The organism is Pseudoxanthomonas sp. 97-1-1, from assembly GCF_057773125.1.
The window spans coordinates 673420-787281 of sequence record NZ_JBYMTJ010000001.1 but is presented as its reverse complement, the minus strand read 5'-3'; the positions used below and the strand labels follow the sequence as shown (position 1 = coordinate 787281).

At 67.5% G+C, this 113862-nt stretch carries 99 protein-coding genes and 2 pseudogenes (2 of these 101 cut by a window edge); 50 read left to right on the top strand and 51 right to left on the bottom strand.

The window, feature by feature from the left end; translation table 11 throughout:
• Positions 1-362, top strand: the 3' portion of a protein-coding gene (locus tag AC3DET_RS03765) for a DUF6491 family protein (RefSeq protein WP_446537552.1). 94 nt of this gene lie to the left of the window's left edge; the window shows 362 of its 456 coding nt (coding positions 95-456); its start codon lies beyond the left edge, outside the window; it ends in the stop codon at positions 360-362.
• An 84-nt stretch (positions 363-446) separates the two neighbouring features.
• Here the strand turns inward: AC3DET_RS03765 and AC3DET_RS03760 are convergent, their stop codons facing one another.
• The 3 genes from AC3DET_RS03760 to ftsY all read right to left on the bottom strand — a co-directional run bounded on the left by AC3DET_RS03760 (position 447) and on the right by ftsY (position 3062).
• Positions 447-716: an oxidative damage protection protein gene (locus AC3DET_RS03760; RefSeq protein ID WP_337730877.1), complete on the bottom strand. Its 270-nt coding sequence runs from the start codon at positions 714-716 to the stop codon at positions 447-449.
• 3 nt (positions 717-719) lie between these two features.
• Positions 720-1772 (bottom strand): A/G-specific adenine glycosylase, encoded by a 1053-nt coding sequence (gene mutY, locus AC3DET_RS03755; protein ID WP_488390753.1) that lies wholly within the window; start codon positions 1770-1772, stop codon positions 720-722.
• A 96-nt stretch (positions 1773-1868) separates the two neighbouring features.
• Positions 1869-3062: a signal recognition particle-docking protein FtsY gene (gene ftsY, locus AC3DET_RS03750; protein ID WP_488390752.1), complete on the bottom strand. Its 1194-nt coding sequence runs from the start codon at positions 3060-3062 to the stop codon at positions 1869-1871.
• A 123-nt stretch (positions 3063-3185) separates the two neighbouring features.
• Between ftsY and AC3DET_RS03745 the strand changes: the two genes are divergently transcribed.
• On the top strand, positions 3186-3485 hold the full coding sequence (locus AC3DET_RS03745; protein ID WP_488390751.1) for a hypothetical protein: 300 nt from the start codon (positions 3186-3188) through the stop codon (positions 3483-3485).
• Between the two features lie 215 nt (positions 3486-3700).
• On the opposite strand, the gene htpG is transcribed toward AC3DET_RS03745, so the two are convergent.
• Positions 3701-5599, bottom strand: coding sequence for a molecular chaperone HtpG (htpG, locus tag AC3DET_RS03740; RefSeq protein WP_488390750.1), 1899 nt, complete (start codon positions 5597-5599; stop codon positions 3701-3703).
• A 254-nt stretch (positions 5600-5853) separates the two neighbouring features.
• On the opposite strand from htpG, the gene rsmD reads away from it, so the two are divergent.
• The 6 genes from rsmD to AC3DET_RS03710 all read left to right on the top strand — a co-directional run bounded on the left by rsmD (position 5854) and on the right by AC3DET_RS03710 (position 10746).
• A complete protein-coding gene (gene rsmD / locus AC3DET_RS03735; protein WP_337730342.1) occupies positions 5854-6498 on the top strand; it encodes a 16S rRNA (guanine(966)-N(2))-methyltransferase RsmD in 645 nt (214 codons plus the stop codon).
• Entirely contained in the window at positions 6495-7004 is a 510-nt protein-coding gene (gene coaD, locus AC3DET_RS03730) for a pantetheine-phosphate adenylyltransferase (protein WP_192200513.1), read from the top strand. Before rsmD ends, coaD begins: the two co-directional genes overlap by 4 nt.
• A 46-nt stretch (positions 7005-7050) precedes the next feature.
• Entirely contained in the window at positions 7051-7545 is a 495-nt protein-coding gene (locus AC3DET_RS03725; RefSeq protein WP_488390749.1) for a hypothetical protein, read from the top strand.
• 79 nt (positions 7546-7624) lie between these two features.
• Complete coding sequence (locus tag AC3DET_RS03720; RefSeq protein ID WP_488390748.1) at positions 7625-7873, top strand: YfhL family 4Fe-4S dicluster ferredoxin; 249 nt, start codon at positions 7625-7627, stop codon at positions 7871-7873.
• A gap of 44 nt (positions 7874-7917) precedes the next feature.
• Entirely contained in the window at positions 7918-9666 is a 1749-nt protein-coding gene (gene ggt / locus AC3DET_RS03715) for a gamma-glutamyltransferase (protein WP_488391165.1), read from the top strand.
• Between the two features lie 189 nt (positions 9667-9855).
• The gene (locus AC3DET_RS03710) at positions 9856-10746 is read left to right on the top strand and encodes an MBL fold metallo-hydrolase (protein WP_337730341.1); all 891 of its coding nucleotides are present in this window, start codon (positions 9856-9858) and stop codon (positions 10744-10746) included.
• A 155-nt stretch (positions 10747-10901) separates the two neighbouring features.
• On the opposite strand, the gene upp is transcribed toward AC3DET_RS03710, so the two are convergent.
• Both upp and AC3DET_RS03700 read right to left on the bottom strand, forming a co-directional pair.
• Positions 10902-11534: a uracil phosphoribosyltransferase gene (gene upp / locus AC3DET_RS03705; protein WP_337730340.1), complete on the bottom strand. Its 633-nt coding sequence runs from the start codon at positions 11532-11534 to the stop codon at positions 10902-10904.
• 112 nt (positions 11535-11646) lie between these two features.
• Positions 11647-14022: a TonB-dependent receptor plug domain-containing protein gene (locus tag AC3DET_RS03700; protein ID WP_488390747.1), complete on the bottom strand. Its 2376-nt coding sequence runs from the start codon at positions 14020-14022 to the stop codon at positions 11647-11649.
• Between the two features lie 169 nt (positions 14023-14191).
• Here AC3DET_RS03700 and AC3DET_RS03695 point away from each other — a divergent pair, with 169 nt between their 5' ends.
• The 3 genes from AC3DET_RS03695 to AC3DET_RS03685 all read left to right on the top strand — a co-directional run bounded on the left by AC3DET_RS03695 (position 14192) and on the right by AC3DET_RS03685 (position 17464).
• Positions 14192-15355 (top strand): phytase, encoded by a 1164-nt coding sequence (locus tag AC3DET_RS03695; RefSeq protein ID WP_488390746.1) that lies wholly within the window; start codon positions 14192-14194, stop codon positions 15353-15355.
• A gap of 20 nt (positions 15356-15375) precedes the next feature.
• Positions 15376-16740 (top strand): purple acid phosphatase family protein, encoded by a 1365-nt coding sequence (locus AC3DET_RS03690; protein WP_488390745.1) that lies wholly within the window; start codon positions 15376-15378, stop codon positions 16738-16740.
• Between the two features lie 136 nt (positions 16741-16876).
• The gene (locus tag AC3DET_RS03685) at positions 16877-17464 is read left to right on the top strand and encodes an inorganic diphosphatase (protein ID WP_488391164.1); all 588 of its coding nucleotides are present in this window, start codon (positions 16877-16879) and stop codon (positions 17462-17464) included.
• A gap of 72 nt (positions 17465-17536) precedes the next feature.
• On the opposite strand, the gene AC3DET_RS03680 is transcribed toward AC3DET_RS03685, so the two are convergent.
• Entirely contained in the window at positions 17537-19033 is a 1497-nt protein-coding gene (locus AC3DET_RS03680) for an aminotransferase class III-fold pyridoxal phosphate-dependent enzyme (RefSeq protein ID WP_488390744.1), read from the bottom strand.
• Between the two features lie 120 nt (positions 19034-19153).
• On the opposite strand from AC3DET_RS03680, the gene AC3DET_RS03675 reads away from it, so the two are divergent.
• From AC3DET_RS03675 to secF, 6 genes are all read left to right on the top strand, one after another.
• Positions 19154-19585, top strand: coding sequence for an Lrp/AsnC family transcriptional regulator (locus tag AC3DET_RS03675; protein WP_337730336.1), 432 nt, complete (start codon positions 19154-19156; stop codon positions 19583-19585).
• Positions 19586-19641: 56 nt separating this feature from the next.
• The gene (gene queA / locus AC3DET_RS03670) at positions 19642-20691 is read left to right on the top strand and encodes a tRNA preQ1(34) S-adenosylmethionine ribosyltransferase-isomerase QueA (protein WP_488390743.1); all 1050 of its coding nucleotides are present in this window, start codon (positions 19642-19644) and stop codon (positions 20689-20691) included.
• A gap of 175 nt (positions 20692-20866) precedes the next feature.
• The gene (gene tgt / locus AC3DET_RS03665; RefSeq protein ID WP_488390742.1) at positions 20867-22006 is read left to right on the top strand and encodes a tRNA guanosine(34) transglycosylase Tgt; all 1140 of its coding nucleotides are present in this window, start codon (positions 20867-20869) and stop codon (positions 22004-22006) included.
• Between the two features lie 180 nt (positions 22007-22186).
• Positions 22187-22525 carry a preprotein translocase subunit YajC gene (yajC, locus tag AC3DET_RS03660; protein ID WP_192200526.1) on the top strand — a complete coding sequence of 113 codons (339 nt, stop codon included), beginning with the start codon at positions 22187-22189 and terminating at the stop codon, positions 22523-22525.
• A gap of 102 nt (positions 22526-22627) precedes the next feature.
• On the top strand, positions 22628-24511 hold the full coding sequence (gene secD / locus AC3DET_RS03655; protein WP_142123749.1) for a protein translocase subunit SecD: 1884 nt from the start codon (positions 22628-22630) through the stop codon (positions 24509-24511).
• 13 nt (positions 24512-24524) lie between these two features.
• Complete coding sequence (gene secF, locus AC3DET_RS03650; RefSeq protein WP_192200528.1) at positions 24525-25499, top strand: protein translocase subunit SecF; 975 nt, start codon at positions 24525-24527, stop codon at positions 25497-25499.
• Positions 25500-25718: 219 nt separating this feature from the next.
• On the opposite strand, the gene AC3DET_RS03645 is transcribed toward secF, so the two are convergent.
• Positions 25719-26540, bottom strand: a complete 822-nt coding sequence (locus AC3DET_RS03645; protein WP_488390741.1) for an inositol monophosphatase family protein — start codon at positions 26538-26540, stop codon at positions 25719-25721.
• Between the two features lie 95 nt (positions 26541-26635).
• Here AC3DET_RS03645 and AC3DET_RS03640 point away from each other — a divergent pair, with 95 nt between their 5' ends.
• From AC3DET_RS03640 to AC3DET_RS03630, 3 genes are read left to right on the top strand one after another with little or no spacing between them, the layout of a single operon-like run.
• On the top strand, positions 26636-27442 hold the full coding sequence (locus tag AC3DET_RS03640; RefSeq protein WP_446537536.1) for an RNA methyltransferase: 807 nt from the start codon (positions 26636-26638) through the stop codon (positions 27440-27442).
• Between the two features lie 50 nt (positions 27443-27492).
• Positions 27493-28422, top strand: a complete 930-nt coding sequence (locus tag AC3DET_RS03635; protein WP_446537535.1) for a phosphate/phosphite/phosphonate ABC transporter substrate-binding protein — start codon at positions 27493-27495, stop codon at positions 28420-28422.
• On the top strand, positions 28419-30539 hold the full coding sequence (locus AC3DET_RS03630) for a putative bifunctional diguanylate cyclase/phosphodiesterase (RefSeq protein ID WP_488390740.1): 2121 nt from the start codon (positions 28419-28421) through the stop codon (positions 30537-30539). The genes AC3DET_RS03635 and AC3DET_RS03630 overlap by 4 nt, the downstream gene beginning before the upstream one ends.
• A gap of 155 nt (positions 30540-30694) precedes the next feature.
• Here the strand turns inward: AC3DET_RS03630 and AC3DET_RS03625 are convergent, their stop codons facing one another.
• Complete coding sequence (locus AC3DET_RS03625) at positions 30695-31318, bottom strand: exopolysaccharide biosynthesis protein (protein ID WP_488390739.1); 624 nt, start codon at positions 31316-31318, stop codon at positions 30695-30697.
• A gap of 1 nt (position 31319) precedes the next feature.
• Positions 31320-32627: a hemolysin family protein gene (locus tag AC3DET_RS03620; RefSeq protein ID WP_488390738.1), complete on the bottom strand. Its 1308-nt coding sequence runs from the start codon at positions 32625-32627 to the stop codon at positions 31320-31322.
• 279 nt (positions 32628-32906) lie between these two features.
• Between AC3DET_RS03620 and AC3DET_RS03615 the strand changes: the two genes are divergently transcribed.
• Together AC3DET_RS03615 and AC3DET_RS03610 are read left to right on the top strand one after the other, a co-directional pair.
• Positions 32907-33533 (top strand): DUF47 domain-containing protein, encoded by a 627-nt coding sequence (locus tag AC3DET_RS03615; RefSeq protein WP_056878267.1) that lies wholly within the window; start codon positions 32907-32909, stop codon positions 33531-33533.
• A gap of 12 nt (positions 33534-33545) precedes the next feature.
• Positions 33546-34667, top strand: coding sequence for an inorganic phosphate transporter (locus AC3DET_RS03610; RefSeq protein WP_488390737.1), 1122 nt, complete (start codon positions 33546-33548; stop codon positions 34665-34667).
• Positions 34668-34754: 87 nt separating this feature from the next.
• Here AC3DET_RS03610 and AC3DET_RS03605 read toward each other — a convergent pair whose 3' ends face one another.
• Positions 34755-35165 (bottom strand): hypothetical protein, encoded by a 411-nt coding sequence (locus tag AC3DET_RS03605; protein ID WP_192200534.1) that lies wholly within the window; start codon positions 35163-35165, stop codon positions 34755-34757.
• A gap of 41 nt (positions 35166-35206) precedes the next feature.
• On the opposite strand from AC3DET_RS03605, the gene AC3DET_RS03600 reads away from it, so the two are divergent.
• A complete protein-coding gene (locus AC3DET_RS03600) occupies positions 35207-35545 on the top strand; it encodes an MGMT family protein (protein ID WP_192200535.1) in 339 nt (112 codons plus the stop codon).
• A gap of 44 nt (positions 35546-35589) precedes the next feature.
• A complete protein-coding gene (locus tag AC3DET_RS03595; RefSeq protein ID WP_488390736.1) occupies positions 35590-36234 on the top strand; it encodes a rhomboid family intramembrane serine protease in 645 nt (214 codons plus the stop codon).
• Positions 36235-36302: 68 nt separating this feature from the next.
• Here the strand turns inward: AC3DET_RS03595 and AC3DET_RS03590 are convergent, their stop codons facing one another.
• The 3 genes from AC3DET_RS03590 to AC3DET_RS03580 form a co-directional block, all read right to left on the bottom strand.
• Complete coding sequence (locus tag AC3DET_RS03590; RefSeq protein WP_488390735.1) at positions 36303-38321, bottom strand: M13 family metallopeptidase; 2019 nt, start codon at positions 38319-38321, stop codon at positions 36303-36305.
• Positions 38322-38490: 169 nt separating this feature from the next.
• Positions 38491-39747, bottom strand: a complete 1257-nt coding sequence (locus AC3DET_RS03585; protein ID WP_488390734.1) for an aminopeptidase — start codon at positions 39745-39747, stop codon at positions 38491-38493.
• Between the two features lie 185 nt (positions 39748-39932).
• Positions 39933-42011: a M13 family metallopeptidase gene (locus AC3DET_RS03580; protein WP_488391163.1), complete on the bottom strand. Its 2079-nt coding sequence runs from the start codon at positions 42009-42011 to the stop codon at positions 39933-39935.
• Between the two features lie 188 nt (positions 42012-42199).
• On the opposite strand from AC3DET_RS03580, the gene AC3DET_RS03575 reads away from it, so the two are divergent.
• Complete coding sequence (locus tag AC3DET_RS03575) at positions 42200-43573, top strand: MBL fold metallo-hydrolase RNA specificity domain-containing protein (protein WP_488390733.1); 1374 nt, start codon at positions 42200-42202, stop codon at positions 43571-43573.
• Between the two features lie 39 nt (positions 43574-43612).
• Here AC3DET_RS03575 and AC3DET_RS03570 read toward each other — a convergent pair whose 3' ends face one another.
• From AC3DET_RS03570 to AC3DET_RS03550, 5 genes are all read right to left on the bottom strand, one after another.
• Entirely contained in the window at positions 43613-45322 is a 1710-nt protein-coding gene (locus AC3DET_RS03570) for a CHASE2 domain-containing protein (protein ID WP_488390732.1), read from the bottom strand.
• On the bottom strand, positions 45319-46977 hold the full coding sequence (locus tag AC3DET_RS03565; RefSeq protein ID WP_488390731.1) for a FecR domain-containing protein: 1659 nt from the start codon (positions 46975-46977) through the stop codon (positions 45319-45321). Before AC3DET_RS03565 ends, AC3DET_RS03570 begins: the two co-directional genes overlap by 4 nt.
• Before the next feature lie 139 nt (positions 46978-47116).
• Entirely contained in the window at positions 47117-48166 is a 1050-nt protein-coding gene (locus AC3DET_RS03560) for a serine hydrolase domain-containing protein (RefSeq protein WP_488390730.1), read from the bottom strand.
• A gap of 50 nt (positions 48167-48216) precedes the next feature.
• Complete coding sequence (locus AC3DET_RS03555) at positions 48217-48993, bottom strand: queuosine precursor transporter (protein ID WP_488390729.1); 777 nt, start codon at positions 48991-48993, stop codon at positions 48217-48219.
• Positions 48994-48996: 3 nt separating this feature from the next.
• The gene (locus AC3DET_RS03550; protein WP_337730317.1) at positions 48997-49668 is read right to left on the bottom strand and encodes a DUF502 domain-containing protein; all 672 of its coding nucleotides are present in this window, start codon (positions 49666-49668) and stop codon (positions 48997-48999) included.
• Between the two features lie 71 nt (positions 49669-49739).
• On the opposite strand from AC3DET_RS03550, the gene AC3DET_RS03545 reads away from it, so the two are divergent.
• Positions 49740-51077: a hypothetical protein gene (locus AC3DET_RS03545; RefSeq protein ID WP_488390728.1), complete on the top strand. Its 1338-nt coding sequence runs from the start codon at positions 49740-49742 to the stop codon at positions 51075-51077.
• Here AC3DET_RS03545 and AC3DET_RS03540 read toward each other — a convergent pair whose 3' ends face one another.
• The gene (locus AC3DET_RS03540; RefSeq protein WP_488390727.1) at positions 51078-51539 is read right to left on the bottom strand and encodes a DUF4442 domain-containing protein; all 462 of its coding nucleotides are present in this window, start codon (positions 51537-51539) and stop codon (positions 51078-51080) included.
• 45 nt (positions 51540-51584) lie between these two features.
• Positions 51585-52439, bottom strand: coding sequence for a thioredoxin (gene trxA / locus AC3DET_RS03535; RefSeq protein ID WP_337730315.1), 855 nt, complete (start codon positions 52437-52439; stop codon positions 51585-51587).
• Positions 52440-52580: 141 nt separating this feature from the next.
• Between trxA and AC3DET_RS03530 the strand changes: the two genes are divergently transcribed.
• The 4 genes from AC3DET_RS03530 to AC3DET_RS03515 all read left to right on the top strand — a co-directional run bounded on the left by AC3DET_RS03530 (position 52581) and on the right by AC3DET_RS03515 (position 54837).
• Positions 52581-53222 (top strand): hypothetical protein, encoded by a 642-nt coding sequence (locus tag AC3DET_RS03530; protein WP_488390726.1) that lies wholly within the window; start codon positions 52581-52583, stop codon positions 53220-53222.
• Between the two features lie 52 nt (positions 53223-53274).
• Positions 53275-53493, top strand: coding sequence for a helix-turn-helix transcriptional regulator (locus AC3DET_RS03525; protein ID WP_142123772.1), 219 nt, complete (start codon positions 53275-53277; stop codon positions 53491-53493).
• 73 nt (positions 53494-53566) lie between these two features.
• On the top strand, positions 53567-54157 hold the full coding sequence (locus AC3DET_RS03520) for a hypothetical protein (protein WP_446537522.1): 591 nt from the start codon (positions 53567-53569) through the stop codon (positions 54155-54157).
• An 80-nt stretch (positions 54158-54237) separates the two neighbouring features.
• Complete coding sequence (locus tag AC3DET_RS03515; RefSeq protein ID WP_488390725.1) at positions 54238-54837, top strand: DUF998 domain-containing protein; 600 nt, start codon at positions 54238-54240, stop codon at positions 54835-54837.
• 76 nt (positions 54838-54913) lie between these two features.
• Here the strand turns inward: AC3DET_RS03515 and AC3DET_RS03510 are convergent, their stop codons facing one another.
• Positions 54914-56233: a metal-dependent hydrolase family protein gene (locus AC3DET_RS03510; RefSeq protein ID WP_488390724.1), complete on the bottom strand. Its 1320-nt coding sequence runs from the start codon at positions 56231-56233 to the stop codon at positions 54914-54916.
• Positions 56234-56339: 106 nt separating this feature from the next.
• Between AC3DET_RS03510 and leuS the strand changes: the two genes are divergently transcribed.
• The 5 genes from leuS to rsfS all read left to right on the top strand — a co-directional run bounded on the left by leuS (position 56340) and on the right by rsfS (position 61877).
• Positions 56340-58973, top strand: a complete 2634-nt coding sequence (gene leuS, locus AC3DET_RS03505) for a leucine--tRNA ligase (RefSeq protein ID WP_488390723.1) — start codon at positions 56340-56342, stop codon at positions 58971-58973.
• Between the two features lie 112 nt (positions 58974-59085).
• On the top strand, positions 59086-59631 hold the full coding sequence (locus AC3DET_RS03500) for an LPS-assembly lipoprotein LptE (RefSeq protein WP_488390722.1): 546 nt from the start codon (positions 59086-59088) through the stop codon (positions 59629-59631).
• Positions 59631-60665, top strand: a complete 1035-nt coding sequence (gene holA, locus AC3DET_RS03495; RefSeq protein ID WP_488390721.1) for a DNA polymerase III subunit delta — start codon at positions 59631-59633, stop codon at positions 60663-60665. Before AC3DET_RS03500 ends, holA begins: the two co-directional genes overlap by 1 nt.
• A gap of 41 nt (positions 60666-60706) precedes the next feature.
• The gene (gene nadD / locus AC3DET_RS03490) at positions 60707-61429 is read left to right on the top strand and encodes a nicotinate-nucleotide adenylyltransferase (RefSeq protein ID WP_488390720.1); all 723 of its coding nucleotides are present in this window, start codon (positions 60707-60709) and stop codon (positions 61427-61429) included.
• A 31-nt stretch (positions 61430-61460) separates the two neighbouring features.
• The gene (gene rsfS, locus AC3DET_RS03485; protein WP_093490425.1) at positions 61461-61877 is read left to right on the top strand and encodes a ribosome silencing factor; all 417 of its coding nucleotides are present in this window, start codon (positions 61461-61463) and stop codon (positions 61875-61877) included.
• A gap of 65 nt (positions 61878-61942) precedes the next feature.
• On the opposite strand, the gene AC3DET_RS03480 is transcribed toward rsfS, so the two are convergent.
• Entirely contained in the window at positions 61943-63478 is a 1536-nt protein-coding gene (locus AC3DET_RS03480) for an alkaline phosphatase PhoX (protein ID WP_488391162.1), read from the bottom strand.
• A 120-nt stretch (positions 63479-63598) separates the two neighbouring features.
• On the opposite strand from AC3DET_RS03480, the gene rlmH reads away from it, so the two are divergent.
• Positions 63599-64069: a 23S rRNA (pseudouridine(1915)-N(3))-methyltransferase RlmH gene (rlmH, locus tag AC3DET_RS03475; protein ID WP_488390719.1), complete on the top strand. Its 471-nt coding sequence runs from the start codon at positions 63599-63601 to the stop codon at positions 64067-64069.
• A gap of 196 nt (positions 64070-64265) precedes the next feature.
• Here the strand turns inward: rlmH and AC3DET_RS03470 are convergent, their stop codons facing one another.
• Positions 64266-64934 (bottom strand): energy transducer TonB, encoded by a 669-nt coding sequence (locus AC3DET_RS03470; protein ID WP_446537513.1) that lies wholly within the window; start codon positions 64932-64934, stop codon positions 64266-64268.
• Positions 64935-65139: 205 nt separating this feature from the next.
• On the bottom strand, positions 65140-65883 hold the full coding sequence (locus AC3DET_RS03465; RefSeq protein ID WP_337730305.1) for an SIMPL domain-containing protein: 744 nt from the start codon (positions 65881-65883) through the stop codon (positions 65140-65142).
• A gap of 161 nt (positions 65884-66044) precedes the next feature.
• On the opposite strand from AC3DET_RS03465, the gene AC3DET_RS03460 reads away from it, so the two are divergent.
• The 4 genes from AC3DET_RS03460 (at position 66045) to tldD (ending at position 73586) form a co-directional block, all read left to right on the top strand.
• A complete protein-coding gene (locus AC3DET_RS03460) occupies positions 66045-66641 on the top strand; it encodes a Maf family protein (RefSeq protein ID WP_337730304.1) in 597 nt (198 codons plus the stop codon).
• 12 nt (positions 66642-66653) lie between these two features.
• Entirely contained in the window at positions 66654-68141 is a 1488-nt protein-coding gene (rng, locus tag AC3DET_RS03455) for a ribonuclease G (RefSeq protein ID WP_192200559.1), read from the top strand.
• A gap of 108 nt (positions 68142-68249) precedes the next feature.
• The gene (locus AC3DET_RS03450) at positions 68250-72083 is read left to right on the top strand and encodes a YhdP family protein (RefSeq protein WP_488390718.1); all 3834 of its coding nucleotides are present in this window, start codon (positions 68250-68252) and stop codon (positions 72081-72083) included.
• A gap of 60 nt (positions 72084-72143) precedes the next feature.
• A complete protein-coding gene (tldD, locus tag AC3DET_RS03445) occupies positions 72144-73586 on the top strand; it encodes a metalloprotease TldD (RefSeq protein ID WP_488390717.1) in 1443 nt (480 codons plus the stop codon).
• 139 nt (positions 73587-73725) lie between these two features.
• On the opposite strand, the gene yjgA is transcribed toward tldD, so the two are convergent.
• Positions 73726-74283, bottom strand: coding sequence for a ribosome biogenesis factor YjgA (gene yjgA / locus AC3DET_RS03440; protein ID WP_192200562.1), 558 nt, complete (start codon positions 74281-74283; stop codon positions 73726-73728).
• 98 nt (positions 74284-74381) lie between these two features.
• Between yjgA and pmbA the strand changes: the two genes are divergently transcribed.
• Both pmbA and AC3DET_RS03430 read left to right on the top strand, forming a co-directional pair.
• Positions 74382-75755, top strand: coding sequence for a metalloprotease PmbA (pmbA, locus tag AC3DET_RS03435; protein WP_488390716.1), 1374 nt, complete (start codon positions 74382-74384; stop codon positions 75753-75755).
• A gap of 119 nt (positions 75756-75874) precedes the next feature.
• A complete protein-coding gene (locus AC3DET_RS03430) occupies positions 75875-76255 on the top strand; it encodes a DUF4870 domain-containing protein (RefSeq protein WP_192200564.1) in 381 nt (126 codons plus the stop codon).
• Positions 76256-76328: 73 nt separating this feature from the next.
• Here AC3DET_RS03430 and AC3DET_RS03425 read toward each other — a convergent pair whose 3' ends face one another.
• Genes AC3DET_RS03425 through tilS form a run of 3 tightly spaced genes read right to left on the bottom strand, consistent with a single transcriptional unit; the run spans position 76329 to position 78803 of the window.
• The gene (locus AC3DET_RS03425; protein WP_488390715.1) at positions 76329-77207 is read right to left on the bottom strand and encodes a polyprenyl synthetase family protein; all 879 of its coding nucleotides are present in this window, start codon (positions 77205-77207) and stop codon (positions 76329-76331) included.
• Positions 77197-77457 (bottom strand): exodeoxyribonuclease VII small subunit, encoded by a 261-nt coding sequence (locus AC3DET_RS03420; RefSeq protein ID WP_337730299.1) that lies wholly within the window; start codon positions 77455-77457, stop codon positions 77197-77199. Before AC3DET_RS03420 ends, AC3DET_RS03425 begins: the two co-directional genes overlap by 11 nt.
• Positions 77458-77504: 47 nt before the next feature.
• Positions 77505-78803 (bottom strand): tRNA lysidine(34) synthetase TilS, encoded by a 1299-nt coding sequence (tilS, locus tag AC3DET_RS03415; RefSeq protein WP_488390714.1) that lies wholly within the window; start codon positions 78801-78803, stop codon positions 77505-77507.
• A gap of 128 nt (positions 78804-78931) precedes the next feature.
• Between tilS and AC3DET_RS03410 the strand changes: the two genes are divergently transcribed.
• Positions 78932-79879, top strand: a complete 948-nt coding sequence (locus AC3DET_RS03410; RefSeq protein ID WP_488390713.1) for a GAF domain-containing protein — start codon at positions 78932-78934, stop codon at positions 79877-79879.
• A 15-nt stretch (positions 79880-79894) separates the two neighbouring features.
• Here AC3DET_RS03410 and AC3DET_RS03405 read toward each other — a convergent pair whose 3' ends face one another.
• Positions 79895-80083 carry a hypothetical protein gene (locus tag AC3DET_RS03405; protein WP_142123795.1) on the bottom strand — a complete coding sequence of 63 codons (189 nt, stop codon included), beginning with the start codon at positions 80081-80083 and terminating at the stop codon, positions 79895-79897.
• Between the two features lie 115 nt (positions 80084-80198).
• Positions 80199-80948: a tetratricopeptide repeat protein gene (locus AC3DET_RS03400; RefSeq protein WP_488390712.1), complete on the bottom strand. Its 750-nt coding sequence runs from the start codon at positions 80946-80948 to the stop codon at positions 80199-80201.
• 263 nt (positions 80949-81211) lie between these two features.
• Between AC3DET_RS03400 and AC3DET_RS03395 the strand changes: the two genes are divergently transcribed.
• A complete protein-coding gene (locus tag AC3DET_RS03395; protein WP_488390711.1) occupies positions 81212-84034 on the top strand; it encodes a di-heme oxidoredictase family protein in 2823 nt (940 codons plus the stop codon).
• Positions 84035-84099: 65 nt separating this feature from the next.
• On the opposite strand, the gene AC3DET_RS03390 is transcribed toward AC3DET_RS03395, so the two are convergent.
• From AC3DET_RS03390 to AC3DET_RS03310, 17 genes and pseudogenes are all read right to left on the bottom strand, one after another.
• A complete protein-coding gene (locus tag AC3DET_RS03390; protein WP_192200571.1) occupies positions 84100-85059 on the bottom strand; it encodes an acetyl-CoA carboxylase carboxyltransferase subunit alpha in 960 nt (319 codons plus the stop codon).
• Positions 85060-85155: 96 nt separating this feature from the next.
• Positions 85156-88731, bottom strand: a complete 3576-nt coding sequence (gene dnaE, locus AC3DET_RS03385; protein WP_488390710.1) for a DNA polymerase III subunit alpha — start codon at positions 88729-88731, stop codon at positions 85156-85158.
• 184 nt (positions 88732-88915) lie between these two features.
• Positions 88916-89326, bottom strand: coding sequence for a hypothetical protein (locus AC3DET_RS03380; RefSeq protein WP_488390709.1), 411 nt, complete (start codon positions 89324-89326; stop codon positions 88916-88918).
• A gap of 144 nt (positions 89327-89470) precedes the next feature.
• Positions 89471-90076, bottom strand: a complete 606-nt coding sequence (gene rnhB / locus AC3DET_RS03375) for a ribonuclease HII (RefSeq protein ID WP_337730292.1) — start codon at positions 90074-90076, stop codon at positions 89471-89473.
• Positions 90077-90211: 135 nt separating this feature from the next.
• Positions 90212-91375 (bottom strand): annotated as a pseudogene (gene lpxB, locus AC3DET_RS03370) (lipid-A-disaccharide synthase); the annotation flags it as partial.
• A 17-nt stretch (positions 91376-91392) separates the two neighbouring features.
• Entirely contained in the window at positions 91393-92181 is a 789-nt protein-coding gene (gene lpxA, locus AC3DET_RS03365; RefSeq protein ID WP_488390708.1) for an acyl-ACP--UDP-N-acetylglucosamine O-acyltransferase, read from the bottom strand.
• A 1-nt stretch (position 92182) separates the two neighbouring features.
• Complete coding sequence (gene fabZ / locus AC3DET_RS03360; RefSeq protein ID WP_488390707.1) at positions 92183-92638, bottom strand: 3-hydroxyacyl-ACP dehydratase FabZ; 456 nt, start codon at positions 92636-92638, stop codon at positions 92183-92185.
• Entirely contained in the window at positions 92638-93657 is a 1020-nt protein-coding gene (lpxD, locus tag AC3DET_RS03355; protein WP_488390706.1) for a UDP-3-O-(3-hydroxymyristoyl)glucosamine N-acyltransferase, read from the bottom strand. Before lpxD ends, fabZ begins: the two co-directional genes overlap by 1 nt.
• A 112-nt stretch (positions 93658-93769) precedes the next feature.
• Positions 93770-96250 (bottom strand): outer membrane protein assembly factor BamA, encoded by a 2481-nt coding sequence (gene bamA / locus AC3DET_RS03350; RefSeq protein ID WP_337730289.1) that lies wholly within the window; start codon positions 96248-96250, stop codon positions 93770-93772.
• 122 nt (positions 96251-96372) lie between these two features.
• Positions 96373-97737 (bottom strand): RIP metalloprotease RseP, encoded by a 1365-nt coding sequence (rseP, locus tag AC3DET_RS03345; protein ID WP_446537495.1) that lies wholly within the window; start codon positions 97735-97737, stop codon positions 96373-96375.
• A 13-nt stretch (positions 97738-97750) separates the two neighbouring features.
• Complete coding sequence (locus AC3DET_RS03340; protein WP_488390705.1) at positions 97751-98938, bottom strand: 1-deoxy-D-xylulose-5-phosphate reductoisomerase; 1188 nt, start codon at positions 98936-98938, stop codon at positions 97751-97753.
• 2 nt (positions 98939-98940) lie between these two features.
• The gene (locus AC3DET_RS03335) at positions 98941-99801 is read right to left on the bottom strand and encodes a phosphatidate cytidylyltransferase (RefSeq protein WP_488390704.1); all 861 of its coding nucleotides are present in this window, start codon (positions 99799-99801) and stop codon (positions 98941-98943) included.
• Positions 99798-100556 carry a polyprenyl diphosphate synthase gene (uppS, locus tag AC3DET_RS03330; RefSeq protein ID WP_488390703.1) on the bottom strand — a complete coding sequence of 253 codons (759 nt, stop codon included), beginning with the start codon at positions 100554-100556 and terminating at the stop codon, positions 99798-99800. The genes AC3DET_RS03335 and uppS overlap by 4 nt, the downstream gene beginning before the upstream one ends.
• A gap of 8 nt (positions 100557-100564) precedes the next feature.
• Positions 100565-101122 (bottom strand): ribosome recycling factor, encoded by a 558-nt coding sequence (gene frr / locus AC3DET_RS03325; RefSeq protein ID WP_142123811.1) that lies wholly within the window; start codon positions 101120-101122, stop codon positions 100565-100567.
• Positions 101123-101199: 77 nt separating this feature from the next.
• The gene (locus AC3DET_RS03320) at positions 101200-102129 is read right to left on the bottom strand and encodes a cation diffusion facilitator family transporter (RefSeq protein ID WP_488390702.1); all 930 of its coding nucleotides are present in this window, start codon (positions 102127-102129) and stop codon (positions 101200-101202) included.
• Between the two features lie 224 nt (positions 102130-102353).
• On the bottom strand, positions 102354-103079 hold the full coding sequence (pyrH, locus tag AC3DET_RS03315) for a UMP kinase (RefSeq protein WP_192200584.1): 726 nt from the start codon (positions 103077-103079) through the stop codon (positions 102354-102356).
• Positions 103080-103131: 52 nt separating this feature from the next.
• Complete coding sequence (locus AC3DET_RS03310) at positions 103132-103488, bottom strand: cupin domain-containing protein (RefSeq protein ID WP_488390701.1); 357 nt, start codon at positions 103486-103488, stop codon at positions 103132-103134.
• 65 nt (positions 103489-103553) lie between these two features.
• On the opposite strand from AC3DET_RS03310, the gene AC3DET_RS03305 reads away from it, so the two are divergent.
• Entirely contained in the window at positions 103554-104249 is a 696-nt protein-coding gene (locus AC3DET_RS03305) for an AIM24 family protein (protein ID WP_192200586.1), read from the top strand.
• A gap of 12 nt (positions 104250-104261) precedes the next feature.
• On the opposite strand, the gene AC3DET_RS03300 is transcribed toward AC3DET_RS03305, so the two are convergent.
• From AC3DET_RS03300 to rpsB, 3 genes are all read right to left on the bottom strand, one after another.
• Entirely contained in the window at positions 104262-105755 is a 1494-nt protein-coding gene (locus AC3DET_RS03300) for an HDOD domain-containing protein (RefSeq protein ID WP_337730283.1), read from the bottom strand.
• Between the two features lie 219 nt (positions 105756-105974).
• A complete protein-coding gene (tsf, locus tag AC3DET_RS03295; protein ID WP_192200588.1) occupies positions 105975-106853 on the bottom strand; it encodes a translation elongation factor Ts in 879 nt (292 codons plus the stop codon).
• A gap of 195 nt (positions 106854-107048) precedes the next feature.
• On the bottom strand, positions 107049-107852 hold the full coding sequence (gene rpsB / locus AC3DET_RS03290; protein WP_337730282.1) for a 30S ribosomal protein S2: 804 nt from the start codon (positions 107850-107852) through the stop codon (positions 107049-107051).
• A gap of 323 nt (positions 107853-108175) precedes the next feature.
• Here rpsB and map point away from each other — a divergent pair, with 323 nt between their 5' ends.
• The 5 genes and pseudogenes from map to dapE all read left to right on the top strand — a co-directional run.
• The gene (gene map / locus AC3DET_RS03285) at positions 108176-108952 is read left to right on the top strand and encodes a type I methionyl aminopeptidase (RefSeq protein WP_192200590.1); all 777 of its coding nucleotides are present in this window, start codon (positions 108176-108178) and stop codon (positions 108950-108952) included.
• Positions 108953-108996: 44 nt separating this feature from the next.
• Positions 108997-111591, top strand: a complete 2595-nt coding sequence (gene glnD / locus AC3DET_RS03280) for a [protein-PII] uridylyltransferase (RefSeq protein WP_488391161.1) — start codon at positions 108997-108999, stop codon at positions 111589-111591.
• A 46-nt stretch (positions 111592-111637) separates the two neighbouring features.
• A pseudogene (gene dapD / locus AC3DET_RS03275) lies at positions 111638-112465 on the top strand (2,3,4,5-tetrahydropyridine-2,6-dicarboxylate N-succinyltransferase); the annotation flags it as partial.
• A gap of 3 nt (positions 112466-112468) precedes the next feature.
• The gene (locus tag AC3DET_RS03270; RefSeq protein WP_192200592.1) at positions 112469-112831 is read left to right on the top strand and encodes an arsenate reductase; all 363 of its coding nucleotides are present in this window, start codon (positions 112469-112471) and stop codon (positions 112829-112831) included.
• Positions 112828-113862 carry the 5' portion of a succinyl-diaminopimelate desuccinylase gene (dapE, locus tag AC3DET_RS03265; RefSeq protein WP_488390700.1) on the top strand. 108 nt of this gene lie beyond the right edge of the window, so 1035 of the gene's 1143 nt are visible here — the first part of the coding sequence; its start codon is at positions 112828-112830; its stop codon lies off the right edge, out of view. The genes AC3DET_RS03270 and dapE overlap by 4 nt, the downstream gene beginning before the upstream one ends.

Sequence of the window (113862 nt, the reverse complement as noted above, 5' to 3'; positions counted from 1 at the left end):
TCTACCGCGGGCATGCCGGAGAGCCGGTCAAGGACTTCAAGTATTTCGGCAGGCTCAATGGCTGGACGCCGCTTGGCGACGGCGCGCTCGCCGTATGGACCAAGCCCAGCGAAGGGTATCTGCTGGAGCTGTCCGGTCCCTGCCAGGACCTGGACTACGCCACCGCCATCTCCGTGACCCAGTTCGGCGGTCGGGTGTCGGCAAAGTTCGATGACGTGATCCCCTTGGGTGCCGGCACCTCCAGCATCAATATTCCCTGCCGCATCGAGACCATCAGGTCGTTGGACGTCAAGGCCCTGCGCGCCAGCCAGAAGGAATTGCGCGAAGCCGCGGCCGTGGAGCGGGAGGCTGGAAAGCGTTGATCGTGCGGGGAAGCCCCACGCTTTCCAGAGCACGGCCTGTTGCCGGACCTGTCTGTTCCGGCGGGGCAGCACGCGTCGCGCAGTTCAGGATTCCGGCACGTATCCGGTCGGTTTGTCCGCGCCGCCACCGAACAGGAACTTCTCCAGTTCCACTTCAAGGAACGCGCGATGCTTGGGATCGCGCGGTGACAGCCGGTTCTCGTTGATCAGCATGGTCTGGTGCGCCAGCCATGCGGCCCACGCCGGTTTGCCGATGTGCGCGAAGATGCGCTTGCCCAACTCGCCGGGGTAGGGCACGAAATCCAGTCCCTCCACGTCGCGGTGTTCGTACTGGCAATAGACGGTGCGCGACATCATTCAGTTTCCCAGCAGTTTGCGGATCGGCGCGGGCAGGCCCAGCTTCGCGAGTTCGCCGCGAGCGACCCATCGCAGATCGTCATTGTCGCGCACCCTGCCACGCAGGGCGACCCTGCGTACGCGCAGCGGTTGCAGGTGCAGGCGGTAGTGGCTGAAGGTGTGCACCACCACCGGCAGCTCCTCGGCGCTGTCGTAATGCCCCTGCACTTCATGCGCGAACCAGTCGCGCATGCCCGCGTCGGTGTCCGCCTGCGGCAAGGTCCACAGCGAGGCCCAGATGCCGGTCTCCGGGCGGCGCTGCAGCAGGATCTCGCCATCGGCGTTCTCGAGCCACAGCGCCACGGCCTCCCGCTCCGGCAGCGTCTTCGAGGGCCTGGAGGTGGGCAGCACGTCCACCAGACCATCACGGCGCGCCACGCAGCCATCCTGTTGCGGGCACACCACGCAGGCCGGCTTCGCGCGCGTGCACAGCGTGGCACCGAAATCCATCTGCGCCTGCGTGTAGTCGGCCAGGCGGCCGTCGGGCACATCGTGCAGGTGCGTGTCCGCCAGCGCCCACAATCGCTTTTCCACCGCTGGCAGGCCGGGCCAGCCGGCGATGCCGTGCAAGCGCGCCAGTACACGCTTGACGTTGCCATCGAGGATGGGAAAGCGGTCGTTCCACGCCTGCGCCAGGATGGCGCCCGCCGTGCTGCGTCCGATGCCGGGCAGTGCATGCAGCGCGTCGAAATCGCGTGGCAGATCGCCGCCATGCTGCACGACACATGCCTTCGCCGCCGCATGCAGGTTGCGGGCGCGGGCGTAGTAGCCCAGTCCTGCCCAGTGCGCCATCACGTCATCGGTGGAAGCGGCGGCCAGGTCGGGCAGGGTGGGAAAACGCTCGACGAAGCGCAGGAAGTACGGAACGACCGTGGCTACCTGCGTCTGCTGCAGCATGATTTCCGACAACCACACACGGTAAGGCGTGCGTGGATGCTGCCACGGCAGGTCGTGGCGGCCGTGCCGGTCGAACCAGGCCAGCAGGCGATGGGCAAAGGGGATGGCCCTGCTCACGCGGGACGACCCGTGGGAGCGACGTCAGTCGCGATGATGCCATCGCGGTGGTCGATCGCGACTGACGTCGCTCCCACGACAGCGGTGGGCCTGATGTCAGCCGGCACCCAGCGCTTCCGGCAGCAGTGCATCGACGAAGGCTTCCGCATCGAACACGCGCAGGTCTTCCAAGCGCTCACCGATGCCGGCATAGCGGATCGGGATGCCGAACTCGCGCGCCAGCGCGAACACCACGCCGCCCTTGGCCGTGCCGTCGAGCTTGGTGACCACCAGCCCGGTGACGCCGACCGCGGCGTGGAACTGGCGCAACTGCGAAAGCGCGTTCTGGCCGGTGGTGCCGTCGATGACCATCAGCACTTCGTGCGGCGCGGTGTCGTCGATCTTGCCGAGCACGCGGCGGATCTTGCCCAGTTCGCTCATCAGGCCGGTCTGCGTGTGCAGGCGGCCCGCAGTGTCGGCGATCAGCACGTCGAAGCCGCGCGACCTGGCCGACTGGAGCGCGTCGAAAGCAACCGACGCCGGATCCGCATCCTGCCCCTGCGCGACAACCGGTACGCCGTTGCGTTCGCCCCATGTCTGTAGCTGGGCCACGGCGGCGGCGCGGAACGTGTCGCCGGCCGCCAGCATCAGGCTGTGGCCATCCTGCTTGAAGCGGCGCGCGAGCTTGCCGATGGTGGTGGTCTTGCCCACGCCGTTGACGCCAATGGTCAGCACGACGAACGGCTTGCGGCTGGCGTCGATCACCAGGGGCCGGGCGACCGGCGCGATGAGCGCGATCAGGTCCGCGCGCAGTGCCTTCAGCAGTGCCTGCGCATCGGCGAACTCGCGTTCCTTCATCCGCTTGCGCAGGTCTTCGATGATCGCGGTCGTGGCGGCAACGCCCACGTCGGCGGTCAGCAACGCGGTTTCGATCTCGTCCAGCAGATCGTCGTCCAGGCGCGGGTTGCGCGTGAACAGGCCGGCCAATCCCAATGCGGCGCTGGTGCGGCGCAGGCGGTCGCGCCAGCCCGACTTGCCGGCCGGCGCCGCGGGCGCGGCATCGACGGGCTCCGGTTCCTCCGCTCCTGGCGCAGCAGCGGCGGGTTCGGGCAGCGGGCCGGCATCGTTCCGGGGCGCATCCGCCTTCGGCACCGCTTCGTCCGCCACGGGAGGGGAAGCAGGGATTGCGTCCGCCGGCAGTGGTTCGCCCGGCGCGCGCGGAAAGGCGGCGGCGAGTTCTTCGGTACTGGGGCGGGTCTGGGCGGCGTCCGGGCCGTCCTGGGGCTTCTTGCGGCGGAAAAAACCGATCATTTCAGGGGGTATCTCGAAGAGGGCGACATGCTATCACCCGGCTGCCGGGCGGCCGTGGACGCTGGGCTAAAGTGGGGCCGGCGGCGGCCGATATCGAGGCTGGAAACCCTGTGGAGTCATCGCATGACCCCTATCGCCGGCATCGCTACGTCCGGCCTGCGCGCCGCCTCGCTCGGCATGCAGGCCGCAGCGCACAACATCGCCAATCTGGCCACGCCGGATGCTGCACGACAGGGTGTGGCGCTGTCCGCCGAGGCGATGGGCGGAGTGTCGGCGACGGTGGTCGAGGCACCTGCTGATCCGACCGCCCCGGTGGAGGATGTGGCGGCGATGCTGACCTACGAGGCGATGGCCGGCGCGAACCTGTTCGTGCTTAAGGTGGCAGGACAGGTGTTGGGCGGTTTGCTGGATGTAAGCGCGTAACGTCGGCATCCATGTGAGTTCTCCCTCTCCCCGTTTACGGGGAGAGGGTGCCGAAGGCGGGTGAGGGGCTGACGGAGCCGTGATGCGGCAATGACAGATGCCCTGTCGAGTGACTCGCCTCTTCAGCACACGAAACGTCTAACTTCCCGCCACTTCGTTCGCCCCTCATCCGCCCTGCGGGCACCTTCTCCCCGCTTGCGGGGAGAAGGGATCCTTCATGCGGACAGTTCCAGCAGCAATGCATTCAGTCGCTTCACGTAGCCGGCCGGGTCCTTCAGGCTCTCGCCGGCGGCCAGCGCAGCCTGGTCGAACAGCACGCGCGTGAGGCTGGCGAAGCGGTTCGCATCGCTCTCGGCATCGAGTTTCGCGATCAGCGGGTGCTCAGGGTTGAACTCGAACACCGGCTTGCTCTCCGGCGCCGCCTGGCCGCTGGCCTCCAGCAACTGGCGCATCTGCAGGCCCAGGTCGCCCTGGCCGATGGCGAGGATTGCCGGGGAATCGGTCAAGCGGTGCGAGACGCGCACGTCGGCCACGTCCAGGCCAAGCACGGCCTTGATGCGGCCGGTGAGGGCTTCCTTGGCTTTCGCGCTTTCCTCCTGCTTCTTCTTCTCGTCTTCGCTGTCCAGCGCGCCCAGATCGAGGTCGCCGCGGGCGACATCGACGAAGGACTTGCCGTCGAACTCGGTCAGGTAGCCCATCAGCCACTCGTCGATGCGGTCGGTGAGCAGCAGCACTTCGATGCCCTTCTTGCGGAAGATCTCCAGGTGCGGGCTGTCCTTGATCTGCGCGTAGGACTCGCCGGTGAGGTAGTACAGCTTGTCCTGGCCTTCCTGCAGGCGACCGGCGTAGTCGGCCAGCGATACGCTGGGTGCGCCCGAGGCATCGTGCGTGGAGGCGAAGCGCAGCAGGCCGGCGATCTTCTCGCGGTTGGCGTAGTCCTCGGCCGGGCCTTCCTTCAGCACCTGGCCGAAGTTGGTCCAGAACGCCTTGTAGTCTTCCGGCTTGTCCTTGGCCAGTTTCTCCAGCATGTCGAGCGCGCGCTTGGTCAGCGCCGAGCGCATCGAATCCACCACCGGGCCGGACTGCAGGATCTCGCGCGAAACGTTGAGCGACAGGTCGGACGAGTCCACCACGCCGCGCAGGAAGCGCAGGTACAGCGGCAGGAACTGCTCGGCCTGGTCCATGATGAAGACGCGCTGCACGTACAGCTTCAGGCCCTTGGCGCCGTCGCGGTGGTACAGGTCGAACGGCGCGCGCCCCGGGACGTAAAGGAGCGACGTGTATTCCAGCTTGCCTTCGACCTTGTTGTGGCTCCATGCCACCGGGTCGGTGAAGTCGTGGGCGATGTGCTTGTAGAACTCGGTGTATTCCTCGTCCTTGATCTCGGACTTGGCGCGCGTCCACAGTGCGCTGGCCTTGTTGACGGCTTCCCATTCGGGCGTGGCGGGCTTGTCCTCGCCGTGGTGTTCCTTCTGCATCTCGATCGGCAGGCCGACATGGTCGGAGTACTTCTTGATGATGCCGCGAAGTTTCCAACCGTCCGCAAAGCCCTCCTCGCCGTCCTTCAGGTGCAGCACGATGCGCGTGCCGCGTTCGGGCTTGTCGACCGTGGCGACTTCGAAATCGCCTTCGCCGGCGCTGGACCAGTGCACGCCCTCGCTGGCGGGCAGGCCCGCGCGGCGGCTGAACACGTCCACGCGGTCGGCCACGATGAAGGCGCTGTAGAAACCCACGCCGAACTGGCCGATCAGGTTGGCGTCCTTCTTCTGGTCGCCGGACAGCGCCTTGAGGAAGTCGCCGGTGCCGGACTTCGCGATCGTCCCGAGATGGGCGACGGCCTCATCGCGACTCATGCCGATGCCGTTGTCGTCGATGGTCACCGTACGTGCTTCGGCATCGAAGCCGATGCGGATGCGCAGAATGGGATCTTCAGCCAGCAGGGTGGGGTCCTTGAGGGCCTCGAAGCGCAGCTTGTCGGCGGCGTCGGCGGCGTTGGACACCAGCTCGCGCAGGAAGATCTCCTTGTTCGAGTACAGCGAGTGGATCATCAGCTGCAGCAGCTGCTTCACTTCGGCCTGGAAGCCCAGTGTTTCCTTGCGGGTTTCGGTGGTCATCGTGGACGTGCTCCTTGGATCGGTATGCGGGCCGCAGGCGCGGCCGATGCGTCCCGGTGTATGGGTATGTCCGCCGATTTCAACCCACGACGCCCTGTAGGAGGGGCTTCAGCCCCGACCGCGATCCTGTCACCGATGCGCCGCGATCTGGTAAGCGCCGCTGAACGCCAGGCGCGTGTTCTGACCTGCGGTCGGGGCTGAAGCCCCTCCTGCACGGGAAGTATCATGCGGGGCCTTCCGTCGCCGTCGCCCCGATGTCCCGAAGCCCCCGCCGTCCCTCCCCAGCACCTGCCTCCGCGCCGCGCGGCGCCGGCCAGGTGCGGATCATCGGTGGGCGATGGCGCGGCACGAAGCTGGCGGTGCAGGACCGTCCCGGCCTGCGGCCGAGCAGCGACCGCGTGCGCGAGACCCTGTTCAACTGGCTGATGCCGGCATTGCCGGGCGCGCGTGTGCTCGACCTGTTCGCCGGTACCGGCGTGCTGGGGCTGGAAGCGCTGTCGCGCGGCGCCACGCACGCCGTGCTGGTGGAGCGGGACCCGGGGCTGGCCGCGGCGCTGCGCGAGGCGGTGGCAAAGCTGTCCGCACCGGCCGAGGTGCACGCGGCTGACGCACTGGCGTGGCTGGGCGGCCGTGGGGGCGCCTTCGACCTGGTATTCCTGGACCCGCCCTTCGCCGATGGCCTGTGGGAGCAAGCCATCGACGGCCTGCGGAACCATCTGGCGCCGGGCGCGTGGATCTACGTCGAATCGCCCGCCGGAACAGCCCCCCGCGTGCCGGCCGGCTGGACCCTGCACCGGGAGGGCGGCAGCCGGGATGTGCGCTTCGCCGTGTACCGGACCCCCGCAGGGCAGGGCGCTGCTACACTTCGCCCCGACGATTCGCCGGCGACGACTGAATGACTGTGGCACGCAATCGGACGGCGGTTTATCCCGGCACGTTCGACCCGATCACAAATGGCCATATCGACCTGATCGACCGCGCCGCGCCGCTGTTCGAGCGGGTGATCATCGGGGTGGCGGAAAGCCCGGGCAAAGGCCCCGCGTTGCCGCTGGCGCAGCGCGTCGAGCTGGCCCGCGATGCGGTGGCCAAGCATCCGCACGTGGAAGTGCGGGGCTTCGACGGCCTGCTCGCGCACTTCGTCACGGAGGTGGGCGGCGGCGTATTGCTGCGTGGCCTGCGTGCGGTGTCCGACTTCGAATACGAGTTCCAGCTGGCCAGCATGAACCGCCACCTGATCCCGGAGGTCGAGACGCTGTTCCTGACCCCGGCCGAGCAGTACGGCTTCATCTCGTCGTCGCTGGTGCGCGAGATCGCCCGGCTCGGCGGCGACGTGTCCGGCTTCGTGCCGCCGGCCGTGGTCGCGGCGCTGAAGGCACAATGGCAAAAGCAAAGACAAGGCGCCTGAGCGCGCCGCGATTCCGACAACAGATCCAACAGGAGGGGGAACACCCATGAAGAACATCGCAACCCGCATGCTGCTCACCGCCTGCCTCGTGCTGCCGTTCGCGGCGTGCAAGAAGCAGGAAGAAGCGCCGGCCCAGCCGGCCGAAGTCGCGCTGGTCGCCCCGACCACGACCGAAGACGGTGCGTGGAAGGAGTACCTGAGCAAGGTGGTCGACGCCAACATGGGCACGATCACCAACACGCCTTACGTGTACTACCTGCCGGCCGAGACCGATCCGGAGTTCGAGGCCAAGTACGGCCGCCAGCTGGAACAGGCCAAGGGCGCCGTGGCGCGTGGCGTGACCAGCGGCAACCTGATCGCGTTCGGTTCGCCGTCCAGCGTCAAGATCGCCGACCTGGCCGTGGCCGCGTTCGAAGGCGTGGAAGCCGACACCTTCAAGGGCGTGCGCATCCTCTTCATCGGCAAGGCGGAGGACAGCGAGCGCGTGAAGGCGGCAGTGGCCCCGAGCAGAGCCGAGTACGTGTTCGTCGAAGCCAAGTGACCTTTCCAGGCGTGGCCGCTCCGGCGGCCACGCCCTGGTGAAAAGGTCATCCCCGCTGTCGCGGGAATGACGAAAGAACATGTCCCTCAAGATCAACGAACTCTGCGTCAACTGCGATGTCTGCGAGCCGGCCTGTCCCAACCAGGCCATCTCGATGGGCGAGACGATCTATGTGATCGATCCGGCGCGCTGTACCGAATGCGTCGGCCATCATGACGAACCGCAATGTGTCGTCGTGTGCCCCGTAGAGTGCATCGATCCCGATCCGGCGTATCCTGAGACCCACGAAGCACTGTTCGCGAAGATGCTCCGGCTGCAGGCCGGCTGATCCGCCACACGGCAGCGCTCCGTGCCGGTTATCGTCCAGGAGAGATCGTGATCCAGCGTCGTCTGTTCGCCCTGTTGTTGTTCGTTGCGTTCGTGCCGGCCGCACAGGCTGCCGATGCTGTCCGTCCCGCCGCCTCGTCGCATCCGCCCGGTGTCGCCATCGCCAGCGCGCACGCGCTTGCCACGCAGGCCGGCCTTGATGTCATCGCGCAGGGTGGCAATGCCTTCGACGCCGCCATCGCGGTGTCGTCGACGCTGTCGGTGGTTGAGCCGATCAGTTCCGGGCTGGGCGGTGGCGGCTTCTTCCTGTTGCATGACGGCAAGACCGGCAAGCAGACCTTCGTGGATGCGCGCGAGACCGCACCCGCTGCGGCCACGCCTGACAAGTACCTGTTGCCCAATGGGGAGTTCAACCGCGACCGTGCCGAGAACGGTCCCTGGGCGGCGGGTATTCCCGGCCTGCCGGCGGCCTTCGTCCATCTGGCCGAGAGGTACGGCAAGCTGCCCCTGGCAACCTCGCTGAAGCCTGCGATCCGCGTGGCCCGCGACGGTTTCCCGGTGTATGCGCGGATGGCGCGGGGCTATCAGGCACGCCGCGACGTGATGGAACGGTACAAGGGCACGCGTTCGGTGTTCCTCGCCAATGGCCAGCCGATCAAGGAAGGCGACACGTTCAGGCAGCCGGACCTGGCGCGCACGCTGGAACGCCTGGCCGCGCAGGGCTTCGACGGCTTCTACCGCGGCGAGACCGCGAAGCTGCTGCTGGCCGGGGTGAAGGCCGAAGGTGGCCAGTGGACGGCGAAGGAGCTGGCCGGCTACACCGTGCGTGAGCGCGAGCCGTTGACCTTCAAGTACAACGACTGGCAGGTGACCACCGCGCCGCCGCCATCGTCCGGTGGCGTGGCATTGGCGCAGATGCTGCAGATCCTCGATGCCCACGATCTACGCAGCCTGGACGAGGCGCAACGCACGCACCTGATCGTGGAGGCGATGCGTCGTGCGTTCCGCGACCGCACCTTCTATCTGGGCGATCCGGACTTCGTCGAAATCCCGCTGAAGACGCTGACCAACCCGTACTACGCCGCCGGCCTGCGCGCGACGATCAATCCGCAGAAAGCGACGCCCAGCGACCAGCTCTCCGGCCAGCAGACCCCGCTGGAAGACGAGGAAACCACCCACTTCTCGATCATCGATGCCGAAGGCAACCGCGTCGCCGGCACGCAGACGGTGAACCTGCTGTATGGCTCGGGCCTGGTGCCGCCGGGTACGGGCGTGCTGCTGAACAACGAGATGGATGATTTCGCGCTCAAGCCCGGCACGCCGAATGCGTTCGGCGTGATGGGCTATGAAGCCAATGCGCCCCAGGCAGGAAAGCGCATGCTCAGCTCGATGACGCCCACTTTCATGGAGTCGCCGGAAAAAGTGGCGGTGCTCGGTACACCCGGCGGCAGCCGCATCATCACCATGGTGCTGCTGGGCGTGCTGGGCTACGACGCGGGCCTGGATGCGCAGCCGGTCGCCGCGTTGCCGCGCTTCCACCACCAGTGGATGCCGGATCTCATCGAGATGGAGACCAACGCGCTGAGTCCTGCGTCGCAACAGGCGCTGGAAGCCATGGGTCACAAATTCAAGGTGCCCGGCAACAGCGCGCAGGGTGGTCGCGGTTCGAGCCATGTGTGGGGCAACCTGCAGACGGTGGAGTGGAACAAGGCGGCCAACGTGTTGAGTGGCGGCAGCGATCCGCGCAATCCGGTGGGCGCGGCGAAGGTGGTGGAATCCGCTGCGAAGCCCTGAAAGGGCTTGGCCCCTCTGTAGGAGCGACGTGAGTCGCGACCGCTGCTTCGAGGCCCCGGCCCCGGCCCCGGCCCCGGCGCGTCGGGCGACTGTCTGAACGGCACGCGCCACTCGTCACGTGTCTGCAAGCCTTGCGGTCGCGACTTACGTCGCTCCTACAGGGAGCAAATCGGGGCGTAGAATCGCCGCATGAAACTCTGGTCGCTGCTGGGCAATTCCCAGAAACTCGATGGCGGCGCGATGTTCGGCAACGCGCCGCGCGCCATGTGGGAGAAGTGGTCACCGCCCGATGCGGAGAACCGCATCGAGCTGGCGTGCCGCGCGCTGCTGGCGCAGCCGCTGAACGGCAAGACGGTGTTGTTCGAGACCGGGATCGGGGCCTTCTTCGAACCGAAAATGCGCGCGCGCTTCGGCGTGCAGGAAGAGCGTCACGTGCTACTGGACTCGCTCCGCGACGCCGGTTTCTCGCACGAGGACATCGACGTGGTGGTGCTCAGCCACCTGCACTTCGATCATGCCGGCGGCCTGCTGGCGCCGTGGCAGGACGGTCATGCGCCGGAACTGTTGTTCCCCAACGCCACCTTCGTGGTCGGTGCCGAGCACTGGCAGCGTGCGCTGAAGCCGCATCCGCGTGATCGCGCCAGCTTCATCCCGGACCTGCAGCCATTGCTGGAAGCCAGTGGTCGGCTGGAACTCGTTTCCGGCGAGTATTCCGTGGCGCTCGGCGACACCGTCCGCTTCAGCTTCAGCGATGGCCATACGCCGGGCCTGATGCTGGCCGAGATCGTCGGTCCGGAGCGCATGGACGATCAGCCCCATGGTGGCGTGGTGTTCTGCGCCGACCTGATTCCCGGCCGATCCTGGGTGCACGTGCCCATCACCATGGGTTACGACCGCAACGCCGAGTTGCTGATCGATGAGAAGCGCGCCTTCCTGGAAGACAAGCTGGTCCGCAACGTCCGCCTGTTCTTCACCCACGACCCGGGCTGCGCCCTGGCGCAGGTGACCCGCGACGAGAAGGGCAAGTTCGGCACCGCGCATGAAGTCCCGGAGTTGCACGCGCGGATGCTGGTGGCTTGAGATTTGAGCCCCTCTCCAGCGGGAGAAGGGTGAGGGTGTGGCGGAGTCCGTGATGGTTCGAATGTCGCTAACTTCGCCGTACCCTCGTCCGCCCCCGTATCAAGTACGGGGCAGGCTCTCCGGGCGCCTTCTCCCGATGGGAGAAGGGAGTTGCGTTACCCCACCCGCGTTCCAAAAATACGATCCCCCGCGTCTCCCAGGCCCGGCAGGATGTAGCCCTTGTCATTGAGGCGCTCGTCGATGGCGGCGGTGTAGACGTCCACGTCGGGGTGCGCCGCTTCCAGTGCCTTGAGCCCTTCTGGCGCGGCGACAAGGAAGATGCCCTTGATCCGCTTCGCGCCCGCCCGCTTCAGCATGTCGATGGTGGCGATCAGCGTGCCGCCGGTGGCCAGCATCGGGTCGAGGATCAGTGCGTCGCGTTCTTCCAGCCGTCCGGTCAGCTTCTCGAAGTAGGGCACGGGCTGCAGTGTTTCCTCGTCGCGCTGCAGGCCGACCACGCTGACGCGCGCAGTGGGGATCAGCGCCAGCACGCCGGGCAGCATGCCCAGGCCGGCGCGCAGGATCGGCACCAGGGTGATCTTCGCCCCGGCGATCTTCTTCACCTGCACCGGGCCTGCCCAGCCCGCCATGGTCTCGGTGGTCAGTTCCAGATCGGCCGTCGCCTCGTAGGCCAGCAGCGTGCCCAGTTCGGTCACCAGTTCGCGGAAATCCTTGGTGTTGAGACCGGCGTTGCGCAGCAGGCCGATCTTGTGTTGCACGAGGGGGTGGCGGACTTCTACGGTCTTCATGGCGGGGCAGGGCAGCAGGAGAAGCTGGAAGTCTGCATCAAACCCGCTGGTCCCACAAAGCAGAAAGCCGGCATACGCCGGCTTTCCGCATGGACCGTGGCGATGCCGCCGATCAGAACGCCCAGCGCATGACCAACTGGTAGCTCGGCCCGGCCTCTTCGGTTTCCAGTTCGTATTCGTCGTAGTCGCGGTCGATCTGGTCCTGCAGGGTGTTGAACTTGTCGAAGTACTCGTCCTTGCTGGCATCCAGCAGGTTGTTGGCGCTCAGGCGCACGGAGACATTCGTGCCGAAGCGCTTCTCGACGAACACGTCCAGTTCGCCGCCGTAGCGGATGAGGGCTTCCTCTCCCAGCACGCGAGCGTAGGCGTCGCCCTGCTTGCGATAGGTGGCGCCGAAGCTTGCGCCCCACGCCGGGATGTCATGGATGAAGCCGATGTTGTAGACGGACTTGGCCTGGTCGTTGAAGCGGCGTTCGCCCAGGAAGTCGTCCACCTTGGACTTCACCCACGAATAGTTGGCGAAGATGCCGGTGTTCTCCAGGCCGATCGCCGACAGCGGCGTGGACACGTCGAACTCGAAGCCGTAGACCTTGCCGTCACCGACGTTGGACGAGGTGTACAGCCAGCTTTCCGCCGGTTCCTGCGCCATCGCATCGGCCAGGTCGACAGCGTCGCCGTCCTCGATCATCTCTTCCCAGGTGTCCTGCATCTCTTCGCTGGGCTCGCCGGTGTTGACGATCTCGATGAGGTCCTTCACGTCGCGATAGAAGAAATTCAGGCCGACCACGCCCTTGCGGCCAAGGCGGTGTTCGAAACCGAGGTCCAGTCCGTTGGCGGTTTCCGGATCCAGTTCCGGGTTGCCGATGTAGTCGTTGTCGCCGAACTCGCCGTCCAGCAGGGCCGGCAGCAACTCGTTGAAGTTGGGACGCTTGATGGTCCTGGCCAGCGACAGGCTGATGCGGTCCGCGTCTCCCAGGTTCCAGCGCAGGTTCACCGACGGAAGCAGCTCGTTGTAGTCCTTGCTGACGCGACCTTCGCTTTCATCGTCCTCGAGGTACTCCACCTCGGACTTGGTGGTCTCGTAACGCAGGCCGGCTTCCCACGAGAAGGCATCGCCCTTGCCGCTGAGCATGATGTACGGATCCAGCCGCTTTTCTTCGATCACCGAGGCCACGCTGCCGTCCAGCTCGTAATCGGCCAGGGACGCCGGGGTCTCGTCCTCCTCCTCGGCCTCCCACTCGTAGCTCACGAGCAGGCCTTCGCGCTTCTTGGTGCGGTAGTCCACGCCGAACTCCAGTTCGGCGCCGCCCAGCGGACGTGCGTGGGTCAGGCGGAAGCCGGTCTCGGAATCCTTTGCGGTCACGGATTCGGCTTCGTAGACGGTTTCGTCCCACTCTGCATCCGCGGGGATGCTCCAGGTGTCGTCCCAGTTCTCCGCGCCGCTCACGTAGACGTGTTCGCCTTCCGTGGTGGCCTGCGAGTTCTCGAAACGGGCGTAGTCAACGCTCACTGCGGTGGTGCCGCCCGCCATGTCGAACTTGTACTCGGCGCCGATGCCGTAGTTCTTCTGGTCGTACGGGTCACGGCCGGGTACGCGCAGGTTGACGGTCTCGTCGTCGTCCAGTTCCTCCTCGAACGACACTTCGGTGACGTCGCGATCGGTCTTGACGTAGAAGCCATCGATGCTGAAGCGGCCGGTCTCGCCGACGTCGGCGGTGTAGGACAGGTTGGCCGAGTAGTCGCGGCCGTCCTTCACCTCGGTCTGGTCCTCCCAGCTGACCTTCTCTTCCTGGGTGTTGTCGGTGAAGCGGTCGGAGCGCTTGGTCTTGGCGCGATACCGGTCCTGCACGTTGATGCCCGCCAACAGGCGGCCCCCGAGCGCCTCGAACGATGTCACGGCACCGAAGGTCGGGTTGACCTCGCCATCGTCCCAGCGATTCACGCCGACACGGATGTAGCTGCCGGTGAATTCGTACGCGTCGCGCAGCACGATGTTGATCGCGCCGGCCATCGCATCGCCGCTGCGGTTTGCGCTGGCGCTGCGCTTGATCTCGATGTGGTCGACCATCTCCGCCGGGATGCGGTCGACGTAGAACGAGCGGTCGTCGCCGGCACCCGGCACCTTCTTCCCGTTGATCAGCACCTGGGTATAGCCGCCGCCCAGGCCACGCAGCTGCACGCCGTCGTATTCCATGATGTCCGATCCGACGAAGCCGACGCCGGGCACACGCTTGAGCATATCGCCGACGGTGTTCGGCTCGAAGCGCTGGAAGTACTCCAGGTCGTAGACCAGAGTGGGCGCGATGTCATCTGTGCGGTCGCGGTAGGCGATTTCGCCTTGCACCACCACGGTGTCCAGTTGCTTGGGGTCGCCCGCGGCACCGGCATCCGGCGCTTGGTTCTGGGCAGTGGCGGCGAAGCTGGCCGGCAGCAGGGCAGCGCAGAACAGCACCTGCGAGAGCGAGGCGGCCAAGGCATTGCGTTTCATCGTGTGTCGTCCCCGTGACGAAAGTAAACGGCACTTTGTAAGCACGTCACATGGCGGCAACATGACACGCAGGTTCCCGTCGCATGACAGGTATCCGCGTGTCGTCCGTTGACACGAAAGCGTCACGAAGCCTGCGTAGAACATGACCGTTTGTTGACGCCGTCATGTCATGGGGAAACCAGTGAAACCACGCCTTGCCTTGCTTGCCGTTCCGCTCCTGATCGCCGCATGCGGCGGAAAGCCCGCCACGCCGGCCGCATCTTCTGCGGAAACCAGTGCGCAGGTGCGCGAGAAGGAGCCCGACGAGAACGTCGAGAAGGACCCGCTGCTCGGCGAAGCGAAGGTCGCGCACGTCGTCGTGCCGGAAGCTTTCATCACGGCGGCGACGCCCGCCGAGAACGTCGATTCGCCGGCCAGCTGGCGCGCGGGAGACGGTACACGCTGGCTGATCGCCACCGCCAAGGACACGCACCGCCTGGTCGTCTACGACGGCAGCACCGGCAAGCAACTGCGCACGGTCTCCGGTCCGGGCAGCGAGCTGGGCCAGATGCAGCGACCGAACGGGATCGCCGTGATCGACGACCTCGTGCTGGTGGTCGAGCGCGACAACCGGCGCGTGCAGGTCTTCCAGTTGCCCGACTTCAAGCCGCTGCTCGTGTTCGGCGCGGAAGACCTGAAGCAGCCGTACGGCCTGTGGGTGCGCCCGCAGAAGGATGCTTACGAGGTGATCGTCAGCGACAACTACATGTCGCCGCAGAACGAAGACGCGCCGCCACCGCTGGCCGAGCTGGGCCAGCGCTTCAAGCGTTACCACCTGCAGCGCGCGGAAGGCGGCTGGAAGGCCAACCTGGCCGGCACGTTCGGCGACACGGGCGGGAAGGGCGCGATCCGCATCGCGGAGTCCGTGTTCGGGGATGCGGCGAACGACCGCCTGCTGCTGGCGGAAGAGGATGTCGCCGTCGGCACGCGCCTGCGCGAGTACGGGCTGGATGGCACCTATCGTGGCCGCGACATCGGCGCGGACTTGTTCAAGGCGCAAGCCGAGGGCATGGCGCTGGCGCAGTGCGTGGGCGGCGCCGGTTACTGGATCGCCACCGATCAGTTCAAGGACCGCAGCGTGTTCCACGTGTTCGATCGCACGACGCTGGCGTACAAGGGTGCATTCGCCGGCAACAAGACCGCGAACACCGACGGCGTATGGCTGGACCAGAGCGCCGACGCGCGCTTCCCGCAGGGTGCGTTCTACGCCGTCGACGACGACCAGGCGGTGGCGGCGTTCGACTGGCGCGACATCGCCAAGGCCTTGTCGCTGCCGGAGTGCCGCGCCGAATGAAGCGGGCAGGGGATGCGGGGATGAAGTGGGTGCTGGCCGTGCTGTTGCTGGGGACCTGCGCGGCGACGCTCGCGCAGGAAGCGACGACGCGTCAGCCCGAACCGAACACACGCGTGCCGAAGGGCGTGGTGCGCCATGCGCCCAGCGGGTTCCCGGACCGCATCGTGGCCTCGCCCGCACAGGACGCGGCCAATGGTTTCTCGGTTGCGTGGCGCACGGATGCGCGTGTCAGCGCGCCGCAGTTGGAGATCGTCGTCGCGGGCGATTCGCCCGACATGGGTGAGCCACGCCGGATCACCGCGACCAGTATCCCACTGAAGACCGAGAACGGCGATGCGCACCATCATCGCGCGGACATCGACGGCTTGCAGGCCGACACGCTGTACGCCTGGCGCGTGCAGGGCGACCTCACCTGGAGCGCGTGGCACCACACCCGCACGGCCGCGACGACGGGCTCGCCGCTGACGCTGCTGTACTTCGGCGATACCCAGAACAAGAACGTCAGCCTGACCACGCGGGTCGTGCGCGAAGCGATGCGGGCAGCGCCGGATGCGCGCCTGGCCCTGTTCGCCGGGGACCTGGTCAGCGGCGGCGATGGCGAAGACGACAACGAGTGGGGCGAGTGGTTCGAAGCGAACGAAGTGCTGCCGACCTCGCTGGTGGTCGCGCCGGCGCCGGGCAACCATGAGTACTTCGAGGAGTTCGAGGACACGCCGCAGGAACGCCGCGTACTGGGCGCCCACTGGCCGGTGACCTTCGCGCTGCCGGGCAACGGCGTGGCGCAGGCGAAGCGCACGACCTACTGGTTCGACTACCAGGACGTGCGCGTGGTGGTGATCGACGGTACGTCGGCACTGGATCTCGGGACAGCGAAGGCGCAGGCGAGATGGCTGGACGGCGTGCTTGCCAGCCATCCGAAGCGCTGGAGCATCGTGCTGACGCACCAGCCGTTCTTCTCCCCGCGTGAAGGCCGCGACAACGTGCTGCTGCGCCAGCACCTGCTGCCGGTGATCCGCAGGCGCAAGGTCGACCTGGTGCTACAGGGCCACGATCACGTCTACGGCCGCCTCAAGAACGAAGCGCCGACGCCGGTGTTCGTCGTGTCCGTCACCGGCGCCAAGCAGTACCGGCTCTCCGACGAGGCGCGCAAGACGATGCGGCCCGTCGCCGAGGACACCCAGCTTTTCCAGGTGCTGCGCTTCGACGGTCCGCGTCTGCGTTACGAGGCGCGCACGGCGACGGGCCGCCTCTACGATGCCTTCGACCTCGTCGATGGTGGGGTGGCGGGCAAGCAGCTCGTCGAGCACGCGGAAGGCCGCATCGAAGAACGTACGTGCATCCGCGCAGAGACCCTGAAGGGCCGCGCCGACCGGTGCTGGGAATGATGCGACTCATGTAGGAGGGGCTGACCAGCCATTCGGCTGTTGAAAGCCAGCCCCGACTGCCGAGTTTTTCCGAATCCATTCTGTCGGGGCTGAAGCCCCTCCTACAACGAGGCCTGCCATGCGTCGTGTCTGTCTGATGTTCCTGCTCGCCCTTTGCGCGGGGAACGCCCTCGCTCGCGAAGCGCACATCCGCCACCCGTTCCTCGCCCAGCAGCCGAAGGCGGCGCCGGAGGAGGTACTGCTGGCGGTGGAGATCCCCGCGGGCAGTTTCACCAAGTACGAGATCAACGACGAAGGGCTGGTCTTCGTGGACCGCTTCCAGTCGATGCCGGTGGCGTATCCCGCCAACTACGGCTCGATGCCGCGCACGCTGGCCGGCGACGGCGACCCGCTGGATGCGCTGGTGCTGACGCGCGAGCCGCTGCATCCGGGCGTGCTGGTGAAGTTCCGGCCGATCGGCGTGCTGCGCATGCTCGACGACGGCAAGCACGACGAGAAGATCATCGGCGTACCCACCGACAAGATCGACCCGACCTATGCCGGCATCCATGACCTGGCCGACCTGCCGGAGATCGAGCGCCAGCGCATCGAGGCCTTCTTCCGCGTCTACAAGGACCTGCCGAAGGGCCGCAATCCGGTGCAGCTCAACGGCTACGGCGATGCGAAGGAAGCAAAAGCGCTGATCCAGGCGTCGCTGGAGCGCTTCGCCACGCAGAAGCCGTAAGGCGAGGCGGGCGGTTGCAGGAAAGAAAAAGGCGAGCCGAGGCTCGCCTTTTCTTTGGGGTCCGCTTTCCGATCAGGCCGCCGCGGCCTGGCTGATGCGCGGACCCTCGCGCAGCGCCTTGCCCACCATGCCGACCAGCAGGTCGAGTTCCTCGCCGTCGATGGCGAAATGGGGCGTGAAGCGCAGCGAGTTGGCGCCGCCGTGGATGACGTTGAGGCCCTGCTGGCGCAGCCATTCCTCGGTGGAGCCGGCGCCGTAGCACTTGAAGGCGGGCGACAGTTCGCACGAGAACAGCAGGCCGGTGCCCTGCACGTTGGTGATCAGGCCGCCGAGTTCCGCCTGCAGCTGCTGCAGCTTCTGCACGGCTTCGAGGCCGCGCTTGCGGATGTTCTCGCGCACCTGCGGGGTCAGCTGGGCCAGGGTGGCGCAGGCCACGTCCAGCGCACGCGGGTTGGTGGTCATGGTGTTGCCGTACACACCCTTGCGGTACAGACCGGCGGCGCGCTCGTTCACGGCGAGCACGGACAGCGGGTACTGCGCGGCGTTCAGTGCCTTGGAGTAGGTCTCCATGTCCGGCGCGTCCAGGCCTTCGAAGCCGGGGTAGTCGACGATGGACAGCACGCCGTGCGCGCGCAGGCCGGCCTGGATCGAGTCGACCAGGAACAGGCTGCCGTGGCTGCGGGTCAGCTCGCGCGCAGCGGCGTAGAACGCCGGCGGCACCGAGCGGCCCGGGTCGCCTTCGCCCATCACCGGCTCCAGGAACACGGCTTCGACGAACCAGCCCTTGGCCTCCGCATCGGCGAACGCCTGCTTCAGCGCATCCACGTCGTACGGCGGGATGGCGATGACCGAATCCTCGCCGCGGTAGCTGGCCAGGTGCTGCTGGTACGACTTGCGCGAGGAATCCGAATACAGTGCCGGGCGTTCGGTGCGGCCGTGGAAGCTGCCCTTCACCACGATGCGCTTGATGGTGCGGCCGGCGTGGCGGCCGTCCGGATCGGTCATCAGCTTGCTGTTGATGTCGGCGATGCGCGCGGCCAGGCCGACGGACTCGGAGCCGGAGTTCAGGCACAGGAACTTCGCGAACGGGCAGCCGCCGCGGGTGTGGCCGACCTCCTTGCGCAGGGCGCGGTCGAAGCGCAGCTGCGACAGGCTGGGGGTCATGATGTTGGCCATCACCTGCGGGCGCGCCATCGCGTCCAGCACGGCGGCCGGTGTGTGGCCGAAGCCGAGCATGCCGTAGCCGCCGGCGTCGTACAGCACCGCGCCATTGAGGGTGACGACCCACGGGCCGCGCGCGGCGAGCGCGATGTAGGGGTTGATGGCGTCTTCGGCGTAGAAGTTGACGTAGCCGGCCTGCACGGCGCGCAGCTGCTCGGCCTCATCCAGGTCGAACAGTTCGGCGAACTCGTCCTTCAGGCGGGCATGTTCGGCTGCGGCCGCTTCGATGACGGCGGTCAGGTCCGGATGGGTCTTTGCCAGGCGCTCGATGGCGGCATCGTCCAGGCCGTGGGTCAGGCGCTGGCCCTGGTGGGCGCGGAGCGGGGCGAGGTGGTCAATCAGGGCCATGGAAATCCTCCGGCAGCAAGCGGCAAACCGTTATTATCGGGAATAATTCGTCATTTGACAGTTGTGAACTGCGCTGATTTAGAGGATATTTCGTCGATTCGACGAAACTCAAGCTGCCGCATGAAACTCACCGACGCCGACCAGCAACTGCTCTCAATGCTCCGTGAGAACGCACGGGCCTCCACTGCCCAGATCGCGCGCCGGCTGAACCTGTCACGGACCACGGTGCAGAGCCGCATCGAGCGGCTGGAGCGCGAAGGCGTGATCAGCGGCTACACCGTGCGCGTGCACGATGAGTACGACCGCAGCCACCTGCGCGCGCACATCATGATTGCCGTGCACCCCAAGCAGATGACCTCGGTGGTCGCCTCGCTGCGGGCGATGCCGGAACTGCGGGTGCTGCATTCGGTCAGCGGCAGCCACGACCTGATCGCCATCGGCGCGGTGCCGACCGTGGGCGACATGGACCTGCTGACCGACCGCATCGGCGCGCTCGAAGGCGTGGAGCGCACCACCTCGTCGATCGTGCTGTCGACCAAGTTCGAGCGCTGACGGCAGGGCGTCCGGGTCCGCTCACGTACAATGCACGCCCCCGCAAGGCCCCAACCGTGAAGAAGTCCGATTTCCACTTCGACCTGCCCGATGCGCTGATCGCGCAGGCGCCGCTGGCCGAGCGTTCCGCGAGCCGGCTGCTCGTGGTGCCGCCGGGTGACGTGCCGTTCGCCGATCGCCATGTGCGCGACCTGCCGGAATGGGTACAGCCCGGCGATCTGCTGGTGTTCAACGACACCCGCGTGATTCCCGCGCGCCTGTTCGGGCAGAAGGAAAGCGGCGGGCGCGTGGAAATCCTGATCGAGCGCCTGCTGCCGGACAACGCCGCGCGTGCGCAGATCGGCGCCAGCAAATCGCCCAAGCCGGGCAGCCGCATCCAGCTGGATGCCGGTGGCGAGGCGGACGTGGTGGGTCGTGACGGCGAGTTCTACCAGTTGCGCTTCCATGTGCCGGATTCGCTGGAAAGCTGGCTGCTGTCGGCCGGGCGGCTGCCGTTGCCGCCCTACATCCAGCGCGATCCCGGCCAGGACGACGACGAGCGCTATCAGACGGTCTTTGCGCGGGAACTGGGCGCAGTGGCGGCACCGACCGCTGGCCTGCATTTCGATGATGCGCTGCTGTCCGCGCTGCGCGAGCGTGGGGTGGAATTCGGCCACGTGACGCTGCATGTGGGCGCGGGCACCTTCCAGCCGGTGCGCGTGGACAACATCCACGAGCATCGCATGCACAGCGAGTGGCTCAATGTCGGCCCGGCGCTGGTCGAGCAGGTGCGCGCGGCGCGTGCCCGGGGCGGGCGCGTCATCGCCGTGGGCACCACTGTCGTGCGCGCGCTGGAGTCGGCGACACGCCGTACGGAAGCCGGCGACGCCGAACTGCAGCCGTTCGCGGGCGAGACGCAGATCTTCATCTTCCCCGGCTACCGCATCCGCAGCGTGGACGCGATGGTCACCAACTTCCACCTGCCGGAGAGCACGCTGCTGATGCTGGTCAGCGCGTTCGCCGGCAAGGAGCGGGTATTCGCCGCCTACGCCCATGCGGTGCGCGAGCAATACCGGTTCTTTTCGTATGGAGACGCGATGCTGTTGTTCCCGGAGGAAGCCAGATGAGTCGTGCTCATGCCGCGTCAGAAATCGTGCCGTCATTCCGGCGAACGCCGGGCTTTCAACCGCCGAATGGCGGGTCAACCATTTTCATTCTGGCTTCCGACCGCAACACCAACAGCAAAGTAGATTCCGGCTTCCGCCGGAATGACGGAGATCGGGCGCGCGGCATGGTGTCCGCATGAGCCGCATGTCCTTCGACCTGCTCACCACCGATGGCGCCGCCCGCCGCGGCCGCGTGACTTTCCCGCGCGGCACGATCGAGACGCCGGCCTTCATGCCGGTGGGCACCTACGGGTCGGTGAAGGGCATCCTGCCCGAACACGTGGAGGACCTGGGCGCCGAGATCATCCTCGGCAACACCTTCCATCTGTACCTGCGGCCGGGACTGGACGTGATCGGCGCGCATGGCGGCCTGCACGGGTTCGCCCGCTGGAACAAGCCGATCCTCACTGACTCCGGCGGTTTCCAGGTGTTCTCGCTGGCGCACCGGCGCAAGATCACCGAGCAAGGCGTGACGTTCGCCTCGCCGGTGGATGGCAGCAAGGTGTTCCTCGGCCCCGAGGAGAGCATGAACATCCAGCGTGTGCTGGGTTCGGACATCGTGATGATCTTCGACGAGTGCCCGCCGGTGAACGTGGATGGCAAGCCGGTGGACCCGCGCGTCATCGAGCGATCGATGGAGCTGTCGCTGCGCTGGGCGGAGCGCTCGAAGCGCGCGCACGAAGGCAACGACGCGGCGCTGTTCGGCATCGTGCAGGGCGGCGTGCACCACGACCTGCGTTCGCGCTCGGCGGACGGCCTGAAGGCGATCGGCTTCGACGGCTACGCGATCGGCGGCCTCGCGGTCGGCGAGACCGAGCAGGAACGCGACACGACGCTCGAACACACCTGCCCGCAGTTGCCGGAGGACCAGCCGCGCTACCTGATGGGCGTCGGCCGGCCCGAAGACCTCGTGGAGGCGGTGGCGCGCGGCGTGGACATGTTCGACTGCGTCATGCCGACCCGCAACGCACGCAATGGCCACTACTTCACCTCGTTCGGCACGGTCCGCATCCGCAACGCCAAGTACGAGCACGATCTACAGCCGATCGAACCGGGGTGCGGCTGCTATGCCTGCCGCAACGGGTTCACCCGCAGCTACCTGCGCCACCTGGATCGCTGCAACGAAATGCTGGCCCCCATGCTGGGCACGCTGCACAACCTCTGGTACTACCAGCAGGTGATGTCGCGGATGCGTGCGGCCATCGCGGAGGGGCGGTTCTCCGATTTCCGGGCCGCCTTCTACGCGGCCCGGGGCGCGGAACCCATGCCCCTGTAGGAGGCGAGGGCACCGCTGGCGGCTCCATGGCGCCCCGGCGCGGGGCGGTTTTCGCCCTCGGCCGGGAACCATCCGGCGCTGTCGCGGTCTTTTCCGGTCCGGGCCAGCGGGTAGCCCGGGCGGCCCCCTGCCGCGCATGGCATAATCCCCGGCTGCTTTTAATACTGAATGGACAAGTCCATGAATCTGCTTGATTTCTTCATTGCCCCCGCGTTCGCGCAGGCCGCGCCGGCCCCGCAGGGCATGGGCGGCTTCGGCCTGCTGATGCCGATCGCCCTGATCGCCGTCATGTACTTCCTGATGATCCGCCCGCAGATGAAGCGCGCGAAGGAACACCGCTCGATGCTGGACAAGCTGTCCAAGGGCGACGAGGTCATCACGTCCGGCGGCATCGCCGGCACCGTCACCGACATCGGCGACAACTTCGTCACCCTGGAAGTGGCCGACAACGTGCGCGTGCGCGTGCAGAAGGCCGCCGTGGGCAACGTGCTGCCGAAGGGCACGCTGAAGTCCGCCTGATCCGCCTCCTCCGCCCTGCCGTGCATGCGGCAGGACGGATTCCCGCTGTTTCCGAACCATTGCTGAGCGCGTGCCCGGGAAGGGCCTGCGCGGGTCGCCACGATGCTTGAATTCCCTCGCTGGAAATACGTCCTGATCCTGATCGTCGTGTTGGCGAGCGCACTGTATGCGCTGCCCAACCTGTATCCGCAGGATCCCTCCGTGCAGATCACCGCCAATCGCGGTTTCGCCATCGACGCCGCGCTGCGCAGCCGCGTGGATGCCGCGTTGAAGGATGCGGGCGTGCAGGCCAAGGAGGTCGATACCGAGGCCGCCAGCATGCTCGTGCGCCTGCCCAGCCTGGAGGCACAGACCACGGCCAACGACGCGTTGCGCGAGGCGCTGGGCCAGGATTACCTGGTCGCGCTGAGCCTGGCTTCCACCGTGCCGGACTGGTTGGGCAATGTCGGTGCGCGTCCGATGGTGCAGGGCCTGGACCTGCAGGGCGGCGTGCACTTCGTGCTCCAGGTCGACCAGAAGGCGGCGCTGGACAAGCGCGTCGACGGCTATCTGGAAGACACCCGCGTCACCCTGCGCGACAAGCGCGTCCGCTACACGGCGGTCGAACGTCGCCCCGACAACAGCATCGTGGTGACGCTGGCAGATGGCGAAGACGTTGCCGCCGCGCAGCAGGCGCTGGCGCAGACCCTGAGCTCACGCGGCAACACGGGCGGCACGCTGGCCACGGGTTCGGGCCTGACCTACCAGGCCGCCGGCAACCAGATCACCATCGGCCTGCCGCAGGCGGAGCTGGAGCAGATCGCCAGCGAAGCGATCGAGCAGAACCTGACCACGCTGCGCAACCGCATCAACGAGATCGGCGTGTCCGAGCCCATCATCCAGCGCCAGGGCAACGACCGCGTGGTCGTGCAGCTGCCCGGCGTGCAGGATACGGCCGAGGCCAAGCGCCTGATCGGCGCGACCGCGACGCTGGAGTTCCGCGCCGTGGTGGAAGGCAATGCCGCCGACGCTGTGGCCAGCGGCCGCATCCCACCGGAGGCCAAGGTCTACCAGCTGCGCGACAACGCCGGTCCGGTGCTGTTGAACAAGCGCGTGCTGGCGTCCGGTGACGAAATGGTCAACGCCCGCGTGGGCGTGGACAACAACGGCCTGCCGGCCGTGGACGTGACCCTCAACAACATCGCCGGCCAGCGCATGTTCGACTACACCAGCGCCAACGTGGGCAAGCTGATGTCGGTGGTGTACATCGAACGCGTGCCGACCGTGACCATGGTCGACGGCAAGGAAGTGCGCAGCGTTCGCGTGCGCGAGGAAGCGCTGGCGCCGACCCGCATCGCCGGCGTGTTCGGCAAGAATTTCCAGACCACCGGCCTGGAGAAGACCGAGGCCGACAACCTGGCCAAGCTGCTGCGCGCCGGCTCGCTGGCCGCGCCGATGGACTTCATCGAGGAGCGCGTGGTCGGCCCCAGCCTGGGCGCCGAGAACGTCGCCCGCGGTACCAAGGCGGTGGTGTTCTCCTTCGTGTTCGCGCTGGCGTTCTTCCTGGTGTACTACCGCATGTTCGGCCTGATCACCTGCATCGCGCTACTGCTCAACCTGGTGATGGTGGTGGCGGTGATGTCGCTGTTCGGTGCCACCATGACGCTGCCCGGCTTCGCCGGCCTGGCGCTGACCATCGGCATGTCGGTGGACGCCAACGTGCTGATCAACGAACGCATACGCGAGGAGTTGCGGGCGGGCGTGCCACCTCAGGCCGCCATCGCGACCGGTTACGACAAGGCGTCGGGCACCATCTTCGACTCCAACATGACCGCGCTGCTGGCGGGCGTGGCGCTGTATGCCTTCGGCACCGGCCCGCTCAAGGGCTTCGCCGTGACGATGGTCATCGGCATCCTGACGTCCGTGTTCACCGCGGTCACCGTGTCGCGCGGCATCGCCACCCTGATCTACGGCGGCCGCCGCAAGATCAAGTCCATCGCCATCTGACGGGAGACAGAAGATGAGCCTTTTCCCGTTGCGGCTGATCCCGCACACCACCAACTTCAACTTCATGCGCGTGCGCTGGGTGTCCATCGGCATCGCCGCGCTGCTGGCGATCGCCGCGATCGGCGCCATCGCGTTCAAGAGCTTCAACTTCGCGCTGGATTTCACCGGTGGCACGGTGGTCGAACTGCGCTTCCAGACCCCGCCCAACGTGGACAGCGTGCGCGAGCGTCTGGAAGCCGGCGGTTACGGCAGCGCCCAGGTGCAGACGTTCGGTACCGGCAGCGACCTGCTGGTGCGCCTGCAGCCGCGCGAGGACGCCGGCACGGCGGCCGGCGCCGAGGCCAGCGACCGCACCGCGCAGGATGTGCTGCGCCTGGCTTCCAGTGAAGGCAACACGGCGACGGTGATGCGCAGCGAGTTCGTCGGCCCGCAGGTCGGCAAGGAACTCGCGCTCAACGGCCTGTACACGCTGCTGTTCGTGGTGGTGGGTTTCCTGATCTACATCGCCGTGCGCTTCGAATGGAAGTTTGCCGTCTCCGCCATCGTCACCACCCTGGCGGACGTGCTGATCGTGGCCGGCTTCTTCGCCTTCAGCGGCATCGAGTTCGACCTGACCATCCTGGCCGGTCTGCTGTCGGTGATGGGCTTCTCGATCAACGACAAGATCGTGGTGTTCGACCGTGTGCGCGAGAATTTCCGCAACCTGCGCGCCGAGCCGATGGAGATCCTGAACCGTTCGATCAACCAGACGCTGTCGCGCACGATCATCACCTCGTTCGTCGCGTTCCTGACCGTGTTCGCGCTGTACCTGTATGGCGGCGGTTCGCTGGAAGGCATGGCGCTGTCGCAGATGATCGGCATCGTGCTGGGTACCATCTCGTCGATCTTCGTGGCCTGTCCGCTGCTGACCATCGGCTTCCTGACGGTCACCAAGCAGGACCTGATGCCCAAGGCCAAGGACGAGGCGCTGCTGGCGCGTCGTCCGTAAGCAGCGCGGTTTCCCAAAGAAAAAGGCCGCGCATTGCGCGGCCTTTTTCGTGGCGTTGTCTTGTGTAGGAGCGACGTCAGTCGCGACCGCACGGCTGGACCATCGGATGGATCGGTGAGACACGACCGGCTGGGATCGGCGCGTGTAGCGGGTGTCCCTGGCGCCCTGGATGCGCGGTCGCGACTTACGTCGCTCCTACGACAGCCCGCCCATCGGGCGTCACGCGTTGAATGCCGTCGCGTAACCCGACGACACGATGGTCTTCTGCAGCGCTTCGGCGACCTTGAGGTTGCCGGCCACGATCTGGCGGGGGAGGGCGGTGCGGCCGTCGATCTTGCCCAGGGCGGCGCCACGGAAGTCGCAGACCTTGCCGCCGGCTTCGCGGACCAGCAGCACGCCGGCGGCGATGTCCCAGTCCTTCACGCCGGCTTCGAAGTAGGCATCGGCACGACCACAGGCAACGTAGGCCAGATCGAGCGCGGCCGAGCCGGTGCGACGGATGTCCTCGGCGTGCACCAGCAATTCGCGGACGCACTCCAGCTGGGCGCCGGCACGGGCACGTTCGCGCGGCGGGAAGCCGGTGGTGATGACAGTGCCGGCCAGTTCCTTGCGGTCGGCCACGCGGATGCGGCGCTCGTTGAGCTGCGCGCCGGCGCCGCGGCTGGCGGTGAACAGGTCGTTGCGCAGCGGGTCGAAGATCACCGCGTCGGTCGGTTCGCCGTTGTCCACCAGGGCGATGGACACGCAGTAGTGCGGGAAGCCGCGCAGGTAGTTGCTGGTGCCGTCCAGCGGGTCGATCACGAAGGTGTAGCGGCCGTTGATCTGCGCGCCGCTTTCCTCGCCCACGAACCCGTAGTCCGGATAGGCGCGGCGCAGTTCCTTGATGATGACCTTCTCGGCATCGGCGTCCACTTCGCTCGCGTAGTCCATCCGCTCCTTCTGCACCACGTTCAGCGCATCCAGCTTGTTGATACTGCGCAACAGCACGTTGCCTGCCAGGCGGGCTGCCTTGGTCATGACGGTGACGACGGGCTTCTGCATGCGAACGAACCTCGGACAGGCGTGGGGTGGGGCGAACAAGTGGAAAAGAACAGCACGGCGCGGAGACCGGCCCGCGCAGTTTACCATTTGCCCCCATGAACACGCCCGTTTCCTTCACCGATCCCGTTTCCCTGGCCGCCTCCGCCCGCCTGCGCGTCGTGCTGGTGGGCACCCAGCACCCCGGCAACATCGGCGCGGCCGCCCGCGCGCTGAAGACCATGGGCCTGGCGCGGCTGGTGCTGGTGGCGCCCGAGAACTACCCCGCGGAAGAGGCGTACCGGCGCGCGGCCGGGGCGGACGACCTGCTGGCCGATGCCACCGTGGTCGCCACGCTGGCCGACGCCGTGGCCGACTGCCAGCTGGTGCTCGGCTGCACCGCCCGCAGCCGTCGCGTGCAACTGGAAGAACATGCGCCACGGCAGGCGGCTGCCCTCGCGGTCGGGCGTGCCGCGACGGGTGGTGAGGTGGCCCTGGTGTTCGGCCGGGAGCGCACCGGGCTGAGCAACGAGGAACTGCAGCTCTGCCACGCGGCGGTGCACATCCCGGCCAATCCCGAGTACAGCTCGCTCAACCTGGCGGCGGCCGTGCAGGTCCTGGCCTACGAGCTGAGACTCGCGCTGCTGGAGCGCACGCAGGTGGCGGATGCCGTGGTCGTACCGCCCGATGAAGCGCCCGCCAGCCACGCGCACATGGAGGGCTTCTTCCTCCAGTTGGGCGAGACGCTGGATGCGATCGATTTCCACAAGGGGCGCACGCCGGATTCGGCCATGCGCAAGCTGCGGCGGCTGTTCAACAAGGCCGATCTGAACGAGCAGGAGGTACGCCTGCTGCGGGGCATCCTGGCCGATGCGCAGCGCATGGCCCGGCTGGCGGGCAGTGGTGGCGCCGGATCACTGTCTTAAGGTCACGTTTTCCGCTAGGCTGCCGCCATCGTTTCGGCGGGCGCCTATCGTTGCGTACAACCTGGTTCAGCCTGGCGCTGGCCGCGATCGGCGCAGCACTGCTACCCGCAAGCGTCGCGCCGGCCAGCGCCGCCGGTGACGAACGCGTCCTGGTTCTGGGACGCATCAGCGACGACCCGAAGGCCCACTACGAGCAGCTCAAGCCGCTGCTCGACTACGTGGTGCCGCGGATGCGTGACGTGGGCATCACCGAAGGTCGCATCCTGATGGCGCGGGATACCCAGCAGATGACCAGCTACCTGCGTCGTGGCCGGGTGGACTGGGTCACCGAGACGGCAGGCACCGGCATGCGGCTGCAGGAGCGTGCAGGTGCGCGCCCGATGCTGCTGACCGAACGCGGGGGCGTGAGCCGCTACCACGGCGTGTTCTTCGTCCGCCGCGACAGCGGGCTGGAGCGGCTGGCCGATCTCAAGGGCCGTACGGTGGCCTTCCAGAACACCGCCTCGACCAGCGCCTATTTCGCACCCTCCGTGGCCCTGCTGGATGCAGGCCAGCGGATGGAGATCCTGCTCTCGCCGATGGACCGCCCCTCTGCGGATTCGGTGGGTTATGTCTTCGCGCGCTCAGAGCTCAATATCGCGGCCTGGGTGCACAAGCGCCTGGTCGATGCGGGCGTGGTCAGCAACCTCGACTGGGACGATGTGCGGCGCATGCCGCCGGGCTTCCGGCGCGACTTCCGCGTGATCCACGAAACCCAGGATTTCCCGCGCGCACTCGAGATGGTGCGCGGCGACCTCGACCCCGCGGTGGAAGCGCGCCTGCGCGAGGTGCTGCTGGAGGCGGCGAACGATCCCGCTGCCCGCGACGCGCTCAACGTCTTTTTCCGCACCACCCGGTTCCTGCCGGTGGATCCGGCATCGCAGCAGGCGCTGGACAACCTGCGCCGTGGCGTCGCCCGCGTCAGGGAGCAGGTGGAGTGAGGGCGCTGCGCTTCGGCCTGCAGGCGCGCTTCCTGGCCGCGATGGCGATCATGCTGGTCGTGGTCATCGCCCTGCTCGCGACGCTGCTGCACCGCCAGAAGGTGATGCAGCAGGAAGTCGCCGACCTCGGGCGCGACGCCATGCACGGCATGGTCGAGGACAGCCTGCGCCGGCATGGCGAGGCCACGGTGGACCAGCTTGGGGATGCACTGGCCAATCCGCTGTACTACTTCGACCTGGACGCGATCGGCAGCATCGTGCGTTCGGCGCAGAAAGAACCGGACGTGAGCTACGTGCTGGTGTACGACAACCAGGGCAGGATCATCCACGACGGAACGGCGGACATCGCCGTCTACGGACAGACGATGACCGACCCGCTGGCCTACGAGGCCGTCAACGCCCGCAGCATGCACACGCAGTGGTCGGCGCAGATCGTGGACGTGTCCGAACCCATCATGATCGGCAGCGAACGCATCGGCGGGGTACGCGTCGGTTACTCGGTCGCCTCCGTGCGGGCATACGAGGAGAAGGCCATCGCGGCCGCGCGGGCGCGCCTCAACGAACTCGGCGCGCGCCACCTTGGCTGGATCGCCTTGCTGCTGGCCGCGCTGGTCGCCGCCTGCGTGGCGATCATGCTGTACGTGCAGCGCACGTTGATCCGGCCGGTCCGGCAACTGGCGCGTGCGGCGCACGACATCGAAGTGGGTAACTACAACGGCGAGCGCATGGCCAGCGAACGCCAGGACGAAGTCGGCGAACTGGTGCGTGCATTCGGCACCATGAGCGACAGCATCGCGCGGCATGACCGCGACGTGCGCCGCATGGCGTACACCGACTCGCTGACCGGGCTGACCAACCGGCTGGCGTTCCGCGAAAGCCTGGACCACCGCCTGATGATGCTGCGCGGCGCGGGCCGCCAGCTGGCGTTGCTGTTCGCCGACATCGACGACTTCAAGCGCGTCAACGACACGCTGGGCCATGAGGCCGGCGACGAAGTGCTGCAGCAGTTCGCGCACCGCATACGCGATGCGGTGGACCTGATGGGCGGGGATGACGCGTTGCTGGCGCGCTTCGGCGGCGACGAGTTCGTCATCCTGATCCAGGACGGCGATGTGCGCAGCAGCGCCACGCGTCTGGCGGAGAAACTGGTGGCCGAACTGGGCCGTCCCATCGTGGTGCAGGACCGCCAGGTTTTCCTGGGCACGTCCATCGGCATCACCCTGTTCCCGGAAGATGCATCCGGTGCGACCGCCCTGATGAAGAACGGCGACATCGCGATGTACCAGGCCAAGGTGGCAGGCAAGAACTGCTACCGCTTCTACAGCCGCGCGATGGACCAGGCCGTGGAGCGTCGCGTGCGGATGGAGCAGGAACTGCGCGGCGCGTGGGAGCGTGGCGAACTGAGCCTGATGTACCAGCCGGTGTTCCGCATGGCCGACAGCCGCATCGTCGGTGCCGAGGCGCTGCTGCGCTGGCAGCACCCGGAGCTGGGCATGGTGGCGCCATCGGTCTTCATCGACGTGGCCGAGCAGAGTGGGCTGATCGAGAGCATCGGTCCGCGCGTCCTGCGGGCCGCCTGCACGGCCGCCGCGCGCTGGGGTACCGATCGCGATGCGCTGGATCCGCTGTTCGTCTCGGTCAACGTGTCGCCGCGCCAATTGCGCAGCGGCGACCTGCCGGACGTCGTAGCCGAGTGCCTGCGCGATACCGGGCTGGCGGCATCGCGGTTGCACCTCGAGCTCACCGAGACCGCCGTCATCAGCGACGAGGCACACGCCAGCGCGCTGCTGGCCACGCTGCATCGCACTGGCGTGAAGGTCTGGCTGGACGATTTCGGTACCGGTTTTTCCGGCCTGAGCCATCTGCGCCGCGTGCCGGTGGACGGCGTGAAGATCGACCGCAGCTTCATCGCCGACATGCTGCGCGACCCCGACGACCTCGCGCTGACCACGGCCATCATCGCGATGGCGCATTCGCTCGGCATCACCGTGGTGGCGGAGGGCGTGGAGAAGGAAGGCCAGTTCAACCTGCTGCGCGAGCGCGGTTGCGACCTGGCGCAGGGCTACTGGCTGGGGTATCCCGTCACCGCAGCCGAATTCGCGCAACTCGTGGCCTGAAAGAGGGCGCTGTTGCAGGAGCGACGTGAGTCGCGACCGTGCGCCATGACATGACGCGATGATGCATCGCCCGACCTTACCAGCGCGCTCTTTTTTCTAAAGCAGTTTGATTGCTCCGGTCGCGACTTACGTCGCTCCTACAAAAGCAGGAAGCGTCAGAACCACCGCGCGAACAGTGTGGTTAGCGATTCGACCAGGTTGCCGGACAGGAAGCCGAAGACCACGATGGCGATGCCGCCCGCCACCCACGCCACCAGCAGCAGCGCACCATCGCGTTCCAGCAGTGCCAGGGCGAACAGCAGCAGCAGGATGCCGAACACGTAGTTGGTGAACGGGATCGGCAGCGCGAGCAGCAGGCCCAGCAGGATCAGCAGCAAGCCGGTGAAGCTGAGCGCGATGCGGTTGTCCAGGAACGTGGCCATGCGCGGGCGTACCAGCTTCTCCAGACGACGCAGCCAGGGTGCCATGCGCTGGCGGAAACGCATCATCGCGCTGCGATGCGGGCCGCGGCGGGCCAGGAACTGCGGCAACCACAGCTTGCGCATGCCCAGCAGCAGTTGCGCGCCCACCAGGATCACCATCGGGCCACCGATGGCGCCGCCCACGCCCGGGACCGGGATGAAGGCGGGCAGCACGCCGAGGAACAGCAGCATGCCGAAGGCGGCCGGGCCGAAGTCCTTCAACAGGTCGCCCAGGCGCAGCACATCGTCGGGATCGCCGGTGGCGAAGCCGTCGAGCAGCGTCACCGTGCTCGTGTGGGGTGTCGCATCGGGGCTCATGTCAGACGGCCAGGTCTTCGCCGTCGGTTTCCGGCAGCTTCTGCAGCAGCAGCTTGTCGATGCGGGCGCCGTCCAGGTCCACGACCTCGAAACGCCAGCCCGCCCAGTCCAGCCGTTCGCCGACATGCGGGATGCGGCCGAAGCGTTCGATCATCATGCCGGCCAGGGTGTTGTATTCGTCGTCGTCCGGCAACGCCACGCCGCCGAGCAGCTCACGCAGGTCATCGTTCGGCAGCGAGCCATCCACCAGCAGCGAACCATCGTCGCGCACCACCACCAAGGGCGCATCCTCGGTGTTCTCGCTGGCCTGCAGGCGGCCGACCACGGCACCCATCAGGTCGCTGAGGGTCACTAGGCCCTGGATCTCGCCGTACTCGTCGACCACCAGTGCCAGCGACTGCTGTTCCTCGCGCAGGATTTCCAGCAGCTTCATCGCGTGGGTGGATTCGGAAACGAACAGCGGATCGCGCAGGTCGCGGAAGATCTCCGGTGACGGATCGGCGAAGCGGTCCAGCAGTGTCTTCACCTCCAGCACGCCGACCACGTCCTGGTCGCTGCCCCGGTAGACGGGGAAGCGCGAGAACTGCGATTCCCGCATCGTTTCCAGGTTCTCGCTGTAGCTGGCGGCCACATCCAGCCAGACGATCCGCTTGCGCGGCGTCATCAGGCTGTCGGCAGTACGGTCGCCCAAGCGCAGCACGCGGTTCATCATGTTGCGTTCGTCGACATCGATGACGCCCTGCTCGTGGCTTTCCGTCACCAGCATGCGGATCTCTTCTTCGGTCACCGCATTGCGGTTGTCGTCACGGATGCCGAGCATGCGCAGCACGCCGCGGTTGATCGCGCCCAGCACGAACACCACCGGCCGCGCGATGCGCGACAGCCAGTCCAGCGGAATGGCCACGGCCGACGCGATGACTTCGGCATTGGTCAGCGCCAGGCGCTTGGGGATCAGTTCGCCGAAGATCACCGAGCTTGCAGTGATCAGCGTGACGGCGGATGCGGTGCCGATGGCCGTGGTGTAGCGCTGGGCGTCGGGCCAGATGCCGGCCAGCCAATCGGCGATCATCTGGCCGATGGCGTCGCCACCGAACATGCCGGTGAGGATGCCCAGGCCAGTGATGCCGACCTGCACGGTCGACAGCAGGTTATCAGGGTGCTCGGCCAGGTGCAGGGCGACACGGGCGCCGCGGCTCTCCTGTGCCATCTGTTTCAACTTGAGCTTGCGCGACGTCATCAGGGCCATCTCCGACAGGGCGAAGAAGGCGTTGATGACGATCAGGAAAGCGACGATGAGCAGCTCAAGCACGGCAGCCTCCGTTCAAGGCGGGGAGGGCCGGCAGGGCGGGCGGGGTCTGTCGCGGGGGACAGTGGGGGGAAGTAGGGTCGTCGTCCATAGAGTGCACCCGGTGGGCGCGCGGCGAGTTTAGCAAACGCCCGGCGGACGGATGCGTGAAGCTGAACGCGATATTTGGCCAGGACCTGCCTGCGCTGCCCCGTTCCCGTGCCCCCGACTGTCCGGAAACGTCATGAAACGGTCATAATTCCGCCCCTGAAGCCGTCCATCCCGTGACGGTGGGACCGCCCGATGTTCTCCCTCCAGACGATCTTCGGCTCCGGCCAGCAGTTCTACACGCTGTTGGACGAGGCCGCCCAAGCCGCCCACGACAGCACCAAGGCCCTGCACACCATGATGAAGGCCACCGACCGCCAGCCGGCGCTCGATGCCTTCAAGCTGGCGCGCCTGCGCGAGCGCGCGGCCTCGGACAAGATCGGCAAGGCGCTGGTGGACAGCTTCATCACGCCGATCGAGCGCGAGGACATCGAGGCATTGGGCTCGGCGTTGTACAAGATCCCGAAGCAGGTCGAGAAGTTCGCCGACCGTTACTCGCTGGCCATCCAGCACCTGGACGGCATCGACTTCGCGCCACGCGCGGCGATGCTGGAGCAGGCGGCCAGCGTGGTCGTGGAGATGGTCCACGAGATCAAGAAGATGAACATCGATCGCATGACCTCGCTCAACGAGAAGCTGCGCGCGATCGAGAACGAAGCCGACCGGCTGATGCTGGAACTGTACCGCGACATCTATTCCGGCCGCCTGGACCACCTGCAGATGTTCCTGCTGAAGGAATTCTTCGAGATCCTGGAGAAGGCCATCGACCGCTGCCGCGAGGCCGGCGTGGTGGCGTACCAGATCGTGCTGAAGAACAGCTAAGGGCGCACCATCATGCTGACCCTCGTGCTGGTGGTGATCCTGGCCGCGCTCGTCTTCGAGTTCATCAACGGTTTCCACGATACCGCCAACTCCATCGCCACCGTCGTGGCCACCAAGGTGCTGTCGCCGGGCCAGGCGGTGATGCTGGCGGCCGGCATGAACCTGATCGGCGCGTTGATGGGCACCGCCGTGGCCAAGACGATCGCCTCCGGCCTGGTGAACACCGACGTGGTGCAGGTGACCTCGCAGGTGATCCTGTGTGCGCTGCTGGGCGGCATCGTGTGGAACCTGATCACGTGGTGGAAGGGTCTGCCGTCGTCGTCGTCGCATGCCCTGATCGGTGGCCTGTGCGGTGCTGCGCTTGCCGCCGCCCACAACGACTGGGCGGCACTGATCTGGTCCGAGACGGTGGGCGACTGGACCAAGAACAAGGGCATCCTGTGGAAGGTGGTGCTGCCGATGGTCACCTCGCCGGTGGCAGGCTTCCTGCTCGGCATCCTGGTGATGGTGGCGCTGTGGGGCCTGATCGCGTTGCTGTCGCGTGCCGGTGGCTGGCTGGGGCGACTGGCGCGCCCGCACTTCGTCAACAGGTTCTTCGGCAAGGCGCAGATCCTGTCGGCGGCCTACATGGGCTACGCGCACGGCCACAACGATGCGCAGAAGACCATGGGCATCATCGCGCTGACGCTGTTCGGCGCCGAAGCCAGTGGTGCGCTGGACGACCTGCCGGGCTGGCTGGCGTTCCTGCACCCGGGTCCGGCCGGCGAGCAGGACATCGCGATGTGGATCGTGATCACCTGCGCCATCGTGATGGCGTTGGGCACGGCGTCCGGTGGCTGGAAGATCATCAAGACGCTGGGCCACAAGATGGTGAAGCTGCATCCCATCAACGGCTTCGCAGCGGAAACCAGCTCGGCCACCATCCTGACCGTGGCCGCGCACTTCGGCATGCCCGTGTCCACCACGCACAGCATCTCGACCGCCATCATGGGCGTGGGCTTCGCCAAGAATCCGCGTGCGCTGAAATTCAGCGTGATCGAACGCATCCTGTGGGCGTGGGTGCTGACCATCCCGGCGGCCGGCGGTATCGCCTACGGCCTGCTGCGCCTGCTGGAAGCGATCGGCTGGGCGTGATGCATCTGCGTAGCTGCTGAAACGAAAAACGCCGGGCTTGCCCGGCGTTTTCTGTTTCGACTCCGCGATGGCGGGCCTGGGCCCGCCCTACAGCAGGTCGCCTTCGGCGGAGAGGGCACGCTCCATGCTGTCGCCCAGGCCGCCGATCTCCAGCACCAGCCGGTCCACTTCCGCCGGGTTGAGGCTTTCGTAGGGACGGTTCTCGCACAGCTGCAGGTAGGGCACGCCGTCGAGCTCGCCGATGGCCAGGTAGCCCACGCTGCTCTGCCAGTTGAACTTGAGTGCGCGCTTGGCGTCGATGCCGGTCATCGGTGCGATCACCGTGCTCACGCGCAGGTAGCCGCGCTCGTCGTCGTTGCCCAGTTCCGAAAGGAAGATGGACTGGTGGCGCTTGCCGTTGTCCAGCGACAGTTCCACGCAGGCCACGTAGGCGTCGTGCATCGCCACCTTGTAGCCGGAGGAATGCAGGTAGCCGCGCACCTGTTCGAAGTTCTGCATGGTGTACTCCCGTGTTGCCGATGCCGCTATGCTAATCCGCCATGAGCGCCAAGTCTCCCGAAGATCGCATTCTGGCCGTCATTCGCGCCATTCCGCGCGGACAGGTGGCAGGCTATGGGGAAGTGGCGCACCGCGCGGGATTGCCTGGCCGTGCACGGCTCACCGCGCGCATCCTCAGCCAGAACGACGATGCCACGCTGCCGTGGCACCGCGTGCTGCGGTCGGATGGGCGCATCGCGTTCCCTGATGGCTCGAAGGCGTTCCGCGAACAGAGCCAGCGCCTGCGCGCGGAAGGTGTGAAGGTGGAGAACGGGCGCGTGAAACGCCCGCGCAGGGAAGACGACCTCGATGCCGCCCTGTGGGGGCCTGGCGCACGGTGACGCGCCGCCGATTATGATGTGACGCGACAGTCCCGAGGCCCGCCATGTTTCCCCGTTTGCTTCCCGTCACCCGAAACCTGCTGATTGCCAATGTCGGCGTCTACCTCCTGCAGCTCATGCTGGGCAATGCGTTCCAGGCATGGTTCGCGTTGTGGCCGGTGGGCCATGGCTTCATGCCATGGCAGTTGCTGACGTACGGGTTCCTTCACGACACCAGCGGCCTGACGCACCTGCTGTTCAACATGCTGGCGCTGTACATGTTCGGTTCGTCGCTGGAACAGACATGGGGCCCCAAGCGGTTCCTGACCTACTTCCTGGTGTGCATCGTGGGCGCAGGCCTGCTGCAGCTGATCGTGGGATGGTGGATGGTGTCCGCCGGCGCGCTGCCATACGCCACGGTCGGTGCATCCGGTGGCGTGTTCGGCCTGCTGCTGGGTTACGGCATGTTGTTCCCCAATCAGCGGATGATCGTGTTTCCGTTGCCGATGGAGATCAAGGCACGCACGCTGGTGCTCTTCTACGCGGTCCTCGCCCTGGTGCTCGGCTTCACCGGCTTGCAGCCCGGCGTGGCGCATTTCGCGCATCTCGGCGGCATGCTGTTCGGGTGGTTGATGATCCGCTACTGGCGCGGCCAGCCACCGTTAGGTGGACGCCGCCGGGGTCCGCCGCGGATGCGCGTCGTGAAATAAGGCGGGCGGCAGCAACAAAAAAACGGCGCGGATATCCGCGCCGTTTTCGTCAGGGTGACGTTTCCGGCTCAGCGCCAGATCCGGACCTGGTCCGCTTCCTTCGCCTGCATCGGCTGGCCCGCCTTGCAGGTGAAGGCCTGGGCGAAGGCCGGTTGCTGGGTGAGCGGACCGTTGGCGCGCCACTGGCCCGGTGCATGCACGTCCACGGCGGCGCGCTGGGCGGCTTCGGTTTCGGACAGGTTCTGCGCCCACAGCGTGGCCCATGCCTTGTAGAACGATTGCCTGGCGGCGGCATTGGCCTGCGGTTCGGCGGTGGTGAAGGCGTCCCACGCCAGTTCCACACCGGCCAGGTCGGCCAGGTTCTCGTCCTGAGTCAGCGTGCCGTTGACCTTGACGTTCTTCAGCCCCGGATATGCGTAAGCGCCGTACTGCGTTGCCACCTTGCTGCCCAGTGCATTCCACGCGGCCACATCGGCTGCGCTCCACCAGTCGCGCAGCTGGCCCTTGGCATCGACCATGCGACCCTTGCCATCGAAACCGCGGCTCAGCTCGTGGCCGACCAGTGCGCCGAACGCACCGTACTGCACGGCAGCCGGTTGCTTCGCGTCGAAGATCTCTTCCTGCAGCACGGCGGCCGTCACGATCAAGCGATTCTGGGCCAGGTCGTAGGCCAGCGCGGGCTGCTGCGGCAGCACGTCCCAGCGACGGTCGGCGTTGCCCTTGCCGATGCGCTTCATTTCCTCGCGGTGGCGCCAGGTGGACGCGATCAGCATGTTGCCGCCGAAACTGCCACGGCCCATCGGCTGCACGCTGTAGTCCAGGTCGCGTTTGGGCGTGCCGACTTCGATCTTCAGCTTGTCGAGCTTGGCCTTGGCTTCGGCCTTTGCGGCCTCGCTCAGCCAGGTGTTGCGTTCGATGCCGCGGCCCAGCGCGTCGCGCACCTGTCCGGCGATCTGCTCTGCCCGGCGCTTGTGCTCGCTGGGCACGTAGCGCTCGGCGTATTCCTTGCCCAGCATCGGGCCGGCGGCGAGGTTGACGGCATCCAGCACCTGGCGCCAGCGCGGTGCCGGGACGGCTTCACCACGCAGCACGCGGCCGCGGAATTCGAATTCGGCATCGCGGAAGGGCTTTGCCAGGTACGGTGCCATGGCGTCACCCACGCGCCAGCGCAGGTAGGCCTTCCACTGATCCGGTTTCAGGCTGCCGACGAGGCCATCGAGGCGCTTGAACAGCGCGGGGTCGGCCATGGAGACGGTGTCGTCGGTGACGCCCTGCACCTTGAGGAAGGCATCCAGTTGCAGGTTGCGGTACTGCTTGCCCAGATCCTTGGTCGGCACCGGCGCGTAGTTGGCGAACGGACTGCGCAGGTCCACCAGCGGCTTGGACACCTGTGCCAGTTTGGTTTCCAGGTCGATGACCAGCGCGGACTCGGCATCCAGCTTGTTGGCCGGCGTGCCGGTCAGGGCCAGCACCTGCTTCACGTAGGCGCGGTAGCGGCCCAGCAGTTCGCGCGTGTCGGCGTCGGTGCGGGTGTAGTAGGCGGGGTCGGGCAGGCCCAGGCCGCCCTGCATGAAGTAGCCGATGTGGCGGTCCAGCGCCTGCAGGTCCACGTCCGGGCTGAAGTTGAAGGTCACCGGCACGCCGACCTGGTGCAGCGCGGCGATGGCCGGCGCTACATCCTTGGGCTTCTTGATGGCGTTGATGCGGTCAAGCAGCGGTGCGATGGGCCTGGAACCGTCCGCTTCCACGGCGGCTTCGTCCAGGCCGCTGGCCCAGAAGTCGCCGAGCAGTTTCTGCACGTTGCCTTGCGGTGCCTTCATGGCCCCATCCAGCAGTGCGCGCTGCTGCTCCAGGGTGCGCTCGCGGAAGGCGCCCAGCACGCTGACGCTGCCGGCACCGGCGGGAAGGCTGTTGTTCTTCAGCCAGTCCGCATTGGTGGCGGTATAGAAGTCGGTGCACTGCGCGCTCACGGCGGGGGTGGTCGCGCGCTTCTTGCGCTGCGCTTCGGCATGGGGGGCGCCCAGCGCGATGACGAGGGCGAAGGCGATCAGGGTGGGGCGGCCGAGAGCGGGGCGCGGGCTGGGCATCAGGAGAATCCAGGGGTTCAGGGGTCGGGCGATTCTAGCAAGCGCGCCCCATCTGCCCTGTCACGGTCCCCCACATCTGCCGACGGTCTTGGCGGCACATTCATGCGCTGTGTCACAGAGCGCACATGCCGTGGTGGGCGGGCGTCCGTGCCCCTGCCCACCCAGGACGTCACAACGCCAATTGCCCCTTGTCCACGATGACCTTGCCGTCCAGCGTCACCGTGCTGCCGGGCAGGAAGAAGTTCAGGCCGTAGGCGAGGACATTGTCGCCGCCTGCCCACAGGTTGTTGCCCAGGCCCAGGGTCACCGTGCCGGCCGGCACCCAGTTGCCCACCTGGCTGCCGGAAGGCAGTTTGACGTTCGGATTGATGCCCATGTCGAAGAACGAGACGTCGTTCTTGCGGGCATCGCTCACGGCATCGAATTCGGCCTTCAGCGCTGCGAAGCCGGGCCCTGTCCCGGTGAGTGCGGTGATCTTGCCCCCGGCGACGGTCACGGCGAGGTCATCGATGGCCTGCCCGCGGAAGTAGTCGCGGGTGGCGACGATGCGGCCTTCGCCGGTGCCCGCGACGGGCGTGGTGTAGACCTCGCCGGCAGGCAGGAAGACCTGCAGTGCGGGACCGCCGCTGCGGATGTCCTCCGGTGAAATGACGCCGTCACTGACCAGCACCGGGCGTCCCTGGATCCGCATCCGGTAATCGGTGCCGTTGGGATGGCTGATATGCAGTTCGTTGCCGGCGGCCAGCGCGCCTTTCACCGCCTGTCCCCGGGTCTGCAGCGCGGCATGATCCACGTTGACGCCCTCCCAGAACGTCCTGGCCAGTTCGGTTTCGGACATGCCCAGCCGTTGCGCGCGCCATGGCGTGGGATACAGGCCGTTGCCGATCTCCACCTGGCGCACGTTCTCCTTCATGAACGCCTGGCCGATGGCTTCCCCGGCTTTGCCGCGCGCCGCCACGCGCTGCGGGTCGGCGCCTTCGAACAGGTTTTCCGAGGTACCGTTGCTCAACGAGATGACCACGTCGAAGACCTTGGACAGCGCCAGGTCCAGGGCCGGCGCCTGGCTGTCGAACTGCGCCGGTACATCGAAGAACATCCGCTTGGCGAGCCGGTCGCTGGTGTATTCGATCATCGGGAAAGCGCCCACGCGGCGCACCTGCAGCGCGATGTCTTCCAGCAGTTCGGCATCGTGGGTCCTGCCGACGATGATGACGGCATCGCCCTCCTTCACCGCTGCGCTGGCAACCAGGCGCTGGGCAAGCTGCTCGAGGTCAACGGGTGGCGCGGCGCGTTCGGCGGGCTCGGCGGCGGTGGATTCAGCCGTGGCCTGCGCGTCCGCAGGAGGCGGTGTTTCCTGTTTCTGGCACGCGGCCAGCACAACGCAGGCGATCGCGGCGCCCAGTATCGACACGGTGAGACGGGTCATGGCAGTCCTCCTTCGATGGGTGGAAGCACAGCCTTGCAACGCCCCCTCGATGCGTGGCCAGCACAGGGGTGACGCCCGGAACACCCCCGAACGGCCGACCGCCGGGCGGACCGTAACCGGGGATGCGCAAAAGGAAAGGCCCGGACGTCGCCGGGCCTTTCGTGCATCGCATGTTGACGCGGGACTCACCAGATCACGACATGCTGGTCGCCGCTGCGCACCATCGCGTCACCCGCCTTGCAGGAGAACGCCGCCGCGAACGCCGGCAGGTTCGACGGCGCACCGATCGCGCGGAACTGCGCCGGGGCGTGTTCGTCGGTGGCGATGCGGTTCTTGAGTTCCTCCGGAGTGAAGTTGCGGCGCCACACGGTGGCCCAGTTGAGGAAGAAGCGCTGGTCGCGCGTCAGGCCGTCGGTCTTCGGGTCGGGCGTGTCGCCGGCCGCCGCCTTCATCGCGTCGTAGGCCGTGGCCAGACCGCCGAGATCGGCGATGTTTTCGCCCAACGTGTGCTTGCCGTTGATCTTCTGGCCGTCACTGGTGCGGTAGTCATTGAACTGCGCGATCAGCTTGTCGGTGCGGGAGGAGAAGCCCTTGGCGTCGGCCGGGCTCCACCAGTTCTCGAACTTGCCGCTCGGTCCGAAGCGGCTGCCCTGGTCGTCGTAGCCGTGGGTCATCTCATGGCCGATCACCGCGCCGATGCCGCCGTAGTTCATTTCATCCGACGCATTGGGGTCGAAGAACGGCGGCTGCAGGATGGCGGCCGGGAACACGATCTCGTTCTGGAACGGGTTGTAGTAGGCGTTGACCATCTGCGGCGGCATGCCCCATTCGGTCTTGTCCACGGGCTTGCCGATCTTGGCCAGGTCGAACTTGTAGTTGAACTCCTGCGCGGCCAGCACGTTGCCGATGTAGCTATCGCGGCTGGTCGCCAGGCCGGCCCAGTCGCGCCACTTGTCGGGGTAGCCGATCTTGGTGGTGAACGCGGCCTGCTTCTCCATCGCTTTGGCCTTGGTCTCGTCGCTCATCCACGCCAGGTTCTGGATGCGGGCCTTGAGCGCGGCGCCCAGGTTCGCCACCAGGGTTTCCATCTTGGCCTTGGCTTCCGGCGAGAAGGCCACCTTCACGTACATCTGACCAAGCGCTTCGCCGCTCTGCCCCTCGATGGTATCGAGCACGCGCTTCCAGCGCGGCTTGATCTCCTTCTGTCCACGCAGGGTCTTGCTGTAGAAGTTGAACTGCTCGTTCGCGAAGGCATCGCTCAGGTAGGGCGACGCGCCGTCGACGGTATGGAAGCGCAGGTACGCGCGCCACGTTGCCGGGTCGGTGTCGCCGAGCATCTTGCTGACTTCCTGGTGGAAGGATGGGATGGCGAGCGAGAACTGCTGCAGGCCGGCGACGCCCTGCGACTCGAGGAACTTCGTCCAAGAAAAGTTCGGCGTCAGCTTGTCGGCGTCCGCGATGGACACCATGTTGTTGTACAGGCTCACGTCGCGGGAGAGATCTTCGCGCGACTTCGAAGCCTTCGCCAGGCGCGTTTCGAACGCCATGATGTCGATGGCCTGCTTCTGCGCGTCGGCTGCGGTGGTGCCCGACAGTTCCAGCACCTTGGCGATGTGCGCGATGTACGCGTCGCGGATGTCTTTCTTGTCGGCGTCGATGTAGTAATTCTTGTCCGGCAGGCCCAGGCCGCCCTGCGTGGCGACCGCCGTGTTCATGTCGGGATTGCTGAACTCCGGCAACGAGCCGAAACCGAACAGGAAGGCCTGGCCCTTCGCGGCGGACTCGTTGAGGTACGCCACGATGGCGTCCTTGTCCTGCAGGCCGTCGATGGCCGTCAGCATGGGTTTGATCGGCTCGATGCCCTGGGCGTTGACCTTGGCCTCATCCATGCCGGTCGCCCACAGGTCGCCGACGATCTTCTCCACGCCGGTCGCACCCGGGTGCGCAGCGGCCTGCTCGGCCAGTTGTTTCTGGATGGCGGTGGAGCGTTCGGCCAGCATCTCGAACGCGCCCCAGCTGGTGCGGTCGCTGGGAATCGCATTGGCGGCCAGCCAGGTGCCGTTCGCATAGCCGGCGAAGTCGGTGCAGGCGTTCTTGGTGGTATCCAGGTCGCCGATCTGGAAACGGTTGACGCCCGGCAGGCTGCTCTCGTCCAGCTTCAGTTCCAGCGCGGCCGGCGCCTTGGCGGCGGTATCGGCGGCGGGTGCGGCATCTTCCTTCTTGGCGCAGGCGGCCAGCACGGTGGCCACGGCGAGCGACAGCATCAGGATCTGGGGTTTGCGGGCAATCACGTTCTACTCCGGCCCCGGGCAGGGCAATGGAAAAAAGGAACCCCCTGGGTGGGGGCGTGCCGCGACTCTACGCCTGTCCCGGGGAGGGCAGGTGTGTCGAAGGTCATGCCTCCCCGCCCCGGAGGGCACATACTGGGCGCACCTTCGGGGAGGGCATTTGCATGCAGGTCCATTTCCACGGCGCCGCCGGCGAAGTCACCGGCTCCATGCACCTGGTCGAGGCGGCGGGCAAGCGCATCCTGCTGGACTGCGGCCTGATCCAGGGGAGTCGCGAGGCCGAGGCGCGCAATGCCGAGCCGTTCCCGTTCGACCCGGCCACGCTCGACGCGGTGGTGCTGAGCCACGCCCATATCGACCACGTCGGCAGGCTGCCGCTGCTGGTCAAGCGCGGATTCCGCGGCCCCATCCACACCCAGGGTGCCAGCGCAGAACTGCTGCCGATCATGCTGCTGGATACGGCATCGCTGTCCGAGTCCGAGGCCGAGCGCGCCAACCGCGACCGCCGCCATGGCGAGCCGGAAGCAGAGCCCCTGTTCTCCGCGCAGGACGTGCACGCGACCCTGCGCCAGGTGCAGCCGATGCCCTACGACGAACGCACGACCATCCTGCCGGGCGTGGACATCGCCCTGCGCGATGCGGGCCACATCCTGGGCTCGGCCATCGTCGAGCTGTGGGCCGAAGGCCGCAAGCTGGTGTTCTCCGGCGACCTGGGACCGAAGGGCACGCCGATCCTGCGCGACCCCGCAGTGATCACGCAGGCCGACCTGCTGCTGATGGAATCGACCTACGGTGACCGCAACCACCGCGACCGCCCGGAGACGATCCGCGAACTCGGCGAGATCTTCGACCATGCGTGGCGCGACCGCGGCAACGTGCTGATACCTGCTTTCGCGGTGGGGCGCACGCAGGAACTGCTGTACTGGTTCGCGCGGCACTGGGAGGCGTGGAAGCTGTCGCGCTGGCGCATCTTCCTGGACAGCCCGATGGCGGCCAAGGTGGTGAATGTCTATGCGCGCCACCATGGACTGTTCGACGAGGACGCGCGACGGGTGTGGTCGCAGTCGCCCAATCCGTTCCGCCTGCCCAATCTGCATGTGTCGGAAACCACGCAGCAGTCGATGGCCATCAACCAGATCGAGAACGGCGCCATCATCATCGCCGGTTCCGGCATGGCCAATGGCGGGCGCATCCAGCACCACCTGCGCTACAACCTGGGGCGCCGCAACGCCCACATCGTGTTCGTCGGCTACCAGGCGCAAGGCACGCTGGGCCGGCGGCTGGTGGATGGCGCATCGTGGGTCCGCATCCACGGCCGCGACTATCGCGTCAACGCCCAGCGCCACACGGTCGGTGGCCTGTCCGCGCATACCGATCAGCGCGGCCTGCTGGCGTGGTACGACAACTTCCAGCCATCGCCGCCGCTGGTGCTGGTGCATGGCGAAGACAAGGCACGCGAAGCGCTCGCGGGCGAGATCGGGGAGCGCCACGGCGCACCGGTGGAACTCGCAAGGCCGGGAATGGTGATGGACGTCTGAGGCCCGGGGCGTGGTCCGTGCGGGCGCCGATACCCGACATCAGACCCGCGTGGCGGACGTTCCCACCGGTTCGGCCTCGCCGGTGTGGCTGACGCTGCGGTTGCGGCCGGCCTGCTTGGCCCGGTAGAGCGCGGCGTCTGCACGATCGAACACGTCTTCCGGCCCGGCGTCGTCGCCACTCATGTGGGTGTGGATGCCGATGCTGGCGGTGAACGGCGGTGGTGTGCCCGTGCTGGTGCCGTGGGGTTTGCGGCCCTGGTTGGCCAGATCCACGTGGATGGTGGTGGCGATGGTTGCCGCCGCCTGTGCCGACGTTTCCGGCAGCAGCAGCGCGAACTCGTCGCCACCCAGGCGAGCAACCAGGTCGCGCGGTCGCCGCGCACGGCTGCGCAGGATGCGGCCCAGGGCCTTCAATGCGGCATCGCCAGCCGCGTGTCCCTGGGTGTCGTTCAGTTGCTTGAAGTGGTCGATATCCATCACCAGCAGCGACAGCGGCTGGCCGCTGCGACGTGCCACGCGCAACTCCTGGTCCAGCGCGTGATCGAAGCGGGTGCGGTTGGCCAGTCCCGTCAACGCATCCGACTGCGCCTGTTTGTGCGTCCTGCGAAGCAGGCGGTAGATCCACAGCGATGCGCCAAGCGCGAGCACCAGCAATGCCGGCACGGGAGAAAACCAGATGTGCCCGTAGCGCAGCAGCAGTACCGAAACCACCACGGTGCCTGCCATGGTCAGGACCGTGGGCAGCCAGACGCGGCGTAGCCCCGGCAGCAGGGACAGCAACAACGGCAGTGCCGCGAGCGCCGCGGACAAGCCCGCCTGCCAACCTTCCCCCAGCGGCGTGATGGCGGCGTCATTCAACAGCATGTTCAACAGGTTGGCCTGGTAGTCCGCGCCACTCATGCTGGCGGCCACCGGCTGGCCGGGCGCGCGGGCGATCGGCCCCATGCCGGTCGCGCTCACGCCCACCACGATCCAGTTGCCCCGCAGGAGCGAGGCCGGTATGCGCTGGTTGAGGACGTCCGTATAGGACACATGGCGGAAGGCGTTGGGCGGCGCAGCGAACGGCACGCGTACCTCGTGGTCGCGCACCCACTCGTAGGGTGATGCAGGCGCCAGGTCGGTGGTCACCAGCCGGCGCCCCGGCAGCTCCGTGTTGGCGCCGGGCGGCTGCTCCAACTGGAGCAATGCCAGCGCCAGTGAGGGCCAATGCGGTGAACCCAGGCCGGCACGCAGGTAGACGCTGCGCGCCACGCCATCCTCATCGAGCACCATCTCGGCGTGACCCAGCGAAGCCGCCGAGGCGGCGAACTCGGGGATCGGCATCAGTTCGACGGTGGCACCGTTGAGCTGGACGGGCTCGGCGAATACCGGCAGTACCACGCGGCCACTGCGGCTGATCGCGCGGGCCAGCAGCGCATCGCCTTCCGGATCGAAGAGGGCAGGCTCCGACAGCAGGATATTGAACGCGATGCCCTTCGCGCCGGCCAGCCGAAGCCGGTCGACCAGTTGCGCATGCGTGCGCCGTGACCAGGGCCAGCGGCCCAGCTCGGCCAGGCTCTTCTGGTCGATGTCGACCACCACGATGCGGGGGTCGGCATCCGGGGCCGCGCCCAGCACCAGCCCGTCATAGACAGCGGCGTCCGGGGCCATGGTCACACCGGACAGCGTGACCAGGATCGCCAGCGCAGCCGCGCCCACCGCCGTCAGCAGGCGGGATTTCCATTTGGGCGCGGGCGCGGCGGTACTCACAGGGCGAGCAGTATGAGCAATGCCCCTGCTCCAGCGCCAATGCGGCACAACCGGCAGGGCACGTCGATCACCTGCGGCGCCGGGACCGGGCCCTCGAATCCGTCGACATCGATCGTCTGGGCACGCAGGTACCAGGTGCCACCACGCAGCCGCGGCAGCGTGATTTCGGGCTGGTCGACCAGCATGTCCACCTGCGCCTCGCTGAAGTCCGGGGTGCGCGACATCTGGAAGCGGTAGCGCTGGCCGGGCTGGCCGGCGAGCCAGCGGAAGGTCACCTCGCGCGTGTTGCCGGCTTCGGCTTCGCCGCCATCGATGGCCGTTACTTCGACCAGGGGGCGCAGGGTGAAGGCAAGGCTGTCACCGAAGGGGCCGGCCTTCCCCTGGCGATCCACGCTGCGGATGCGCCAGGTGTAGTCGCCCGGCGGGAGGGCATCGGGAAGCCGGGTGGAGGTGGCGTCGTCCACGCGGGCACGCGCGACCGGCTGCGCGTATCCGCCGCTGCCGGCGACTTCGTACTCGTAGGCGACCGCGTCGGGTGCGCCGGTCCAGTTCAGTGTGACCTCCGGTGTGCGGACCACGCTGGCCGCCGCCGGGGCGATGGAATACGGCGGCACGGGCTGGCCGTCGATCCGGACCTGCACGACGGCGTCGCGGCCCTCCAGGCCGTTTGCGCCGATCGAGCGCACGCGGACGAAATAGCGCCCGGTGCCAAGCGCGGGCAGGGTGAAGGCCGGTGCATCGCTTTCCGCGTCCACCCGCAGGCTGTCGAAGGTGGCGCTTTCGCTCACCTGCACGCGATACCGCGTTGCGCCGGGCACGGCCGGCCAGGCCAGCTCGGGGCGCGTGTTCTGCGACAGCAGCGGCGCCTGCGCGAGCTTGGGTGCGGGCAGCAGCTTGACGGGTGTGACGGCCGCCTGGCCCGCCGCCACTACCGCGCCGAACCCTGGACGGACCAGCGCGCCGCGCTGGCTGCGCGCACTCACGGCGACGCGGCCTTCGAGGACTTCGGTGTGCGTGCGGCCGTCAGCGGCCTCGACGCGGAACCGGGTACCCCTCACCGCGGAGGACGCACTGGGCGTGTCGACGATGAAGTTGGCCGCGGGTCCGCGCAGGCGGCGCACTTCATTGCCGATGCGCCCGCGCTGCAGGCGCAGGCGTGTGTCGGCCATGCCGGAGCGGCCGAAACGCGTGAGGCGGTCCAGCAGCAGTTCACTGCCGCCCAGCAGCAACAGGCGCGAACCATCGGCGAACTGCAGGCTGAGCGATGCATCCGGCGAGGTCTTGAGCACGGCGCCACTGGCCAGCGACATGCCGGCCGTGACGGGGGCATCGGTTCCTGCCGCCGTGGTCCGGGTGACGGCGCTGCCCTGCACGGCCACGACCTTGGCGCGGGCGGGCTGGCTGTCCAGCCATTGCAGCGGAATGCGGAGGGTCGAGCCAGGCGCGAGCGCGTACGGGTTGGTGATGCCGTTGTGTTCCTGCAGCCGCTGCCAGGGAATGGTGGGCTTGAGGTATGCACCCGTCACGTCCCAGAGCGTGTCGCCGGGGCGTACGCGGTAGGCCCAGTCCTGTGCCTGTGCCGACCACGAAGCCAGCAACAGGATCGCCAGCCCGCAACCCAGCCATCCTTTCCCTCGGATCGCCCACTTGTGCATCGCCCACTCCCGCTTCTGCTGCTGCGAAATGTTGAATCGGTCACAATTATAGGCGCTTACCGTTGACCGACTGGCCGGTTTTGACGGGTTTTCACGTCACATTAGCCTCCTCCGCCAGGTCGGCTCGCTGGCCTGTGGATCAGGGCGAGGCGCCCCACAATCCCGCGATGCGACGCGCCAGGCGATACGGTTCCGGAGCGTCGCGATTGGTCAGCACGACCACGGTCAGGCGCTGCGTGGGGAAGCGGACCAGCACATTGCGGAAGCCGATGCTCTCGCCGGAGTGCCACTGCATTCCCCCTTGCAGGCGCCAGCCGAATCCGTAATGCGCCACATCGGGCTCGGGGGTGGCGTTGGCGGGCTGGAACGCCAACGTGCGCGATGCGGCACCCAGCAGGCGGTCGTCATACAAGGCGGCGTCCCAGCGTGCGAGGTCGGTGATGGACGAATAGATGCCGCCATCGCCCAGCACCGCACTGGTCGTGCTCTGGTCGGTACGCTGCCATGTGCCATTCGCGAGGCTGTAGCCGTATGCGCGATGCGCCACGCCGGGGCCGTCGTCTTCGCGGGCAACCGTTGCGTCCATGCCCAGTGGCGCGAAGATGCGCGTACGCAGGAAGGTGGCGAACGGCTGTCGCGAGGCGCGTTCCACCACCAGCGCGAGCAGGGCGTAGCCGCTGTTGCTGTAGCGATAATCGCTGCCGGGCTTGAAGTAGAGGCGCTCCTCCCGTTCGAGCAGCCGCAGCACATCCGCGTCATGCACCTGGGTGGCCTGGCCCTCGGGCAGCAGGTCTTCGTAGTCGATCACGCCGGAGGCATGGCTGAGCAGGTGGCGGAGCGTCACCGCATCGGTCGCTGCGGGCAACGCTGGCAGCCAGCGGCGCACGGGGTCATCCAGGGTCAGCGCGCCTTCTTCCGCCAACAACAGGATGCAAGCGGCCGTGAACTGCTTGCTGATCGACGCCAGCCGGAAATTGGTCTGTGGCGTCGCGGCGACACCGGCCTCGAGATCGGCCAGTCCATAGCTGCGCTGGAACACCGCGTCGCCTTCGTGAAGCACGAGGACCGATGCGCCGGGCACCGTGCCGGTGTAGTCCCGCATCCACGCGTCGATCGTGGCTTCGCGCGTCTCGGCGCCGGCATTGCCTGCGGTCATCAACAGCACTCCGAGCATCCAGGTTGCCTTCATCGCCGCCTCGCCTCGATGAAACGGTGCAAGCCTAGCGCATGTGGCGGGCGTCAGTCCGTGGCGGCTTCCAGGCGCAGCTGTCGTTCGCGTTCGTGCCCCAGGTAACGGCGGATACCGTGGCGCATGACGTACAGCAGCGGGATCAGCGCGATCGCGGCGAGCATCTTGTAGGCGTAGTTCACCGTGCTCACGGCGAGGAACAGGGAGGTCGGCCACTTCTGCGGGCCCAGCACGAAGGCGATGTAGATCACCACGAAGCTGTCCACCAGCTGCGAGATCGCGGTCGAGCCGGTCGCGCGCAGCCATACCCAGCGCTCGCCGGTGGCGTTGCGGATGCGATGGAACACCGATACATCGATCAGTTGCCCCGCCAGGAACGCGACCACCGAGCCGGCGATGGTCCACATGCCCTGGCCGAAGATGGCGGCGAAGGCCTTCTGGTAATCCGGCACGCCCTGCGACTGCGCGGCCTCGACCCACCAGCCCGCCGGTGCCAGTGCGATGGCGGCGAAGGCGAAGCAGAAGCCGTACACGATCAGGGCCACCGCCAGCCACGAGATGAAGCGCACGCCGCGTTTGCCGAAGAACTCGTTGATGGTGTCGGTAAGGATGAACACGAACGGCCACAACAGCGTACCGGCCGTGAAGCTGAGCGATCCGGTCTGGCCGAACAGGGCCCACTCCAGCGGCGCGATCCCCAGCGTGTCCTCCAGCGCGAAGATCTTGACCCCGATGAACTCGGCCAGCACCGCGTTGGCGCAGAACACCGCCGCCAGCACGATGAAAAGACGGACCGCGCGATCATCCAGGGTGCGCGGCGCATGCATGGTTCAGCGGTCCCCGGCGCGGGTGAACGGCATGGTTTCCGGCGCCACCGCACCACCGGAGATGATGAAGCTCATCGCCTGGTCCACGGTCCAGTCCGTGGGCGTCAGCAGCTCGACCGGCACGATCTCCAGATAGCCCGAGGTCGGGTTGGGCGTGGTGGGCACGTAGACCGCCGCCAGCTCGCGGCCGCTGCCTTCCTCGCGGATCACCCGCGTCACCAGACCGACCGATTTCATGTCCCGATGCGGAAAATCGATGAGTACCACGCGCTGCGTGCTGCCCGGCTTGGTCTCCAGCATGTCCAGCAGCTTGCGCGCGCTGGTGTAGATGACGTTCGCCAGTGGCACGCGTGCGATCAGCGCCTCGAACCAGCGCAGCAGGCGCTGCCCGACCACGCGGCGCGTCAATGCGCCCACGGCCAGGATCACGAACAGCGTGGCGATCATGGCAATCGTGTTCTGCACCCACAGGCCGTTGAACCAGCCCAGCGATTGGGGGAAGTTCGCCGCGATCTGGTGCGACATCGGCTCGACCCAGGGCTTGCTGATGTCCGACAGCAGCACAAACACGAACTTGATGACCACCCACGTCAGCCAGATGGGCAACAGGGTGAGCAGGCCGGTGATGAAGAGCTTCTGCACCGAAGCGCGGTGCGTGGGATGGTCGGGGGGCATGGGGCTATTGTAGGCCTGCATGGACGTGCGGCTATATAGTCACTTGCAGGATGCTGTGCAGGGGAAATGGAATGCGAAGGTTCTTCAGGTGGTTCGGCCTGGTCGTCTTTGGCGCGGTTGTGCTGGCCGTGGTGGCGTACCTCGTCAGTCGATGGATGCCGGTTCCCCGCGCGGATGCCGACGCTCTGGCCTTGGTGGAGGCGCCACGGCCTATGGCGGGACGCAACGGTTTCGCAGCGCTCTGGTCGCTGAAGTACGACATCCCGGTGGCGGAGGCAGAGCGTCTGCTGGCCGATGATGTCGTCCGCTTCGACGCGTCGCGGGCATGGACCGACGAAGATGAGGTGCCTCCCCATCGCTCCGTACTCGAGGACTATCCACTGCTCGAGTCGGAAGCCGACGGCGGCATGCTCTGCCGCACCAGCGGCGCCGATTGCCTGCAGCAAGTCCGCACGCGTCTCGACGCCCTGGTGCCGGTCATGGCCTCCCGCTCGGTGCTCGAGGCGCGCGTCGCTGCTCTAGACGGTTACGACTACTTCCGCAATCCGTTTCCGGCGCGGCCGGACATGCCCTTGCCTGCCTTCCAGCCCCTGGTGCATGCGCATACTGCGCACGCCTACGCATTCGCACGTGGCGACCACGAGGCGGGCCTGAGGGGCGTCTGCCGCAACGCGTCGATTGCCCGCAAGATGGTCGCCAGTGGCGACAATCTGATCGGCGGGGTGCTGGGGACCGCGCTGATGGACGCGTCGACAGATCTCTTCGTCGAAATGCTTGTGGAACTGCCTGTCGATCGACCATTGCCGGAAGCGTGCGAAGACGCCTTCAGGCCGGATGGCGCCATGGTCGCCGGCCTCTGTCCGACGATGATCGGCGAGGGAAAGTTCGCGCTGGGCACCTTCCGCGTGCTCAATGCCGCCGGACAACCTTGGTATCGCAAGCTCAAGACGGATCTGTTCCTCGACCAGCACAAGACCATGGCGATGAGCGCGCGTCGCCACGCATGGTTCTGTGGCCCGCAGGCGGAAGCGCTGGTGCGCGCCGATGTGTCACTGGACGGTCACGTGCCCTTGCATGGCGGATGGACGTTTTCCTGCCTGGGAAATCCGGTGGGATGCATGCTCGACAACATCGCCGCACCGTCGCTGGCAGGCTATGCGGAACGTTTTCAGGATGCGGAGGCGCGATTGCGTGTCGTGGCGGCTTGGCGGACGTTGCGCGCGCAGCGCAACGATGAGCGTCCGCTGGTGGAGCGACTCGATGAATGGCAGAAAGCGCATGCGACAGGTCGCAGAATCCGTGTCGGTGCTGGCGGCGATGGCCTTGAGATCGACCTGCTCAATGACAGGCAGGGCAGCGAGTTCTCGCTGCCCCTGTCTTTTGACGGTATGGGTGGTCGGCTGCGCTGATCACTCCGCCTGCCGCGCCTCGGGCTTCAGCCGCACGTAGATCTGCTTGCGCACGCGCGCGACGACTTCGTTCCGGGCGTTGAACACATCCGCGGGCATCCAGCGCAGGTGCTTCTGGCCGTTGGCGGCCTCTGCGCGGATCTCCTCAAGCACGCGTTCGTCCAGGCGGAATTCCGCATGCAGCGTGCCCTTGCCGGGCTTCACGAATTCGATCTCGGCAGCCTTGTCCCAGACGTAGTAGTCCCGACCCAGGCGTTCCTTGGCCAGGATCATCCAGAACGGATCGGTCATGGCGAACAGGCTGCCGCCGAAATGCGTGCCCACGTAGTTGCGGTTCCAGGGGCGCATGCGCAGTTCGACGCGCGCGAAGCTCCAGTCCTGGGCCATCTCGGTGACGTGGACCCCACTGAACAGGAACGGCGGCCAGACATTGAAGATGTGTCGCAGGGTAGTGGGCTTCATGGGTACTGCGCGTGCAAAAGGGACAGGTACGGGGCAATTCGGAAATCAGAACAGCAGGGAGGACATCTTGCGGCGGTACTGGCTGACCAGGGCCTCGTCTTCGATCACGCGGAACGCATCGATCAGGCTCTTCCGCGCCAATCCCTCCTCATACGCGCGGTCGCGCTTGAGCATTTCCAGGAATTGTTCCAACGCGGCCTCGGAGTCGCCTTCCACCAGGGCGCGCACGCCCAGCAGGTGGCGTGCGCGCAGGTCGTCTGCGTTCGCGGTCACCGCAGCGCGCAACGCTTCGACGGACGGTGCGTCCTTCAGCGCGGCAGCGAAGCCAAGGCGGGCGCGGGCCTTGACCGCGCGATCGTCGGTGGCAAGGTTGGCGGGCAGTGCGTCGAGCAGGCGCTCGGCCTCGGTGGCCTCGCCGGTCTTCAGCAGGGCGAGGACCAGATCGAGCTTCAGTTCGTCCTTGTCCGGATCGGCCGCGACGGCCTCGCGCAAGGCGGCGACCTGCGCCTGGGGGTCGAGCGGGGCGTCCACGACCGGGGCGTCGGCCGCCTCCGCCGGCAGGACGCCGTGCGAGGCGAGGAACTCGCGCAGCTGGCCTTCCGGCAGGGCGCCCGGAAATCCGTCCACCAGCTGTCCGTCCTTGACCAGGAACACGGTGGGCACCGAGCGGATCTGGAAGGCGGCCGCGATCTGCTGCTCCTTGTCCACATCCACCTTGGCCAGCAGGAAGGCGCCGTTGTACTCGCCCGCCAGCTTCTCGAGGATCGGCCCCAGGGTCTTGCACGGCCCGCACCACGTGGCCCAGAAATCCACCAGCACCGGCACTTCCAGCGACTTGCGCAGGACGTCGGCCTCGAAGGTCTCGGTGGTGGCATCGAAAACGTGGGGCAGCTCGCTCATCGGGTCGCTCATGGCGGGTGGGGAAGTCGCGTTCACATGGTGCCGCGGCGGGCAGGATACAAGGTGATGTAAAAATGATTTGACATTGTCCCTCCGAAATGTAATGTATGACTTACATTTTGTCTTGCAGGAGTTACGTTGATGGATGTGCGACGCGGTGGTTGGCTGTTGCTCCTTGTCGGCGCCCTGCTGGCGTTCTGGGCCCTGCTGGCCGGTCCGGGAATCCTGCTGGGCGTCGACCTGGGCAAATGGGGTACCGCGCTACTGGTGACCGTGGCCTGGGTGTCGATGTATGCGGTTTCGCGCATGCCCATGGGCGAGGCCGAGCGCGGCCTGTCGCCGGGCGAGTGGAAGGCCTGGGTGGGCACGGCGTTCATGCTGGTGGCGACCGGCTATTTCCTCGCCAAGTCACAGGTGTTCGTCGCCGGCCCGGCCTGGGACAACCCGGATGCGCGCGCGGTCGGGCGCAACCTGGTATTGCTGCTGGTGGCCTGGAGCGTGCTGACCGGCGTGCTGGGCGCACGCTGGAAGGGGCGGGTGCAGGAGGACGAACGCGACCGCGAGATCGAGAAGCAGGCCGCCGGCTGGGGACGCAGTGCACTGACGTTCTGCCTGATTGGTCTGGCGGTGATGCTGGCGTTCTCGCCCGCGGACCGGCTGGCATGGGCGACCCACTTCATGATCGCCAACCTGCTGGTGTTCGCGCTGATGTGGGGGTGGCTCTGCGAGTACGCGGCTACCGCGCTGATGTACTGGAAGGATAGGCGGGGGACGCAGGCGTGAACGGTGGTGAAGCGTCAGCACGGGTTTCGCCGCCGCATGGGCGCGACCGCCGATGACCGGCACGCCGATCGCCAACGATATCCGGCGGCTTCGCTTTGAGCGCGGCGAGATGACCCAGCAGGGCCTGGCCGATGCCTGCGGGGTGACGCGGCAGACCATCATTGCGCTGGAAGCCGGGCGCTACGCACCCTCGCTGGAGCTGGCCTTCCGTATCGCACGGGCCTTCGGAGTGGGCGTGGAGGACGTTTTCCATTGGCAACCTTTGGCATAGGGCCCCGCGGCGGCGCTCTGCTAAGGTCGCCGCCGCGGCATCGGCCGCGTCGATGATCGGTCCGGAGGCTGTGATGGATGTGCGTCGCGTCGTAGTGGGCATGTTGCTGGGATGGGCTTTCGTCGGCCAGGCGCTGGCGAAGGACGAAATCCAGGCGTCAGCCGAGTTGAACCCGCCGCCGGTCGAGGCACTCGGACAGTTCGACCGCTACGACCTCAAGCCCGCCACGCTCGCCTCCGACTATGCCGGGCACAAGGCCAACCAGGAGGCGCTGGCATCGTTCCAACGCAACCTCGACGAGCGCGTGGGCGTGTGGGTTGCAGAGCGCAACGCGGCACCTGCCACGCATGCACCCGTGCGGACGCTGGTGATCGAGCCGCGCATCGAGAAGATCCGCTTCATCAGCGGGGGTGCGCGGTTCTGGGCGGGCGCCTTCGCGGGCAGTTCGCGCATCCTGGTGAAGGTGAAGCTCACCGACCAGGCGACTGGCGCAGTGATCGCCGAGCCCGAGTTCTACCAGCATGCGAAGGGGATGGCGGGTGCCTGGACGTTTGGCGCCGCCGACAACAGCATGCTGGTCCGCAGTGCCTCGCTGGCACTGGATTACCTCAAGGAAAACCAGGCTGCCGCGCAGGGCGGCCGCACCGGCTGGGAAAAGGAATAGGGCCCCGGCGCTAAGATGCGCGTCCCCGGCGTGCAGGCTCGGTTCGTCTGCACACCTCGTCTCCTCCTGTCGCGAACGCCATGCCGATCCCCTCGTCCCGCCTGTTGCCCCTGACCGGCGTGGCCGCCGCGATCGCCTTCACCTGCGCCGTGCTGGGCTTCGGCTTGGCGCTGTCGGGCTACTCGCAGATCGGGCATCCGGTGGCGGTGCTGGGAGCGAAGGGCGTGCCGCATGCGCTGGGCTTCAACCTGCTGGGCTTCATGCTGACGGGGATATTGGCCGCAGGCACTGCGCTGGACCTGAGGCACCGGTTGCCGGCCGACGCAGGATGGCCCGCCCGCGTCGGCGCGCAGTTGCTGCTGTTGTCCGCGCTGGGTTTCGCCGGGCTGGGCGTGCTGCCGCTGGACCCGGAAGACCTGCATAACGACGCGAGCAGCCTGCACGCGACCGCATGGCTGTTGTGGTGGGTGGCATTCGTGCCGGGTGCAGCGCTGTTCGCCCTCGGCATGCGCGGGCGGGGCCGGTGGCGCCCGACGGTGGTGGCGAGCATTGCGGCGGCCGCGGTCGTGCTGTTCAGCGCGCTGCTGGCGGTCGAATGGATGCCGGCGGGCGTGGCGCAGCGACTCGGCTATGCCGCGTGGCTGCTCTGGCTGTGCGTTGCGTCGCGCGCCGGAAGGTGAATACCTCCGCCGCGCGAGCATGGCCTGGTACCGGGCGTTCCGCACGACGGCGCGCTGCGGCGCGTTCGTCATCGCGTCATCGGGCGGGGGCGTCGAGGTGCGGCCGGCGATACACCTTGCCGTCCTTCATCACGAAGTCGACCTTCAGCACCGCATTGATGTCGGCCACGGGATCGCCCGGGACGGCCACGATGTCGGCGCGCTTGCCGGTCTCGATCACGCCCTGGTCGTCCACGCCCAGCACTTCCGCCGCGCGGATCGTGGCGGCCTGCAGGGCCACGTTGGCGGGAATGCCGGCTTCCACCATGTAGAGGAACTCGCGCGCGTTGTCGCCGTGCGGGCCTACCCCCATGTCGGTGCCGAAGGCGATCTTCACCCCGTTGCGGTACGCATTGCTGGCGGTCTGCTGGATCAGCGCGCCGATGCGCTGCGCTTTCGGTCGGACCACGGGCGGGAAGTAGCCATCGATCTTCGCCTTGTCGGCCACGAAGCGGCCCGCGTAGATCGTCGGCACGTACCAGGTGCCATGCTGCTTCATCAGCCGCATGATTTCGTCGTCCATGTAAGTACCGTGCTCGATGCTGGTGACGCCGCCGAGGATGGCGCGCCTCATGCCTTCCTTGCCGTGCGCATGCGCCGCCACGCGGAAGCCGTAATCCCGCGCGGTATCCACGATGGCCTTGATCTCGTCCACCACGAACTGCGGCGCATCCCCCGACTTGGCGTAACTCAGCACCCCGCCGGTCGCGGTGATCTTGATGACATCGCTGCCGTCCTTGTAGCGCTGGCGCACGGCCTGGCGCGCCTCGTCGGGCGAATTGATCACGCCTTCGGTCGGGCCGGGCGGGCCGAGCAGGTGCGAAAGGCGGTCGTTGTAGCCGTTGGTGGGGTCGGCATGGCCGCCGGTGGTGGCGATGGACTTGCCGGCGGCGAAGATGCGCGGACCCTTCACCAGGCCCTGGCTGACGGCGTCGCGCAGGTGCGGCGCCACGTCGCCGCCCAGGTCGCGCACGCTGGTGAAGCCGGCCATCAGGGTCTTTTCGGCGAAGCCCACGGAGCGGAAGGCGTAGTCCACCGGGTCCAGCCGGAACCCTTCGGAGTAGCTCTGCGGGCTGGATTCGCTGCCGAGATGGACATGCAGGTCGGTCCAGCCGGGCGTGCAGGTGTGGTCGTTCAGGACGATCGATTCGGCGTCGGTCAGCTTGGCGCGGCCGGGAATGACTTCGGCGATCCTGCCGTCGCGGACCAGCACCGTGTGTTCGCCCAGCACCTTGCCGCTGCGGGCATCGAACAACTGGCCGCAATGCAGGGCCAGCGTGGCGGGCGGGGCCGGTTCGGCGGCCGCAACGGGCAGGCTGGCGGCTGCCAGGGCTAGGGCAAACAGGCGCTTGGTCATCTTGGATCCCCGGTTTCGACGCGCCCATGCTAACCGTTGGCGTGGCGGGTCATGGTGCGCTGCGGTACCCTTGGCCGCTTTGCCGTCGCCGTAGCCGCACACCGCCATGTCCACTGTTGCCGAACCCGCTTCCTACGATCCGAAAACCGTCGAGTCCCAGGCCCAGGCCTTCTGGGAGGCCCGGCGCGCCTTCGAGGTCGACGAGCAGTCGGACAAGCCGAAGTACTACTGCCTGTCGATGCTGCCGTACCCGTCCGGTGCGCTGCACATGGGCCACGTGCGCAACTACACCATCGGCGATGTGATCAGCCGCTACAAGCGGATGACGGGCCACAACGTGCTGCAACCGATGGGCTGGGATGCGTTCGGCCTGCCGGCGGAGAACGCCGCGATCAAGAACAAGACCGCGCCCGCCAAGTGGACCTACGCCAACATCGAGCACATGCGCAGCCAGCTGAAGTCGCTGGGCTACGCGATCGACTGGTCGCGCGAGTTCGCCACCTGCCGCCCCGAGTACTACGTGCACGAGCAGCGCATGTTCACGCGGCTGCTGCGCAAGGGCCTGGCCTACCGCAAGAACTCGGTGGTGAACTGGGACCCGGTGGACCAGACCGTGCTGGCCAACGAGCAGGTCATCGATGGCCGCGGCTGGCGCAGCGGCGCGGTGGTGGAGAAGCGCGAAATCCCGCAATGGTTCCTGCGCATCACCGACTACGCACAGGAGCTGCTGGACGGCCTCGACGAGTTGCCGGGCTGGCCGGATGCGGTCAAGACCATGCAGCGCAACTGGATCGGCCGTTCCGAGGGCCTGGAAATCCAGTTCGTCGTCGAAGGCCAGGAGCCATTGACGGTATTCACCACCCGCCCGGACACGCTGATGGGCGTGACCTTCGTGTCGATCGCCGGCGAGCACCCCCTGGCGCTGAAGGCCGCCGCGTCCAATCCGGCGCTGGCCGCGTTCCTGGAAGAACTGAAGCACGGTGGCGTGTCCGAAGCCGAGCTCGAGACGCAGGAAAAGCGCGGCATGGACACCGGGCTGAGGGCCGTCCATCCGGTCACCGGTGACAAGGTCCCGGTGTGGGTCGCCAACTTCGTGCTGATGGGTTACGGCACGGGAGCGGTGATGGCGGTGCCGGGCCACGACCCGCGCGACTTCGAGTTCGCCACCAAGTACGCGCTGCCGATCCAGCAGGTCATCGCACTGAAGGCACCGAAGACCGACGACGAAAAGACCTACGACCCGACCACCTGGCGTGACTGGTACGGCGACAAGACGCGTGACGACCTGGAACTGGTCAACTCGGGCGAGTTCGATGGCCTGGACTACCGCGGCGCGTTCGAGGCGCTGGCCGAGCGCTTCGAGCGCAAGGGCCAGGGCCAGCGCCGGGTGAACTACCGCCTGCGCGACTGGGGCGTCAGCCGCCAGCGCTACTGGGGTTGCCCGATTCCGGTCATCTACTGCGAATCCTGCGGCGCCGTGCCGGTGCCGGATTCCGATCTGCCGGTCGTGCTGCCGGAAAACGTCACCCTGGATGGCGTGAAGTCGCCGATCAAGGCCGACCCCGAATGGCGCAAGACGAAGTGCCCGCAATGTGGCGCCGCCGCCGAGCGCGAGACCGACACCTTCGACACCTTCATGGAATCGAGCTGGTACTACGCTCGCTACACCTCGCCCGGTGCGAAGGACATGGTCGACAAGCGCGGCAACTACTGGCTGCCGGTGGACCAGTACATCGGCGGCATCGAGCACGCGATCCTGCACCTGATGTACTTCCGCTTCTACCACAAGCTGCTGCGCGACGCGCGACTGGTGGACAGCGACGAGCCGGCCACCAACCTGCTCACGCAGGGCATGGTGATCGCCGAGACGTTCTATCGCGACAATGCGGACGGGTCGAAGGACTGGATCAATCCGGTCGATGTCGAGATCCAGCGCGACGACAAGGCCCGCGTCGTCGGCGCCACGCTGAAGGCGGATGGGCAGCCGGTGAAGATCGGCCCGGTCGAGAAGATGTCGAAGTCGAAGAACAACGGCGTCGACCCGCAGTCGATGGTGGACAAGTTCGGCGCCGACACCGTGCGCCTGTTCTCGATGTTCGCCGCGCCGCCCGAGCAGTCGCTGGAGTGGAACGAAGCCGGCGTGGAAGGCATGGCGCGCTTCCTGCGCCGCCTGTGGACGCAGGTGCAGAAGCATGTGGCCGACGGAGCCGCACCCGCGGTGGAAGTGGCAGCGCTCACCGCCGACCAGAAGGCCGTACGCCGCAAGACCCACGAGACCATCGACAAGGTCGGCAACGATTACGGCAAGCGCCACAGCTTCAACACTGCCATCGCCGCGGTGATGGAGCTGTCCAACACGCTGGGCAAGTTCGACGACGCCAGTGCGCAGGGGCGTGCGGTGCGCCAGGAAGCACTGGAAGCTGCGGTGCTGCTGCTCAACCCGATCACGCCGCATGCCAGCCACGCCCTGTGGCAGGCGCTGGGCCACGATGAGACGCTGATCGAGGACGTGGCATTCCCGCAGGTCGACCAGGATGCGCTGGTGCGCGATTCGGTCACCCTGGCGATCCAGGTCAACGGCAAGCTGCGCGGCACGATCGACGTGGCTGCCGATGCACCGCGCGACCTGGTCGAATCGCTGGCCAGGGCGGAACCGAACACCGCGAAGTTCCTTGAAGGCCTGGCGATCCGGAAGGTGATCGTGGTGCCGGGCAAGATCGTCAACATCGTGGCGGGTTGACCGGCGAAGCCGTGCTGCGGATGGATATCGGCGGCGGACGTCTTGCCCCGGTGTTCACCTGCGGTCCGGCTACGCTATTGCCGCCCATGACGGCCTCGTCCAGACTTCGCCCATGACCCGATTCCGCCTGCCTCTGCTCCTCGTCGCCCTGGTCTTCCTGGCCGGTTGCGGTTTCCACCTGCGCAACAAGATCGCGCTGCCGTCCGACCTGGGGCCGATCAGGGTGCAGGGCGCGTCCACGTCCTACAGCGCGCTGGTCACCAGCCTGTCGCGTGGCCTGCAGGGCGCGGGTGCGACGCTAGCCGCGCCCATCGGCGAAGACAATGCCGCGATGCCCGAAGAGCAGGTGGCCACGCTGCGCATCCTGTCCGAGCGCTGGGGCGACCTGCCTATCGCCGTGGACCAGTTCGGCCGCGCGCAGGAATTCAGTCTGCGCTACGCGGTGGTCTTCGCGTTCAAGCGCGCGGACGGGACCGACCTGGTGCCGCAGCAGGTCGTAGAGCTGTCGCGGGATTACGTGTCGCCACCGCAGGATGCGACCGGTACCGCGACAGAGCGCGAAGTACTCGCTGACGAGCTGCGTCGCGACATGGCGGCCTCCATCCTGCGCCGCATCGACGGCGTGGTGCGCTCCGGTCCGGTGAACGTGGCGCCCTGATGGAACTCAAGCCGGAACAGCTGGCCGCGCGCGGCGCGTCCGAGATGCTGCATCCGGTCTACCTGATCGCGGGTCCCGAAACGCTGCGCGTGCTGGAAGCTGCGGATGCGGTGCGTGCACAGGCGCGCGCGCAGGGCATCGGCGAGCGCGAAGTCTTCGATGCCGACGGGCGTGATTTCGACTGGGACCGGCTGGAGGCGAGCTTCAATGCGCCCAGCCTGTTCAGTGCGCGCCGCCTGGTCGAGGTCCGGCTGCCGGGCGGCAAACCGGGCAAGGAGGGCGCCGAGATCATCAGCGCGTTCTGCGCCAACCCGCCACCGGACGTGGTGCTGCTGATCACCGCCGGCGAATGGGGCAAGGCCTACCAGGGCAAGTGGAGCGATGCCATCGCACGCGTCGGTGTGGTCGCGGTGGCATGGGCCATCAAACCGCACGAGCTTCCAGGCTGGATCGAAAGCCGCCTGCGCAGCAAGGGCGTGCGTGCAGACCGCGATGCCGTGCAACTGCTGGCCGATCGCGTCGAAGGCAACCTGCTGGCGGCCGCGCAGGAAATCGACAAGCTCGCCCTGCTCAGCGAAGGCGAGGTGCTGGATGTCGAGCGGATGGAATCGCTGGTCGCGAACGCTGCCCGCTACGACGTTTTCCGCCTGACCGATGCAGTGCTGGCCGGGCAGGGCGCGCAGGTTTCGCGCATCCTCGCCGGCCTGCGCGCAGAAGGCGACATGGTCGCCGGCCTGATGCCGATGGTCGTCAAGGAGCTGCTGCGCACCGCAGCGCTGGCGCGCGTGCAGGCCAGTGGCGGCAACCTCGCTGCCGAAATGAAATCGCAGGGCATCTGGGAAGCCAAGCAGGCGCCGTTCAAGCGTGCGCTGCAACGGCATGCGACGCCAGCACGCTGGGACCGTTTCGTTGCCGAAGCGTCGAAGATCGACCGCACCGCGAAAGGGCGGGGCGATGGCGATGCCTGGGTGGGCCTGGAGCGCCTGCTGCTGGCGATCGCCGAGGCGAAGGCCGTGCGCCTGCTGGTGGCGTGACGTGGCGATCGGCGATTCTTGATTCGCGGAAGCCGATGCCGATGCCGATGCCGAACCACGAATCCACCCTCACGCCTCACGCATCACGGCTGCAGCTCTACTACGGTGGCACGTTCGACCCCGTCCACAACGGGCACCTGGCCATTGCGCGCGCTGCGCGCGATGAATTCCGCGTGCCGGTCAACCTGATGCCGGCAGCCGACCCCCCCCATCGTGCCCCGCCGGGCGCCACCGCTTGCCAGCGCGCGCATCTGCTCGACCTGGCGGTGGCGGATGAAGCCGGCCTGCGCGTGGACCGGCGCGAACTGCTCCGTGCGGCGCGGGAGCCGGACGGCCGCTCCTACACCATCGATACGCTGCGCGAACTCCGGGCCGAGCAGGGCGACGCGGTCCCGGTCGCCCTGCTGATCGGTGCGGACAGCCTGCTGGGCCTGCCGACCTGGCGGGAGTGGACGGCGCTCTTCGATCTGGCGCATTTCATCGTCGCCGACCGTCCCGGCAGTCCGTTGGGCGCGGGCTTTCCCCCGGTGCTGTCGGATGCCCTCGCCGACCGGTGGATATCGTGTCCCGATGGACTGTGGCGGGTGCCCGCGGGGCGTGTATACCGGCTCGGTCACCCGCTTCAGCCCGAATCGGCGACCGAGATCCGCCGTCGCATCGCTGCGGGCGAAGTCTGGCGGCACCTCGTTCCGGCGGCGGTCGCGGACGCCATTGCCGACGAAAGGCTTTACGCATCACGGGCGGCCGGCACGGGTTCGCTATAATCGCCGCCGTACTCCCAGAGCCACCAAGCCTTTGTCCAGCCAAGCCCACGTCATCAAGACCCGTCTGCCCAGTCCGCCGCCGGCCCTGCCGGACCTGCTCGCCACGGTGCATGCCGCCGTGCAGGAGCTGAAAGCCAAGGATGTCGTCGAGATCGACGTGCGCGGCAAGTCCAGCGTCGCCGATTACCTGGTGATCGCCTCGGGCACGTCGACCCGCCATGTGAAATCGATTGCCGACGAAGTGGTGAAGTTCGCCAAGAAGCTCGACGTGATGCCGCTGGGTGTGGAAGGCGAGCGCGAGGCCGAATGGGTCCTCGTTGACCTGGGTGATGTGATCGTCCACGTCATGCTGCCGCGCGTGCGCGAGTTCTACGCGCTCGAGCGCCTGTGGACCGTGGGCGACCAGCCGCCGGAAGACATCGAAACGGCTGACGAATCGCGGCTCTGAGGCCGATCGTCATGCATCGAAGGAACGGCGCCCCAGGGCGCCGTTCTTCGTTCCGCTGATCTCCGTCAGAGCGGCCCGCGCTCCCACGGGCCGGTGATCGCGACGGTGATGCCCGGCGTCTGCAGGTTGACGAACAGCGTGCGCGAGAAGGGGTCCCAGCACGCGCCGCAGAATTCGCTCTCGCGGTAGTCGCCCTCGGGCACCGACTTGCCCGCATTGGCGATCTGCGTGGATGTCAGCTGCACGTTGTTCTTGCACAGGTAGAACGACTCGCCGGCACGGGTCAAACCGATCAGGCGCGCGCCGGGGCCGTATTCGTCGGGACTCTCGCCGCCGTCTTCGCACAGCACGACGCCGCCACGGCCACTGACGGTGATGTTGTCGGGGTTGTGGGCAGCCAGCTGGTGGCCGCTGACGAACAGCGCCTTCAGGCGCTGCGTGAACAGGTCGAGGACCCACATTGACCCGTTGCCACGACCCTTGCGGCCCTGCGCGTCCACGCCCGTGCTGGTGTCGACGATGAACATCTTGCCGTAGCTGTACCAGATGCCTTCGCCACGGCTCATGCGCAGCGCGCCTTCGCTCCACGCCTGCGCGAACGGCCCGCTCAGCGTCTCCCCGGCGGAAATGTCGGGGAACCCGGCCGGCGCCACGATCGTGTCCAGGTCCGGATCGGGAACATCCACCCACTCCAGTGCGTATTCGTCGCCGATCGCCGCCACGCTGAGGTCGACGTTGCGACGACCACGCACGCGCGCCGCCTGCAGCCGGCCACCGTTCTCCAGCGAGCCGTTGCGGCCGCGACGGTCGTTCGGGATGAAGCGGTACAGGCCCGACTTGTTCCGGTCGTCCTCGGTCAGGTAGACGATGCCGGTGCGCGGATCCACGGCCACCGCTTCGTGGCTGAAGCGGCCCAGGCCCACCAGCGGGCGGCCGGTCGTGCGTTCGTTCTCGGGATCCACCTCGAACACGTAGCCATGCTTGCGGCCGGTGCTGGAGGTGGCGTCGGTCTTGATCTCTTCGCAGCTCAGCCACGTACCCCACGGCGTCAGGCCGCCCGCGCAGTTCACCAGCGTGCCGCCCAGGCTCGGCTCCATGCGCGTCCATTCGCCATGGCGCCAGCCCAGGGTCGTGGTGCCGCCGCCCGCGCGCTCGGCGCCGCTGACCGTGCCGGTGTCGTACATGCCGGGTGCCCGGATCGGCGTGCCGGCGCCGCGCTCGTGATTGCGGATCAGCGCGTACTCCAGGCCATGTCCGTGGCCCTTGCCGCCCCGGCCGCGGCGTGGATGGCGCACGCCGACGACGGCCATGCCGTCGTGGCGGTCGGGGCAGGGCTGGCCGTCATCCATGCGGTCGCCGCTCCAGCCGAAGGAGCGGTAGCGGAAGCCGCGCGGCAGTTGCAGCAACGGCAGGCCGGTGGCGTCATCCGCGACCGGCGCGAGCGGGCCATAGCGGCTCGGAACCGGTGAGAGTTGTGTCGCGGCCGTGGCGGCATGGGCCTGTCGCGCATGCAACGCGCCGAGGCTGCCGATGGCACCCATGGCGACGGCGGCGGCACTGCCTTTCAGGACCTGGCGGCGGGAGGGATCGAACATCGTCATCATGCGACTCCTGCGGGCTGGGGAGTCCGCGACGCTAGGCAGCGCACATAACCGCCACATGACAAAGGCATGACCCTTGCAAGCGGGCCGATGAACGTGTGACGCCGCTATCATGGCGACATGAAATGCCGTCTCATCGCCACCGGCGAGCGTGCGCCCGCGTGGGTCGCCCAAGGCTTCGCCGAGTACCAGAAGCGCCTGTCGCACTGGCTGCCGTTCGAACTGGTCGAAATCGAGCCGGGCCTGCGTGGCAAGGGCCGCGATCCGCAGCGTGCGATCGAGGACGAGGGCAAGCGCGTACTCGCGGCCTTGCCGAAGAATGCCCATGTGGTCGCGCTGGAAGTGACCGGCAGGCCGTACTCGTCGGAACAACTCGCCCAGCGGCTGGAACACTGGCGTACGCTGGGCCGCGATATCGCGCTGCTGATCGGGGGGCCTGAAGGCCATGCACCCGATGTCGTGGCTGCTGCACACGAGAAGTGGTCGCTCAGCCCGCTGACGTTGCCGCACATGCTGGTGCGACTGCTGGTAGCGGAGCAGGTCTACCGCGCGGCGGCGATGCTGGCGAACCATCCCTACCACCGCGCCTGAGCGATGGGCGCTTTCTGCGGGAGCGCCGCGAGTCGCGACCGCGCGTCGTGCATACACGGGAATCGACATCCGCCACGGAAAGCGAGCCGAGGTAGTGGCAGATCGAGATCGGATGGTCTGCGGTCGCGACTTGCGTCGCTCCTGCAGAAAGCAGAAGCCCGCCTTCCGGCGGGCTTCTGCTTTCATTCCAGGAAGATCACTGCAGGCTGAAGGCGATCGGCACCAGGCCGTAAGCCTGCACCGCCTGCCCGTTCTGCATGGCGGGCTTGAAGCGCCAGGTCTTCAGCACGTGCTGGAGGGCGGACCTGTCCAGATTGCGGTTGCCGCTGCTGTTCTCGATGCTCACGTCGAGGGGCGTGCCGTCCACATCCACCAGCACGCGCAGGACCACCGTGCCTTCCACGCCACTCTTCAGCTCGCTGATCGGATAGCGAGGCGACGTCGCGCGGACGTATTCAAGCGTGGCGGAGGGCAATGGACCGGTGCCGTGCGACGGGACGCCGATATCGCCGCTGTCGATTGCGGCGACGGAGGTATCGATGGCGCGCTCGCTGCCCTGGTCCACGACGATGGGAGCATCGACAATCTGCTTGTCCTCGACAGGCTTCACGACCGGACGTGGCTCGACAGGCTTGGGCGTGACCCGCTTGACGATCTCTGCTTCAACCGGTTTGGGCTCGACCTGTTCCTTTTTGTACCACTCGATGACGATCTTAGGCTTCACAGGTGCTGCGATCGGCGGCGCCGCCATCGGCATCAGCAGCATGAGCAGGGCGGCGGCATGGACCGCGATGGCGGCGGCGATGGCCGCGATGCGGCCGAGCTCGATGCGGGTATCGGAACCGTGGGGTAGTGCGCGAACCATGATCCACCTCCTGAGGGCTGTGAACGGAACAACGCTCGGCCGCGAGGAGTGGGGTTGCAACGTCCCGGCGCCGCATGTCCAGACTGTACTCCGGCGGATGGCGTCCGCAAGGGGGGTGGGGTTCGACCTTCGGCGTAGTCCGGCCATCCGCCCATCCAACGAAAACGGCGCCCCGCAGGGCGCCGTCGTCGGGAGCAGGCGGTGCTTACTTGCCCAGTTCGAACACCACGTCCAGGTTGATCGAGACGGTGGTCTCGCCTGGCGAAACCGGCGGCGCACCGCTGGCGTCGCGGGCCTCCATCTTCGCCATCGCCATCATCGGCATCGGGCGGAAGCCGCCATTGCCTTCGGAGATGCTGACGATGCGGCGCACCTTCAGGCCGAGCGACTTGGCATAGGTCTCCGCACGGGTCTGGGCCTTCTTCAGCGCGGCCAGGCGCGCCTCGTCGTAGACCGGTTCCGGATTGTCGATCTCGAAGCTGGGGCCGTTGATCTGGTTCGCACCCACGCCGGCCAGGGCGTCCAGCACCTTGCCCAGCTTGGCGATGTCGCGGACCTTGATGCTGACGGTGTTGTTGGCCTGGTAGCCGGTGATCTTCGGTGCTTCGTTCTCGGCGTAGCGGTATTGCGGATTGAGGCTGATGCCGCTGGTCTGCACGTCCTTGTCGGCGATCCCGGCGGCCTTGATCGCGGCCACGACCTTGGCCATCTGCTCGCTGTTCTGGCGCATGGCGGTGTTGCCGTCGACGGCCTGGGTGACCACGCCGGCGGAGATGGTGGCGATGTCGGGAACGCGGGAGGCCTCGGCCTGCGCGGAGACGTTGAGCAGCGTGCCGTCGGCCGGGATGGCATAGGCCGGCGCAGTCTGGGCGGAAGTGGTCATGGCGGCAGTGGTTCCCAGAGACAGGGTGATGGCGAGCAGTAGCGGGCGAAGCAGGGGCAGACGCATGGGATCTCCTTTTCGTGGTTCGGGCGTGCGGGCACCCGGTCGTCGTCGACGCGCAAGGGTGTTCACGATGACATGAACGGGCCGTGATGCGGCGCAGGGTTACGCCGTCCCGGCCATCATCAGCGGTCATTCAGTCAGGCGCCGCAGGTTATTCTTCCGGGATGCTCTACCTGGCTTCCCAATCCCCCCGCCGCGCCGAACTGCTGACCCGCCTGGGGCTCTCGTTCGGCCGCATCGACCTCGACATCCCCGAACACCGCCAGCCCGGCGAACCCGCCACGGAGTACGTGCGCCGGGTCGCCCGCGAGAAGGCGGGCGCCGGCCTGTTGAAGGTGATGGGCTCGCCCGGTGCCGTGGTGCTGGCCGCCGACACCGAGGTGATCCTGGACGACGAGGTCTTCGGCAAGCCCGTGGATGCCGCCGATGCCGCCGCCATGTTGCGCCGGTTGTCGGGCCGCACGCACCAGGCCGTGTCCGCGGTCTCGGTGGTCAGCGCCGCGCGCGAAGCACAGGCGTTCGTCGTCACCGACGTGAGTTTCGCCGAGCTGGACGAAGATGACATCGCGGCCTACGTGGCCAGCGGCGAAGCCATGGGCAAGGCGGGTGCCTACGGGATCCAGGGGCGCGCCGAGCAGTTCGTCACCCGCCTGGCCGGCAGCTACTCGGCGGTGATGGGCCTGCCTCTCCACGAAACCGCGAGACTGTTGCGCGAGTTCGACATCCATCCATCGGCGCCTGTCGCCACCGCGTCAGCCTGAGGGAAGGAAAGCATGTCGGAAGAAATCCTGGTCAACGTCACCCCGCGCGAAACGCGCGTTGCGGTGATCGAAAACGGCATGCTGCAGGAACTGCACATCGAGCGCGGCTGGCGCCGGGGCGTGGTCGGCAACATCTACAAGGGCAAGGTGCAGCGGGTGATGCCAGGCATGCAGGCGGCCTTCGTCGAGGTCGGCCTGGACCGTGCGGCATTCCTGCATGCCAACGACATTGTGCGCTCCTCGCCTGGCGCGGTGGTGGATGGCGAGGAGGCCCCGCTGCCCGCACCGCCGCCGGCGCCGATCATGGATCTGCTGCGCGACGGGCAGGACATCGTGGTTCAGGTGGTGAAGGATCCCATCGGCAGCAAGGGCGCGCGGCTCACCACGCAGATCAGCATTCCGTCGCGCTACCTGGTGCTGCTGCCCCAGTCCAAGGTGATCGGCGTCTCCGCGCGCATCGAGGACGATGCCGAGCGCCATCGACTGAAGCAGGTGGTGACCGATCTCGCCGCCCAGCATGGCGGACACGGCTACATCATCCGCACCAATGCCGAAGGCCAGCCGGCGGAAGCCCTGGCCGAGGACCTGGCCTACCTGTCGCGCGTCTGGAACATCGTCGAGAAGCGCGGCCGCGAGCTGCCGCCGTGCAGCATCCTGTACGAAGACCTGAGCCTGCCGCTGCGCGCCGTGCGCGACCTGATCCGCAAGGACGTGGAGAAGGTGAAGGTGGATTCGCGCGAAACCTACGAGCGCCTGCAGGCGTTCGTCGCCAAGTACATGCCGGTGCTCGCGGAGCGCATCGAGCTGTATACCGGCGAGCGCCCGATCTTCGACCTGTACGGCGTCGAAGATGAAATCGGCCGCGCGCTGGACAAGCAGGTGCCGCTGAAGTCCGGCGGCTACCTGGTGATCGACCAGACCGAGGCGATGACCACGGTCGACGTCAACACCGGCTCGTTCCTCGGCCAGCGCAATCTGGAAGAGACCGTCTATCGCACGAATCTCGAAGCCGCGCAGGCCGTCGCGCGCCAACTGCGCCTGCGCAACCTGGGCGGCATCATCATCATCGATTTCATCGACATGGATGATCCCGAGCATCGCCGCCAGGTGCTGCGCACGCTCGAGAAGTCGCTGGCCAAGGACCACGCCAGGACCACGGTGTACGAGTTCTCGCCGCTGGGCCTGGTGGAGATGACGCGCAAGCGCACCGTGGAAAGCCTGGCGCGCCAGTTGTCCGAGCCCTGCCCGGAATGCAGCGGGCGTGGCGCCATCAAGACGGCCGAAACCGTCACCTACGAGATCTTCCGCGAGATCACCCGCGCGGTGCGCCAGTTCGAGGCCGCGCGCCTGCTGGTGATCGCCTCGCCGAAAGTCGTTGCCCGCATCACCGACGAGGAATCGTCCGCGGTGGCGGAACTGGAGGAATTCCTCGGCAAGTCGATCCGTTTCCAGGCGGACGAGCAGTATCTGCAGGAGCAGTTCGATGTCGTGTTGCTGTGAAGCCGTGATTCGTGATGCGTGGTGGGCGGTTCGCACAAGCGAAGCGCGACTCGTGTCTTCTCGAGTCCCGCATTCCGGATCGCAAAGCACGGCGAGCGCAGCGAGCTGATGCCCACCCCGCTGCGCCGCCGCCTGCGCCTGGCTCGCCGCAGTGCCGTCTATGGCATCGCGGTGGTGCTGGTATGCATGGCTGTGGTGCTCGGCATCGCCAGCCAGGTGCTGCCGCTGGCGGAGCGGCATCCCGATCGGGTCGCGGCATGGCTGAGCGAACGCGCCGGCCGGCCCGTCGCCTTCGATGCGGTGAAGACCCAATGGACACGCCGCGGACCGCTGTTGCAGCTCGATGGGCTGCGCCTGGGTGAAGGCGATGCCGGCGTGCGTATCGGCCAGGCAGAAGTGCTGGTGTCGATGTATGGCGGACTGCTGCCAGGGCGCTCCTTCACCGAGTTGCGCCTGCGCGGCCTGGCGCTGACGCTGCAGCGGGAGGACGACGGACGCTGGTCGGTACGGGGCCTGCCCGGGCAGCAGCAATCCACCGAAGACCCGCTGAAGAGCCTTGAAGGTCTGGGTGAGCTGCAGGTCATCGACGGACGGCTTGCGATCATTGCACCGTCGCTGGGATGGGATATCCGCCTGCCCGAAATCGACCTGCGCCTGCGCGTCCAGGGCGATCGCGTGCGCGCCGGCACGCGGGCATGGATACGCAAGGACGCGGCGCCACTGAACGTGGCGGTCGACTTCGATCGCAAGGCCGGCGATGGCCGTGCCTATCTCGATGTGGCTGCGGAAGATATCGGCGCCTGGTCGCCGTTGCTGCGCTACGCCGGCGTGGTGGCCGAGCGCGGCAACGGTCGCGTGCGGGCCTGGACGGAACTGCGCCGGCATCGCGTGGTGATGGTGACGGCGGACGCCAACCTGCGCCAGGTGGGCCTGCGTGGCGCGCCGCTGCCGACATCGGCAGCACCCACGCGCATCGATTTCGAGCAGATGGAAGGACGCATGCGTTGGCGCCTGGTGGCCGGTGGCTGGCGACTCGATGCTCCGCGCCTGCGGGTGGGCACGGCGCCTGCCGTGCAGACGCTGGACGGCCTGGTACTGGCCGGCGGCGAGCGTTACGCCTTGCTGGCGGACCAGGTGGATGCAGCACCGCTGTTGGCGGTGCTCGGGCTCAGCGACAAGATCGATCCCGGCGTGCGCCGTTGGCTGTTCCAGGCGCGGCCCGGCGCGCGCCTCGCACGGCTGGCGCTGGCCGGACGCAGGAATGGTCCGATGCGCGTGGAAGGACAGTTGCGTGACATCGGGTTCCGTGCGGTTGGCGATGCCCCCGGCATCCGCGGATTGGCGGGGGATTTCGATGGCGACGCTGCGGGGTTCCGCCTGCGGCTGCTTCCGCAAGCGACGATGCGCTTCGACTGGCCGAGCGGGTTCGAAGTGGTGCACGACGTGCGCCTGGAAGGCGACGTGGTGGGGTGGCGTGAAGGCGCGGGCTGGCGCGTGGGGACTTCGGCGTTGCACGTGCAGGGGACCGATTACGCTGCCGACGTGCGTGGCGGCATGTGGTTCCAGGGCGATGGCACGCGACCGTGGATCGACATCGCGGCGGACCTGGCCGATGCGCCGGTGCCGGTGGCCAAGGGATTCTGGATCCACCACAAGATGCCCAAGGCCGCAGTGAACTGGCTCAATACCGCGCTGGTGGGCGGCACCGTGCGGGAAGGTCGCGCGATCGTCAGTGGCGACCTCGACGACTGGCCGTTCCTCCACCAGAACGGCAGGTTCGAAGCGGTCGCCCGCATCGCCGATGGCCAGTTCAAGTTCCAGCCCGAGTGGCCGCAGCTGGACCAGGTCGACGCCGAGATCGCCTTCATCGGCAACGGGTTCCAGTTGCAGGGACGAGGGGCGCTGGCGGGCGTGACGATTCCGGCGTTCCAGGCCGGCATCGCCGATTTCCGCGATGCCGACCTGAAGATCATCGCGCGCACCGAGACCGATGCGGGCAAGCTGCTCGCGCTGCTGCGGCAGAGTCCGCTGCACAAGACCTATGGCGACACGCTCGACCATCTGCAGGCCAAGGGCCCGGTGGCGGCGACGTTCGATCTGTTGCAACCGCTGCACGCGGGTGAGCAGGCACGCAAGAAGCTGGCCGGCACGGTGGACCTGAAAGGTGCGCAGCTGGCGGAAAAACGCTGGGACCTCGTGTTCGACGACGTACGTGGCAAGGCGCGCTATGACGATGGCGGGTTCGCCTCGGGGCCGCTGCAGGTCGTGCACGACGGGCAGGCCGGGGTACTTGGCCTGCGCGCAGGCAGTGGCACGCGCGATCGCACGCAGGCGTTCGAAGCCGACCTGTCCGCGATGGTCGAAGCCGACCGCCTGCTGGACCGTGCCGCCGAGATGGCGTGGCTGAAGCCCTACATGGACGGACGTTCGCAATGGACGGTGGGTGTGAACATCCCGCGCGTGGCGGCAGGCAAGACCGCAGCGCCGACGCAACTCAACCTGACATCGGACCTGGTGGGTACCGCGATGAGCCTGCCGGCGCCGCTGCGCAAATCCGCCACCACGCCGCTGGCGACAACCGTGCGAGCGCCGTTGCCGATGGGCAGCGGACAGATCGACGTGGCCTTCGGCAAGGTGCTCGCGCTGCGCGCGCGCGCCAGCAATGGTCAGACCGGTGTGCGCGTGGTGCTGGGCAGCAGCGAGGTGAAGGATGCGCCTCCGCCGTCCGGGCTGGTGGCCACCGGACATACCGGCACGCTGGACGCGATGGAGTGGGTGGCGGTGGCGCGCGGCGGCAGCGGTGGAAGCGACAGCCTGCCACTGCGCCATGTCGACGTGACCGCGGATCAGTTGCTCATGATCGGCGCTTCCTTTCCCGATACCCGCCTGCAGCTCGCCCCCGCGCAACAGGCGCTCGCGGTCTCGCTGGATGGCGAGGCCTTGTCCGGTGCGCTGCTGGTGCCTGATGCCAAGGGCGCGCCGATTGCCGGCAAGCTCGCGCGCGTCCATTGGCGCAAGGCGAGTGCGGGTGGCGCACCGCGCACCGACCCGACCGTGCGCGCCGCCACGGACGACTTCGACCCTGCCGCCATTCCTCCGCTGTCGCTGGATATCGACGATCTGCGCTTCGGCGATGCACACCTGGGTGCCGCCAAGCTGCGCACGCGCCAGCAGGCGGACGGCATGCATGTCGACGCGCTGCAGTTGCGCTCGCCGGGGCAGCAGATCGATGTGCGCGGCCAGTGGACGGGTACCGGTGTCGCGGCACGGACGCGCTTCGCTGCGGACGTGAAGAGCGAGAATTTCGGCGAACTGCTGGACGACCTGGGCCTGGGCGACCGTGTGCGGGGTGGCCATGGGCAGATCACCGCCGAGGCCGGCTGGTCGGGCAGTCCGGCGGGCTTCCGGTTGGCCGCGCTGGAGGGCAGCGTGAAGCTTGCCGCGCGGGACGGGCACCTGCTCGAGGTCGAGCCCGGTGCGGGCCGCGTGCTGGGCCTGTTGAGCGTGGCGGAAGTACGTCGCCGCCTGATGCTCGACTTCAGCGATTTCTTCGCCAAGGGCTTTGCGTTCAACCGCATCGACGGTGACATCCGCCTCACCGGCGGGATGGCGCGCAGCGACAACCTGCTGATCGACGGCCCCGCCGCCGAGATCCTGATCCGCGGCGACACCGACCTGCGGGCCGAGCGGTTCGACCAGACCGTGGACGTGAAGCCGAAATCCGCCAACGTACTCACCGCCGTGGGCGCGGTGGCGGGTGGGCCCATCGGCGCCGCCGTGGGTGCGGTGGCCAACGCCGTGCTGAAGAAGCCGCTGGCGGAAATGGGCGCCAAGACCTACCGCGTCACCGGTCCGTGGAAATCGCCCAAGGTCGAAGTGGTGGGGCGCGAGCAATCGCGCGTCCGAAGCGACGATCGCGCCGACAGCGCTGGCGCCCCCTGAATCCGCCGGTCGGCGAGGGCGTCCTTGCCGGCAGCGCTTTTCGTCCCCATTGTGATGACCATGACCCTGCCGATCACGCTCGCCGAAACCCGTCTCCTTCTGCCCGCTGGCCTGGACCCGTCCGGCCTGGATCGCGCCTTCGGTACCTTGCTGGGGCCGGGCATCGATTTCGGCGACCTGTACTTCCAGCATGCGCGTCGCGAGAGTTGGACGGTCGAGGACGGTATCGTCAAGGACGGCGCCCACTCGATCGAACAGGGTGTGGGCGTGCGCGCGATTTCCGGCGAGAAGACCGGCTTCGCCTACTCCGACGACATCAACGCACCGGCTCTGCTGGATGCGGCGAAGTCCGCGCGCGCCATCGCGCGCGACGGAGCCGCGCATTCCCCGCGCACGCTGGTGCGCAGTGGCGGCCACGCGCTGTATGCCAGCGACGATCCCATCGATGCGATGGGCAACGATGCCAAGGTCGAGGCATTGCGTGCGGTGGACCGTTTCCTGCGCGCCGCCGATCCGCGCGTGCAGCAGGTCACCGCCAGCCTGTCCGGCGGCATCGACACTGTGCTGGTCGCGCGCAGCGACGGCGTGCTGGCTTCCGACGTGCGTCCGCTGGTGCGCTTGAACGTGCAGGTGATCGTCGAACAGAACGGACGCCGCGAATCCGGCTACGCCGGCATGGGCGGACGTTACGGCTATGCCGAACTGTTCGCCGACGGCAAGCCGGAAGACCTGGCACGCGAGGCATTGCGGCAGGCGCTGGTGAACCTGGATGCCATCGACGCGCCCGCCGGCGTGATGCCGGTGGTGCTGGGCAGCGGCTGGCCGGGCGTGCTGCTGCACGAGGCGGTCGGCCATGGGCTCGAAGGCGACTTCAACCGCAAGGGCACCAGCGTGTACGCCGGCCGGATCGGGCAGCAGGTGGCAGCCAAGGGCGTCACCATCGTCGATGACGGCACGCTGCCGGGCCGTCGCGGCTCGCTCAATATCGATGACGAAGGCACGCCGACGAACTGCACCACGCTGATCGAGGATGGCGTACTGGTGGGCTACATGCAGGACGCGCTCAACGCGCGCCTGATGGGCGTGGCGCCCACCGGCAACGGCCGTCGGGAATCGTTCGCGCACCTGCCGATGCCGCGCATGACCAATACCTACATGCTGGCCGGCCAGCACGACCCGGAGGACATGATCCGCTCGGTGAAGAAGGGCCTGTACGCGGTCAACTTCGGCGGCGGTCAGGTCGACATCACCAGCGGCAAGTACGTGTTCTCCGCCACCGAGGCCTACCTGATCGAAGATGGCCGCATCACCGCGCCGGTGAAGGGCGCCACCCTGATCGGCAACGGTCCGGAAACCATGCAGAAGGTGAAGATGGTCGGCCACGACCTGGCGCTGGACCAGGGTGTCGGCATCTGCGGCAAGGACGGCCAGAGCGTACCGGTAGGCGTGGGCCAGCCGTCATTGTTGATCGAAGGATTGACGGTGGGTGGGACGAAGGCGTGAAGCGTCCCATGCTTTCCTCCTTCTCCCCCCGGGAGAAGGTGCCCACAGGGTGGATGAGGGTTGGGCGACGTCCATGACGTGTGCGCAACATGGACTTCGCCGTACCCTCACCCCAACCCTTCTCCCGAGGCGAGAGGGGCTAGAGCGCGTCGTCTTCGTCGCCGTCTTGCGCAGCGCTCGCGTCGGCCAGCAGCTCGCGCACTTCGCGGAACAATTCGCGGAACGCGCGCGGCGGCTTGTTCTTCGCGCGTTCTTCGCTGGCATTGCGCGCCAGTTGGCGCAGCTTCTGGCGGTCGGCCTGCGGGAATGCCTCCAGCAGGTCGGCCAGCGCCGCATCGCCATCGGCCAGCAGGCGGTCGCGCCATTGCTCGGCGTGGTGGAGCAGGGCGGTTTCGCGGCGCGCGGCTTCGCCACCCTCGTCCATCGCATCGCGGATGGCTTCCAGCACCTCGTCGTCTTCGCGCCGCATCTGCTTGGCCAGGAACTGCAACTGGCGTTTGTGGGCGATGTGCGACGTGATGCGCTGCGTCTCGACGATGTGCGGCATGAGATCTTCGGGAATCGGCAGGCGCGCCAGTTGCGCGGTCGGCAGCGCCACCAGTTTCTCGGCAAGGCTGCGGATCTCCAGCGCCTCGCCCCGTTGCTGGGTGCGGCTGGGGCCAAGGAATTCGCCGGTTTCGGGGTCGCGTCCGCGCATCGTGGAACCTCTCTGACGCTTCCGCCGCATCGCGTGGAAGCCTGATCCAATACCGATCCGGCGCCCGGGCGCGGATCACAGGACACAAGGATAAAGCATTGAACGTCACCGCCCTGACTTCCCCCGACGACAGCCTGGCCCGCCTGGAGCGCCTGGAGGTGTTGTCGCAGCGTCTTCTCGAACGCGCCAGGGCGCAGGGCGCCACCCAGGCAGAGGTGAGCTGCAGCGAAGAAACCGGGCTCAACGTCAGCGTCCGCCTGGGCGATGTGGAAACCGTGGAGTCCACCCGTGACCGCGGCATCGGCGTGACGGTCTACTTCGGTCAGCGCAAGGGCAGTGCGAGCACGGCCGACCTGCGCGAGGAGAGCCTGGAAGCTACGGTCGCACAGGCCTGCGCCATCGCCCGCTACACCGAGGACGACGAAGCGGCCGGCCTTGCCGATGCCGCACTGATGGCGCGTCCGCAGGCGGATGGGGCGTTCCCCGATCTCGACGTCTGGCATCCCTGGGCGCTCGACATGGACCGTGCCGTGGATCTGGCGCTGGCCTGCGAAGCGGCCGGGCGCGAGGCGGACGCGCGCATCGAGAACTCCGACGGCGCATCCATCGGAAGCGGCGAAAGTCTGTCCGTCTACGCGAATTCGCACGGCTTCATCGGCCGCGAGCGCGATACGCAGCACACCATCGGCTGCGCGCTGATCGCGGGGCAGGGCGATGGCATGCAACGGGATGGCTGGTACAGCACGGCGCTGTCGCACCTGGAACTCGAGGATCCGTCGGCCATCGGCCGCAAGGCCGCCGCGCGGACCGTGGCACGCCTGCAGCCGCGCTCGCTGGCGACCGGCGAATACCCCGTGCTGTTCTCGGCCGAGGTGGCGCGTTCACTGATCGGCCACCTGCTGGGTGCCGTCTCCGGCGGCGCGCTGTACCGGCGTGCGAGCTTCCTGCTCGACCATGTGGGCCAGCGGATTTTTCCCGACTGGTTCGCCATCGAGGAGCTTCCCTTGCTGCCGCATGGCCTGCGCTCTTCGGCCTTCGATGCGGAGGGCGTGGCGACCAAGCGTTCGCACCTGATCCGCGATGGCGTGCTCGAGCGTTACGTGCTGGGCAGCTATTCGGCGCGCAAGCTCGGCCTGCAGACCACCGGCAATGCCGGCGGCGTGCACAACCTGCAGGTGAAGGCGAACGCGGGCGGCTTCGACGATCTGCTCGCCGGCATGCGTACCGGCCTGCTCGTCACCGAACTGATGGGGCAGGGCGTGAACGGGGTGACGGGCGATTATTCGCGCGGCGCGGCAGGCTTCTGGGTCGAGGACGGTGCGCTCGCGTACCCGGTCGATGGCATCACCATCGCCGGCAACCTCAAGGCCATCTTCGCCGGCATCGAGGCCGTGGGTCGCGATGTGGACCGCCGGTCCCATGCCGGCGTCGGGTCGATCCTGGTCGGCCGGATGACCGTGGCGGGCGAATGACGCCCGTCGGCCACGACGTGGCCGACGGTGACGCCGTTACCCGTTATGCTTGGCACGCGGAGTGCTGCGGGGGATCGCAGCGCTCGACCGCCCACCTCACCATTTCGGGGATCCACTAGATGAGCGAATTCGACAACGTCACCGCACCGCCTCCGCCGCCGACCGCGGGCGACGCACCGCAGGACCAGCGCACCATGGCGCTGCTGTCCCACCTGCTGGGCATCGTCACTGGCCCGATCGGCGCGCTGATCATCTGGCTGATCAGCAAGGATGACGCCTCCAAGGGCTTCGTCACCGACCAGTCCAAGGAAGCGCTGAACTTCCAGATCACGGTGTTCATCGCGTTCGTGATCTCGTGGATCCTGGCGTTCGTCCTGATCGGCCTGCTGCTGATGCCGCTGATCGGCATTGCCGCGCTGGTGCTGTCGATCATCGGTGGCGTGAAGGCCAACAACGGCGAAGCGTATCGCTACCCGTTCGCGCTGCGCCTGATCAAGTAAAGCGCGCTTGAAGTCGCATGAAAAAGCCCGGCAACGCCGGGCTTTTTCTTTTCGCGCCGGCAGGCCCGGCAGGTCAATGCGCGCGACGGACCGCCAGTTCGCCGAGTGCGTGCAGCGCATCGGCACGCGCGCCATGGCCCACCAGCGCATCGCGCATCGCGGCAGCCAGTTCCTCCAGCTTGGCCTTCGCACCGTCCATGCCCAGCAGTGCGGGATAGGTCGACTTGGCCTGGGCCACGTCCTTGCCGGCGGTCTTGCCCAGCTGCTCGGAACTGGCTTCGATGTCGAGGATGTCGTCGCGCACCTGGAATGCCAGGCCCAGCGCGGTGGCGAAATCATCCAGTCGCGCGAGCGTGCCCGTGTCGGCGGCGCCGGCCTGCGCGCCCATCCGCACTGCGGCGCGGATCAGCGCACCGGTCTTCAGCGCATGCATGCGCTCGAGTGCGTCCAGTGTCTGCTGCGTACCGGTGGCGTCGATGTCCAGCGCCTGCCCGCCGCACATGCCGACGGCACCGGAAGCACGCGACAGGGTGGCCAGCCAGTCCACGCGCAGCAGGGCGGGTGCATCGGCGCACGCCAGGTGCTCGAACGCCAGCGTCTGCAGTGCGTCGCCGGCGAGGATGGCGGTGGCTTCGTCGAATGCGATGTGCACGGTGGGTTTGCCGCGACGCAGGTCGTCGTCGTCCATCGCAGGCAGGTCGTCATGCACCAGTGAATAGGCGTGGATCAGTTCGACTGCGGCGGCGGGCGCATGCAGCGTGGCTTCATCCGCCTGCAACAGCGTGCCGCTGGCGTAGACGAGCAAGGCCCGCATGCGCTTGCCACCCCCGAGCACGGCATGGCGCATGGCGGCGTGCAGGCGATGCGGCGCCGCATCGGCCGCTGGCAGCACGCGGTCGAGATGGTTTTCCAGGCCCGCCGCCCAGTCGGCGAAGCGGGGATCAGCGGCCATCGGGCGCGGGGGCGAACGCTTCGCCGTCCTCCGGCTGCTCCGGATCGCTCAACAGCCGCACGCGCAGTTCGGCTTGCTCGAGCGCCGCCTGGCATTGCCGGTACAGGCCCACGCCGCGTTCGTAGGCCGCAAGCGATGCTTCCAGGCTCAGGTCGCCGTGTTCCATCTTCTCGACCAGTTGCTCGAGCTCGTCCAGCGATTGTTCGAAGTGGGCGACGGGGGAGGCGTCCGGGGAAATTTTCTTTGCCATGCCGCAAGTGTGGGGATCGGTCGCGATCAGGTCAACGCGACGGTGATTCAGCCGCGGCGCCAGACGAGGCGGGCGCCTTGCGCGCGCAGCCAGGCATCGCATTCGGCCGACAGCGCCACGTCGCCTGCCGCCCACAGGCGGTCGCCCTGCCAGGCGAGCGGAAGCTGCCGGCGTTCCCAGGGGGGAATGCCGAGCGACTGCAGCACGTCCTTCAGCGCATGCCGGTGCGAGCGGCCCGGCAGCGCGATGCGTTCGCCGCCCTGGCGCGCCGTCAGCCGCAGCGGCGTCCCGAAACCGTGGCGCCCGCCTTCCAGCGACAGCGTGCCGCCATCAGGCAACCGGATGGGCGCCACGCCATCCCACGGGGTCTGCCAGTGCACCGGCAAGGCGGGGCGCTGCCGTTCGGCGTGAAGCAGGCCACGCCAGCGCCGCACGATCGCGTCCTGCCAGGCGAACTCTGCCTGCGCATCCGCCCGTGTCTCCAGCAGGTGTGCCTCGATCTGCGCCACGCCTTCGGCCGGGAGTGGCGGCAGGCGGAGTGCGTCGATCCAGCGCCGGAGTGCGCGTGCGCGCTGCGCGGGACCGGCTGCGCGCAGCGGCGCGACGTTCAAGGCGGCGGGATCCGCCGTGGCGGCCGTCGCCAGGAGCTGCCGGTCCAGTGCCTCCAGCAGTTCGAGGGTCTCCGCGCTGAGGACCGCGCTGCGTGCGAAGGCTGCGTCCGCGTGCGGCCAGCGCTGCCGCAACAGGGGAAGGATCTCGTGGCGCAGGAAGTTGCGGTCGAAGTCGGTGTGCGCGTTGCTGGGATCCTCGATCCATTCCAGCGCGAACCTGTCGGCGTATGCCAGCAATGCCTCGCGCGGTGTTTCCAGCAGCGGACGCCATTGCCAGCCCGGACCAAACGTACGCCACGGCCGCATGGACGCCAGGCCATCGGGACCGGAGGCACGCAGTGCGCGCAACAGGAAGGTTTCCGCCTGGTCCTGGCGGTGATGCGCCGTGGCGAGTATATCGCCGGCATCCATGACAGAGGCGAACACCTGCTGACGCGCGCGGCGTGCGGCGGCTTCGGTTCCCTCGCCGCGCGTGGTGTCCACCTGTACATGCCGTACCTGCAGCGGTACGTCCAGCGCGGTGCACAGCGCCGAACAATGCGCCGCCCACGCATCGGCGTCGAGCTGCAGGCCATGGTGCACGTGGATCGCCGCAAGTCCGTGGCGACGATGCGATGCGTCGTGGGCCAGCCGGTGCAGCAATGCCGTCGAATCCAGTCCGCCACTCAACGCGACCCATACGCGGCTCTCGGCGCGTGCGGGCAACAGCGGCAGGGGCGATGGCGCGGCATCCATGCACGCATGCTAGCGACGATACGCGCGGCCTGCAGCACAATGTGATGGAAGTTGCGATTTCCGCTGCCGTTGACGGGATCTGAACCGGTGCGCGTCGACCATGTCCACGCCCCACACGAGGACCCGCCGTGAACCCATCTTCCACCGACACCCGCGACAACGAACGTCGGCGCCAACATGCGCTGGATCGCTACCATGCCGTGGATACCCTGCCCGGCACGGCCTATGACGATCTGGTGGGGTTGGCTGCCGCGATCTGCGGCACGCCCATCGCCGTCGTGTCGCTGATCGACCGCGACCGCCAGTGGTTCAAGGCGCGCATCGGCCTGGATGACCATGAAACCACCCGCGACACTGCGGTGTGCGACCACGCCATCCGGCAACCGGATGAACTGCTCGAGATATCCGACTTGAGCGAAGACCAGCGCTTCGCCGATTTCCCCATCGTCACGGGCGATGTCAAGGCGAGGTTCTATGCCGGCATGCCGCTGGTGGCCGGTACGGGCGAGGCATTGGGCACGGTATGCGTGGTGGATACCCACCCGCGCCGCCTGAGCAACCAGCAGAAGGCTTCGTTGCGGGCGCTCGCACGGATCACCGTCGCGCTGCTGGATGCCCATCGCGTGCATCACGAAACCCGGGCGGTGGTGGCGCTGCAGGGTCATGGCGAGGCGTCCGTGGCGCCGGGTGAGCCGTGGTGCGTGGTGATCGTGGAGGCACAGGGCATGGCGGAGGAGGCTCGCCGGCTGGGCGAGCGCATGCTGGAGCGGACCCTGCAGGAACTCGCGTCCATCTTCGACGCGTGCGTGCGCCATGATCTCGGCGATCACGTCAGTCGCGTCACCGACAGCGCCGAGTTCGTCGTGCTGCTGAAGGGAACCGGCATGGAGGCACGGATCGATGCGCTGCGTGCGGCCGCACACGCTGCGCGGCAGCGACACGGGATGCAGTTGCTGGTGGGCACGGCCACCGCTTCCGCGGTCGACGAGGCGTTGTTGCACGTCTACCTGCGCGCGGAGGAAGACCTCAGCCAGCGCAAGGACGCGCTGCTTGCGGATCGTCGCGAGGCGGCATGAGCGGATGCCGGATGCTCATCGGAGTTGCTGCAGGATGACGATGAGCGCGGCGATCCAGCAGGCACCCACGAACAGACCCAGCACGAGATGCTGGCTGACGCCGGTGCGGTGGAAGCGCCAGCGGTTCACCGCCAGCGCCACCAGCACGGGCAGCACGAAGAGTACGGTGGGCAGCAGCCACCAGGGCAACGAAAGCAGGTCCATGGCCACCCTCCTGCGCGTGGATCGGCGCGGTGCCGATCGCTGCCTGCATCATCGCGTGTCCACCGCCCCCCGGCATTGATCGCGATCAACCGTCCGTCGCATCGTGCGGACCGGGCTAGTCCTGGAGCGTCGCGAGTTCGCGCTTCGCCACGGCGATCCAGTCCTGTTGCTCGCGACGGTAGTAGCGTGGCGCTGCGTCGGACCGATCGAGGATCTCCTGGAACACCACGCGTGCGCGCACCTGCTCTCCATGCCGTTTCAGCAGCAGGCCGAAGCGGGCGCGGGCCTCCTCGCCGGGATAGCCCTGTACCACGGCTTCGTATTCGTGGATGGCGGCGGCCGCGTCTGCGGTGTCCTCCACGGCACGCGCGTACAGCAGGTGGCCGTCGGCGGACCGGAAACCCGGATTGGCGGTGATCAGTGCATCCAGCGTATCGCGTGCCTTCTGCGCGTCGCCCATGCCGAACTGCGCCTTCGCCAGCCCCAGCATCAGGTCGGGATCGGTGGCATACAGGCCTTTGAGTGCCTGCTCGTACAGTTCGGCGGCGTGCGTGTAATCGCCGCTGCGCAGGCTTTCTTCCGCCAGCCGGCGACGGTTCTCCGGGGTGTCCGCGGCCTTCAGCAGCCTGGCTGCGTCACGGCGGTCGCGTTCGGGATCGATCCGGTTCCGCACGTTGCGCACCGTGCGCCGCGCCGAGGGGCTGTGCCGCAGATCCGGCAGGATCTCGGCGATGAAGTACACGATCACCGCGATGAAGGAGAACACCAGCAGGATGAAGACCCAGTAGAGCGGTCTTCCGGTGCGTACCACATGCACGCAGCAGGCGATCTGGAGGGCGAAGGAGAGCAGGAGGAGTGGACTCATGCGGGTAGCGCGGCGCCGTCGGCGGAGCGTCAAGCATCCGTCATCCACGTGCCCGACGCCAGCCGGTAGCGGGGAAACGGTTGAAACGACTGCGGCCACCCGCGTGCGGGCCGGCGGGTTGTGCGGCATCGGTCACAGCGGCATGGAGATGCCTCTGCGACCATGCCGCGTCCTGCCATTGGATGGCGTGCCGCCGCGTCTCGGGGAGAGACGCCGTGGCGCCGCCGACGTACCCCACGCGTCCCCAAGGAGTCGGTATCCCGATGCATCGCCCCTGTCCTGCAGTCGCCCTGCATCGTCGCGTGCTGGCGTCTTCCGTCCTGTTGGCTTCGCTGTCGCTCGCGGCATGCTCCGCGTCGACCGACGACCCGCGCGATGCCCCTTTCTGGAGCAGGGGCCGCCTGGTGCCGGCGTCGGTTCCAAGCCAGGCGATGGCGGTCACCGCCGCCGCGGAAGCCCAGGCCGTTGCGCCACAGAACATCAATGACGATCCGGTGCCACCGGGTCGCTATCGCATCGCCAGCGTGCTGAGCGGGCTCTGCATCGAGGTGCGCGACGGCAGCACCGCCAATGGCACGCCACTGGTGCAGTCCGCCTGCGAGGGCACGCTGCACCGGCAGTTTTTCGATATCGCCGAGACCACGGCCGGCCAGTACCGCCTGCGCAACCTGGCGACGCAGAAGTCGGCCGACATTCCGGCCGCCTCCGGTGCCGACCATGTCATCGTCCAGCAATGGGACGACAACGGCAGCGGCGCGCAACGCTTCCGCCTGCAGCGCGTCGACACCAGCGACCGCTACCGGATCGTCAACGTCAACAGCGGCAAATGCATCGGCATCGTGGGCGCTTCGACGACCGCCGGCGCCTCCATCGAGCAGATCGCGTGCGCCGCGGTGCCCGCGCAGCAGTTCCACCTGGCCGTCGGCGAACCGCAGCCGGTGCGCCAGAACGGATCGCATCCGTTGATTCCGCCGCCGCCACAGGTGCCGCCTTCCGCCAGCTACCAGCCATTGCTGTGGCCCGACGATGCGGCCCCCATCCAGTACACCCAGGACGACGGCACGCTGGTCACCCATGTGGGCGGCCGCGTGCGCGACCGCCATGCGCGCGAGCCCATTGTCGACGACAGCTACCAGGTCTTCCCGCCCCAGTACTTCGAACGGCGCACGCACGAGATCCTGATCCATGACGATGCGGTGCCCGGCACGTCCGGCGAACAGCGCATCCTGACCATCGTCGTCAAGCCGCAGCACTACTGGTACGGCACCAATTTCCGCCATGGCTACATCGGGCGGCGCAGCGAGGATCCGCTCGAGCCCACGTCGGTGGCGCTGTATGCGGACAACGGCGGCATGAAGCTGCTGCCCGGCGGCGTGCTCGCGCAGACGCCGATCGCCGGCTACGCGCAGTTCGGACAGGATCCCGGCAGCAACTACACGCCTCCGGCCGGCGCGCCCGGCAATGCCTTCGTGCTGGTGAAGGAAATCCGTACCGCCGCCAACGAGGCCCACCGTCCGCTGCGCAAGGGCGACCTGGTGGAGTTCGAACTGGGCATCTTCCTGGCCGGCAATCCGGATGCCATCGGCCGCTTCAACTACTACGCCGAAGCGCTGGTCTACCGCGCAGGCTCGCATGGCATCGTGTCCTGGTACCGCGGCCCGGGCTATGGCGTGCAACGGCCGCTGGACTCGCTGGCCATGCCGGCGGAAGCGCTCAGCGCAGGGCCGTGGATGACGCTGCACGAAGACACGTCCAGCGAGCCGTTCCGCATGCTGCAGCAGGCCTCGCACAACATCGCCGGCTACAACATGCAGCCATGGGCGGAAGGGCGCCGGCTGATCCATACCTCGTTCGCGAGCGGCCGCCATTCGGAAGAAAGCAACACGGTGTTCGCCGCGCATGCGGGCAAGACCGCACCCCGGTTCTCGCAGACGCGCTGCGTGGACTGTCATGCGGGCAACGGGCGCAGTTCGCCGGTGGTGGGCGCACCGCTCGACCGGCTGGGCGTGTTCGTCGGCGTGGCCGGCGCAGGCACGCAGGCACCGGATGCGCGCTTCGGCCTGCGCCTGCAGCAGGGAACCTATCGCGAGGCCGGGGCCAACGTGGACGGGCGTGAAGCCGAGCTGGTGCTCACCGGCTACACGGAACTGCCGGGTCGCTACGCCGATGGCACGGGCTACGTGCTGCGCCGGCCGAACTACGCCCTGCGCGACCGTGCCGGCCAGCCGCTGGCGTTGCCCAGCGCCTTGTCGGTACGCGTGGCGCCCTCGCTGACAGGGTTGGGCCTGCTGGAAGCCGTGCCCGAACAACAGCTCGAACGCCTGGCGCTGGCGCAACAAGCCGATCCGGACGGCGTGGCCGGCCGGCTGCAGATCGTGGCCGATCCGCGCGACGCCGGTGTCAGTCGCGTGGGGCGCTTCGGCTGGAAGGCCGCCGCCGCCACGCTGGAACAGCAGACCTCGCTGGCGTTCAACACCGACATGGGCGTCACTTCGCCGTTGATGTCGTCGCTGGAATGCGCACGTGGCAGCCAGGGCACGGCCTGCGCGCAGGTCAACAGCGGCAGCGCGAAGCTGACCGCAGCCGACATCCACCAGACCACGCTCTACCTGAGCCTGCTGGGCGTGCCGCCGAAGCGGGACTTCGACAACCCGCTGGAGCAGGATGCGCAGGCGCGCGCCCGGCAACTGCGCGTCAAGCGCGGAGCGCAGCTGTTCGAGGCCGCCCGCTGCAGTACCTGCCACGCGCCGGAGTTGCGCACGGGCCATCACCGGTTCGTCGAACTGCGCTATCAGACCATCAGGCCGTACACCGACCTGCTGCTGCACGACATGGGGCCCGACCTGGCCGACACCTATGTCGAAGGCCGCGCCACCGCGCGCGAATGGCGCACTGCGCCGTTATGGGGACTGGGTCTGGCAGCGGCAATCGATCCGAACGTTCGCTACCTGCATGACGGTCGCGCCGCCACGCTCGAGGAGGCGGTGCTCTGGCACGGCGGGCAGGGCACGGCGGCGAAGCAGCGTTTCGAGGCGATGAGTGCCGAGGACCGTCGCGCGCTGGTGGATTTCCTCAGGTCGCTCTGAACGCGAGCGACCGTAATGAAAAAGCGCCGGGTCTACCGGCGCTTCAGTGGAGCTAAGGGCAGCGCTCAGGCGGCTTCGTACGCGCCGTAGCCACGCAGGCGCTCGTAACGCTTCTGCAGCAGTTGTTCGACCGGCAACTGCTCCAGCGCATCCAGTTCGTTGAGCAGCACGGCTTTCAGGCGCACGGCCATCTGGCGGGGATTGCGGTGCGCGCCGCCGATGGGCTCGCGCACGACCTTGTCGACCAGGCCGAGTCCGTGCAGGCGCTTGGCGGTCAGGCCCAGCTGCTCGGCGGCGTCCTTGGCCTTGGCGGCGTCCTTCCACAGGATCGACGCGCAGCCTTCCGGCGAGATCACCGAATAGGTGCCGTACTCGAGCATCAGCGTGCGATCGCCGACGCCGATGGCGAGCGCGCCGCCACTGCCGCCTTCGCCGATCACCGTGCAGATGATCGGGACCTTCAATTCGGCCATTTCCATCAGGTTGCGCGCGATGGCCTCCGACTGGCCGCGCTCTTCCGCGCCCACGCCCGGATAGGCGCCCGGGGTGTCGATGAAGGTCAGCAGCGGCAGCTTGAAGCGCTCGGCCATCTTCATCAGCCGCAGCGCCTTGCGGTAGCCCTCGGGGCGCGGCATGCCGAAGTTGCGGGCGATCTTGCTCTTGGTGTCGCGGCCCTTCTGGTGGCCGATGATCATCACGCTGCGGCCGTCGATGCGGCCCAGGCCGCCCACGATGGCGGCGTCGTCGGCGAACGCGCGATCGCCGGCGAGTTCCTGGAACTCGTCGCAGAACACCTTGATGTAGTCCAGCGTGTACGGGCGTGCCGGGTGGCGGGCCAGCTGCGAGACCTGCCACGGCGAGAGATCGCGGAAGATCTGCGCGGTGCGGATGCGCAGCTTGTCCTGCAGCGCGTGCACCTCGGCATCGACATTCACCGCCGGGCCGGTGCTGGCGGTGCGCAGGTCCTGGATCTTGGCTTCCAGATCGGCGATGGGCTGTTCGAAATCGAGGTAGTTCGGATTCATCTGCGGGCCAGGGGCCGGAAAGGGGGAAAGTGTAGCCGAAGCGTCCGGACGGTCACGTACGGGGGTGTAGGGCCGTGATGCGGTGCACGCGCTGTGTCAGTGCGTCCAGGGCCGATGGAACGCGGGCTTGGCCGTGCGTACGCCGGGCAGGGCGCGCAACGCATCCAGCAGCTCCGTGTCCACGCGCACGGCCTTCTGCCCATTGAGGTCCAGCATGCCGGCGATGGCGGACGTTCCCGCCGCCATCAACAGGTCGAGCCGCAACGGCGTACCGCCGGGCCGGTGCCGCGAAAGGAGGGCATCGACGCGCTGCCACAGACCGGGCACGCGCAGGTCCAGGCGAAGCTGCAGGCGTTGCGCGTGCTGCTGGCAGAGCTGGGTGTAGTCCCATACCTGGCGGATGCGCAGGCTGTAGCCACCGCTGAACTCGTCCTCGCGCAGGCCGCCCTTGATGACCAGCACGCGATCGCGCGTCAGCAGGGGACCGAACTCGGCCAGGGCGTCGGAGAACGCGCTGCATTCGATGCGACCGCACCCGTCCTCCAGCTGCACGAAGACCTGGCTGTCCCCCTTGCGTCGCACACCGACCACCTGGCCTGCGATCACGCAGGACACTTCGGGGCGCCAGCCTTTTTTCTCGCCGGGCGACTGGTTGGCCCAGATCGCGTCCAGATTGCCCAGGTCGTTACCGACCAGCGAGCGCAGGTCCTCGCGGTAAGGATCCATGGGGTGGCCGCTGAGATAGTGTCCCAGCGTCTCGCGCTCACCGTGCAGCAGCTGGGTCAGCGGCCATTCGTCGGTTTCGGGCAGATCGACGTGGATGTCGTCGCCGCCACTGCTGGAGCCGAACATGTCGACGATCCCGGCACTGCGGTTCTTGCTGATCTGGTCGATGGCCTTCAGGACTTCCGGCAACTGCAGCGCCAGCGATGCCCGGTTGCGGCCCAGCGCGTCCAGCGCGCCGGCATTGATCAGCGCTTCCAGAGCGCGCTTGTTCAACTTGGACGAATCGACGCGCTTGCAGAAATCGAGCAGGTCGGCGAACGGACCCTGCCTGGCGCTGGTCCCGTCGCCGCGGCGCGCTTCCACGATGCTCTCGCACACGCCCTGGCCGACGCCCTTCACCGCGCCCAGGCCGTAGCGGACCGTGCGGGCATCGGTGGCGACGAACATGAAATCGGAATGGTTGACGTCCGGCGGCAGCATGGTCAGGCCGAGTCCGCGCGCCTCGTCGAGGAAGCCGACCACCTTGTCGGTCTTGTCCATGTCGGACGACAGCGTGGCCGCCATGAATTCGGCGGGATAGTGCTTCTTGAGCCATGCCGTCTGGTAGGCGACCAGCGAGTATGCGGCGGCGTGCGACTTGTTGAAGCCGTAGCCGGCGAACTTCTCCATCAGGTCGAAGATTTCGTCGGCCTTGCGTTCGTCCACGCCGCCCTTCGCGGCACCCTCGCGGAAGATCTCGCGGTGCTTGGCCATTTCGGCCGGCACCTTCTTGCCCATCGCACGGCGCAACAGGTCGGCGCCGCCCAGCGAGTAGCCGCCGACGATCTGCGCCATCTGCATGACCTGCTCCTGGTAGACCATGATGCCGTAGGTCTCTTCCAGCATGGTCCGGGTGCGCGGATCGGGATATTCGAACTCCTCGCGCCCATGCTTGCGCTCGACGAACGACGGGATCATGTCCATCGGGCCGGGGCGGTACAGCGCATTCAGCGCGATCAGGTCTTCGAAGCGGTCGGGCTTGGCTTCCTTCAGCGCCCGCCGCATGCCCGAGGATTCGAACTGGAACACCGAGCCTGTGTTGCCATTGGCGAACACATCGCGATACACGCTGGCATCGTCGAGCGGGATGGTGGTGATGTCCACCGGCGGCAGGTCCGCACGCGCGTGGCGCTGGTTGATCGCCTTCACCGCCCAGTCGATGATCGTCAGCGTGCGCAGGCCCAGGAAGTCGAACTTCACCAGGCCGACCGCTTCCACGTCGTCCTTGTCGAACTGGGTGACCGGATTCTTGCCGCGGCCGTCCTCGTCGTGTTCGGCGAACAGCGGGCAGAAGTCCGACAGCGGCGATGGGGCGATCACCACGCCGCCGGCATGCTTGCCGGCGTTGCGGGTAAGGTCTTCCAGCTGGCGCGCCAGGTCGATCAGGTCGCGGACGTCGTCTTCATCGCGGTAGCGGTCGATCAGCTCCTGCGAGGCGGCCTCGCTGCTGCCTTCGCCCATCGCATCCTTCAGCGATACGCCCAGGATATTGGGGATCAGCTTGGCCACGCCGTCGACCAGGCCGTACGGAAAGCCGAGTACGCGGCCGGCATCGCGCACCACGGCCTTGGCCGCCATCGTGCCGTAGGTGATGATCTGGCTGACGCGGTCGCGGCCGTACTTGCGCGCGACGTAGTCGATCACCTCGTCGCGCCGGTCCATGCAGAAATCGATGTCGAAGTCGGGCATCGACACGCGTTCCGGGTTGAGGAAGCGCTCGAACAGCAGGCCGTAAGGCAACGGGTCAAGATCGGTGATCTGCAGTGCCCACGCCACCAGCGAACCGGCGCCGGAGCCGCGGCCCGGGCCGATCGGGATGCCGTTGTTCTTTCCCCACTGGATGAAGTCGGCCACGATCAGGAAGTAACCGGGGAACCCCATCTTGCAGATGGTGTCGAGCTCGAAATCCAGCCGCTTCTCGTAGTCCTCGCGCGTGTGGCCGGGCGCCAGCGGACTCTTCTCCAGGCGTGCCTTCAGTCCGGCGTGCGACTGGCTGCGGATCCAGCTGTCCAGCGTCTCGTCGTCGGGCACCGGATAGGCCGGGAGGAAGTAGGTTCCCAGGCGCATCTCGATGTTGCAGCGCTGCGCCAGCGCCAGCGTGTTGTCGATGGCGTCCGGCACGTCGGCGAACAGCGCGGCCATCTGCTCGCCCGACTTCATGTACTGCTCGGCGCTGTAGTCGCGCGGGCGCTTGGGGTCGTCCAGCACGCGACCGGAGGAAATGCACACGCGCGCCTCGTGCGCCTCGAACCCGTCCGGCGACAGGAAGCGCACATCATTGCTCGCGACCACCGGCAGGCCGCGTGCACCGGCGGCATGCAGGGCGAACGCATTGAAGGCTTCTTCGCCGTCGCGCTGCGTGCGGGTCAGTTCCAGGTGCAGGTCGTCGCCGAAGCTGCGTTGCCAGTCGGCCAGGTGCTGCTCGGCCAGATCATGGCGCCCGCCTTGGGCCAGGCGCCCCGCCATGCTCTGCCGGCCCATGATGGCGAACAGGCCGTCATGGTCGGCGCGCAGCCAATCCGGATGGATGGCGACGCCGTCGGTGCGGTGGCCTTCCATCCAGGCGCGGGACAACAGGCGCGACAGCGAGAGGTAGCCCTCGCGGTCGCGGCACAGCAGCGTCACCGTCCACGGCGCATCGCTGCCATCGGCCATCATCACATCGGCGCCCGCGATGGGCTTGATGCCGACGCCTTCGGCGGCCTTGTAGAACTTGACCAGTGCGAACAGGTTGTTGCGGTCGGTGACCGCCAGCGCGGGCATGCCCAGCTCGACCGCGCGGCTCAGCAGGTTGGGCTGCTTGGCTTTCTTCGGATCGGCGTGGTCCGGTTTCTCGGGCACGCGGATGATCGAATCCGCGAGCGAAAACTCGGTGTGCAGGTGCAGGTGGACGAAACGGGAAGACATGCCGGCTCGGAAGGCTGTCGGGGCAGCGTACCGGCGGCGGTGGGGAGGGGCAAGGCTTGACTTTCCCGGGCCGACGGAAAGCCCACGCCAAGGCAAAAAAGAAGCCGTCCACGGGGACGGCTCAGGGGAAAACCCGGGGATCGGGGTGCGGCGGCCCGCGTGCGGAGGCGCGGGCGAAGAGAGATCAGTGGATGCGGAACAGCGGTACCGGTTCGGGCGCATAGCTGCTGTCGCGCACGTGGCGCAGCTGGTGCTCCAGGGCGGCTTCGGCCACGCGCAGGACTTCCCAGTCGGCGCGGGTGAAATGCAGGGCATCCCGTGGGCAGCCGCGCAGCTGGGCCTCGAGATTGCGCAGCCGGCGGAAATCAAGGTAACCCGCGGTCTCGTCGGCGATCAGGGTCCAGGTGGCCTCATCCATCGTGATCGCGGTGGGTGAGCTCAGCGTGGCCATGGCCTGCTGCAGGCGGGTGCGCAGGCCGGGGTCATGCGTCCAGTCGCGGTCGGCCAGCATGCAGCGCAGCAGCTGCAGGCGTTCGTCGTCGATGTCGCGCGCAGTGGAAAGCGGGGAGGGGAGGGAGGTGGTGGACAGGGTCATGACAAGCCTCGTGGGGGCCGGTCCCGGCAGGGGGCGGGACCGCGTGACCATGCTGCCGGCCCGCAGCTGTGCGCGCGTCTGCAGGAAGCCATCGTGACCATGGACAGGGTGCCGTCGGTCATGCGCCGCCGGGCGCACCCACGACTACCGTGGCGCGAGAACGGCCCGCACCGGAGCGAAGCTGTGCCGGTGGTGGGGACACGGTCCGTGTTCCGCCAGCGCGCGCAGGTGCGCGGGCGTCGGATAACCCTTGTGCACGGCGAAGCCGTACTGCGGGAAGTCCGCGTGCAACCGCACCATCAGGCGATCACGCGACACCTTCGCCAGGATGGACGCCGCCATGATGGCGGGTTCGATCGCGTCGCCGCCGACCAGCGTCTCGGCCATGCAGTCGAGGCCTTTCGGAGCGCGGTTGCCGTCGATGCGGACCAGTTCCGGCAGTGGCCGGAGCGCGGCGATGGCACGGCGCATGCCTTCCAGGGTGGCCTGCAGGATATTGAGATGATCGATCTCGGCGGGCTCGACGAAGGTCACGTGCCACGCCAGCGCGCGCTCCTGGATCAGGGGGAACAGCGCCTCGCGTTTCGCTTCACTGAGTTGCTTGGAATCGTTCAGTCCGGCGATGGGGCGCGACGCATCCAGAATCACCGCGGCGACGGCGACCGGGCCCGCCAGCGGTCCGCGACCGGCTTCATCGACGCCGGCGACCAGGCGGACGTCGGGCATCGGGAACAGCGAGGCTGCGGTCATCGCGCGATGCCCCCTGTAGGAGCGACGTAAGTCGCGACCGCAGAAAGGATGCGCACGCGCCGCTCAGCTCCGAGGTGGATGCAAGCTTCCGGAGCAGGCGAGGAAGAAGCGAAATTCATGGCGTGCGGTCGCGACTTACGTCGCTCCTACAGGAGTGGGGACCAGCTCTGCCACTGCATCGGCAGCGCGCGCCGACGCATCCTGGCGCAACTGCTCGTGCAGTCGCAGATAGGTTGGCTGCAGCGAAGCGATGGCCTCCGGTTCGCGGAACCAGTGCAGCACGGCATTGGACAACTGCTCGGGTGTGCAATCGTCCTGCATCAGTTCCGGCGCGATGTCTTCCCCCGCCAGCACGTTGGGCAGCGCATACCGCTCCACCTTCAGCATTCCGAGGCCCTTGACGATGCGGTAGGTCAACGGCGCGATGCGATAGCCGACGACCATCGGCCGCTTGCACAGCATGGCCTCCAGGGTCGCCGTGCCGGAGGCGAGCAGGACGACATCGCTGGCGATCATCGCCTCGCGCGCGCGGCCGTCGAGCAGGCGCCAGGCGGGATCTGCGCCGTGCGCGGCGAACTGCGCTTCCAGCGCCAGGCGGCAGGCCGCATTGGCCGCAGGCACGACGATCTGCAGGCCGGGGATCTGCGCGGCCACCCGGCGTGCCGCCTCGAAGAAGGCCGGCGCAAGCCGTCCTATCTCGCCCAGGCGGCTGCCGGGCAGTACGGCCAGCACCGGTGCTTCGGTTGCCAGTCCCAATGCAGTGCGTGCAGCCGCGCGATCAGGCAGCAGCGCGATCTCGTCCGCCATCGGATGGCCCACGAAACGCGCGTCCACGCCATGGCGCGCATAGATCGGTGGTTCCATCGGGAACAGGCACAGCACGCGGTCCGCGCTGTGGCCGATCTTCTCGGCCCGCTTCTCGCGCCATGCCCATACCGACGGGCTCACGTAGTGCACGGTGCGCACGCCCTGCGCCTTGAGCCAGCGCTCGACACCGAGGTTGAAGTCGGGTGCGTCGATGCCGACGAACACATCGGGCGTCCAGTCCAGCACGCGCTGGCGGAACGCCTTGTGCAGGCGCAACAGCCGCGGCAGGTGGCGCAGCACCTCGGCCAGCCCCATGACCGCCAGCTCGTTCGCATCGAACCAGGTGTCGCATCCTGCGGCACGCATCGCATCGCCGCCGATGCCCGCGAATTCGGCATGCGGGAAGCGCTGCTTCAGCGCTTCGACGAGCCCCGCTCCCAGGCCATCGCCGGACGCCTCGCCCGCACACAGCGCGATGCGCAGCGGCCGCGCTGCGGATGTCGCCTGCATCACCGCTGCAACGGCCGTTCGCCGCTGTCGATGAAATGCAGCAGCGCCTTCACGTCATCGCTGGTCTGCGCCTGCTCGGCCAGTTGCTGCCTGGCGTCTGCCAGCGGCAGGCCGGCTACGTACAGCGTGCGGTACGCGCGCTTGATGGCGGCGATGCGCTCAGCGTCGAAACCGCGCCGCTTCAGGCCTTCGCTGTTGATGCCGCGCGGCCGGCCGGATGCTTCGCCCGCCACCATGGTGAACGGTGGCACGTCGCCGCTCAGCAGCACGCCCATGCCGATGAAGGCGTGGGCACCGATCCGGCAGAACTGGTGTACGCCCGCGAACCCGCTGAGGATGACCCAGTCTTCCACGGCCACGTGCCCGGCCAGCGTGGCGTTGTTGGAGAACACGCAGTGGTTGCCCACGATGCAGTCGTGCGCGACGTGCGTGTAGGCCAGCAGCATGTTGTCGCTGCCGATGCGGGTGATGCCGGTACCGGTGACGGTGCCACGGTTGAGCGTGACGAACTCGCGTACCTGGTTGCGGTCGCCAATGACAAGCTCGACGCGCTCGCCCTTGAATTTCTTGTCCTGCGGATCACCGCCGATGGCGGCATGCCCGGCGAAGTGGTTGTCGCGGCCGATGCGCGTGGGGCCGGTGACCGTGCAGTGGGGGCCGATCACCGTGCCAGCGCCGATCTCCACTTCCGGGCCGATGTAGGCGAACGGGCCGACGCGCACGCCTTCGCCCAGCTGCGCGCCGGGATCGACGACCGCGCTGGGATGGATGGCGGTGGGGGCGCTCATCTCAGCGGGTGTCCTCGGCGCACAGCACGTCGGCGCAGGCGACCTGTTCGCCGTTCACCGAGGCCACGCCGGTGTAGAAGGCCATGTTGCGGATCAGCCGCTTCAGGGTGACGTCCAGGTCCAGGCGGTCGCCCGGCACCACCATGCGGGTGAAGCGCGCGTTCTCCACTTTCACCATGTAGAACATCCGCCCGGCGGTATCGCCCTGGTGCGAGAGCTGGGTCAGCAGGCCGCCGGCCTGCGCCAGCGCCTCGATGATCAGCACGCCCGGCATGATCGGCCGCTCGGGGAAGTGGCCGGTGAAGAACGGTTCGTTCTGGGTGATGTTCTTGTAGGCCAGCACGCGCTTGTCCGGCTCCAGCTCCACCACGCGGTCCACCAGCAGGAACGGGTAACGGTGCGGCAGCAGCTTGCGGATGGTGGCGGCGTCGATGGGCAGTTGCAGGTCCAGGGTCATCAGGTTTCCTTGTCGGCCGCCAGCACGCGTCGTGCCAAGGCGTCCAGTTGCTTGAAGCGGGCGGCGTTCTTGCGCCAGGTACGGTTGTCGGTGAGCGGCGTGCCGCTGGAGTACTCGCCGGGTTCGGTGATCGAACTGGTCACCAGCGACATCGCGGTGACGACCACGCGGTCGCAGATCTCCAGGTGGCCCAGCACGCCGGCGGCTCCGCCGATCAGGCAGTAGCGGCCGATGCGCGCACTGCCGGCGGCGGCACTGCAACCGGCCATCGCGGTATGCGCACCGATGCGGACGTTGTGGCCGATCTGGATCTGGTTGTCGAGGCGGACGTCTTCTTCCAGCACCGTGTCGTCGAGCGCGCCACGGTCGATGGTGGTGTTGGCGCCGATCTCGCAGTCGTCGCCGATCACCACGCCGCCCAGCTGCGGCACCTTGATCCAGTGGCCGCTGTCCATCGCCAGGCCGAAACCATCGGCGCCGATCACGGCGCCGGGATGGACCAGCACGCGCTGGCCCAGGCGCACGCGCGTGACCAGGGTGACGCGGGCGATCAACTCGCAGCCGTCGCCCACGAGGCAGTCATCGCCGATCACGCAGCCTGGGCCGATCACGGCGCCCTCGCCGATGACGCTGCGTGCGCCCACCGTGACGAACGGACCCACATGGGCGCCCGGTGCGATGCGTGCGGTCGGATCGATCACGGCGCTGGTGTGCACCCCCGGTGCACGGTCCGGCTTGTTCTCGAACAGCGCGGCCATCCGGGCGAAGGCGGCGTAGGGGTCCTTGGCGATCAGGATGGCGCCGGTTGCGGCATCGGCATCGTCCGCCCGCAGGACGACCAGGCTGGCCCGGCTGTCCGCCAGCTGGGCGCGATAGCGGGTATTGGCGAGGAAGGCGAGCTGTCCGGCGTCGGCCCGCGCCAGCGTGGCGACGCCGTGGATGCGGAGGTCCGTATCGCCGCGCAGTTCGAGCCCGAAGCGCTCGGCCAGCTCGCCAGCGGTAAAGGATGGGGAGGTCATAGGGCGCGTAGTTTAGCCCCTGCGGCCCGCGAACCGCTTTCACGGTGGCGTATGGTGGACAGCAGACGGGGGGCTTGCGCCCCCCGTCGAATCGCCCGCATGGACGCTGGGATCAGAACGCGCCGCCGAAGGTGAACTGCAGGCGTTCCAGCTCGTCGCCGTCTTCCTTCTTGATCGGGAAGGCATAGCTGATCGAGATCGGGCCGACCGGCGCACGCCACAGCAGCGAGATACCGGTGGATGCGCGCAGCTCGCCGGCATCGAAGTTGTCCACGCCGTCGAACACGTTGCCGAAGTCGAAGAACGCCGCAACGCGCGCGGCGTTGGAGTCGAACAGCTTCGGGAAGATCAGTTCGACCGAGCCGGTGGTCTTCAGCGAACCACCCAGCGGCTGGCCGCGGTAGCCGGAAATGACCTCCGAGCGCGGGCCCAGCGTGTTGTCGCGGAAGCCACGCACGGACCGCGTGCCACCCGCGTAGAAGTTCTCGAAGAACGGCAGGCCCGTCGCGACCAGTGTCCGGTCCAGCGTGCCGCCGTCGGCGCACGTGCCATCCGCCGCCGGCGGGGTGGTGGTCCCCTGGCCCGGGATCTGCGGGTCGGAGCCGTTGGCGCGGCAGATGTAGCGGTAGATGTCCGAGCCGTAACTGTCGCCGTAGCCGATCTCGGCGCGGGTGTTCAGCACGAAAGCGGGGCTGAGCGACCAGTACTTCGAGAACTCGTAGTTGAGCTTGTAGTACTCGACGGTGGAGCCCGGGAGCGCGACTTCGGCCGAAATGCGCTGGTAGGTACCGCCCGTGGGCATGAAGTAGTCGTTGCGCGTATCGCGCGCCCAGCCGAGCTCGGCGCGCCAGGCGTGGAAGGTGCGCTGGCCGACGGCATCGATGTAGTCGATGATCGCCTGCGGCGTGGAGCCGCCGAAGGTCAGGATCTCGTTGCTGTCGACGCCGAACAGCAGCGAGACGGTGTCGTTCTCGGAGATCGGCAGGCCCAGGACGCCTTGCGCGGCAGCGCTGGTGGTGGAGTACTGGGCGGTGTTGAAGTCCGAGTAGTCGAACTCGCGCCACCACAGGTTGTAGCCCAGCGACATGCCTTCGTCGGTGAAGAACGGGTTGGTGTAGGAGAACGAATAGCGCTGCAGGTAGTCGCTGCGCTGCGCTTCCACCGACACGCGGTTGCCGCCGCCGAGGAAGTTGTTCTGCGACAACTGGATCGACGTGGTCAGGCCGGACAGCTGCGAATAGCCCAAGCCGAACACGAAGCTGCCCGAGGTGGTTTCCTTCACGTTGAACACCACGTCGACCTGGTCGGTCGTGCCCGGCACGGGCGTGGTTTCCGCGTCCACCGTCTCGAAGTAGCCCAGGCGGCGCAGGCGCACGCGCGAGCGGTCCACGGCGACCTGGGAGAACCAGCTGCCTTCGAACTGGCGCATCTCGCGACGCAGCACTTCATCGGCCGTGCGCGTGTTGCCCTTGAAGGTGATGCGGCGCACGTTGACGCGCGGGCCGGGCACCACCTGCAGGTTGATCGCGACGGTACGGTTCTCGCGATCGATGGTGGGGATCGGATTCACCTGCGCGAACGCATACCCGATGTTGCCCAGTGTCGAGGTGATGGTATCGGACGTCATCTCGAGCAGGATGCGTGAGAAGGTCTGCTCCGGCTTCACGATCACCAGCTTCTCGATTTCTTCCTTCGGCAGCACCGTGTCGCCGGTGACCTTCACGTCGGAAATCTTGTACTGCTCGCCTTCGGTGATGCCGGCGGAGATGAACATGTCGCGCTTGTCGGGGCTGATCGACACCTGGGTGGAGTCGATGCTGAAGTCCACGTAGCCGCGGTCCAGGTACCAGGAGTTCAGGCGCTCCATGTCGCCCGACAGCTTCTCCTTCGAGTACTGGTCGTCGCGGCGGTACCAGGACAGCCAGGTGCTTTCCTTGGACTCCCAGTTCTCCAGCAGGTCCTCGGTGGGGAACTTCTCGGCGCCGATCACGTTGACGTGCTTGATCTTGGCCGCCTTGCCTTCCTTGACGGCAATGGTCACGTCCACGCGGTTGCGGTCGAGCGGGCTGACCGTGGGGGTGATCTCGACGTTGTACTTGCCGCGGTTGTTGTACTGGCGCACCAGTTCCTGGGTGACGCGGTCCAGGCTCAGGCGGTCGAAGGTCTCGCCCTCGGCAAGCCCGATGTCCTTCAGGCCCGTCAGCAGGTCTTCGGTCTTGATGTCCTTGTTGCCGGTGAGGGTCAACTTGTTGATCGCCGGGCGCTCGGTGACGGTCACCACCAGGATGTCGCCCTGGCGGTCGAGCTTCACGTCCTCGAAGAAGCCGGTCTTGTACAGCGCGCGGATCGACTCGGACACGCCGGCCGAGGTGACCTGGTCGCCCCGTTCGATCGGCAGGTAGGTGAGGACGGTACCGGTGGAGATGCGCTGCAGGCCATCGATGCGGATATCCGTGGCGGTGAACGACGCGCTGCCCAGCGGCTCGGCCATTGCGGGTGCGGCGGCGGGTTCCGTCGTCTGGGCCAGTGCCGGCATGGCGATGGCCGAAGCCAGGGCGAGGGCAATCAGGCGGCGGGAAGGCAGTCGCGTCATCATTACATCCGGTTGGGGTGGTTCCTGCAGAGCAGGGGTGGATCGCAGGGCCGCGGTCCGGGGTGTCGCCAGGAAGGGACAGGCCGACTTGGAGCGGGCCTGCCCGGGAAAGTTCAGGGGCATCAGGTCACCAGACGCAGGATGTCGTTGTAGAACGCCAATCCCATCAGGCCCGCCAGTGCGGCCAGGCCCATATATTGTCCGGCCACCATGTGGCGCTCGCTCAAGGGGCTGCCCTTGACCAATTCAATAAGGTAATACAGCAGGTGGCCGCCGTCCAAGACGGGGATCGGCAGCAGGTTGATGATGGCCAGGCTCAGCGACATGGCCGCCAGGAACCAGAGGAACCAATCCGGCCCGCGCTTGGCGGAGACATTGGCGACCTGGGCAATGGTGATGGGGCCCGAAACGTTCTTCAGCGAGGCGTCCCCGGTGAGCATCCGGCGGATCATGCCCAGCGAGTCCGAGGTCAGCTTGCCGGTTTCGCGCAGGGCGGCCGGGATGGCGGCGACCGGGCCGTAGTGGAGCGTGGCGTCGTAGCCGGGCATCTGCACCTTCGCGGGAGGCGCCAGGCCCAGGGCCCAGTAGTCGCCCTGGCCTGCGTCGGGATGCCGGGTCCGGCGTGGCGCCAGTTCGAAGGCCAGGCGCTCGCCGGCACGGTCGACTTCGATCATGGCCGCGCCTCCGCGTTTGCCCAGTGCATCGACCTCGGTGGCGATGTCGTTGAAGCCGTGTACCGGCTGGCCATCCACGGCCGTCACCACGTCGCCCACGTGCAGCACGCCATCGGCGGCCGAGCCCGGGGTGACCTTGCCGATGACCGCCGGCGTCATCCAGTGCCGCCAGACCAGCCCGCTCAGGCCGATGGCGTTCTCCTGGTCGAACCCGACCGGCAGGCGGGACAGCGGCAGCGTGCGGGTCAGCTGGCTGCCGGAGGCGGTTTCCACCTCGACCGGAACGTCATCACCATCGATGGCGGCCTTGGTGAGCACGATGGAGGCGTCGGTCCAGGTATCGATCCCGCGGTCGCCGATCCGGACGATCCTGTCGCCGCGCATGAAGCCCGCATCGGCGGCAATGCCACTGACGCTGCCCAGCGTGGCCGAGTAGTCCTGCTTGCCCAGCACGAACATGGCCCACAGCAGGACGACGCAGAGCAGGACGTTCGCCAGCGGGCCGGCGGCGACCACGGCGATGCGCTGCCAGACCGACTTGCGGTTGAACGCCTGGTCCTGTTGCGCGGCGGGGACGTCGCCCTCGGCTTCGTCCAGCATCTTGACGTAGCCACCCAGCGGGATGGCCGCGATGGCGAACTCGGTGCCGTGGCGATCGCGGCGCGACCACAGCGGCTTGCCGAAGCCCACCGAGAAACGCAGCACCTTCACCCCGCAACGGCGCGCCACCCAGTAGTGGCCGAATTCGTGGAACGTGACCAGCACGCCCAGGGCCACGATCATCCACCAGATTGAGCCCAGCACGTCACTCATCGGATGTCGGCGCTCATGGGAAGAGATGGCCTGCGAGGTTGCGTTCGGTAAGTCGGCGTGCCTGCGCATCCGCTTCCAGCAGCGCATCCAGCGAATCGGCCGGCGTTGCGGGCAACGCGGCGAGGGCATCCTCGACCAGCGCAGGAATGGATAGGAAACCGATCCGGCCCTGAAGAAAGGCTGAAACTGCGACTTCGTTCGCAGCGTTCAGGACCGCTGGCGCCGTGCCGCCGGCCGTCATGGCGTGCCAGGCCAGCCGCAGGCAGGGAAAGGCATCCAGGTCGGGCGCCTCGAAGTCCAACCGGGGATGCCGCAACAGGTCCAGGCCCGGCACACCCGATGCGATCCTGTCCGGCCAGCCCAGTCCCACGGCCAGCGACGTACGCATGTCGGGCAGCCCCAACTGCGCCAGCGTGGAACCATCGACGAATTCCACGAGGGAGTGCACCAGGCTCTGCGGATGTACCAGCACGTCCAGCCGTTCGCGCTCCACGCCGAACAGGTGATGGGCCTCGATCAGTTCCAGCCCCTTGTTCATCAGGGTCGCCGAGTCGACTGAAATCTTCGGGCCCATCGACCATTTGGGATGGGCGACGGCCTGTTCGCGCGTGACCTGGGCGAGCGCCGCGCGGCTCCAGCCGCGGAACGGGCCACCCGACGCGGTCAGCACGATGCGGCTGACCTCGCCCTGAGCCTGTCGTGAACGCAGACACTGGAAGATCGCGTTGTGCTCGCTGTCTATCGGGATGATCTCGGCACCCGCGGCATCTGCGGCGGCGGTCATCAGCTCACCGGCGAGGACGAGCGACTCCTTGTTGGCCAGCAGCAGGCGCTTCCCGGCGCGGGCCGCCGCCAGCGTCGACGACAGGCCGGCGGCACCCACGATGGCGGCGACGACGATGTCGCAGCCAGGGTCGGACACCAGCGCGTCCAGTGCGGCGGCACCGGCATGTGCACGAGTCGCCAGCCCGGCGTCGGACAGGCCGTCACGCAGGCGTGCGAACTGGCTTTCGTCGGCGACGACGGCATGGTCCGGGCGGTGCAGGACGCACAGCGCAAGCAACGCATCCACACTGCTGCCGGCGGCAAGCACGCTGGCGCGATAGCGCTCGGGGTGGCGCGCGACGACATCCAGCGTCGATGCTCCGATGGAGCCGGTCGCGCCGAGAACCGCCACGTTGCGTTGTGCGTGCGCGGCCATGCTCAGAATCCGAAGACTTCCTTGCCCAGCACGAAGATGGGCAGTGCCGCCAGCACGCCGTCGATGCGGTCCAGCACGCCGCCATGGCCGGGGATCACGTCACCCGAATCCTTGGCGCCGACATGCCGCTTGAGCAGGCTTTCGAACAGGTCGCCGACCACCGAGAACAGCACGGTGAACACCGCCACCAGCAGCACGCCGGGCACCTGCGCCACGTCTACACCGGCGATGAGTGCACCGACGCCCGCCACCAGCATGCCCGCAGCCAGGCCACCGAGCAGCCCTTCCAGCGTCTTGTTGGGACTGATGCGCGGAGCGAGCTTCCTGCCGCGGAACCAGCGGCCGCCGAAGTGGCGCCCTGCGAAATATGCGCCGCTGTCGGCCGCCCAGACGATGGCCAGCGCGACGAACAACCAGATGTGTCCGTTCGGCTCGGAGGAGTGGATCAGGCCCAGCGCGCACCAGGCGGGCACCACAGCCAGCGTGCCGGCGGCCAGCTTGAACACGCGCGCCCAGGTCTCGTGATCGGACGCGAAATGGAAGAAGCGCAGCCACAGCAACGCCAGCAGCCACCACGCCGCGCCCACGAGGGCCATCAGGCGCAAGGGGACCAGATCGGTGGATCCGCGCGACGCCCACACCAGCAGCACCATCAGCAGCAGGTTGGCGGTCAGCAGCACGGTGCGCTGCAGGGTGTCGTCGATCTCGGCGAGCTTGAACCACTCCCACAGCCCGACCAGGAACACCAGCGCCGCCAGCATCACCAGCCACGACGTGGGCAGCAGCAGGATGGCGCCGATGGCGAAGGGCGCCATCACCAGCGCTGCGATGACGCGGGTGCGGGTGGCGCTGGGCGTGCTCATGCGGTTGTGTCCTCGTGGGTGCCGCTGGCGATCTGCGCGCTGGTCAGGCCGAAGCGGCGCTCGCGCTGCGCGAAGTCGTCCAGGGCGCGCTGCAGCAGCGTCGCGTCCAGGTCGGGCCACAGTACGTCGGTGAACCAGAGTTCGGTATAGGCCAATTGCCACAGCAGGAAATTGCTGATGCGATGGTCGCCACCGGTGCGGATGAAGAGGTCGGGCGGCGGCAGGTCGGCCAGCGCGACGTGGGCGCCGAGCGTTGCTTCGTCGATGTCCTCGGGGCGCAGGCGTCCGGCGGCGACGTCGGCGGCCAGTGCACGCGCCGCGTGCGCGATGTCCTGGCGCCCGCCATAGCTGGCCGCGATGACGAGGTGCAGGCGTGTGTTGCCGCGGGTCAGCGCCTCGGCCGCGTCCATGCGTGCGCGGATGTCGGCGGAGAATCGTGCGCGGTCGCCGATGAAACGCACGCGCACCTCGCGGCGGTGCAGTTCGTCGACTTCGCGGTCCAGCGCGTTGAGGAACAGCTTCATCAGCGCGCCGACTTCTTCCTCGGGGCGACCCCAGTTCTCGCTGGAGAACGCGAACAGGGTTAGCGCGCCGATGCCGCGGTCCAAGCAGAAATCGATGCAGGTATTGACCGCGCGCGCGCCGGCGCGATGGCCGATCACGCGCGGGCGACGACGTCGTTCGGCCCACCGGCCATTGCCGTCCATGATGACGGCCAGATGGCGGGGCACGGACGCGGGGACGGCAGGGGACATGGCAGTCCTCAGACCGCCATCAGTTCCTGTTCCTTGGCCTTGACCACGTCGTCGACGTCCTTGATGGACTTGTCGGTCAGCTTCTGGATCTCGTCCTCGGTACGACGCTCCTCGTCCTCGGTGATCTGCTTGTCCTTCAACAGGTCCTTGACCTGCTGGTTGGCATCGCGGCGGATGTTGCGGATCGCCACCTTCGCGTCCTCGCCTTCGCCATGGACGACCTTGGAGAGCTCCTTGCGACGTTCTTCGGTCAGCGCCGGCAGGTTCAGGCGGATGGTGGTGCCGGCGGTATTCGGGGTCAGGCCCAGGTCGGATGCCAGGATGGCCTTCTCGACCGCGCTGACCATCTGCTTTTCCCACGGCGTGATCGTGAGCGAGCGGGAGTCGGAGACGGTCACGGTGGCGACCTGGCTCAGCGGCATGTCCGATCCGTAGTAGTTGACCTTCAGGTGCTCGACCAGGGCAGTGGAAGCGCGTCCGGTGCGGACCTTCACCAGCGTGTGGCGGAGCGCCTCGATGCTCTTGGTCATGCGCGCCTGCGCGTCTTTCTTGATGTCGTTGAGCATCGCCCTTTCCGTTGCAAAGCCTGTAAACGACCGATTATAGGGCGATTCGGTGCCGTTGCCGACCGTCCGCGCGCCGTTCAGTGGGAATGATGCGGCGCCGCATCGTGCAGGTCATGGCCGCATGTGGCGCCGCGTTCGATCTGCAGGGTGGCGTGGTTGATGCCGAAGGTGTGGTCCAGCGCATGCACGGTGGCGTCGATGAAGGCGTCGTGGTCGTCTTCGCGCGCCCGTACCAGGTGGGCGGTCAATGCGATCTCGCCCGCGCCCAGCGACCAGATGTGCAGGTGGTGTACGGCCGACACGCCGGGCCGGGCCTTCAGGAACGCGCCGACCTCGACGGGGTCGATGCTGGGCGGCACGGCGTCCATCGCGGCATCGAAACTGTCGCGCAGCAAGCCCCACGAGCCCACGGCGACCACCGCCGCGATCAGCAGCGCCGTGGCCGGGTCCAGCCATGCCCACCCCAGCGTGGCCATGCCCACGCCGGCAAGCACGGCGGCCAGCGACACCGCGGCATCCGCCATCAGGTGCAGGAAGGCGCCACGCTTGTTCAGGTCATGGGCGTGCCCGTCCTTCACCAGCCACGCGGCGCCCAGGTTGACCAGGATGCCCAGTGCCGCCACCACGATGACGGGTGTGGCCGGGATCTCCGGCGGCGCGCTGAAGCGCCGGAAGGCCTCCCAGCCCAGTGCACCGGAGAAGACCATCAGCAGCACCGCGTTGGCGAGCGGGGAGAGCAGGGTGGCGCGACGCCAGCCGTAGGTGTGCCGGCCACGCGGTGCGCGCCTCGCCAGGGCGGCGGCACTCCACGCCAGCGCCAGGCCCAGCACGTCGCCGAGGTTGTGCAGGGCATCGGACAGCAGCGCCAGCGAATTGGTGTGGAAGCCGTAACCAGCTTCGAGCACGGTGTACGCCAGGTTGATCAGCGTGACCCAGGCGAAAGTGCGTGTCGCCGACGCGTGCGGGTGGGCGTGTGGCCCGTGACCGTGGTGGTGTCCGTGTCCCATGGTGGACTAGGGTGCCGGCCGGGGCTGGCCGGACACTATTACAGCAAGCGAAGGGGCACGCGCCGCGGGAAGCTCTTCAGCCCCGACCGCACCCTGCCCGCGTTCCGGCGCACGCGATTGCGCGCCGTTCAGACCGGATGGCGGTGGAAGGCGCTGCCACATGCCCATTCGAGCCTCGCGGCATTCTGTCCACCGTCGGGGCCGAAGCCCCGCCCACAGGGGGCTCAGCCGCGCCCTTTCACCAGGGTGCCGACATGTTCGCCGCGCAGGATCCGCATCAGGTTGCCGGGCACGGACAGGTCGTAGATGCGCAGCGGCACGTCGCTGTCGCGGCACAGGGCGAACGCGGCGGTATCCATCACCTGCAGGTTGCGCGCGATGACATCGTCGTAGGTCAGCTGGTCGAAGCGCTTGGCGTCGGCGTGCTTGCTGGGATCCTTGTCGTAGACCCCGTCCACCTTGGTGGCCTTCAGCAGCAGGTCCGCACCGATCTCGATGGCGCGCAGGGCGGCGCCGGAATCGGTGGTGAAGAACGGGTTGCCGGTGCCTGCCGCAAAGATCGCGATGCGGCCTTTCTCCAGGTGGCGGATGGCGCGGCGGCGGATGTAGTCCTCGCACACGTCGTTGATCTTGATCGCGCTCATGACGCGGCACTTGGCGCCCAGCTTTTCCAGCGCGTCCTGCATGGCCAGCGCGTTGATGACCGTGGCCAGCATGCCCATCTGGTCGCCGGTGACGCGGTCCATGCCGCCTGCGGCCAGTCCCGCGCCGCGGAAGATGTTGCCGCCGCCGATCACCAGGCCCACCTCGGCTCCCGCGTCGCGGGCTTCGATGATCTCGCGCGCGATGCGGCCGATCACGGCCGGGTCGATGCCGTAATCCTCGGCCCCCATCAGTGCCTCGCCGGACAGTTTGAGCAGGATGCGGCGATAGACCAGGGGGGCGGGCATGGTGAGTTCTCGGCGTGGGGAAACCGCGGCAATTCTAGCCGAGCGCGTCGCTTCAGTCGCCGGGTTCGTAGATCGAATACAGTTTGCGCGCGGTTTCCAGCACCTCCCACGTGCCGGTGAACCCTGCGGGCACGACGAAACTCTGGCCCGCTTCCAGCACGATGTCCTCGCCATCATCGCTGCGCAGGCGGACGCGCCCGCTGAGCAGGTGGCAGAACTCGTGCTCGGTGTAGTGCACCCGCCATGCGCCCACATCGCCTTCCCATACGCCGCAATGGAAACGGTCATCCCGGGTGGAGTAGGCGTTCTCGACCGCCTGCAGGGGGCGCCCACGGATCAGTCGCTCGGCGGCAACGGGCGCTCGCGCAGCCGCCTCCAGCGTGTGTGGCACGGGAACGATGCGAGACATGGGTGGGACCTGCGGCCGGGGCGGATATGATGGCGCTCCTTCCCGCCATCCATCAAGGAACGGACATGAGCGTGCGCACCCTGCAGGAATTCCTCGCATCATCGAAGGAAAAGGATGCGACGGCCGACGCATTCGAACTGGAAAGCCCGCATCTGCTGGAAGTCCGGTTGAACGGTCTGGTCTGGGCCAAGGCCGGCGCGATGGTCGCGCGCAAGGGCAGCGTGAAGTTCACCCGCCAGGGCATGCTGGAACAGGGCCTGGGGAACCTGCTGAAGAAGGCCGTCAGTGGCGAAGGCATGCAACTGATGAAGATCGAAGGGCAGGGGCGTGTCTACCTGGCCGATGCCGGCAAGCGGATCACGCTGCTGCGTCTCGCGGGGGAATCGATCTTCGTCAACGGCAACGATGTGCTTGCGGTGGAGGCCAGCATCGAGAGCCGGATCACGATGATGCGCAAGGTCGCCGGGATGCTGTCGGGAGGGCTGTTCAACGTACGCCTGAGCGGACACGGCATCGTCGCCATCACGTCGCACTACGAACCCCTCACGCTGCCGGTGAATGCGCAGACCGGGCCCGTGTTCACCGACCCGAACGCCACCGTGGCATGGTCGGGCGGATTGACGCCGGAAATCATCACCGATATTTCGCTCGGCACCCTGCTGGGCCGCGGCTCGGGCGAGAGCATCCAGTTGCGTTTCGCGGGCGACGGCTGGGTGGTGGTACAGCCTTACGAAGAAGTGGCGCTGCAACCGAGGCAGTAGCCACGGGGCCTGTCAGGGGCCGATGGCGCCGACCGATACCCGGTTGCGGCCTTCGCGCTTGGCGCCATACAGCGCTTCATCCGCCGCGCGAAGCAGGTCATCAACGTGGCGGAACTGTTCCAGTGCACCCTGCGTGGCCAGCCCCGCCGAGAAGGTGATGTGCAGTGGCTGGCCGTCGACATCGGCCATCGCCACGCCGGCCACCTCCGACAGGATGCGCCGCACGACCTGGGCGGCGGCCTCTTCGCCGATGCCCGGCAACACCACCAGAAACTCCTCGCCGCCATAGCGGGCGACGATGTCGCTGCCGCGCACCTGCCGCATCAGCGCCTTGGCGAAATTGCGCAGCACTTCATCGCCGACCAGGTGCCCCCAGCGGTCATTGACCTGCTTGAAGTCGTCCAGGTCGATGAAGGCGATCGACAGCGGCCAGCCGTGCCGCGTGGCGGCATCGAACTCCTTCTCCAGCACTTCTTCCAGCTGGCTGCGGTTGTAGGCCCCGGTCAGCGGGTCGCGCCGCACCTCCTCCGCCAGCCGGCGCGCACGGTCTTCGTGCTCGTTGGCTTCCTTGCGGGCACGCGCCGCGTCCTGGATTTCGCGCAGGTTGCGCACGACCAGCAGCTCGCGTGCCTGGTCCAGCAAAGCCTGGATGCGGGCCGGTGGGGCGGGGGGAACGTCGAACAATGCGTAGACCTCGGGCAGCGCCACGAGCATCTCCTCGGTCAGGGCGAGGAACCCCGGGTAGTCGATCCCGAGCCGCGTGGCGGCCTGCATCGCCGCATGGCGATGCGCTTCCTCCGTCCGCGCTTGGTCCATTCCAGCCAGCCAGATGTCGGCAATGTGGCCGGACACGGCCACGCACGCATTGAACGGGGTGTCCGACGCGGGCATCTCGCTCTCGATGATCGCTTCCCTCAACAGCGCCGGCAGATTCCATTGCCGCGCCAACCACCCGCCCACCGTGGCGTGGTCGCACCCCAGCCAGTCGCGCTCGGCGGCCAGCAGTTCGGCATTGCCCACGGCGCGTTCGACCAGTCGCGCATAATCATCGCCCAGGACTTCCAGCAGGGCCAGCACGCCGATGTCCTGCAGCAGCCCGGCCAGCATCAGCTCTTCCACCTTGCTGATGCCGGCACGCTGGCCCAGCACCCGGCTGGCCAGCGCGGCGATGACGCTGCGACGCCAGACGCGCTCCTGCGCGGCAGGATGGGTGCCGCTGCCGCAGCGTGACAAGGAGAACCCCAGTGCCAGCGTCAGGGTGGCATTCAGGCCCAGCACCGTGAGCGCCTGCGAAAGGTTTTCCACCCTGCGGCGACTGGCGTAGAGCGGGGAGTTGGCGATGCGCAGCATGCGCGCGCTCAATGCCGCATCCAGGCCGATCGCATCGGCGGCCGTCGCCATCACCACGTCCGGATCCTGCGCGAGCTCGATGATCCGCAATGCAACGCCGGGCGGGCTGGGCAGATTGCGGCAATTCAGCAGCTGGGCTTCGAGTTCGGGACGCATCCGGGTGCGGGCCACGCAAGTGGGAATTGCCGGCAGGATGCCAGCAATGCGCGACGAAGTGTCACGTTTGAAACCAGTTTCGGCACGGAACGTGCAAACTTGAGTCGTGGTCGACCAACGGTCACGGCGTGCGCGGCGGCATCCGCTCCCGCCAGTCACGCGGGCAACAAAAAAGCCGCGGTTCCCCGCGGCTTTTCCGTCGAAGCGGAGAGGGAAGGCTTACGCCAGCCCGGCCTGCTTCATGACTTCGGCGGCGTAGTCTTCCACCACCTTCTCGATGCCTTCGCCGACCACCAAGCGCTGGAAACCGACCACGTCGGCGCCGGCGGCCTTCACGACCTGCTCGACCGACTTGTCGCTGTCCAGCACGTACGGCTGGCCGTACAGGGTCACTTCGTTGACGATCTTGTTGATCTTGCCGGAGATGATCTTCTCCAGGATGTCGGCCGGCTTGGCTTTGTCCTTGTCCGACATCTTCGCCAGCTCGATTTCCTTTTCCTTCGCCACGAACTCGGCCGGCACGTCGGCGGCCTTGTTGTGCGGCGGGTTCATCGCGGCGATGTGCATCGCCAGGCCGCGGGCCAGTTCGGCATCGCCGCCCTTGACCTCGACCAGCACGCCGATCTTGCCGCCGTGCACGTAGGCCGCGACGTTGTTGGCGCTGTCGATCGACACGAGGCGACGGATCTGCATGTTCTCGCCCAGCTTGGCGATGGCGGCGGCGCGGGCTTCCTCGACGGTCTCGCCCGAGGCCAGCTTGGCGCTCTTCAGCGCTTCCACATCGGCGGCACCCGAGGTCAGCGCGGCCTGCGCGATGGCGTCGGTGAAGGCGATGAAGTTGGCATCCTTGGCGACGAAGTCGGTCTCGGAGTTGATCTCGACCAGCACGGCCTTGCCGCCGTCCTGGGCCACGGCCACGCGGCCTTCGGCGGTGACGCGGTCGGCCTTCTTGTCGGCCTTGGCCAGGCCCGACTTGCGCAGCCACTCGGCCGCGGCGTCGATGTCGGCGTTGTTCTCGGTGAGCGCCTTCTTGCACTCCATCATGCCGGCGCCAGTGCGCTCGCGCAGTTCCTTGACCAGGGAAGCGGTGATTTCCACGGGATTACCTCTATTTGGATTGGCAAAGCCCCTCTCCCGTCGGAAGAGGGGTTGGGGTGAGGGTGCGGCGGAGTCGCGATGCATGCAGCGTCGACGTGCTCCGTACCTTCATCCGCCCTTCGGGCACCTTCTCCCGATGGGAGAAGGTGGAACATGGGCCGCCGCGCAGCATGGCGCGGCGGCATTGCAGCCGGATTACTCGGCGGCGGCTTCGTCGGGCTTCTTGCCGGCGGCCTTCTTGGCCGGGGCGCGACGGGCACCCTTGTCGTCGCCGCCTTCGGCGAACTCTTCCTCGCGCACGCTGGCGGCGTTCGGCTGGGCGGCCTTGCCTTCCAGCACGGCGTCGGCGGCGGCACGGGCGTACAGCTGCACGGCGCGGATGGCATCGTCGTTGCCGGGGATGGCGTAGTCGACCAGGGCCGGGTCGTAGTTCGAGTCGACCACCGCGATCACCGGGATGCCGAGCTTCTTGGCTTCCTTGATGGCGATGTCTTCATGGCCGATGTCGATGACGAACAGCGCGTCCGGCAGTCGGTTCATTTCCTTGATGCCGCCCAGCGAGGCCAGCAGCTTCTCGCGCTCGCGGCGCAGGCCCAGCACTTCGTGCTTGACCAGCTTCTCGAACGTGCCGTCGGTTTCGGCGGCTTCCAGTTCCTTCAGGCGGGCGACCGACTTCTTCACGGTGGCGAAGTTGGTCAGCGTGCCGCCCAGCCAGCGCTGGGTCATGAACGGCATGCCGCAACGCTCGGCTTCTTCCTTCACGGCCTCGCGCGCGCTGCGCTTGGTGCCCAGGAACAGGATGGTGCCGCGCTTCTGCGCGACGCCCGAGATGAAGTTCATCGCGTCGTTGAACAGCGGAACGGTCTTCTCGAGGTTGATGATGTGGATCTTGCCGCGGGCACCGAAGATGTACGGCGCCATCTTGGGGTTCCAGTAGCGGGTCTGGTGGCCGAAATGAACGCCGGCTTCCAGCATCTGGCGCATGGTGACTTGGGGCATTGCAGTAACTCCATCGAAGGGGAACCCACCGTCCGGTTCAATGGAGGACGGTGCCCGTGAGGGCGGGGTTCCGGGGTTGGGCCTCCCTGCGGCGTCCGTGTCCGAACCCTTCAGCGAAGGGCACCCCGGCACGGGTTGGGGCAGCAGGTGTGGATTCGTCGGTGTCGCCCGACGTGGGCGGTCCGGACCGGGCAACCCCGGGCACGAAGCCGCGGGAGTATAGCCGCCTCCAGCCCCCCGCCGCAAACGGTACGGACCGCCTTGGGCTGGGCCTTCTCCCGTGGCCGTTCAGCCCGGGCGCCAAATGGGGGATAATCGGCCACATGGCCATCCAGCTGAAAACCCCCGAAGACCTCGCCCAGATGCGCATCGCCGGCCGCCTGGCCGCCGAAGTGCTGCAAGTGGTCGCCCCGCACGTGAAGCCGGGCGTGACCACCGCCGAACTGGATCGCATCTGCCACGATCACATCGTCAACGTGCAGAAAGCCATCCCGGCCAACGTGGGCTACAAGGGCTTCCCGGCGACGGTCTGCACCTCGGTCAACAACGTCATCTGCCATGGCATCCCGAGCGAAGCGAAGGTGCTCAAGGATGGCGACATCCTCAACATCGACGTCACCGTCATCAAGGACGGCTGGCACGGCGACACCAGCCGCATGTACATCGTCGGCACCCCGTCGGTGATGGCGAAGCGGCTGGTGGACACCACCCGCGAAGCCATGTTCCGCGGCATCCGCGCGGTGAAACCGGGCGCCACCCTCGGTGACGTGGGCCACGCGATCCAGCAGTACGCCGAAGCCGAGCGCTTCAGCGTGGTGCGCGAGTACTGCGGCCACGGCATCGGCAAGGTCTACCACGACGAGCCGCAGGTGCTGCACTACGGCCGCCCCGGCGAGGGCGTGGTGCTGAAGCCGGGCATGACCTTCACCATCGAGCCGATGATCAACGAGGGTGCGCGGCATACCCGCGTGCTGCCCGATGGCTGGACCGTGGTCACCAAGGACCGCAAGCTGTCCGCGCAGTGGGAGCACACCGTCGCGGTGACCGAGGACGGCGTCGAGATCCTGACCCGCGTGCCGGGCGACGACAACGACCTGTGAGCACCACGACAGCCGCGAACGGACACGCGACGCGGCTTCCGGACATCGGCCCGGACGTCGCCGATGACGCGGTCTGGTCGGCGGCGGCGCGCGCCTCGCTCGGCCATACCGATGCGCGGCTGGACAAGCGCTTCGACCAGGACGACGGCATGGACCGCATCCTCGCGCTGCGCGCGCGGGCGGTGGACCACCTGCTGAAGGACGCTTGGCTGCGCTGCATCCCCGCGGATGCGCCGATGGCGCTGTTCGCGGTGGGCGGGTACGGGCGTGGCGAACTGTTTCCGCAATCCGACGTCGACGTGCTGGTGCTGGCTGCATCCGACGTGCAGCAGGCCCACCACGATGCCGTGGCGCGCTTCTTCGCGATGCTCTGGGATGCTGGCCTGCCGATCAGCCACAGCGTGCGCTCGGCGAGCGAATGCACGGCCGCTGCCGCCGCCGACCAAAGCGTGCTGACTGCGCTGATCGAGGAGCGGCTGATCGTTGGCGAACCGGTGGACGAAGGCCTGCTGATCGATGCCATCGGTCCGGCCCGGGTCTGGCCGCCGCGCGATTTCTTCGTCGCCAAGCGCGAGGAGCTGCGCATCCGCCACGCACGCTTCGGCGACACGTCCGACAATCTCGAACCCAACATCAAGGAAGGCCCGGGCGGGTTGCGCGACCTGCACACGCTGGGCTGGATGGCGCTGCGCACGTTCGGCGTGCGCGACCTCGAGCCGCTGGTAGGCCTGGGCCACTTGGGCCAGGACGAAGCTCTCGCGCTCGCGCGCGAGCGGCGTGCGCTGGGTCGCCTGCGCTACGGCCTGCATCGCGTGGCAGGTCGCCCCGAGGAGCGCCTTCGCTTCGATTACCAGAAGACGCTGGCGCAGCGTCTTGGTTTCGCCGATGACGCGGGAAGTCTGGGCGTCGAGAAGATGATGCAGGGCTTCTACCGCAGTGCCGCCATCGTGCGCCGGATCAGCGACCGCCTGCTGCAGCGCTTCGAGGAGCAGTTCGACGGCGAGGCATTGCCCGAACCGCTGGACGAGCGCTTTGCGCTGCGCCGGGGTTATCTGGCCGCGCGCGAGGTGGCCTGGCCCGGGGACGATGTCGCCCAGGTGTTCGCGTTGTTCGCGACATGGGCGGCGCACCCGCAGATCCGTGGCCTGCATTCGCGCACGGCGCGTGCGCTGGCGGAATCGCTGCCCAGGCTGTCGGCGTACGCGGCGGCCGACCGGCTGCAGCGTGATGCCTTCATGGCGCTGCTGCGCGGCCCGCGCGCGGTGGAAACGCTGACCCGCATGGCGCGCCTGGGCGTGCTGGGGCAGTGGATCCCTGCGTTCGCCCGCGTGTCGGGGCGCATGCAGTTCGACCTGTTCCATGTCTACACGGTGGACCAGCACACCTTGATGGTGTTGCGGAACATCGCCGCATTCGCCGCCGGCCGCGCCGACGACCGCTTCTCCATCGCGCATGAAGTCTGGCCACGCCTGCGCAAGCCCGAACTGCTCCTGCTGGCCGGCCTGTTCCATGACATCGCCAAGGGGCGTGGTGGCGATCATTCGGAGCTGGGCGCCGTGGATGCACGCGAGTTCTGCGTGGCGCACGGGCTCAGCGAGGCGGACACCGCGCTGGTCGCGTGGCTGGTGGAACAGCACCTGCGCATGTCGGTGACGGCGCAGAAGCAGGATATTTCCGACCCGGACGTCATCCACGCCTTCGCCACACTGGTCGGAGACCGCGAGCGGCTGGACTATCTCTACCTGCTGACCTGCGCGGACATCGCCGGCACCAGCCCCAAGCTCTGGAACGCGTGGAAGGACCGGCTGCTCGCCGATCTGTACTTCGCTGCGCGGCGCGTGTTGCGCGAAGGGCTGGAGAATCCGGTCGCCGTGGACGAGCGTCTCGACGAAGCGCGCGGAAGCGTGCGTGCGCTGCTGGAAGTGCAGGGCATGGCAGCCGCCCAGGCGGACGCCCTGTTCGCGACCATGCCTGAAGAGAGTTTCCTGCGCTTCCGTCCGGAGCAACTGGCCTGGCAGGCACAGGCCATCCGTGGCGCGATGCCTGGCGAGACGCGGGTGCGCGCACGCCGCATCGCCGACGACGCGGACGCGATGGAAGTGTTCGTGCATTCGCCGGACCGTGACGGCCTGTTTGCCGCGATCCTCGCCACGCTCGACCGCATGGGCTTCGCGATTCACCAGGCACGTGTGCTGGTGGGACCCCAGGGCACCGTCTTCGATACGTTCGAAGTCCTGCCGGCCGATGCCTATGCGCCGCGCGATCCCGTCGAGGTGGCGCGCGGCCTGGGCGACGCGCTCGCGCGGCCGCTGGACAGCGTGCGTACGTCCCGGCGCGCCGTGCCGCGCCAGCTCAAGCATTTCCGCTTCGCACCGCGCATCGAGTTCGGCATCACGCCGGACGGGCGCAGGACCATCCTCGGCCTGGTCGCGCCTGACCGCCCGGGACTGCTGTCGGACGTGGCCCAGGTGCTGCGCCGGCAGGGCCTGCGCGTGCACGACGCACGCATCGCCACCTTCGGCGAGCGGGCGGAAGACGTTTTCCAGATCACCGACGAGCACGACCAGCCCCTGACCGGCGCGGCCATGCAGGACGCGTTGCGCGACGCGCTGCGCGCCGGCCTCGATACCCCCACCTGAGCAGAACCCAGCAGGACCTTTGATGACCCGCAAAGCCAGCAAGAACGAAGAACTGAAGTCCACCATCGAGAGCGCGTTCGAGCGCCGGGCCGAGCTGACGCCGGCCGAGATCGAGGGCTCCACCCGCACCGCCGTTGAGCTGGCGATCGAGGGCCTGGAGAGCGGAAAACTGCGCGTGGCCGAGCCCGACGGCAAGGGTGGCTGGAAGGTCAACGAGTGGCTGAAGAAGGCCGTGCTGCTGTATTTCCGCGTCAACGAGATGGAACTGGTCGAAGCCTATCCCGCGCCGTTCTGGGACAAGGTCGAGGCGCGCTTCGGCGCCTTCGACGAGAACGATTTCCGCAAGCTCGGCGTGCGCGTGGTGCCGGGCGCCATCGCGCGCCGCGGCACGTACTTCGGCAAGGACGTGGTGCTGATGCCGAGCTTCGTCAACATCGGGGCGTACGTGGGCGAAGGCACGATGGTCGACACCTGGGCGACCGTCGGCTCCTGCGCGCAGATCGGCAAGCACTGCCACCTGTCGGGCGGTGCGGGCATCGGCGGCGTGCTGGAACCGCTGCAGGCCAGCCCGACGATCATCGAGGACCACTGCTTCATCGGCGCGCGCTCGGAAGTCGTCGAAGGCGTCGTGGTCGGGCACCACAGCGTGATCGGCATGGGGGTGTTCATCGGTCAGTCCACGCGCATCTACAACCGCGCCACCAAGGAAATCACGTACGGCTACGTACCGCCGGGCAGCGTGGTGGTGTCCGGTTCGCTGCCGGCTGCCGATGGTTCGCATTCGTTGTACTGCGCGGTGATCGTCAAGCAGGTCGACGAGAAGACCCGGAGCAAGACCAGCGTCAACGAATTGCTGCGCGGATTGGCGGACTGAGCGATGGCGACGACGCTCTACGGTTTGAAGAACTGCGACACCTGCAGGAAGGCGATGAAGTGGCTGGACCGCTTCGGCGTCGCGTACACGTTCGTCGACTACCGCGACAGCCGGCAGTCGCCCGAGACGCTGAAGGGCTGGGCGGACAAGGCGGGCGGCTGGGATGCGCTGATCAACAAGTCCTCGACGACCTGGCGCCAGTTGCCGGACAACCGCAAGGCACCTGGCTCCGATGCGGAGTGGAAGTTGCTGCTGAAAGAGTATCCGCAGCTGATCCGCCGCCCAGTGGTGATCACGGGTGAAGACGGGTTTTCACAGGGCTTCAGCGACAATGGGTTCAAGAAGATCTTCGGAGCCGGCGCGTGAGCGATGTCGTCGAACTCTCCAGCGAACTGATCCGCCGCCATTCGGTGACGCCGGATGACGCAGGTTGCCAGCAGGTGCTGGCGACGCGGTTGGGCCAGGCCGGTTTCCACTGCGAACACCTGCGCTTCGGCGACACCGACAATCTCTGGGCCACGCATGGCGCCGGTTCGCCGGTGCTGGTGCTGCTCGGGCACACCGATGTCGTGCCTCCCGGGCCGCTGGACGCGTGGACCAGCGATCCCTTCGTGCCCACCATCCGCGATGGCGTGCTGTATGGCCGTGGTACCGCCGACATGAAATGCAGCGTGGCCGCGTGCACGATCGCGCTGGAGCGGTTCGTCGACGCGCATCCGGACCATCCCGGCACGGTGGCGCTGCTGGTCACCTCTGACGAGGAAGGCGACGCGCATGATGGGGTGAAGAAAGTCGCCGCGCTGTTTCGCGAGCGTGGCCAGAAGATCGACTGGTGCATCACCGGCGAACCGTCGTCGAAGGATGTGCTGGGCGACCTGCTGCGCGTGGGGCGGCGCGGCACGCTGACCGCGACACTGGCCGTGCGCGGCGTGCAGGGACATGTGGCGTATCCGCACAAGGCGCTCAACCCGATCCACAAGGCGTTGCCGGCGCTGGATGAACTGGCAGCACGGCAGTGGGACGAAGGCTACGAGACTTTTCCGCCGACCAGCCTGCAGATTTCCAACATCCATTCCGGTACCGGTACCAGCAATGTCATCCCGGGCGAACTGCAGGTGGTGTTCAACCTGCGCTTCAATCCCAGCTGGACGGCGGAGAAGCTGGAGCAGGAGATCGAAGCCATCTTCCAGCGGCACGGCCTCGACTACCGCGTGCAGTGGCATCGCGGTGGCGAGCCGTTCTACACGCCCGAAGGCCACCTGCGCGCCACGGCGCGCGCGGTGCTGGGCGAGTTCGCCGGTGCGCCCCCGGAGGAAAGCACGGCGGGCGGTACGTCCGATGCGCGCTTCATCGCGCCGCTGGGTGCGGAATGCATCGAGGTCGGGCCGGTCAACGCC

Excerpts from the sequence above, each read along its gene's own strand:
- AC3DET_RS03465 (WP_337730305.1), bottom strand. The coding sequence starts at position 65,883 with ATGCGTCTGCCCCTGCTTCGCCCGCTACTGCTCGCCATCACCCTGTCT.
- AC3DET_RS03320 (WP_488390702.1), bottom strand. The coding sequence starts at position 102,129 with ATGGGACACGGACACCACCACGGTCACGGGCCACACGCCCACCCGCAC.
- secD (WP_142123749.1), top strand. The coding sequence starts at position 22,628 with ATGCTTGAATTCCCTCGCTGGAAATACGTCCTGATCCTGATCGTCGTG.
- AC3DET_RS03590 (WP_488390735.1), bottom strand. The coding sequence starts at position 38,321 with ATGCCCAGCCCGCGCCCCGCTCTCGGCCGCCCCACCCTGATCGCCTTC.
- AC3DET_RS03305 (WP_192200586.1), top strand. The coding sequence starts at position 103,554 with ATGAGCGTGCGCACCCTGCAGGAATTCCTCGCATCATCGAAGGAAAAG.
- AC3DET_RS03310 (WP_488390701.1), bottom strand. The coding sequence starts at position 103,488 with ATGTCTCGCATCGTTCCCGTGCCACACACGCTGGAGGCGGCTGCGCGA.
- upp (WP_337730340.1), bottom strand. The coding sequence starts at position 11,534 with ATGAAGACCGTAGAAGTCCGCCACCCCCTCGTGCAACACAAGATCGGC.
- AC3DET_RS03420 (WP_337730299.1), bottom strand. The coding sequence starts at position 77,457 with ATGGCAAAGAAAATTTCCCCGGACGCCTCCCCCGTCGCCCACTTCGAA.
- dnaE (WP_488390710.1), bottom strand. The coding sequence starts at position 88,731 with ATGTCTTCCCGTTTCGTCCACCTGCACCTGCACACCGAGTTTTCGCTC.
- rlmH (WP_488390719.1), top strand. The coding sequence starts at position 63,599 with ATGAAATGCCGTCTCATCGCCACCGGCGAGCGTGCGCCCGCGTGGGTC.
- ftsY (WP_488390752.1), bottom strand. The coding sequence starts at position 3,062 with ATGATCGGTTTTTTCCGCCGCAAGAAGCCCCAGGACGGCCCGGACGCC.
- AC3DET_RS03725 (WP_488390749.1), top strand. The coding sequence starts at position 7,051 with ATGAAGAACATCGCAACCCGCATGCTGCTCACCGCCTGCCTCGTGCTG.
- AC3DET_RS03595 (WP_488390736.1), top strand. The coding sequence starts at position 35,590 with ATGTTTCCCCGTTTGCTTCCCGTCACCCGAAACCTGCTGATTGCCAAT.
- nadD (WP_488390720.1), top strand. The coding sequence starts at position 60,707 with ATGCCGATGCCGAACCACGAATCCACCCTCACGCCTCACGCATCACGG.
- AC3DET_RS03425 (WP_488390715.1), bottom strand. The coding sequence starts at position 77,207 with ATGGCCGCTGATCCCCGCTTCGCCGACTGGGCGGCGGGCCTGGAAAAC.
- AC3DET_RS03585 (WP_488390734.1), bottom strand. The coding sequence starts at position 39,747 with ATGACCCGTCTCACCGTGTCGATACTGGGCGCCGCGATCGCCTGCGTT.
- AC3DET_RS03500 (WP_488390722.1), top strand. The coding sequence starts at position 59,086 with ATGACCCGATTCCGCCTGCCTCTGCTCCTCGTCGCCCTGGTCTTCCTG.
- AC3DET_RS03545 (WP_488390728.1), top strand. The coding sequence starts at position 49,740 with ATGCGAAGGTTCTTCAGGTGGTTCGGCCTGGTCGTCTTTGGCGCGGTT.
- AC3DET_RS03430 (WP_192200564.1), top strand. The coding sequence starts at position 75,875 with ATGAGCGAATTCGACAACGTCACCGCACCGCCTCCGCCGCCGACCGCG.
- AC3DET_RS03695 (WP_488390746.1), top strand. The coding sequence starts at position 14,192 with ATGGGGAAACCAGTGAAACCACGCCTTGCCTTGCTTGCCGTTCCGCTC.
- AC3DET_RS03625 (WP_488390739.1), bottom strand. The coding sequence starts at position 31,318 with ATGAGCCCCGATGCGACACCCCACACGAGCACGGTGACGCTGCTCGAC.
- AC3DET_RS03405 (WP_142123795.1), bottom strand. The coding sequence starts at position 80,083 with ATGGACCTGCTTTCGTTGCCCTGGTGGCTGCTGCCCACCGTACTCTTC.
- AC3DET_RS03720 (WP_488390748.1), top strand. The coding sequence starts at position 7,625 with ATGTCCCTCAAGATCAACGAACTCTGCGTCAACTGCGATGTCTGCGAG.
- AC3DET_RS03550 (WP_337730317.1), bottom strand. The coding sequence starts at position 49,668 with ATGCCCCCCGACCATCCCACGCACCGCGCTTCGGTGCAGAAGCTCTTC.
- tldD (WP_488390717.1), top strand. The coding sequence starts at position 72,144 with ATGACCCTGCCGATCACGCTCGCCGAAACCCGTCTCCTTCTGCCCGCT.
- uppS (WP_488390703.1), bottom strand. The coding sequence starts at position 100,556 with ATGTCCCCTGCCGTCCCCGCGTCCGTGCCCCGCCATCTGGCCGTCATC.
- AC3DET_RS03515 (WP_488390725.1), top strand. The coding sequence starts at position 54,238 with ATGCCGATCCCCTCGTCCCGCCTGTTGCCCCTGACCGGCGTGGCCGCC.
- AC3DET_RS03675 (WP_337730336.1), top strand. The coding sequence starts at position 19,154 with ATGAAACTCACCGACGCCGACCAGCAACTGCTCTCAATGCTCCGTGAG.
- AC3DET_RS03610 (WP_488390737.1), top strand. The coding sequence starts at position 33,546 with ATGCTGACCCTCGTGCTGGTGGTGATCCTGGCCGCGCTCGTCTTCGAG.
- rnhB (WP_337730292.1), bottom strand. The coding sequence starts at position 90,076 with ATGACCGCAGCCTCGCTGTTCCCGATGCCCGACGTCCGCCTGGTCGCC.
- leuS (WP_488390723.1), top strand. The coding sequence starts at position 56,340 with ATGTCCACTGTTGCCGAACCCGCTTCCTACGATCCGAAAACCGTCGAG.
- yjgA (WP_192200562.1), bottom strand. The coding sequence starts at position 74,283 with ATGCGCGGACGCGACCCCGAAACCGGCGAATTCCTTGGCCCCAGCCGC.
- AC3DET_RS03565 (WP_488390731.1), bottom strand. The coding sequence starts at position 46,977 with ATGCACAAGTGGGCGATCCGAGGGAAAGGATGGCTGGGTTGCGGGCTG.
- AC3DET_RS03575 (WP_488390733.1), top strand. The coding sequence starts at position 42,200 with ATGCAGGTCCATTTCCACGGCGCCGCCGGCGAAGTCACCGGCTCCATG.
- AC3DET_RS03615 (WP_056878267.1), top strand. The coding sequence starts at position 32,907 with ATGTTCTCCCTCCAGACGATCTTCGGCTCCGGCCAGCAGTTCTACACG.
- lpxA (WP_488390708.1), bottom strand. The coding sequence starts at position 92,181 with ATGAGCGCCCCCACCGCCATCCATCCCAGCGCGGTCGTCGATCCCGGC.
- AC3DET_RS03470 (WP_446537513.1), bottom strand. The coding sequence starts at position 64,934 with ATGGTTCGCGCACTACCCCACGGTTCCGATACCCGCATCGAGCTCGGC.
- rsmD (WP_337730342.1), top strand. The coding sequence starts at position 5,854 with ATGTCCCGAAGCCCCCGCCGTCCCTCCCCAGCACCTGCCTCCGCGCCG.
- AC3DET_RS03600 (WP_192200535.1), top strand. The coding sequence starts at position 35,207 with ATGAGCGCCAAGTCTCCCGAAGATCGCATTCTGGCCGTCATTCGCGCC.
- AC3DET_RS03540 (WP_488390727.1), bottom strand. The coding sequence starts at position 51,539 with ATGAAGCCCACTACCCTGCGACACATCTTCAATGTCTGGCCGCCGTTC.
- trxA (WP_337730315.1), bottom strand. The coding sequence starts at position 52,439 with ATGAGCGAGCTGCCCCACGTTTTCGATGCCACCACCGAGACCTTCGAG.
- AC3DET_RS03390 (WP_192200571.1), bottom strand. The coding sequence starts at position 85,059 with ATGAATCCGAACTACCTCGATTTCGAACAGCCCATCGCCGATCTGGAA.
- AC3DET_RS03745 (WP_488390751.1), top strand. The coding sequence starts at position 3,186 with ATGACCCCTATCGCCGGCATCGCTACGTCCGGCCTGCGCGCCGCCTCG.
- AC3DET_RS03380 (WP_488390709.1), bottom strand. The coding sequence starts at position 89,326 with ATGACCCTGTCCACCACCTCCCTCCCCTCCCCGCTTTCCACTGCGCGC.
- AC3DET_RS03555 (WP_488390729.1), bottom strand. The coding sequence starts at position 48,993 with ATGCATGCGCCGCGCACCCTGGATGATCGCGCGGTCCGTCTTTTCATC.
- holA (WP_488390721.1), top strand. The coding sequence starts at position 59,631 with ATGGAACTCAAGCCGGAACAGCTGGCCGCGCGCGGCGCGTCCGAGATG.
- AC3DET_RS03480 (WP_488391162.1), bottom strand. The coding sequence starts at position 63,478 with ATGACGATGTTCGATCCCTCCCGCCGCCAGGTCCTGAAAGGCAGTGCC.
- AC3DET_RS03340 (WP_488390705.1), bottom strand. The coding sequence starts at position 98,938 with ATGGCCGCGCACGCACAACGCAACGTGGCGGTTCTCGGCGCGACCGGC.
- AC3DET_RS03580 (WP_488391163.1), bottom strand. The coding sequence starts at position 42,011 with ATGCTGTCGCTCGCCGTGGCCACCGTGCTGGCCGCCTGCGCCAAGAAG.
- AC3DET_RS03450 (WP_488390718.1), top strand. The coding sequence starts at position 68,250 with ATGCCCACCCCGCTGCGCCGCCGCCTGCGCCTGGCTCGCCGCAGTGCC.
- bamA (WP_337730289.1), bottom strand. The coding sequence starts at position 96,250 with ATGACGCGACTGCCTTCCCGCCGCCTGATTGCCCTCGCCCTGGCTTCG.
- pyrH (WP_192200584.1), bottom strand. The coding sequence starts at position 103,079 with ATGCCCGCCCCCCTGGTCTATCGCCGCATCCTGCTCAAACTGTCCGGC.
- AC3DET_RS03400 (WP_488390712.1), bottom strand. The coding sequence starts at position 80,948 with ATGAGTCCACTCCTCCTGCTCTCCTTCGCCCTCCAGATCGCCTGCTGC.
- rng (WP_192200559.1), top strand. The coding sequence starts at position 66,654 with ATGTCGGAAGAAATCCTGGTCAACGTCACCCCGCGCGAAACGCGCGTT.
- AC3DET_RS03690 (WP_488390745.1), top strand. The coding sequence starts at position 15,376 with ATGAAGTGGGTGCTGGCCGTGCTGTTGCTGGGGACCTGCGCGGCGACG.
- secF (WP_192200528.1), top strand. The coding sequence starts at position 24,525 with ATGAGCCTTTTCCCGTTGCGGCTGATCCCGCACACCACCAACTTCAAC.
- AC3DET_RS03640 (WP_446537536.1), top strand. The coding sequence starts at position 26,636 with ATGAACACGCCCGTTTCCTTCACCGATCCCGTTTCCCTGGCCGCCTCC.
- AC3DET_RS03560 (WP_488390730.1), bottom strand. The coding sequence starts at position 48,166 with ATGAAGGCAACCTGGATGCTCGGAGTGCTGTTGATGACCGCAGGCAAT.
- AC3DET_RS03460 (WP_337730304.1), top strand. The coding sequence starts at position 66,045 with ATGCTCTACCTGGCTTCCCAATCCCCCCGCCGCGCCGAACTGCTGACC.
- AC3DET_RS03700 (WP_488390747.1), bottom strand. The coding sequence starts at position 14,022 with ATGAAACGCAATGCCTTGGCCGCCTCGCTCTCGCAGGTGCTGTTCTGC.
- AC3DET_RS03520 (WP_446537522.1), top strand. The coding sequence starts at position 53,567 with ATGGATGTGCGTCGCGTCGTAGTGGGCATGTTGCTGGGATGGGCTTTC.
- tilS (WP_488390714.1), bottom strand. The coding sequence starts at position 78,803 with ATGGATGCCGCGCCATCGCCCCTGCCGCTGTTGCCCGCACGCGCCGAG.
- AC3DET_RS03605 (WP_192200534.1), bottom strand. The coding sequence starts at position 35,165 with ATGCAGAACTTCGAACAGGTGCGCGGCTACCTGCATTCCTCCGGCTAC.
- AC3DET_RS03510 (WP_488390724.1), bottom strand. The coding sequence starts at position 56,233 with ATGACCAAGCGCCTGTTTGCCCTAGCCCTGGCAGCCGCCAGCCTGCCC.
- AC3DET_RS03645 (WP_488390741.1), bottom strand. The coding sequence starts at position 26,540 with ATGCAGAAGCCCGTCGTCACCGTCATGACCAAGGCAGCCCGCCTGGCA.
- AC3DET_RS03525 (WP_142123772.1), top strand. The coding sequence starts at position 53,275 with ATGACCGGCACGCCGATCGCCAACGATATCCGGCGGCTTCGCTTTGAG.
- AC3DET_RS03530 (WP_488390726.1), top strand. The coding sequence starts at position 52,581 with ATGGATGTGCGACGCGGTGGTTGGCTGTTGCTCCTTGTCGGCGCCCTG.
- rpsB (WP_337730282.1), bottom strand. The coding sequence starts at position 107,852 with ATGCCCCAAGTCACCATGCGCCAGATGCTGGAAGCCGGCGTTCATTTC.
- htpG (WP_488390750.1), bottom strand. The coding sequence starts at position 5,599 with ATGACCACCGAAACCCGCAAGGAAACACTGGGCTTCCAGGCCGAAGTG.
- map (WP_192200590.1), top strand. The coding sequence starts at position 108,176 with ATGGCCATCCAGCTGAAAACCCCCGAAGACCTCGCCCAGATGCGCATC.
- AC3DET_RS03300 (WP_337730283.1), bottom strand. The coding sequence starts at position 105,755 with ATGCGTCCCGAACTCGAAGCCCAGCTGCTGAATTGCCGCAATCTGCCC.
- AC3DET_RS03680 (WP_488390744.1), bottom strand. The coding sequence starts at position 19,033 with ATGGCCCTGATTGACCACCTCGCCCCGCTCCGCGCCCACCAGGGCCAG.
- coaD (WP_192200513.1), top strand. The coding sequence starts at position 6,495 with ATGACTGTGGCACGCAATCGGACGGCGGTTTATCCCGGCACGTTCGAC.
- AC3DET_RS03335 (WP_488390704.1), bottom strand. The coding sequence starts at position 99,801 with ATGAGCACGCCCAGCGCCACCCGCACCCGCGTCATCGCAGCGCTGGTG.
- rseP (WP_446537495.1), bottom strand. The coding sequence starts at position 97,737 with ATGAGTGACGTGCTGGGCTCAATCTGGTGGATGATCGTGGCCCTGGGC.
- yajC (WP_192200526.1), top strand. The coding sequence starts at position 22,187 with ATGAATCTGCTTGATTTCTTCATTGCCCCCGCGTTCGCGCAGGCCGCG.
- AC3DET_RS03395 (WP_488390711.1), top strand. The coding sequence starts at position 81,212 with ATGCATCGCCCCTGTCCTGCAGTCGCCCTGCATCGTCGCGTGCTGGCG.
- fabZ (WP_488390707.1), bottom strand. The coding sequence starts at position 92,638 with ATGACCCTGGACCTGCAACTGCCCATCGACGCCGCCACCATCCGCAAG.
- AC3DET_RS03710 (WP_337730341.1), top strand. The coding sequence starts at position 9,856 with ATGAAACTCTGGTCGCTGCTGGGCAATTCCCAGAAACTCGATGGCGGC.
- AC3DET_RS03685 (WP_488391164.1), top strand. The coding sequence starts at position 16,877 with ATGTTCCTGCTCGCCCTTTGCGCGGGGAACGCCCTCGCTCGCGAAGCG.
- AC3DET_RS03760 (WP_337730877.1), bottom strand. The coding sequence starts at position 716 with ATGTCGCGCACCGTCTATTGCCAGTACGAACACCGCGACGTGGAGGGA.
- lpxD (WP_488390706.1), bottom strand. The coding sequence starts at position 93,657 with ATGACCTCCCCATCCTTTACCGCTGGCGAGCTGGCCGAGCGCTTCGGG.
- frr (WP_142123811.1), bottom strand. The coding sequence starts at position 101,122 with ATGCTCAACGACATCAAGAAAGACGCGCAGGCGCGCATGACCAAGAGC.
- AC3DET_RS03270 (WP_192200592.1), top strand. The coding sequence starts at position 112,469 with ATGGCGACGACGCTCTACGGTTTGAAGAACTGCGACACCTGCAGGAAG.
- tgt (WP_488390742.1), top strand. The coding sequence starts at position 20,867 with ATGAGCCGCATGTCCTTCGACCTGCTCACCACCGATGGCGCCGCCCGC.